The organism is Micromonospora chokoriensis (genome assembly GCF_000718555.1).
In the GTDB taxonomy this organism is placed as follows: Bacteria; Actinomycetota; Actinomycetes; order Mycobacteriales; family Micromonosporaceae; genus Micromonospora; species Micromonospora chokoriensis_B.
In genome coordinates this window covers 1-112,511 of sequence record NZ_JOAN01000004.1, presented here as the reverse complement: position 1 = coordinate 112,511, position 112,511 = coordinate 1, and the positions used below count along the sequence as shown (strand labels likewise).

The following is a 112,511-nucleotide window of genomic DNA, read 5'->3' as shown; positions in this document are numbered from 1 at the left end:
ACCTGGGTCACGTGGTCGACCATCTGCCGGGCGCGCTCCGGGCCGCCGAACTTGCCGGCCAGCGCCTCCACCAGCGGAAGAGGCTGCGGCACCGGCGACGGGTCGAGCTGGAACGGCCGGTAGCGGACCGTCACCTCGCCCTCGTAGCTGGCGAGGGCCTCATCCAGCCGGCGCTTGCCGATGTAGCACCACGGGCAGATGACGTCCGCGTAGATCTCGATCTCCATGATCGGTGCCAACCTCGCGGTCAGCCGAGTTGTTCCCGGATCTGCCGCTTGAGTCGGCCCAGGATCGCCGTGCCGCCGCGAATCCGCAGCGGGCTGATCGCCTGCGCCAGCCCCATCCGCTGATAGAGGTCGTCCGGCACGGCCAGCACCTGCTCGGCGCTCGCACCCGCCAGACCTTCGGCGAGGATCCCGGCGAACGCCCGGGTGGTCGGCGCCTCCGGCGGGCAGTCGAAGAGCGTGGCTACGGTGCCCTCCGGGGTCACCTTGGCGCGGAGGAAGAACACCGTCTGGCACTCGGGCACCTGCTCCATGCCCTCCCGCTCGGCGGTGCCCTCCGGCAGCGCCGGGATGACGTCGGCGTACTCCAGGAGCATTTCCAGCACCAGGTCGCGCGGCGCGGCGGCGAACTCGTCGACGATCTCGGCCAGTCGGGCCGGCATGTCAGCCATGTGTCGAGGCTACCGGTGCCGGGCGGCACTCCTCAGACGGTGGGCGACTGCTCGCTGATCTCGCTGAGCGCGCTGGTGGGGTCGAGCTGCATGGCCAGGTCGCCGAGCGAGACGATTCCCACCAGCTTGCGGTCGCTGTCACAGACCAGCACGCGTCGGATGCCCCGGTCCCGCATGAGCGCCGCCGCCTCACCCGCCGTGCAGTGCTGCTCGATCATGACGACCTCGCGGGTGACGATCGAGCCGATGGTGGTGGCCGCGGGGGAGCTGTTCTCCGCCACGGCCCGCACCACGATGTCCCGGTCGGTGAGCATGCCGGCGAGGCTGGCGCCGTCGGTGACCACCACATCACCGATGTCGGCCTCCTTCATCACCCGGGCCGCCTCGTCCAGGGTGGTCTCCGCCGGCAGGTACACGACCTGCTTGGTCATCACGTCACTGACCCGGTAACCGGTCATGAGAGCCTCCGAAGACGTTTCTACCGATCCGACTGCTCTACCCCGTGACGCCGCAGCTACACCAGGTTTCCACGTTCCTGGCGTACCTCGTGGACGATCCGGTCCACCAGACCGTCCAGCGGTAGCTCGGTGCGCGTGTCGCCGGCCCGCTCGCGCAGCTCGACGTACCCCTCGGTGAGTCGGCGGCCGACCACGACGGCCCGGGGGATGCCGATCAGCTCGGCGTCGGTGAACTTGACCCCGGCCGAGACGTGCGTGCGGTCGTCGACAAGCACCCGCAGGCCGGCGGCGGTGAGGTGCCCGCCGAGCTCCAGCGCCGCGTCGAGCTGCGGGCCCTTGCCCGCAACCACCAGGTGTACGTCGCACGGCGCGATCGCCGCCGGCCAGACCAGACCCCGCTCATCGTGGTGCTGTTCGGCGATGGCCGCCACCGCGCGAGAGACCCCGATGCCGTACGAGCCCATGGTCGGCCGGACCGGCTTGCCGGCCGGCCCGAGCACGTCGACCGCGAAGGCGTCGGTGAAGCGGCGGCCGAGCTGGAAGATGTGCCCGATCTCGATGCCCCGCCGGATGGTCAGCTCGCCGGCCTCGCAGTCGGGGCAGGGGTCGCCGGCGCGTACGTCGGCCGCCTCGATGGTGCCGTCGGGGGTGAAGTCCCGTCCGCAGACCACGTCGGTCGCGTGCCGGCCCGGCTCGTTCGCCCCGGTCAGCCATGCCGAACCGGCCACTACCCGAGGATCGACCAGGTAACGGATGCCCAGCTTGTCGAGCAGTTGCGGCCCGATGTAGCCGCGTACCAACTCGGGATGCGCGGCCCACTCCTCGAAGACGGTCACCTGGGCGGGGTGCAGCGCGGCACCGACCCGTTTGAGGTCGACCTCCCGGTCACCGGGCAGCCCGACGACCAAGGGCTCGGCCCGGTCGACACCCGGCTGACGGACGGAGAGCACGACGTTCTTCAGGGTGTCGGCGGCGGTCCAGCCATCCCGGCCGCCCAATCGGCGGGCGTTGGCCAACTCCACCAGGCTCGCGATCGTCGGCGTCTCCGGAGTGTCGTGCACCTCGGCGGCCGGCCGCGTGCCCAGGTCACCGGCGGTCGGCGCGCGGGTGACCACCGCCTCGGTGTTGGCCGCGTAGTCGCAGGCGGTGCAGCCGACGAAGGTGTCCTCGCCGACCGGGGTCGCCGCCAGGAACTCCTCCGACGCGGAGCCGCCCATCGCGCCGGACATCGCGTCCACCACCGTGTAGTCCAGACCCAACCGGTCGAAGATCCGCTGGTACGCGGTGCGATGCCGGGCGTACGCCTCCCGCAGCCCCGCCTCGTCCAGGTCGAAGGAGTACGCGTCCTTCATCAGGAACTCCCGGCCGCGCAGCAGCCCGGCCCGCGGCCGAGCCTCGTCGCGGAACTTCGTCTGCACCTGGAACAGCGTCAGCGGGAAGTCCCGGTACGAGGTGACCAGGTCCTTGACCAGCAGCGCCGCCATCTCCTCATGGGTGGGCGCCAACAGGTGCTCGGCGCCGCGCCGGTCGGCGAGGGTGAAGATGTCGTCGCCGTACTCCGTCCACCGGCCGCTCGTGCGGTAGGGATCGGCCGGCAGCAGCGCCGGGAAGTGCACCTCCTGGTCGCCGATCGCGAACAGCTCGGCGCGTACCACCTCGGTGATCCGATCCAGCACCAGCTTGCCCAGCGGCAGCCAGGTGTAGCCGCCCGGTGCGGCACGACGGATGTAGCCGGCGCGAAGCAGCAGCCGGTGGCTCGGCACCTCCGCGTCGGCCGGATCCTCGCGCAGGGTCCGCAGCAACAGGGTCGACATGCGTAGCAGCATGGGTGCAGCGTAGGGCCGCGCCGATCGGACGAGCGAACCAATTCGGTACCGCTCTGCCGCTGATCAACTCGGTCCCCATGATGTCGCGGTATCCGCGTGGTGGGGGTGCCCGATTTTCAGCAACCCGAGTGGAACACCTGGCCGCGGCGGGGCTGAGGTGCCCTCCCGCAGGTCCACACCAGGCCGGACAGGTGATGTGCATCTTGAGCACCCGGACGCGGCAACCATCGGTGCCCATGCTGACGTCTGGGATGGCATTCAGCCTTACACCCCTGATGCGAAGGACCGGCTCGTGTGGACAATCTGCTGAGTGAGTTCGACTCGTTCGTCCGTACCCGCACCCCGGCGTTGTTGCGCTCGGCCTACCTGCTGACCGGAGATCAACATCTGGCCGAGGACCTCGTCCAGTCAGCCCTGGCTCGGACGCATCGATCGTGGAGCCGCCTGCACCACAGCGGCAACGCCGAGGCGTACACCCGCAAGACGATGTACCACCTGCAGGTGTCCTGGTGGCGCCGCCGTCGGGTACCCGAGTCAATGCCGGGCGACCTACCCGAGCCACGCGGAGGCGGCTCGGCCTCGGACCACGCCCACCAGACCAGCCTGCGGCTCACCCTGCGAGCGGCGTTGGTGAAGCTTTCCCCAAAGCAACGCGCCGTGCTTGTCCTGCGGTTCTTCGAGGATCGCACCGAGCTCGAAGCGGCCGAGTTGCTGGGCGTCACCGTCGGAACGGTGAAGAGCCAGACAGCCAAGTCGTTGGCCCGATTGCGCACCGTCGCACCCGAGCTCGCCGAGCTGTATGTCCTGGAAGGGAGCACCCGATGAACGACCAGCGCCTCCGGCTCGACCTGACCGCCCTGGCCGACGAGGTCACCTCGGTCGACCTGCGGGACCGTACGCTCCGCACGTCGCGTCGGCTCGGCATCCAGCGGGCGGTGGCCACCTCCGCCGCCGCGCTGGTGCTGATCGCGGCGGCAACCAGCACCGCCTTCGCCATCCGGCCGAACCAGTCCCCGACCCCGCTGCCTGCCGACACCCCGTCGGTCACCGCGTCGTCGACGCAGTCGCCCTCTCCGACGCCGTCCGCCAGCGCCGACGCCCCGCCCAGTAGTGGGTCCGGCACGAACGCCCCGGCAGTACATTTCGGAAAGCTCTTCTACGGCCCCGCCTCGGGGGTCGAAGCCAAAAACGCGAATCTACGCTCCTGGAGCCCTGGGGGCAGTGTGGTGCGACTGGCGGCTCTGCCCGAACCCACGGCATTGATCCGCGCGGGCATCTCGCCGGACGGGCACCGGGTTGCCTGGGTGCAGATCGACGTGGACGGCGGTAGCAATCTCTACACGGCCAACGTCGACGGCTCAGACAGGCAGCAGGTGCGCAAGGAGGTCGAGCAAACCTGCGTCTACCCGGTCTGGTCGCCGGATGGGCGGTACCTGCTGTTCCGCGAGTGGGATGCGACGGTTGGGCCTGGCCGAGTTGGGGTGCTGGACACGCACTCAGCGAAGAAGACCGTGCGCTGGTGGGCCAACGACCGTGCGGGATGTAATGCTCGTTGGTCGTCTGACGGCAAGATCATCGCGATGATCAACGCCGATGGTGGTGTGACGCTGTTCGACAGCAGCGGCAACCGGAAGCGTGACATGCCAGGGCTGGGCACAAGGGGTACCTGGGGGAATGGGGACGTCGTCAGCCTCTCTCCGAATGGCGATCGCATTGCCCTGTACCGCTCCGACCCCAGCAGCGAGGACGCGACCGATCCCAAGGTCGGCGTGGTGCGCGATACCCGAACGGGCGAGGAGATCCGGCTGCCTCTGGAGGGCCGAAAGTCGCGGCAGGTGTACTTCCGGACTGACGGTTCGATGATCGTGCGGGTCCAGGCCGGCAGTGGGTACGCCGTGCTGTTGGTGGACGAGGACGGCAAGAAGATTGCCGAGACCCCCGAGCCAGCCAGCCTGAAGGACATTCGGATCCTTGCCGTCGTGGGCTGACGAGCAGCACCGGAACAGGGTGGCTGGGCTGAGCCACGGGAGCCGTGCCACCGGGTAAGACGAGGGACCGGCCACTCACGGGGGTGGCCGGTCCCTCCGCCGGTTCACCCCGCGCTGGACAGTCGGCCCTCGCAACGCACGTCCGGATCGGCCGCCGACTGCCAGGGCAGCATCCAGTTCAGGGCAGTCTCCTCGACCACCGACACCAGGCTGTACGGAACCTGTGTGGCCTGCGGGCAGAGGGCAGTTGGCCAATGACCTCCGCCACGTCGCCCGATCGGGGCACTGCCCGCCGTACCTCCGGTGACAGACTTGTCGCCGCAGGCAACGAATGGCGTAAGGAGAACACGGGTGCGCTGGGGCAGTTTTGTCGCGGTCGGGGACAGCTTCACCGAGGGCATGGACGACGCGTACCCGGACGGCACCTTCCGGGGCTGGGCGGACCTGGTGGCGACCCGGCTCGCCGCCGAGGTGGGCCCCGACTTCCGGTACGCGAACCTGGCCATCCGGGGCCGGCTCTTCCCCAGCGTCGTCGCCGAGCAGGTGCCCTCCGCAGTGGCGATGAAGCCGGATCTGATCAGCTTCGCGGCCGGTGGCAACGACGTGCTGCGGCGCACCTTCGACCCGGAGACGCTCGTCGCCCGCTTCGACGAGGTGGTCCGGCAGCTGCGCTCCGGCGGCGCGGACGTGCTCCTCTTCCGGTTCGCGGACGTGATGGCCCGACTGCCCGGTCAACGCCTCGTCGCCCCCCGGGTGCAGTTGCTCAACCAGGCGGTCGGTGAGACCGCCGAGCGGCACGGCGCCATCATGGTCGACCTGTACGCCGACGACACGTTCCTCAACCCGATGCTCTGGAGCACCGACCGGCTGCACCTCTCTCCGGCCGGGCACCGACGGGTCGCCGGGCAGGTGTTGAACGCGCTCGGGGTTGGCTGCGACGAGGAGTGGCTGATGGTCCCGCCGCACCCGGCACCGTCGCCGTGGCTGGCCGCCCGCGCCGCCGACGTGCGCTGGGCTGGTCGGCACCTCGCGCCGTGGGTGAAGCGGCGGTTGACCGGTCGGTCGTCCGGCGACACGGTGACGGCGAAGCGTCCGCTGCTCGGGCCGATCGTCGACTGAGCGTGCGCACCCTGCACACCGCGCCGCTGCTGCGCCGTGAACGCGACGGCGAGCCGGTGCCGGAGCACGCCGCGCTGGTAAACGGCGACCGGATCGAGGCCGTCGGCCCGCTGGCCGAGTTGAGTTCGGCGTACGCGGGTGTGCGGGTTCGCCGCTGGCCCGGCACGCTGGGGCCCGGTCTGCTGCATGACGGTCCGCTGCCGGTGGCGCCCACCCCGCGCGAGCGGGTGCACGCGCTGCTGCGTACCGGGGTGACGGCGGTGCTGGCCGAACACCTGGCCGACCCGGCGCTGCGGGCCGCGGTCGAGCGGAGCGACCTGCTTGTGCTGCCCACCGCCGTGGCGCCGACGCTGTATCCGGGCGGGCGGGCCGACCTCGCGGTGCACGTCGACGGCGCCTGTCTGGTAACCGTGGTCGCCGGCCGCATCGCTCACCGCCGCGCCTGACCAGGGCGACTCATCCACTGTGGAGTCATTCGATTGAATCGGGGTCGCCCGATGTCCGCCCTCCTCGATAGCATCCGCTGCCCCCGCTGATCGGAAGGCGGGGACATCGGGGAAAGGTGGATGAGGAATGACCCTCATGCCTGGCACGACGACATCCGCAAGACCGGTCCGAGCCCTCTTGGCCGCAGCGCTGTCCGTGGCGGTCGCCGCCGGGACGCTCACGCTCACGGCAGCGCCGGCCGCAGCGAACGACGACAACCAGCCGCCGGGCGTGCCGACCGAGCTGCAGACCTCCGGCCAGCCGTGCACGGCGGCCGAGCCGTACCAGTTGTGGCAGAACAACGACCTGGTGCTCTCCGCCGTCCTGCATGACCCGGACGTTGACGTGACCGGTAGCACCGACCGGTTGACCGCGACCTTCGCGCTCTGGCCGGTTGACGAGCCGACGGCCCGGATCGAGCGGTTCGGGTACTACGGTCGGGAAGGCGATCGGGAGAGCGGCCTCTTCGAACGCGAGACCCTCACCCACGACCGCGTGTACGCCTGGCAGGTACGGGCCGCGGACGACCAGGCCACCGGCGAGTGGAGTGGCCTCTGCTACTTCCGGACCGATTTTGAGGGCCCGGCGGTCGCGCCGACCGTCACCTCCACCGACTTCCCCACCGAGGGCTGGCACCCGGCGCTGCCCGGCCAGTTCACCTTCGACGCCGCGGCGACGCCGGACGCGGTCGGCTTCCGCTATGAGCTGCTCGGCGTCAGCGGCATCCAGACGGTTCCGGCGGACCGGCCCGGTGGCTCGGCCACGGTCACGCTCCGCCCGGATGACGGACCCCGCACCCTCGTGGTGTCCAGCCTTGACGAGGCCGGGAACAGGTCGCCCGAAGCGCAGTACGAGTTCCGGGCCAGCGACGTCTCCCCGATCATCACCGGGAAGCTCACCGAGGTCGGCGTGCCGACCACCTTCACCGTCCAACCGCAGATGGCTGGGGTGGTCCGCTACCGGTTTCAGCTCGACGGTGACCCGGAGCAGACGGCCGAGGCGGCGCCCGACGGCACCGCCACGCTGACCGTCACCGCCACCCGGGCAGGCAGCCGGACCCTCTCCGTGACCAGCGTCACCGCAGACGGCGTGACCGCCACCACGACGAGCACCTTCGTGCTGACCACGGCCCCGAAGATCTCCGCGACGGTCTATCAGCAGGGCGGCACCAGTGGGGGGCCGGGCGTGCCCGGAGTCTTCACCTTCACCCCGCGCCAGCCTGACGTGGTCAGCTACCTCTATCGCTTCAACACGGTGACCGGCACCGTGGCCGCGGCGGCCGACGGCACCGCGTCGGTGACCTGGACGCCGACGAAGGCGGGCCTGACCTCGCTCAGCGTCCGGAGCGTCGACCGCGACGGCAACCAGTCGGACGCGGCGTCCTTCACCTTCTTCGTTCGCAACCCGCCGCCGAGCAGTTAGGGGCTGCGCCACGGCCCGAGCGAGCCGGCGGGCGGTCCGGGTCAGACCGGATCGGTAACACCCAATGCCCGGCCGACCGGCCCACCACCCCCTGCGGGTGGTGGGCCGGTCGGTGTTACAGCGGTCGCCAGCGGTGATCCGGCGTACCTTGGGGATCATGTCTGTGCCGAGCGATCCCGATCCCCGCCTCCAGTCGTACGCGGACCCGCAGCGGCTGGTTACCACCGAGTGGCTGGCCGAGCATCTGGGCGACGAGGGCCTCGTCGTCGTCGAGTCCGACGAGGACGTGCTGCTCTACGAATCCGGTCACATCCCCGGTGCCGTCAAGGTCGACTGGCACCTGGAGCTGAACGACCAGGTGACCCGGGACTACCTGGACGCCGCGAGCTTCGCCGAGCTGTGTGCCGCGAAGGGCATCGGCCGGGGCGACACGGTCGTCTTCTACGGCGACAACTTCAACTGGTGGGCCGCGTATGCCCTCTGGGTCTTCTCGCTCTTCGGCCACGCCGACGTGCGACTGCTCGACGGCGGCCGGCAGAAGTGGATCGCCGAGGGACGCGAGGTGACCCGCGACAAGCCAGCTCGTCCGCGCGCCGACTATCCGGTGCCGAGCCGCGACGACGCGCCGCTGCGGGCCTTCCGCGAGCAGGTCATGGCGCACATCGCCTCCGGCCGGCCACTTGTCGACGTTCGGTCGCCGGGTGAGTACACCGGCGAGATGCTGCACATGCCGGACTACCCGCAGGAGGGTGCGCTGCGCGGTGGACACATCCCGGGCGCGGTCAGCAAGCCGTGGAAGTCCGCCGCCAACGAAGACGGCACGTTCAAGTCCGCCGACGAGCTGAAGGCGATCTACGCCGACCAGCTCGGGCTGAGCCCCGACGACGATGTGATCGCGTACTGCCGGATCGGCGAGCGGTCCAGCCACACCTGGTTCGTGCTGCGGCATCTGCTGGGCTACCCGCAGGTGCGCAACTACGACGGCTCGTGGACCGAGTGGGGCAACCTGGTCCGGGCACCCGTCGTCAAGGGCGACCAGCCCGGCGGCCTGGCCGTCTGAGCGGCACGCGGCGCCATCTGCCGTCCCCGCGTGCCAGTGAACGTCGCGCGGGGACGGTGTTCAGCCAGCTAGCGCGATGGTGCCGCGCAGGTCGCGGACGACACCGGTGACCTCGCCGGTCTGCGGGTTCCAACGCGCCACGGCGGCCGGTTCCAGTCGGAGCAGCACCGCGCCGTTGTCGTCCCAGCCCAGCACGAGACAGCAGCCCTTGCTGCGGTCCCGGCCCAGGTCGAGCAGGTGGGTCATGCCGCCGGTCCGCGCGTCCAGCACGGCCGCCCCCTCGGCACCGCTCATCTCGCTGCTGGTGATCCAGGCTGCCCGGGCCAGGCGCTCGCCGTGCAGCCAGCCCCGGCCGTAGAACTCGTTTACCTGGTAGGGCGAGGGCAGCGCCGAGCTGGTGACCGGCTGTTCGGAGCGGAGTTCGCCCTCCTGGGCGGTTCTGCTGCGTAGTTTGAGGCTGGCCCCCTCGCCGTACATCTCGATCAGCGGTGCCTCGCGGTCGGCGGCCGGGTCGGGTGCGATCAGCTCCCAGGTCGACACGTCGATCGTGCTGGCCGCCCCGCTGATCCGGTCCACCGCGTACGTCCGGTCGTCGCCCCCGACCAGCACCCGGTCGTGCGCCCACACCACCTGCTCCAGGTAGCCGTCGAGCGGTATCCGGCGGACGGCCGCCGTGGTGAGGTCGATCATGATCAGCTCTTTGGTCTGCGCGAACGCGGCCGACCGGCCGTCCGGCGACAGCACTCCCGGCTTCAGGGCAGCCGCTTCGTTACCGCTCGCGTCCCGGGTGGGTGCCAGCGTCACCACGTCGAGGCTGCGCACCACGCCGTCGTTGCCGAGCACCCGAACCGGGCCGTCCTCGCGACCCTCCTCGTTCAGCGGCTGGAACAGCGCCAGTGCCCGCTGGACCGGCCTCTCGGAGAGCGGCACGGTCGCCGGGTCGCCGAGCCGGGCCAACGGATCGGGCGGGTAGGTCAGCTCGGCGGGCGGTCGCTGCACCGTACCGGCGGGGGTGGGGTCGGTGGTCGGGATCACCGTCGGGCCCACCGGAGGGACCGGCGACGGATCGGTGGGCGCTCGAAGAGCCGCCACCGTCCCACCACCGACAAGTGCCACGGCCAGGGCGACCGCCCCGACAGCCCGCCGGGTGCGGCGGGTACGCCGAGCCCGCTCCCATCCGGCGGTGGCCGGCTGGCTGGGCAGCACGTCCTCGACGCTGACGGTCAGCAGTCGGCGCAGTTCGTGCTCGTTCACGGGTTCACCTCCAGACCGCTGGCCAGATCGGCCGAGCCCTGGCTCGGTCGGGCATCGCGGGCGAGGTCCGGGGCGACTTCGCGCAGTCGGCGCAGCGCGGCGTGACACTGGCTCTTCACGGTGCCGACGGTGACCCCGAGCGCCTCGGCGGTGGCGACCTCGGTCAGGTCCTCGTAGTAGCGCAGCACCAGCACGGCCCGCTGCCGTGGTGGCAGTAGCCCCAGCGCGTTGTGCATCGTCAGTCGTAACGCGCCGTCGCGGTCGTGGGCCACCTGGTCCGGCGGCGCGGCGCTGAGCCATTCCCGCCGTCGGCGACGCCACCACGACACCGAGTCGCGGTAGAGGATGGCCCGCACGTACGCGGAGGGGTCGCCGTTGCGGACCGATCCCCAGCGCAGCGCCAGCTTCAGCAGCGCGTCCTGGAGAAGGTCTTCGGCCTGGTGCTGGTTGCCGCAGATCAGGTAGGCCGCGCGGAGCAGCCGGTGTTGGTGGTTCTCCACGAAGGCGAGGTAGCCGTCGCGCCCGTCGTCCCTCGTCGGTGCCATCCGCCCCCCTCCCGGCCGTCGCGATGCGTGCGCGTCATCTGGCAGACGCACGGGAGGTGGGAAAAGGTTGGGTCAGCTCGATGGCGTTCCGGTCAGGTAGCGCTGGAGGGTCGGTGCGATCCAGGCGACCAGCTCCTCCGGCGTGGTGTCCGCCATCGGCGGCAGGCGGACGATGTATCGGGTGAAGGCGAGGCCGAGGACCTGACTGGCCACCAGGCCAGCTCGTCGGGCGGTCAGCGCCGGGTCGGTGCCGAACGTGGCCACGGCGGCGGTGAGCTGGTCGGCGAAGATGCCGCGCATGCGTTCGGCCGCGCCGGGGTTGGTGCTGGCGGCCCGCAGCAGCGCCACCAGGGTCTCGTCGCCCTCCCAACGGGAGAGGAAGTGCCGGACCAGCACCTCACCGAGACGGGCGGGCGGCACCGAGGTCAGGTCGGGCAGGCGTAGGTCGAACTCGGCCGCTGCCGCGAAGAGCCCCTCCTTGCTGCCGTAGTAGCGCATGACCATCGACGGGTCGATCTGGGCGTCGGCGGCGATGGCCCTGATCGTGGCGCGTTCGTAGCCATCCGCCGCGAACCGTTCCCGGGCCGCTCGCAGGATCGACGCCCGGGTGGCGTCGGAGCGGCGGGAATGCGTCGGAGTGGTCATGCCAACGACCGTATGCCAACAACTGTTGACACGCAATCGGAGTGGCTCTAGCGTTGCCAACAAGTGTTTGCCAACAGGTGTTGGCAACAGTCTGTTGGAGGTGGCCATGCTGCCCACGAAGACCGATGTCCTGGTGGTGGGCGCCGGCCCCACCGGTCTCGCCACCGCGTTGACGCTGGCCCGACGCGGGGTCGAGGTGACAGTGCTGGACCGGTTGGCCGCGCCGCCGACAACCTCCCGCGCCGCCGTCGTGCACGCGTACACCCTGGAGGTGCTGGACCGGATCGGCGCCGCGGCGCCGCTGATCGCCCAGGCGGTGCGGACGCCGCGCTTCACCGTGCGCGACCGGGACCGGGTGCTGCTGTCGGTGCCGTTCCACGAGCTGCCGTCCCGGTTCCCCTACGCGCTGCTGGTCTCCCAGGCGGTCACCGAGGCCGTGCTCGCCGAGAAGCTGGAAGAACTCGGGGTAGAGGTGCGGCGGCCGTGCCGGCTCACCGGGCTGAGTCCTGCCGGTGACGGCATGCTCGCGCAGGTCGACGGGGAGGCGGTGCGCGCTCGGTTCGTGGTCGGCGCGGACGGCCTGCACAGCACGGTCCGGCAGTTGGCCGGCATCGGCTTCACCGGCGGCAGCGACGAGGAGTCCTTCGTGCTCGCCGACGTGCGGGTACGCAGCGAGCTGCCCCGCGACGAGGCGGCGCTCTTCCTCGCCCGCTCCGGGCCGCTGGTCTGGGCGCCGCTCCCCGGCGGGGTGGTCCGGTTGGTCGCCGCCGTGCAGACCGCCCCGGCGGAACCGGACGCGGCCTACCTCCAGGCGCTGCTCGACGAGCGCGGCCCGGCGCGACGGCCCGACCAGGTGACCGAGGTGCTCTGGGGCTCCCGGTTCCGGGTGCACCACCGGATCGCCGACACCTTCCGGGCCGGGTCGGTGCTGCTGGCCGGCGATGCCGGGCACGTGCACAGCCCGGCCGGTGGGCAGGGCATGAACCTCGGCATCTGCGACGCCGTTGCGCTCGGCACCGCCGTGGCGGACGTGCTCGACGGCGGCCCGGAGACGCTGCTCGACGACTACACCGCACGGCAGCGGCCGATGGCCGAGGACGTGCTGAGCTTCGCCGCTGGGCTGACCAGGTTGGCCGCCGTATCCCCGGCCGGTCGGCCCGCTCGGGACGTGCTGCTCCGCCTGCTCGGTGCCGTGCCGCCGGCCCGCCGCCGGATCGCGCTGCGCCTGTCCGGGTTGTCCCACCGCGAACGAACGCCGGGTTAGGCAACGCCGCCGCGGCTCAGCAAAGCGGCCGGCCGCAGGATCCGCCATGCGGCCGAGGTGACCAGCGCGAACGTCGCCGCCGCCGCACCCGCCACCGGCACTGTGCCGTACGCCGCGGCGGCAATCCCGGCGAGCGCCGCCCCGAGCGGGGCGGTGAGCAGACCGACCATCCGCTGAGCCGCACCGACCCGACCGAGCAGCCCGCTCGGCACGTGCTGCTGGCCGTACGACGCCCACAGGCTGTTCCACACCACAGTGCCGGCGGCGAAGACGGCCAACGCGATCCCGCCCGGCACCGGGTGCCGGGCCAGCGCGAACCCAGTCAGCGCCACGGTCTGCGCGGCCAGCACCGCGCGCAGTGCCGGCACCGTGCCGAGCCGGGCGGCGAGCCGGCCCGCCCCGAGCGCCCCTGCCAGGCCGCCGAGGATGGCGCTCGCCGCGAACAGCCCGTACCCGGCCGGCGGCACCCGCAACACGTCCAGGGCGTAGAGCACCAGCACCGCGATGATCCCGCTGATCGCCAGGTTGCTCGCGGCGGCGAGCAGGGTGACCCGCCACAGTGTCCGGTGGGCCCGCAGCCACCGCACCCCCTCGCCGATCTCGCCCCACACCGAGCCGCGTCGCGCCTTCACGCTCGCTTCGGGGGCCGGGGCGACGGCCAGCACGAGCAGGGCGGCCACCGCGAAGGTGACGGCGTCGAGGGCGAACGGGAGGGCCGGGGCGACGGCGAACAGGACACCGGCGGCGGGTGCCCCGAGGAAGCCGCCGGCCACCGCCGACCCCGCCTGTAGCCGGCCGTTCGCCCGGGGCAGCGCGTCCGGCGGCACCACAGTGGGCAGCAGCGCGAACGAGGCCGAGTCGAAGAGGGTGCCCAACGCGGCGAGGAGAAACGCCGCAACCAGAAGCGCCGCGATCCGGGCGTGGTCGAGGGCGACCGCCACCGCCAACGCCGCAACCACCCCGGCGCGCACCCCGTCGACCAGGGCCATCGTCCGTCGCCGGTCCCAGCGGTCTGCGTACACGCCGCCGATCAGGCCGAACAGTAGCGGCGGCAACTGCCCGGCCACGGTGACCGCCGCGATGACCCGGGGGTCGCGCGTCAACGTCGCGGCCAGCAGGGCCAGAGCCGGGGTACGCAGCGCGTCCCCGAACCGGGACGAGACAGCGGCGGACCACAGGAGTCGGAAGTCCCGCCCCAGAGCAGAGGAAGTCATGCCGGCGACCGTGCCGGTTCGACCGGGTCGAGGGTCAAGCCGCCGGGCAAAAGGGGACCGCGTCTGTCGGTGATCATCGGTACGGTGGGCGCCGGCATCCGGACCGGGGAGAAACCAGGCGTGGACCACACTTTCCAGGTCGACCTACGTGGCGTGGTCGACCTGCTCAGTCATCACCTCTATGGCAGTCCGCGGGTCTACGTCCGCGAGCTGCTCCAGAACGCGGTGGACGCGATCACCGCACGGCGTCGGGCCGAGCCGGACGCGCCGGCGCTGGTCCGCATCGAACCCCCGGACAGCACCGGCGACGGCACGCTGCGGGTGCACGACACCGGCATCGGTCTGACCGAGGCGCAGGTGCACGAGCTGTTGGCCACCATCGGCCGCAGTTCGAAGCGCGACGAGCTGGGCTTCTCCCGGCACGAGTTCCTCGGCCAGTTCGGCATCGGTCTGCTCTCCTGCTTCCTGGTGGCCGACGAGATCCAGGTGCTCACCCGGCACGGGGACAACCCCACGGTGCGCTGGACCGGGTACGCCGACGGCCGCTACGCGGTGACGGTGGCCCCGCCGGAGGCCGCCCGCGCCGAGCCGGGCACCACTGTCACGCTGGTGCCCCGCCGCGACGCGGACCAGTGGTTCACCACCCCGACCGTCACCGACCTGGCCCGGCTCTTCGGCGCGCTGCTGCCGGTCACCGTCCGCGTCGGCGACGTCGTCACCACCACCGGGGAACCGCCGTGGCCGACCACGCCGGGTGCGCCGCTGGACCGCGCGGCACTGATCCGGTACGCCCGGGAGACGCTCGGCGTGGACCCGTTCGACGTCCTGCCGCTGTCCGTGCCGGAGGCCGGGCTGACCGGCGTCGCCGTCATCCTGCCGACCCCGGTGAACCCGGCTGCCCGGGCCGGGCATCGCGTCTACCTCAAGCGGATGCTGCTCACCGAGAACGCCGACGGGCTGCTGCCGGAGTGGGCGTTCTTCGCGCACTGCGTGGTGGACGCGACCGAGCTGCGCCCGACCGCCAGCCGAGAGGCCCTCTACGAGGACACGCTGCTGACGGCGACCCGGGAGGCGCTCGGCGACCAGGTGCGCGGCTGGCTGGTCCGGCTGGCGCGGCACGACCCGCACCGGCTGGCCGAGTTCCTCCAGGTGCACCACCTCGGCGTGAAGGCCCTGGCCTTGCACGACGACGAGATGCTCCGGCTGGTCGACAGGTGGTGGCCGATGGACACCAACGTCGGCACGCTCACCCTCGCCGAGTTCCGCGAGCGCTACGGCGTGGTCCGCTACGCGGCGAGCCTCGACGAGTTCCGTCAGCTCGCCGCGGTGGCCGCAGCGCAGGACCTGGCGGTGGTCAACGCCGGCTACACGTACGACACCGAGCTGATCGAGCGGCTGCCGGTGGTGGACCGCTCGGTGCTGATCGAACGGCTGGAGCCGAGCGACCTCACGACCCGCTTCGAGGCGCTCGACCCGCAGGTGGAGTTGGCGCTGCGACCGTTCCTCACGGCGGCGCAGCGGGCCGTCGAGCGTTCCGGCTGCGAGGTGGTCATCCGGGCGTACGATCCGGTCTCGCTGCCCGCCCTCTACCTGGTCAGCCGGTCGGCCGCGTTCAACGACCAGCTCGCGGCGAGCCGGGACCGGGCCGACGAGCTGTGGGGCGGCGTGCTCGACGCGCTCGCCGCCACCGCCCCACCGGACCGCCCGCAGTTGGTGCTCAACCACCGCAACCCGCTGGTACGACGGGTGTCCATGCTGAGCGACCCGGAGCTGGTCGGCCTCGCCGTCGAGGCGCTGTACGGGCAGGCACTGCTTCTTGGCCACCATCCGATCCGCGCGGCCGATGCCGCGCTGCTGAACGATTCCTTCCTCGGCCTGCTCGGCCGGGCTGTTCCGGGACGGGAGTGATCATGAGCGACGAGGATCTGTGGCGGATGCTGCGCGGCATCACCGACATGCCGTACGGGGCGGGGCAGATCGCCGCGCTGGAACAGTTGCTGCGCCGGGTGGACGCCGCCAACGACCGGCACCTCGCGTTTGTCACTCGGCTGCAGGCCACCACCGGCTACATCTACGGCGGCGAGCCGGCGAAGTCCTTCGTGACCTTCTCCTGGTGCCTGTCCGAGTTCGACCGGGACCCGCAGCCCTACCACCAGCGCCACCTGCACCAGTTGCTGTGGCACTTCAAGTCCATGGTGAACGGCCTGCTGAGGTTCCCCGAGGTGCCACTGGACCGCACATACGCGGTGTTGGACGACATGGAGCGGCGCTACCGGGCCGGCGGGCACAGCCTGCAGGCCGTGCACAAGCACCGGTTCCGGGTAGCTGACCACGTGGGCGACGTCGAGGCTGCCGCGCACTGGTACCGGCTCTGGCAGACCACCCCGCGCGACGAACTCTCCGACTGCGCCGGCTGTGATCCGACGAGCCAGGTGGGCTACCTCGCCGACGCCGGGCGGGACGCCGAGGCGGTGGCGCTGGCCGAGCCGGTGCTCGCCGGTCGGCTCACCTGCACCGAGCAGCCGCAGGCGATCCTCACCGCGCTGCTCCTGCCGTATCTGCGTAGCGGGCGGGGTGACCAGGCGCGGGAGGCGCACCGGGAGGCGTACCGCCGGCTGCGCGGCAACCTCGCCGACTTGTGGGACATCGGTGACCACATCGAGTTCTGCACGCTGACCGGCAACGAGGCCCGAGCTGTTGAGCTGGTCGAGCGGCACCTGGACTGGCTGGATCGGGCGCCGTCGCCGGCCGCCGCCATGCATTTCGCGGCGACCTCCGCCGCAGCGCTGCGTCAGGCCGGCGCGTCGACCGTGTACCGCCGGGCCGCCGAGGGTCGGCCGGCCGCCGAGGTGGCGGCGGCCGCGCTGGCGGACGAGCTGGCCGAGACCGCGACCGGTCTGGCCGCCCGCTTCGACGCCCGTAACGGCACCACCCACCAGTCGGAGTGGATCGCCCGCCGGCTGGTCGTGCGGGCGAGCGGGGAGCATGTGCCGCTGTCGGCGAGCGTCCGTCGCCGTTCGACCCGTCCGGTCGGGGACGAGCCGAGCGGCAGGCCGGGCACGCCAGCGTCGCCCGCCGAGCGAGTGCGAGCCGGCAAGGGTGAACGACCCACCGTGACCGTGCCCACCGATGCCGGCCCGGACGAGCTGCTGGACCTCGCGGAGCAGAGCTGGGGCCGACACGACCGGGCCACCTTTCGGGCGGCGCTGGTCGCCTTCGACGACCGGTTCGGCTCCGCCGAGCTGCCCGTACGCACGTCCGCGCACCGACTGGCGCTGCGGGCGTCCGAGCGCGGCGAACAGGACGACATCGAGGGTGCGGTCAAGCTGAACCGGGCGGCGCTGGAGCTGTACCGGGAGGTGGGCGAGGAGGTGCCCGCTCAGACGGTCGCCGGGCGGCTCGGCGTGCTGTTGGCCCAGTCCGACGAGGACGCCGAGGAGGGGCTGTCGCTGGTACGCGAGGCGGCCGAGGCCCTGGACCGGCTCGGCGACGCCCGGCAGCGGGCAGCCGGACACGACCGGACGGCGTTGGCGCTGCTGTACCGCGAACGTTGGGCAGACGCGCTCGCCGCACTCGACCGGGTGCCGGCCGACGCGGGCGGCGATCAGCACCTGGCGGCCCGGATCGCGCTGCACCGGGCGCACCTGCTGGAGCAGTTGGACCGCGCCGACGAGGCCCTCGCCGCCGTCGACGAGGCGCGCCGGATCGGCCGGGAGCTGGGCGTCGGCGAGCTGGTCACGGGCGCCTGCCTGACGTACGCGCGGCTGGTCGACGATCCGGCGGACGCCGTGGCCGCCTGCGACGAGGCGTTGGAGGCGGGACAGGCGGACATGGAGCTGCCGATCCGGGTCGCCCGCGCGCGGGCGTCGCTGTCGGCCGGCCAGGCCGTCGATGCGGTGGACGACTTCGTCGAGGCGGTGACGCTGTGCGTGGAGCGGGGCGCCGAGGGGGACGCGTTCCTTCGGTGGGAGTTGGCGAACGCGTACCGGGTGGTGGGGCGGCTCGCCGAGGCCGCCGAGGTCGCCGAGGAGGCCGTGCTCGGTCTGGACCGGCTGGGCGCCCAGGCGGAGGCCGACCGTTGCCGGCACCTGCTGGCCGACGTCTACGCCGGGCTTGGCGAGATCGACCCGGCGTTGGCCCTGCTGGAGCAGTTGGCCGGCAATCTGGACGGCCCGGACAATCTTCCGCACCGGGCACAGGTGCTGGAGGAGGCCGGCGGGATCCTCTACGACGCCGACCGGGACGCGATAGCGGGCGAGCGGTTCGCCGCTGCGGCTGAGGCGTACCGGCTCGGTGACCTGCCGCTGGACGAGCTGCGCGCCCGCCGACGGGAGGCGTACGCCTGGTTCTGGGCCAACGATCGGGACGCGGCGTTGCGCGCCGTCGAGGTGGTGGACGGGTTGGCGGCGAAGCTGGCCGGGCAGACCGAGCCGTCGGTGATGTACGAGCTGGCGATGGCGGCCGAGGCCGGCGCGCGGGTGCTCACCGGGGAGGACCGCCTGGACGAGGCGCTGGGCCGGCTCACCGGGGTGCCGGACCGGTTGCGGTCGATCGAGGCGTTCGGTGAGGCCGCCCAGGTGGAGATCCTCATCGGTGAGCTGCTGCTGCGCCTGGACCGGTCGGCCGAGGCGGAGCCGCTCCTGCGCCGGGTGCTCGGTGGGCTGCCGGCCGCCTCGCGGCCGGTCCGTCAGACGGCCTGGCTGCTGGCTCGGGCGCTGGATCAGCTCGATCGACCCGCAGAGGCCGCCGCGCTGCGCGTGGAGCACGAGCTGGACGAGGACGACTGACCCTCGTTGGGCCCGCCCCTGGCCAGGTCAGGGGCGGGCCCAACGAGGGAACGGGTGGAGTTGACCGGTATCCATCGCGGGCTCATCGCGGTCTACGCTTGCCTGGTGACGGTGGAGCAGCAGGCACGGGGTGCGGCGGGTGCGGGCCGGCGCAGGTCCCGCAAGGACGAGATCTTGGAGATCGCGGTAGGTCTGTTCGCGGCGCGCGGCTACCACGGTGTGTCGATGGACGACATCGGCGCGGCCGCCGGGGTCACGGGTCCGGCGCTCTACCACCACTTCGCCGGCAAGGAGGCCATGCTGGCCGCCGCGCTGATCCCGGTGAGTGAGGGGTTGCTGGCCGGCGGGCGGGAACGCGCCGTCGGGCGCTCGGACGACCCGCGCGCCGTACTGGAGTCGTTGATCGACTACCACGTCGAGTTCGCGCTGGCCAACCCGGCGGTGATCGCGCTGCACCTGCACGAGCTGGACCGCCTGCCCGAGGAGCCGCGGCGGCGGATTCGTCGCCTACAACGCCTCTACGTCGAGGAATGGGTGACGGTGTTGACCGCGCTGCACCCGGGCATGCCCGACGGTGAGGCGCGGGTGCTCGCACACGCCGCGTTCGGCCTGATGAACTCGACCCCGTTCCTCGGTGGTGAGGTGGACCGGCGACGCCGCGCCGAGCTGCTGCGCGGCGCGACCCTGGCCGCGCTGCTCGCCTGAGCCGACTCGCCTGCTCGGACTCGTCAGATGCGTGCCGGTCATGATTCCCTGAACCGTCCCACCATCCGGACGCCGGGAGGAAACATGATCGAGTCACTGCTGGTCGCCAATCGGGGCGAGATCGCCCGCCGGATCATCCGCACCGCCAAGCGGCTCGGCATCCGCGCGATCGCGGTGCACTCGGAGGCCGACGCCGACCTGCCGTTCGTTGCGGAGGCCGACGAGGCGGTCCTCATCGGCCCACCGAATCCGGCGCTGAGCTACCGCAACACCGAGGCGATCCTCGCCGCCGCGAAGTCGACAGGCGCGCAGGCCATCCACCCCGGGTACGGCTTCCTGTCGGAGAACGCCGACTTCGCCCGTACCGTCGAGGCCAGTGGCCTGATCTGGGTCGGGCCCGACGCGGACGCGATCACCGCGATGGGCGACAAGATCAACGCCCGGAACCTGATGGCTGCGGCCGGCGTTCCGGTCGCGCCTGGCACCACCGACCCGGCCGCCGACCTGGACGCGGCGGTGACGGCCGCCGCCGAGATCGGCTACCCCGTGATGGTCAAGGCCGCCGCCGGCGGTGGCGGCATGGGCATGGGCGTGGCCATCGACGAGACCGCGCTGCGCACCGAGTACGACAAGGTGCGCGCGTTCGCTGAGCGGATGTTCGGCGACGGTTCGGTGTTGATCGAGCGGTACTTTCCCCGGGTACGACACGTCGAGGTGCAGATCCTCGGCCTGGCCGACGGCCGGGTGGTGGCGCTCGGCGAGCGGGAGTGCTCGGTGCAGCGGCGCAACCAGAAGCTGGTCGAGGAGTCCCCGTCGCCGGCGGTCTCGCCGGAGCTGCGATCTCGTCTCCTGGCGGCGGCGGTGCGGGCCGGCGAGGCGGTCGGCTACCGCAACGCGGGCACGGTGGAGTGCTTGCTCGACCCTGAGACGAACGAGTTCTTCTTTTTGGAGATGAACACGCGGTTGCAGGTGGAGCACCCGGTGACCGAGTACGTCTACGGCGTCGACCTGGTCGAGGAGCAGTTGCGGGTGGCCTCCGGGCTGACGCCGACGTTCGACCCGGACGCGTTGACCCCGCGCGGCCACGCCATCGAGATGCGGATCAACGCGGAGGACCCGAAGCGCTTCCTGCCCGGCCCCGGTGTGATCCGGACCTGGGTGGAGCCGACGGGCGAGGGTGTCCGGGTGGATTCCGGCTACACCGAGGGCAACACGGTCACCCCGTTCTACGACAGCCTGCTCGCCAAGCTGATCGTCACCGGTGCGACCCGGGAGCAGGTGATCGAGCGGGCCCGCACGGCGGTAGCGGCGTTCCAGATCGAAGGCCCGAAGAACAACGTCCCCTTCTTCGCCGAGCTGCTGACCAACGCGGAGTTCCTCTCCGGCGCCTACGACACGGGAATCGTGTCCCGCATGCGCTGACCGCCCAGGCCGTCGACAGTCGTTCGGCGGCGAGGCAAGACTGGTTCGCCCGACACACTGTCCCGATCCGACGTCACAGCGAGGTGACCGATGAGCCAATTGCCAGATTCCGTCTCCATCCGCGAGGTTGGGCCGCGGGACGGGTTGCAGAACGAGGACCCGATCCCGACCGACGCCAAGGTGCGGCTGCTCGACGCGCTCTCCGGCACCGGCGTGCGCCGGATCGAGGCGGTGTCGTTCGTGCACCCGTTGGCGATCCCGCAGATGGCCGACGCCGACGAGGTGTGGCAGCGGGCGGCGAAGGCCGACGGGGTGCGTTACTCGGCGCTGGTGCCGAACACCCGGGGTGCCCGACGGGCGCTCGCCGCCGGGTTCACCGAGATCGAGGTGGTGGTCTCGGCCAGCGACACGCACAACCGGCGCAACGTCAACCGGTCCACCGCCGAGTCGCTTGACGACATCGCCGAGCTGATCGACCTGCTGCACGGCGCTTCGGCGCGGGTCGAGGTGATCGTGGCGACCAGCTTCGGCTGCCCGTACGAGGGGGACATCGACCCGCAACGGGTGGCCGGGATCGTGGACCGGGTCGTCCGCGACGGCGCGGACCGGGTCGCGTTCGGTGACACCACCGGCATGGGCACGCCGCGTCGGGTCCGCGAGCTGCTGACCGCGGTACGCGACCGCAACGCGCACGTGCCGGTGCTGCTGCACTTCCACAACACCCGGGGTACGGCGTTGGCCAACCTGCTGACCGCGCTGGAGCTGGGGGTGACCGAGTTCGACGCCAGCGTCGGTGGGCTGGGTGGCTGCCCGTACGCGCCGGGGGCGAGCGGCAACCTGGCCACCGAGGAGGCCGTGCACATGCTGCACGACATGGGTATCGACACCGGCATCGACCTGGCGGCCCTGATCGAGGCGGCCGAGTTGGCCGAGGAGTTGCTCGGCAAGAAGCTGCCGTCCGGTGTGCTGCGGGCGGGTCCGCGTACCCGGCTGACGCCGCTGCCGAGCTGACCGTCCGGACGCGACGGAGGGGCCGGCGAAGGTGCCGACCCCTCCGTGGTGCCAGGTGGATCAGCTAACCGAGGTGAGCGCGCTCGGCCAGCTGTCGCGGAAGATGTCCGCGCTGCGGTCGGTGGCGCTGAACGTGCCGGCGAAGAGGTTGCTGACCCGGTTCGCCTCGGCGGTGCTCGGGTACGGGTTGGTGCAGCTGGTGCCGGCGCTGCCGCCGGACATCAGCAGCGAGCAGTTCCCGTTGTAGTTGTCCGGCAGGCCGAGGATGTGCCCGATCTCGTGCGTCATGATCCGCAGGGGGCTGTACTGCGCGGCCTGCTGGGTGTCGATGTAGACCCGGCCGTTGCCGAGGCTGGTCCGCACGGCGTACGAGCCACCGCCGGTGATCTGGTAGATGCGCAGGTTGGAGCCGCAGTTGGCGGAGAGCGTCAGGTTGACGGTGGCGTTGTTCCAGATCGAGGCGGCCTGGTTGGCGGTGCCGGCGTAACTGCCTGCCTGGCTGGTGTTGTAGCAGATGGTCATGGCGGCGGACGCGGGCGACGGGTTGGCGACCGTGACGCCGAGGGTGGCGAGTGCCGTCGCGAGCAACGCGACCGCGAGCCGATTGAGTCGTGAGGTCATCGCTGACTCCAATCCGGGAGGAGGGGTGCCAGGAGCCTAGCGACACTCATTCATTGTTTTCAATGTCTTGCCCTCGACTCAACTGTCTGGTTCGCTCGTAGGTCGCCGACAGTCGTGTCGATGCGCTAGCCTAACGATCGTTCAGGTCAGTATGGCGGAGGAGTCGGCGTGACGCTCGACGGTGAGGCACTGGAGCAGCTGCGCAAGCGGGCCCGGTCCGGCGGCGCGGACAAATATCACGCGGCCAACGCGGCCAAGGGCAAGCTCTTCGCACGTGAACGGGTCACGCTCCTGGTCGACGAGGGCTCGTTCGTCGAGGACGGCCTCTACGCCAACGCGCTCGCCGACGGGCTGCCCGCCGACGGCGTCGTCACCGGGACCGCCACGATCGACGGCCGACAGGTCTGCCTGATGGCCAACGACTCCACCGTCAAGGCCGGCAGTTGGGGTGCCCGCACCGTCGAGAAGATCATCAGGATCATCGAGCGGGCGTACGGCGCCGGGGTTCCGATGGTCTACCTGGTCGACTCGGCCGGTGCCCGGATCACCGACCAGGTCGATCTCTTCCCCGGCCGTCGTGGTGCCGGCAAGATCTTCTGGAACCAGGTCCGCGCCTCGGGCTCGATCCCGCAGGTCTGCGCGCTGTTCGGTCCGAGCGCCGCCGGTGGGGCGTACATCCCGGCGTTCTGCGACGTGGTGGCCCTGGTCGACGGCAACGCGAGCATGTATCTGGGCTCCGACCGGATGGTCGAGATGGTCACCGGCGAGAAGACCACCCTGGAGGCGATGGGCGGGGCCAAGGTGCACACCGCCGAATCCGGCGTGGGGCACTTCCTCTGCAAGACCGAAGCCGACGCGCTCGACGTCGTGAAGACCTACCTGTCGTACCTGCCGGCGAACTGGACGCAAGCGCCGCCGACCGCGCCGGCGGTCGCCGCGTCCGCGAAGGTCGACCTGGCCGCGCTGGTGCCGGCCAGCGAACGGCAGGCGTTCGACATGCGGCGGTACGTCAAGGGCCTGCTCGACGAGGGTTCGTTCTTCGAGATCCAGGCGCTCTGGGCCAAGGAGTTGACCATCGGCTTCGGCCGTCTCGACGGGCAGGTCGTCGGCGTAATCGGCAACAACTCGATGTTCAAGGGCGGCGTGCTCTTCGTCGACTCGGCCGACAAGGCCACCCGGTTCGTGCAGCTCTGCGACGCGTTCAACGTGCCGCTGCTGTTCCTCAGCGACGTGCCCGGCTTCATGGTGGGCAGTGCGGTGGAGAAGCAGGGCATCATTCGGCACGGCGCCAAGATGATCACCGCGATCTCCGAGGCGACCGTGCCGAAGATCTGCGTGGTGGTCCGCAAGGCGTACGGTGCCGGCCTCTACGCCATGGCCGGTCCCGGCTTCGAGCCGGACGCCACGATCGCGCTGCCGACCGCGAAGATCGCGGTGATGGGCGCCGAGGCCGCCGTGAACGCGGTCTATGCCAACAAGATCGCCGCCATTGCGGACGAGGACGAGCGGGCCGCCTTCGTCGCCGCCAAGCGAGCCGAGTACGAGCAGGACATCGACGTCGTCCGGCTCGCCAGCGAGCTGGTGGTGGACGCCATCGTCGAGCCCCACGACCTGCGCACCGAGTTGGTTCGTCGCTTCGCGGCGGCGCGTACGAAGGATCGGCACTTCTCCCGCCGTCGACACGGCGTCACCCCGGTCTGACCGTCGTTCCCGGGCACGCACAGCGACCCGCCCCGGCGTCACGAGCACCGGGGCGGACCGTCCACACAGGAGGATGAGATGGACTTCCGGCTCACCGACGAACAAGCGGCGCTGCGCGAGAGCGTGCGGGAATTCGCCCGCGAGGTGGTCGCCCCGGTCATCGCCGAGCACTACGAGCAGCACACCTTCCCGTACGAGGTGATCCGGCAGATGGGCAAGATGGGCCTGTTCGGCCTGCCCTTCGGCGAGGAGCACGGCGGCATGGGCGGCGACTACTTCGCGCTCTGCCTGGCCCTGGAGGAGTTGGCCCGGGTCGACTCCAGCGTGGCCATCACGCTTGAGGCGGCGGTTTCGCTGGGTGCGATGCCGATCTACCGGTTCGGCACCGAGGAGCAGAAGGCGACCTGGCTGCCCCGGCTGCTCAGCGGCGAGGCGCTGGCCGGGTTCGGTCTCACCGAGCCGGGCACCGGTTCGGACGCCGCCGGCACCCAGACGCGGGCGGTGCTGGACGGCGACGAGTGGGTGATCAACGGGTCGAAGGCGTTCATCACCAACTCGGGGACCGACATCACCGCCATGGTCACGGTCACCGCCGTGACCGGCACCAACCCGGACGGCTCCAAGGAGTTGTCGACGATCATCGTGCCGACCGGCACGCCCGGGTTCGCCGTCGCGCCTGGCTACTCCAAGGTGGGGTGGACCGCCTCGGACACCCACGAGCTGACCTTCGACGACTGTCGGGTGCCGGCCGCCAACCTGCTCGGCGCGCGGGGCCGGGGCTTCGCGCAGTTCCTGCGGATCCTCGACGAGGGCCGGATCGCCATCGCCGCGCTGGCCGTCGGCCTCGCGCAGGGCTGCGTCGATGAGTCGATCAAGTACGCGAAGGAGCGGCACGCCTTCGGTCAGCCGATCGGCGCCAACCAGGCCATCCAGTTCAAGATCGCGGACATGGAGCTGAAGGCGCACACCGCCCGGCTGGCCTACTACGACGCCGCGGCGCGGATGCTGGCCGGCGAGCCGTTCAAGCGGCAGGCCGCCATCGCCAAACTGCACGCGAGCACGATCGCGGTGGACAACGCCCGGGAGGCCACCCAGATCCACGGTGGGTACGGCTTCATGAACGAGTATCCGGTCGCCCGGTTCTGGCGGGACTCCAAGATCCTCGAAATCGGTGAGGGCACCAGCGAGGTGCAGCGCATGATCATCGCCCGGGATCTGGGCCTCTGAGTGGTTCTGTCGCACTGATCAACCGGTCGTTCCGAGCGGGTTGTCCGGACGGCTGTCGGGTTTCGGCGAGCGGGCGTCAATAGCCCGACGTTCGACTGCCGATGGTCGTAGTCGATCCGTACTCTTCCTGCCCATGACTCCGGATCATGACCGGTCGCGGAGCCCGGCTGGTCGTACCACCCTGCCGGAGCTGCTTCGCGGGCATCGACGCGCCGCCGGCCTGACCCAGGCCGAGCTGGCGTCCCGGGCCGGGGTGGGTGTGCGGACGGTGCGTGACCTGGAGCGCGGCCGGTCGATGCGGCCACAGCGCACCACTGTCGAGTTGCTCGCTGCGGCGTTGGCGCTGAGCGGCACCAGCCGGGCGGCGTTCCTGGCTGCGGCTCGTGGTGCCGAATCGGCTCCGCCGGACGCCTCGACGACGTTCGCGGTCAGCGGCACCACCACGTCGACGGCCGCTCCCGCCGACCCGCCGGTCGCACTCCCGCCACCGGTCGCGCTGATCGGTCGGGAGCGCGACCTCACCGAGCTGGCCGAGATGCTGACCGCGGAGCGTGGGCCCCGGTTGGTGAGCCTCGTCGGGCTGGCCGGCGTCGGCAAGACCGCCCTGGCGACGTCGGTGGCGCACCTGGTGGCCTCCGCCCATCCGGCCGGTGTGGCCGGGGTGCTGGTCGGCGAGGGTGCCGACGGGCCGGACGTGCTCGCCGCCTCGATGTCCGTACTCGGCGTGGCGCGGTTGTCCGAACTCGTGGCCCTGCTAGCCGGGCGGCCGGCGTTGCTGGTGATGGACGCGGTGGAGCGCTCCCCGGGCCCGGTGGCCGCGACCCTGCACCGGCTCATCGGCGCCCTGCCCTCGCTGCGGGTGCTGGTCACTGGGCGGCACCCGGTCGGGTTACCCGGTGAGCGGGTCTGGCCGGTCGCGCCACTCGACGTGCCACCACCGGACGCCGAACACTCCGGACCCTCGACATTGGGATCGTGGCCGGCGGTCGCGCTCTTCACCGCCCGGCTCGCCCAGGTCCGCCGGGAGCCGCCCACCCCCGCCGAGCTGCCGGCGCTCGCCGCGTTGGTGCGCCGGTTGGGAGGGCTGCCGTTGGCCATCGAGCTGATGGCCGCCCGAGGTCGACTCCTCGACCTCACCGAACTGCTCGAACGGTACGGCGACCGGGTGCTCGACCTCGCCACTCCTGCCGACGCGTCCGCCCACCCGGGCTGGGACGCATCGGAGGCGCTCACCCGCCGGGCCAGCCGATCCGACACTCGGGCGGCGGTCGCGGTCACCCTGCGGGACGCGGTGGCGTTCAGCTACCGCCTGCTGGCACCGGACGAGCGGGCCGCGCTGCGGCAACTCGCCGTCTTCGGCAACCGCTGGTCGGTGGAGTTGGCCGAGGAGATGCTCGCTGCCGAGGCCGACCGGGACGGCACGGTGGCGATCGATCCGGTTCCGCTGCTCGATCGGTTCGTCGAGTTGGGGCTGCTGAGCGTACGCGGCACCGGGTCGTTCCGGTTCCGGCTGCTGGACGCGGTCCGTGACTACGCCGTCGAGCAGGCGGCCGGTGGGGGTGAGCTGAACTGGATCCGGCGTCGGCATGCGGAGGTCATCGCGCGCCTGGTGGCACGCACCGCGAGCGACCTGGTCGGCCCCCGATTGCCGGATGCGGTGCATCGGCTGGACGAGATGAGCAGCGACATCAGCTCTTCGCTGGCCCACGCGGCCACCGACGACCCGTTGACCGCGCTGCGGTTGGCAGCCTGCCTGACCCGCTGGTGGCGGTTCCGAGGGCGCGATGTCGCCGGGCGGCAGTGGCTGCGGCGACTGCTGGCCGACCCGCGAACCGCCGAGGCCGATCCACTTCTGCGTGGCTGGGCCGCCCTCGGGGTGGCCCGGCTCGCGGCCGAGCACGGCGCGGGTGCCGAGGAGTTGTCGACGGCACGTGCGGCGTTGGACATCTTCCGGCAGGCCGGCGATGTCACCGGGGAGTTGGAGGCACGCAACGTCCTCGGCACCCTGTTGATCTCCGTCGGGCGGCAGGACGAGGCTCGCGAGCAGGCCGAGGCGCTGCTGCGGTTGGCCGCCCGCAACGGTCGGACCCGAGACCTGGCGGTGGCCCAGAACAGCCTGGCCTGGCACGAGATCCGCGCGGGCGACCTGGCTGCGGCCCGTCGCCGGCTCGCTGCGGTGGACCGACTCGCCGGCGAGAGTGGGGAGCCGCGACTGCGGGTGCTGGGCTGGGCCAATCGGGCCGAGGTCGCCCGCCTGGAGGGCTGGTACGCGGACGCCATCGATCGTGGCCGGAGGGCGATCGCGGCCTTGTCCGAGCTGGGTGACCCCGGGCGCCGCCGCCGGGTGCTCGGGACCGTCGGGTTGGCGCTTGCTCAGGACGGGCGTGTCGCGGAGGCGACCGAGGTGCTTACCGAGTTACGGGCCGGGCGAGTAGAGGTCCTGCCGATGCGGCCGACCGTGCCGCGACCGCGCTCGGATGACGCGGCGCTGGCCTGGGGCGGGCCGGAGGCCGGGCTCTGTGCGCTGATCGAGGGGAATCTGGCGCTGCACCGGGGTGACCGGGAGTTGGCTGCCGAGTGGTTCGCCGCCGCCGCCGACGATGCCGGTCAGGATCGGCGCGACGTGGTGGAGGCGCTGGTGGGACTGGCTGCGAGCACCGCGGACCCGGCGGTACTCGATCGACTGGACCGGGCCTGTCTGGAGAGCGGCATTCGACTGCTGCCGCAGGAGTCGGGACTGCTCTATGCGCTGACCGCCGCCCGGGGCGGGCCGGCAGCCCAGTAGCTGCGACGGAGCAGGAGCCCGGGGCCTGGTCGAGGATGATCGGGGACGGGAGTGGCGCGGGCGAAGAGCCCCCTTGGTGCTACCCCTCGCTGATCGCCCGCGCCGTCACCCCCCGGTGATCCCCGGTGCGGGAAGCCTGCCACCGCCGCGCTGGCGGAAAGTCTGCTTGGACCGAATCATCCAGCTTGGCTAGGTCAGTTCTGCCGGTCTTTCTGCCGGTGCCTCAGTGCTGTCGGGCGGCGTTGTCGGCAGTGGCGGCCTGCTCCGGGTCGACGTCGTCGCTGCCGGCGGTGGCACACGGATGCGCGGCGTCGCGAACCCGGCGTAACCCGTCGAGGAGGGCCGTCAGCGCCTCAGGGTCGAGCTGGCCAGTGAACCACTGCTCGATCATCTGCAGATGCCCGGGTAGCGTCTCGTTCAGGCGTTGTAGCCCGGCTGCGGTGACCACCGCGTACGAGCTGCGACGGTCGTTCGGGCAGGCCCGTCGCATGAGCAACCCGTCACGTTCCATCCGGTCCACCACGCGCGTCACTCCGCTTGTCGACAGGGAGGTCTGCGCGGCGAGATCGGTCATGCGTAGTTGGTTGCCCGGCGAGCGGGCCAGTCGGGTGATGACCTCGAACTCGACCGCGGAGAGGCCGTGCTCCTCTAGTTGGGCATCGAACCGGGCGGACAGCCCGGCGTGTGCCTCGAAGAGCAGGCCGACGGCGGTGATCCGGGGATCGTCGAAGACGTTGGTCACCCGTTCATCATAGCAGTACTTGACACGGGGAATGTTGTTGCGGTTATATTTGCTCAAGCAGTCGTTGGGCTACTAAACATTCTTCTGGAGGACAGCAGCATGACCAGCAGCATCGATGCGGTTACCCGCGACTGGGACGGCCTTGTCATCCCGGCGGCCGGCACCTACGCGCTGGACGTGGCGCACAAGCGGGTCGGCTTCGTTGCCCGGCACATGATGGTGAGCAAGGTTCGCGGTGAGTTCAGCGACGCGACCGCCACCATCACCGTCGCCGAGGACCCGCTGCAGTCGTCGGTCGCCGCGACCATCCAGGCCGCCAGCATCGACACCACCCAGGCCGACCGGGACGCGCACCTGCGCAGCCCCGAGTTCCTGGACGCCGAGCAGTTCCCGACGCTCGAGTTCCGCAGCACCGGGGTCAAGTCCCGTAGCGGCAACGAGTTCGTGCTCACCGGTGACCTGACCATCAAGGGCGTCACCCAGCCGGTCGAGCTGGAGGTGGAGTTCGAGGGTGTCGGCCGCAGCCCGTTCGGCCAGGACATCTTCGGCTTCTCCGCGAGCACCGAGATCGACCGTGAGGCGTTCGGTCTGACCTGGAACGTCGCCCTGGAGACCGGGGGCGTGCTGGTCAGCCGCAAGATCAAGATCGAGATCGAGGGCGAGGCCGTCCGTCAGGCCTGATCCGCTCGGATCGCCGGAGGGCCAGGGGGGATCCTCCCGGTGAGCCGGTACGCAGGGCCCGCGCCGTACGCCGGCGCGGGCCCTGCGTCGTCTCGCTCGTGGTAATTGTCACGAGTTGTTCGCGCCGCCATCGGGTCCAGCCGGTCGACGACGGGGTACAGATGGCGCCACGAGCGCGTCCGCTCCGGTCTAGATCGGATCATCGCCGTCGGCCTCTGGCCTCGGTCAGGTGGGCGCTCTTACCGTGGATGCTTCACAAAGCGCTTCCGGGACGGCAGGATCCGGACCGCGCCGGCCGTCGGGAGGACACATGGGCAGGGACGTCTCAGAGGGCGCCTTCACCCGGGATGATCGCGTCCGATATCGGCAGAAGGTGCGGCGATGCCTGGACGTCTTCGCCCTGATGCTCGACGACTTCGGGTTCGACGCAGACCGGCCGATGACCGGTCTAGAGATCGAGCTGAACCTGGTCGACTCGGCGGCCGAACCGGCGATGCGCAACGAGGAGATCCTCGCCGACATCGCGGACCCCCTCTTTCAGACCGAGTTGGGGCAGTTCAACCTGGAACTCAACGCCGAGCCTCGACTGATCGAGGGCACCGGCTTCGCCGACTACGAGCACGACCTGCGCGGCAGCCTCTCGCGGGCCGACGAGCGCGCGGCCCGGTCCGACGCGAAGATCGTCCTGGTCGGCATCCTGCCCACCCTCACCGAGGGGCACCTGGTCGAGGACAACCTCTCCACAAACGAGCGTTACCGGGTGCTCAACGACCAGATCGTCGGCGCCCGGGGCGAGGACATCGAGCTGGACATTCGCGGCGTCGAGCAGTTGCGGACGCACACCGACTCGATCGCCCCCGAGGCCGCCTGCACCAGCCTTCAGTTCCACCTCCAGGTCGCGCCGGACAGCTTCGCCGACTACTGGAACGCGTCCCAGGCCATCGCCGGGGTGCAGGTGGCGATCGGCGCGAACAGCCCCTTCCTGTACGGCCGCCAGTTGTGGGCCGAAACGCGGATCGCCCTGTTCCAGCAGGCCACCGACACCCGCCCGGACGAACTCAAGGCCCAGGGCGTACGGCCGCGGGTGTGGTTCGGCGAACGGTGGATCACCTCGATCTTCGACCTGTTCGAGGAGAACGTCCGGTACTTCCCGCCGCTGCTGCCGATCTGCGAGGACGAGGACCCGGTGGAGGTGCTGCACGCAGGCGGTGTGCCGCAGCTCGGGGAGCTGCGGCTGCACAACGGCACGGTCTACCGGTGGAACCGTCCGGTCTACGACATCATGAACGGCCGTCCGCACCTGCGAGTGGAGAACCGGGTGCTGCCGGCCGGTCCGACGGTGGTGGACATGCTGGCCAACGCGGCCCTCTACTTCGGGCTGGTACGCGGTCTGGCCGAAGCCGATCGTCCGATCTGGAGTCAGCTCACCTTCAGCTCCGCCGAGGAGAACTTCCACGCCGCCGCCCGACGTGGCCTCGACGCCGTGCTGCACTGGCCCGGGCTCGGCGATGTGCCGGTCACCAAGCTGGTCCTGGAGCACCTGCTGCCGATCGCCGCTGCCGGTCTGGACGGGTTCGGTGTCGCCCCGGCGCAGCGGGACCGGCTGCTCGACATCATCGAGCAGCGCTGCCGTACCGGCCGCAACGGTGCCGTCTGGCAGACCGAGACGGTCTGGGCGGCGGAACGGCACCACGGCATGGACCGAACGGCCGCGCTACACCACATGGTGCAGCGCTACGCAGAACTCCAACGCACCAACAAACCCGTCCACACCTGGCCAGTCCCCTAACCCCGACCCGCGCCACGCAACACCGCTGCGCCACGCACGCCGATCTTGCAGTTCGGTTGCCGAAAAGCGCGAAATGCCCCCTACGTCGGGACGGTAGGTGCAGATCGGCGCGGGTGGGGGCGGATCGACGAGGCAGTGCGGTTAGAGGGGCAGCCGCTCCGCCTGGCGCAACGGTGTTGCCCGTTACTTCCGGGGCCGGGGTCGGGCGGGTGTGGCTGGGTGACGGGTTAGTCGGTGGTGGTGGGGCGGCGGGGGGAGCGGGCGCGTCGGGCGGCTGGGGTCGGGTTCTCCGTCGCTGCCGGTTCGGTGGGGCGGGCCGGAATCGGGAGGTCTGGGTCCGTCCGTGGCGCGGGCACCTGTGGTACGGCGGTCGTCTCGCCGGGCAGCGGGCCAGTCCTGGGTGTCTGCGGTGCGGAGTCGGCCCTCCTGCGCCGTGCTGCGGAGCTGGTCGTCGAGCCGGGGACCGATGGCCCGGAGTCGGTCGTCGAGTCGGGGACCGATGGCGCGGAGTCGGCTTCGGCGACCGGGGTCGGGGTGGCCATCGTGTCCGCAGCGGCCGCACTCCGCCGGGCCGAGCGACTCCGCCGGGCCGGGTGGCTCTGCTCGGCCGGGTGACTCCGCTCGGCTCGCTCGCCGAGGAGGGCGGCCAGCATCGAGCCGCCGATACCGGCGATCACCGCGTACGGGGCGATCAGTTGGGTGGACAACTGCGCAGGACCCAACGTCGACCAGTGCGGCAGGGTAGTCAGGTAGGCGAGCGCGACGAGCAGCGGGCCGGCGGCACCGGAGGCCGCCGCGCCGACGAGGTGCCCGCCCGAGCGGGCGACCCGCCGCGCGGCCAGTACGCCGATCAGCAGCGCGGGCACCAGTGCCAGCACCGCGCCAGGCCAGTAGAGCTGGTCGCCGATCCAGTACCGAGGGTGGTCCGGTACCAACTGCCAGGTGCCGAGTTGCGCGCCGGTCAGCCCTCGTCCGACGCGTACCCCGTCAATCACCGAGACCACCGCGAGCAGCCAGAGCCAGGCGGCCGTCGCGGTCACGTTGATCGCGGCGGCTCGGGAGCGAAGCGCCCAGAGCGCGACGAGGACGCCGATCAGGATGCCCAGCGTGGCCTGGACGGCGGCGGTCCGTTGTGGTGCGCCGGTGTCCGCGCCGGTCGCGACCCGCGCGGGTACGGCGATCAGCAACACTGTGACCAGCCCGCCGAGTGCGGCGCCGAGCGCCAGGGAAACCCGCCGCAGCAGGCCGTGACCGCCGTGGGCGGGCACCTCCGGGCGGGCGGCGTCGACGGCCGCTGGACGCCCATCGCCCGGGGTCTCGTGCTCCGGCGCGGTCGTGAGGTCAGGAGATTGCGGCTCGGCCTTCGTCGGGGCGCTTCGTTGGTGGAGTCGCTGCGCGCAGACCGCGCCGAGCACTGTCGAGCTGGCGGCGAGCCAGGTGGCCCAGGCGAGGCCGTCCGCCCAGGCTGTGTCGGTCGCCCCGGCATCGGTGGGTGTCCAGGTGATGACGCCGAGCCCGTAGCCGAAGCCCAGTTGTGCGGCGCCCGCTCCGGCAGCGACTCCGATCGACGTCGCGATCGACACTCCCCAGCCCTGTCTGGCCATGCCGGGCAGCGTAACGTCCCGTCGTCGGCGCGGCGAGTCGCAACGACCCGCCGGTGTGGACCGCCGGTGCGGCGAATTGGGCGGCGGGCGGTACGGTCGCCGGTGATGAGGCGGTGGGTATGACGGACACGAACACGGGCCAGCAGAATGCCGCCGGTGGCGGTGCGGGTCGGGCGAGCGTCGTGCTCGGTGGCGGGTTGGCCGCTGTGCTGCTCGCTGCGATCGGTGCGACCGGTGGCTGGATGCTGGCCGGGGAGGAAGACGCACCCGCTGGTGACCCGTTGGCTGTCGCGACCACGGCGGGTACGCCGACCGGTCGGGCCACCGCCCCTCGCCCGACCAGCGGACGGCCGACGCCATCGGCCGTCCAGACCTCGGCCACCCCGACCAAGGGGAGCGGTCTGACCGTGCCGCCGGTGCTCGGCGTCGACTTTGAGCAGGCCCGAGACCTGCTACGCAAGCAGCGGTTGGGTTGGCGGTTGGTTTTCGGTGGCGGCGTCGGTCGTGAGGTCGAGAGCACCGCACCGGCCGTGGGCACCGAGGTCGCCCGGGGGACGACTGTGCAACTACAGGTCGCCGGGCCGGCGCCAGCCGCCGAGGTGCCGGATGTGGTCGGGAAGAGCTGCGCCGACGCCGCCGACGATTTGATCGACGAGGGCCTCTACCCGAGCTACGCCAGCGGGCGCAACGGGAAGGTCAAGCGGCAGGAGCCGGCCGAGGATGGCCCTGCCCGGTGGAACGACGAGGTCAGCATCTGGTGTGGGGCGGGTTCGGTCGACCAGCCGACCACCAAGCCCACGCCCTGACTTCCGGGCCTCTCGGCGCGTACCCGCGGCTCTGCCCGTGCCGGCAGTCGGCGCGGCTCGGCACGCTGATCCCCACCGACGGCCGTGTGGGCGACTAGGTTGGCGGTCGAGGGCCATGACGCCCGCCCGGTTCGGGAAAGGACGTGCGATGAGCGACGACCGCCAGGAGCCTCCCGCCACGGACCCGGACGAGACGGCACCGATCGATCGGACTGTCCCGGTTCGCCCCGAGGCATCGCCCGACCAGACCATGCCGATTGATCGTTCCGCCGGGGTCCAGCCGGGCCCGCCGGCCGACCAGACAGCGCCGATACCGCCGGCCAACCGGACGACGCCGATACCACCGCCGTGGTCCGGGCGGGCCGAGGTGCGTTCGCCCCAGCCGGCCGACTCCGCCGGAGAGTGGTACGTCGAGGAACAGGGTGGTCGGCGTTGGTGGTTGCCGATCCTCTGGGGCGTACTCGCGCTGTTGCTCGCCGGTCTGCTCGGAGGCGCGCTCTGGTTGGTGCTCTCCAAGCAGGATGACGACCGGGACGATCCCGGCTCCACCCCGTCGCTTCCACCGACAAGTGCCCCTAGCGCTCCCCCGACCAGCGCAGCCCCCACCTCGGCGGCACCCAGCAGCGAGACGCCGAGCAGCCCGGCGACCACAAGCGCACCCGCCGAGGTGCCGGTGCCGCCGCTCGTCGGTCTGCCGCAGGCCACCGCTGAGGGCTTGTTGGATCGGCTCGGCCTGGCCTACCGGGTGGTATACCGCACGTCTGAGCTGCCGCCGGGGACCGTGGTGAGCACCGAGCCGGGGGCAGGCGCGCCGGTGTCGACCGACGACGAGGTGCTGTTGGTCATCGCCCGGGCCCAGCCCTCGACCGAGGCGAGCCCGACCACGCCGAGCCCCACGGTGACCAGCACGCCGTGACCGCTGGTCACCACATCCGGCGGCGGGTGCCGACGAGGCCGAGGCCGGCCAGCGAGATGGTGAGGCCGAAGATGCCGGACCAGAACAGGGAGCGGCGGACGTTCGTGGCGCTGTGCTCGGCCGGAGCTGCTTCGGTGAGTTCCTGACGGCCATGGGACTGGCCGCCGGCACCGAGACCGGACGCCGGCCCCGTCGGGTCGGCACCTGCGGCGTTGTCGCCCAGGCCGTCGGTGTCGGTCCAGTCGGGTTCCTCGGAGACGCCGTCGCTCGTCGGCGGGTCGGAGTCGAGCACGGTGATCTCCGGTGCGGGCACCGGTGCGGTCAGCCGGGTGGACGACATCGCCGGGTCGCGGACGAGCACCACGAGTGTCGTCATCGCCGCGAGGAGGGCGAGGAATCCAAAGGCATAGGCGATACGGGAGCGGTGGTGCCGCCGCAGGGCGGGCTGATTGACCATGACCATCCCAGGGTCAGGGTCCTGGACGAGCGGGTGGAACGGTGCCGGGGTGGGCGTACCAATTCTATGGTGACGGCACGCCCACCGGCGGCGGATCGGGTCGGTCAGCCCACCCGGACCGGGGTACGCGCGACCGGCCGGCGGGCCCGCACGGTGTGCGGGCGGGGTTCGGGAGCGGCCTGCAGCTGTTGCAGACCTGCCCGCTGGACGAAGATCGACCGTCGGGTGACCGCGTCGCCCGCGGCGTTCAACTCGTAGCCGTCGAGCCAGAGCCAGCCGTCATAGGTAGGCCAGTCGAGCACCCGGATCACCCGGAACTTGATCGGCCTGAGGAACTGGACACTCGCCGCGCGAGTCACGTGCAGTACGTCACCGGTGCGGGGAAGCACATGGGCTCCTGGGGAGGATCGGCCGGCGGTCGCGCCGGCGGTGCCTGAACGGGGGACGTCTCGGCCGGTGACGGGGTCGTGCCTCGTGAACCGGTGGTGCGAATGGTGGTGGTCGGGCCGTACTCCGCTGGTGACGTGCCGCCACCCGACCACCACCCGGTTGCTTCCGGGAACCGCGCCCGCCGCCGCAGCTTGCCGGCTTGCAGCGGCGGGGTCCTTACCCCGGAGCAGGTCTCGTTGTCGATGGCTGGGCCCGCGTCGTGCCCGGCTTCCCCGGGTCGGTGGGGTCACCACTCCGAGGGACCGAACAGAGACGCTGAGTGATCCGAGCCATACGGACAGAGTGCATCAGGTACGTGCTTCATGCAAGTTGCACGTCGACTTTTGCCGATACGTGAGCGTGTCGCGCGAACGGCCTATTGAAGCCATCCGCGTGTGGGCGGCACACTGAGGGAGGTTTCGCCCGTCGCGGCCGGCCGAGGACCGGCACCATCCCCTTCGTCGCGAACGCTCGCCGGTCGACGGTCGCGCCCCCGGCGGGTGTCACCCAGTGGCGCGTTACCGGAGGTAGCCCGAGTGGGGTCGAGCAGCCAGTGGCGGGGACCAGTGACTCACGGGTTTCGCGATGAGTGAGCGGCGCAGCCCCACCATCAGACGGCGACGCCTCGGGGCCGAGCTGCGCCGCCAGCGGGAGTCCGCCGGCATCACCATCGAGGTCGTCGCCGAACAGTTGGAGTGCTCGGCCTCGAAGGTCTCCCGCATCGAGACCGGGCACACCACGGCCACCCCTCGCGACGTGCGGGACATGCTGCGGATCTACGGCGTGGTCGGTGCCGAGAGCGACGAGCTGGTGCAGATCGCAAGGGAGGCCCGCCAAAAGGGCTGGTGGCATCCGTACAGCACGGTGCTCGTCGGCGCTTACGTCGGGCTGGAGGCGGCAGCGAGCTCGATCCGGGCGTACGAACAGCAGGTCGTGCCGGGCCTTCTGGAGACCGAGGAGTACGCCGGTGCCATGATCCGCGCCGCGCGGCCGGACTTCACCGCCGATCAGGTGCACCAAAGAGTGCGTGTCCGTCTGGGTCGTCAGTCGTTATTGACCCAGGACGATCCGGTCGATCTGTGGGTGGTGCTCGATGAGGCGGTGGTAAGTCGGCCGGTGGGCGGGGACGAGGTGATGCGCGGCCAACTCAAGCGGTTGGTCGAGGTGGCCGAGTTGCCGAACGTGACGCTGCAGATCCTGCCCTTCGAGGTGGGTGCGCACGCCGGCATGGACGGCACGTTCACGATCCTCAGCTTCCCTGAGCCCGGTGATCCGGATGTTGTGTACGCGGAGAACGCCACGGGTGGGCTTTTCCTCGAGAAGAGCGACGAACTACAGAAGTACAGCTTCATCTTCGATCACATCCGCGCTGCGGCCATACGTCCGGAGGAGTCCGTCGCACACATCGCAAAACTGGCAGAGGAGCCGTTGTGGAAATGGCGACCAAGGGGTTCCCCGTGGACCTGACGCAGGCAGCATGGTTCAAGAGCTCGAAGAGCGGGCCGAACTGTGACAACTGCGTGGAGGTGGCGTACGTGACGGGGGCGGTTGGCGTCCGGGACTCGAAGGACAAGTCGGGCCCAGCCCTGGTCTTCGCACCGGGTGACTGGGACGCCTTCGTCACCGGCACCCGAGGTGGTGTGTTCGGCGCAGTCTGACCGAGTGGGTCAGTGAAGTCCCCGTCCGGTTCGCCGGGCGGGGACTTCGCCGTGTCCCCCACGGGTGCCGCAGGCGTTCGTGTCGCGGCAGTGGTCGGCGAGGTTCCGTCGGGAATCCCGTCGCCACAATGCCCCTCGTCTCGTTGAACCGGTCGGTACGGCGCTGGTCGAAGATCCGCCGCACCGACCCGCAACCGAGCGAGTAGGCGAGACGGATGACGACGATCGGTTCAGACAACCTCACCACCGGTCCGGTAAAGCCGGAGCGGTTCGGTGGCAAGTACCGCGGCGCTCGTCGGGACACGGTTCTGACCGAGGTGGTCTCGACCGACCAGGAGTTGAGCGGGCGGGAGGGAGCTTCCGAGACGACGGATCCTCCGCTCTCGCTGCCCTCGCTGGACCCGAACCCGCTGATCGAGCCGTCGTTCCCGCCGGCGGGCTGGCCGATGGAGCCCGCCGAATCCCTGGCGGACCACCCGTTGCTGCGTGGTCTGCTGATGGAGTTGCCACCGAAGGGCACCGTGCCGTCGCAGGATTGGCTGGACCGCTGGTTCGAGGCGACCAGGTCGATCCTGGAGTTGCTATATGTGCAGGGGGCCAGCCGTCCGCGTTGACGGTGCGGCGGCGGGCTGAGCCCGCTCGGCGAAGCGGTTGTGGCGCAGCGCGTGCCGAACCCCGATGGCGATCACCCCGAGCGCGCCCACGGTGATCGCCGGCCCGGTGACGCCGGGGTCGGCGCCGAGGTCGGCGCCGAGGTCGGCGCCGGCCGCCGCGATCACCGCCGGCACCGTGGCCAGGGCGGTCACCTGAAATGGCAGCCCGACGAGCGGGTGGGCGGCGGCGGCGCGCAGCCCGTGCGGCGCGGGTGTGGCAGGGGCACTGACGAACGCGCCCGCACCCGCCCGCAGCCGGCGAATCCGTCGTACGGAGCAGACCGTCGCCACGAGCGCCGGGCCGGCGGCCAGGGTGAGCCCGGCGGCGGCCTGGTCGATCGGCGCGGTGCCGGCACTGAGCAGCCCGCCGCCGAGCACCGCCGCGGTGAGCGCCACGCCGGTGATAGCCAGCACCAGCAACCACCCGGTACGCCGGCGCAGCATGCGGGTGTTGCGCAGCAGGGGAAGGCCGTCGGCAACGACGCCAGCGGCCAGCCAGACGGCGGCGACCGGGATCAGGATGGTGAGCTGACTCTCCATGTTCGAGAGTCTTTCCCGAATCCCGGCGAGGCGAATCCGGGCCTGTCCCCCGTTCGCCCCGGACGCCGGGCCCGTAGGGGGTCATCACTCGAAGGTTATGGACGTTTCGACATGTTCAACCGCCCGATGGCTGACTTACCCTCAGCTTGATCGGCAATGGTCGATTGATTTTGCGACCGGTGGTCACGTTCCACCGCCGGTCAGAGGGAGGTAGGAGATGGGTCTTCCACGAAGGTCCGTACTGATCGGGGTGGCCACGGCGACCGTCCTGGCCGTCGGCACCCCGGCCCTGGCCGCCGAACCCGTCGGGGTGGTTCGGGCCGCTGGCGGAGCCACCGCCGTGCCGGACAGCTACATCGTCGTACTCAAGGACAGCGCCGTGGCCCGGGACCGGGTCGGCGACACCGCGAAGCGGCTCTCCGGCCGCCACGGTGGCACGGTGGCCCGCACCTACGGCGCGGCGCTGCGTGGCTTCGAGGCCAAGGTGAGCGCGGCTGCGGCGGCGCGGATCGCGGCCGACCCGGCGGTGGCGTACGTCGAGCAGAACCACACCGTGTCGATCTCCGGTACGCAGGCCAACCCGCCCTCCTGGGGACTGGACCGGATCGACCAGCGCAACCTGCCGCTGGACAGCTCCTACACCTACCCGAACACGGCGAGCAACGTGCACGCCTACATCATCGACACCGGCATCCGGTTCTCCCACAACGACTTCGGCGGCCGGGCCACCTCCGGCTTCGACGCGGTCGACGGCGGGTCGGCCGACGACTGTAACGGGCACGGCACGCACGTGGCCGGCACCGTCGGCGGGTCCGCGTACGGGGTGGCCAAGGCCGTCCAACTCGTCGGCGTGCGGGTGCTGAACTGCTCCGGCAGTGGCACCAACGCCGGTGTGATCGGCGGCGTCGACTGGGTCACCGCGAACGCGATCAAGCCGGCGGTGGCGAACATGAGCCTCGGCGGCGGCGCGAACACCTCACTTGACAACGCCGTTCGCAACTCGATCGCCTCGGGCGTCACGTACGGCCTGGCGGCCGGCAACGACAACGGCGCGAACGCGTGCAACACGTCGCCGGCGCGTACCACCGAGGCCATCACGGTGGGCTCGACGACCAGCTCGGATGCCCGCTCGTCGTTCTCCAACATCGGCACCTGCCTGGACATCTTCGCGCCCGGCTCGTCGATCACCTCGGCCTGGTACACGAGCAACACCGCGACCAACACGATCAGCGGCACCTCGATGGCCACGCCGCACGTGGTCGGGGCGGCGGCCCTGGTGGCCAGTGCCAACCCGACCTGGACCCCGGCTCAGGTTCGCAACCAACTGGTGGCCAACGCGACCCCCAACGTGGTGAGCAACCCCGGCTCGGGTTCGCCGAACCTGTTGCTCTACGTGGGGACCGGCACCACCCCGCCGCCGCCCACCGGCTGCACCGGCACCAACGGCACCGACGTGTCGATCCCGGACGCCGGCTCGGCGGTGACCAGCTCGATCACCATCTCCGGCTGTGGTCGCAACGCCTCCTCGGCCTCCACCGTGGCGGTGAACATCGTCCACACGTACCGCGGTGACCTGGTCATCGACCTGCTCGCCCCGGACGGCAGCTCGTACCGGCTGAAGAACAGCAGCACCTCGGACAGCGCCGACAACGTGAACGCCACGTACACGGTCAACGTGTCTGGTGAGGCCGCCGACGGCATCTGGCGGCTCCAGGTGCGAGACACCTACTCGGCCGACACCGGCTACATCAACACCTGGACCCTGACCGTCTGACCGGTCGTCCACGACCGAGGCCCCACCCAGCGCAAGCCGGATGGGGCCTCGTGTCGTACGGATCGGGTTCAGACCGAGAAGGTGGCCGGTCGCTCGGTGGCCGGAGCTGGCGGATGGGCCTTCCACAGGCCGGTCTTCTGCGCCGCGAGCCGGGTCAGGTAGGCCGGGTTGAGGATGACGTAGCGACGCCAGAGCCGCTTCGGCTCCAGGCCGAGGCGCCAGAACCACTCCAGGCCGGCGCGCTGCATCCACGGCGGGGGCTGACGCAGCAGCCCGGCGTGGTAGTCGAAGGCCGCGCCGACCGCCATCATCGGCATGTCGAGGAGCGGCCGCATGGCGTACGCGAAGACCTCCTGGCGCGGACAGCCGAGCCCGACCAGGACCAGCCGGGCACCGCTGGACCGGATTCGGTCGGCGATCTCGGCGTCCTCGCCGGGCTGGACGGCACGGAACTTGGACGGCTCCGCCCCGGCGATCTTCAGCGCGGGGAACATCCGCTCCAGGGCCGGGATGAGCCGGGCGAGGGTCTCCTCGGTCGAGCCGTACAGGTAGACCGGTAGCCCTTCGTCGGCGAAGCGCGACAGCACGTGCAGGGTCAGCGTCGGCCCGTACACCCGGTCGGTGAGCCCGGCGTGGTGCAGCAGGTTGAGCGCCCAGCGCACCGGTTGCCCGTCCGGCGTGACCACGTCGAAGGAGTTGAGCCGCGCGTTGTGCGCAGGGTCGAGCACTCCGGTCATCACACCGTGCACGGCCAGGGCGGTCAGTGCGAGCGGACGACGCTCGTGCGCCGCCGTCACCACCGCGTCGGTCGCCGTGTCGTAGTCGGTGGCGTCGACAAGTACGCCGAGCACGTTGCGCTTGGTCCGCGCGCTCATGGCTGGGCCGCCCACTTGTCTACGTTGGCCTCGTAGATCTCCCGCAGGATCATCGGCACGTCGTAGGTGATCTTCCAGTCCGGGTATTGCGCCTCGAACCGGGCCATGCTGCTGACGTACCACTGGTGGTCGCCGGTGCGGTTCTGCTCGACGTAGTTGATCTGCGCCTCGCGGCCGGTGATCTCCTCGGCGATCCGGAACGCCTCGATGTGGGAGGTGTTGGAGTGTCGCCCGCCGCCGAGGTTGTAGACCTCCCCGGATCGCGGAGCCCGGAAGAACGCCTCGAACGCGGTCAGCACGTCGTGCGAGTGGATCGCGTCCCGGACCATCTTGCCCTTGTAGCCGAACAGGTTGTATGTGCGGCCCTCCATGACGCAGCGCATCAGGTAGGCCAGGAACCCGTGCAGCTCGGCCGCGGAGTGCGCCGGGCCGGTCAGCGTGCCGCCCCGGAAGCAGGCGGTCTTCATGTCGAAGTAGCGCCCGTACTCCTGGACCATCACGTCCGCGGCGACCTTGGAGGCGCCGAAGACCGAGTGCAGCGAGTGGTCGATCGACATCTCTTCGGTGATGCCCTGGTACCAGCGGTGGTCCTCGGGCAGCTCGTACCGTGTCTCCAGCTCGATCAGCGGCAGGCTGTTGGGCCGGTCGCCGTAGACCTTGTTGGTGGAGCAGTGGATGAACGGCGCGTCGATCGCGTGCCGGCGGGTGTTCTCCAGGATGTTGAGCGTGCCGCCGGCGTTCACGTCGAAGTCCGTGTACGGCTCCTTGGCGGCCCAGTCGTGGCTCGGCTGCGCGGCGCTGTGGATCACCACGGCGATGTCCGGGCCGTACTTCTTGAACACCTGCTCCAGGCCGTCCCGGTCCCGGATGTCCACCGCGAAGTGGGTGTACGCGTTACCCAGGTCACGGCTGAGCCGTTCCAGGCTCCATGATGTGGAGCCGTCCTCGCCGAAGAAGTACCGGCGCATGTCGTTGTCGATGCCGACGACATCCAGACCGAGGCCGGCGAAATGCCGGACCGCCTCGGAGCCGATCAGTCCACCCGACCCTGTCACCAACGCGACACTCACACGCCACTCCTGGTCCATCGGAGGCAGAATCCATCGGAGCATAGCGTGACGTCCGGCACGCCCCGATATGACGGAAGGGCCCCGCATCAAGCGGAGCCCTCGTCGTTGGTGGGGATGGGGGGAGTTGAACCCCCACGCCCTTTCGGGCACACGGACCTGAACCGTGCGCGTCTGCCATTCCGCCACATCCCCGTGGCACAACCCGGAACACTCTAGCTGCCCCGGCCCCGCTGTCTCCAGCGGGCCCCGGGAATACTACGCTGTTCCCGACGCTCGCCACGAGCGATTACCGTTCGTGGCGGTCGAAAGATTAGCACGACAGTCCCGGCCCTTCCGAATGGGTCGGGAGCAGGCGGCCGAGCGGCGTGTGAGCTGCGCGCGCGCCGGCCGGATACCATCATGTCCTCGGGACCCGAGGAGGAGCCGGTGAGCGTGCTGCAACGCTTCGAGAAGCGTCTGGAAGGCCTGGTCGAAGGGGCCTTCGCCAAGGTCTTCAAAGGGGTGGTCCACCCCGTGGAGATCCTCAACGCCATGCAGCGGGAGGCCGAGGCGCACAAGGCGATCCTGGCCGGTGGGCGCACGTTGGTGCCCAACCGCTACGTGATCGATCTCTCGCCGTTCGACCACAGTCGGCTGGCGCCGTACGCCGCTGCGCTGGCCCAGGAGTTGGCCCAGTCGCAGGCGGAGTTTATCGGCGAGCAGGCGTGGACGGTCTACGGCGACGTGATCGTCGAGATCGAGCGAGGCGAGGGTCTGGACACGGGCATGTTCCGTGTCACGGCCGAGGTCTACACCGGCGGCGAGGTCGCTCCGGTGTCGGCACCCGGCTACGACGCCGGTCCGCCCGCCTACCCCGCGTACGACCAGGGCGGTGGCTACGGCCCGCCGCCCGGGCACGGTGGTGGTCGCAACGTGCGACTGGTCTCCGGCGACGGTCGCACCTACCCCCTTCAGATGGGGTCGACGGTGATCGGTCGCGGCGACCAGGCCAACCTGCGTCTGCCCGACGTCGGCATCTCCCGGCGACACGCCCGGCTGGATTTCGACGGGGGCCAGGTCGTGCTGACCGATCTGGGCTCGACCAACGGCACCATGGTGAACGGGCAGCGGGTCTCCGCCGTCGCGCTCAACCCTGGTGACATGGTCCAGCTCGGCACGACGACGCTGACCTTCCGCGTGGACGGCTGACCCGCCTTGCCGGAGCTGGTCATCACCGTTGCCCGATTCGGGTTCCTGATCCTGCTGTGGATCTTCGTGTTCACGGTGGTCGGTGTGATCCGCCGCGACCTCTTCGCGGGCGCCCGGTCCGGTCGCCTGGTGGCCGCGCCACGAGCGGTGGGCGCCTCGACGGGGCAGGCGGCCAAGCCGGCGAAGGTGAAGCGGGGCAGAGCGGCGCACCAGCTGGTGGTGACAGCCGGTCAGCTGGCCGGCACCAAAATCACTCTCGGTGAAGCGCAGATCACCATTGGTCGGGCTGAGGACTCCACCCTGGTCATCACCGACGACTACGCCTCCGCGCGACACGCCCGGCTCGTGCCGCGTGAGGGGCAGTGGTACGTCGAGGACCTTGGCTCGACTAACGGGACGTACCTCGATCGCGCTAAGGTCTCCGGACCAACCCCCGTCCCCCTCGGCGTGCCGATCCGGATCGGCCGCACTTCCCTCGAATTACGGCCATGACTCTGACCCTGCGCTATGCGGCCCACAGCGACCGCGGTCTGATCCGAGACGGCAATCAAGACTCCGTCTACGCCGGGCCGCGGTTACTCGCCGTTGCCGACGGCATGGGCGGTATGGCCGCCGGTGACGTCGCCAGCAACATCGTCATCGGTGCCATGGCGCCGCTCGACGAGGACGTCCCTGGGGATGCTCTCGTCGATGCGTTGCGTTCGGCCGTGGGCACCGCCAACCAACAACTCCGCGACACGGTGGACGCCAACCCGCAGCTGGAGGGGATGGGCACCACGCTGACGGCGACCCTCTTCACCGGCAGCAAGCTGGGGATGGTCCACATCGGCGACTCGCGGGCCTATCTGCTGCGCAACGGCGAGTTCGCGCAGATCACCAAGGACGACACGTACGTCCAGATGCTCGTCGACGAAGGCCGGATCAGCGCCGAGGAGGCGAGTAGCCACCCGCAGCGGTCGCTGCTCACCCGTGCCCTCGACGGTCGGGACATCGACCCGGAATACTCGGTGCGCCAGGTCATGCCCGGCGACCGGTACCTGATCTGTAGCGACGGCCTCTCGGGTGTGGTCAGTGCCGAAACCATCGGCGAGAGCCTGCGGGAGTACACCGACCCGCAGCAGTGCGTCGAGCGGCTGGTGCAGCTCGCGCTGCGCGGCGGTGGGCCGGACAACATCACGGTGATCATCGCCGACGCCACGGATCAGGACATCGTCGAGGCGACTCCGATCGTGGGCGGCGCCGCCGCCCGGGACCGGGGAATGGCGACCTCCGCCGACGACTCGACTCCGGCCGCCCGAGCCTCGGCGCTCTCCGCGCCGCGTCCGGCCGTGCCGGAGGAGCCGGCGGCCTCCGACGACGACGCCGACCGGCCGAAGCGACGCCCGGTACGGACCGCCGCGATGGCGCTGGCCCTGCTGGTGATCGTCGGTGGTGGTGCCTTCGGCGGCTGGACGTACACCCAGCGGCAGTACTACGTGGGCGCCACCGAAGAGGGGCAGGTTGCCGTCTTCCGTGGTGTCCAGGGTCAGATCGCCGGGATGGATCTCTCCAGCGTGCACCGCCGCAGCGGCACCCGCCTGGAAGACCTCACGGTCGCCGCACAGGACACCGTCAAGGTCGGCATTCGGGCCAACAGTGAGCCGGACGCCGAGCGTCAGCTCGCCGAGCTGACCAGTGACACGCCGAGCAACCCCAACCTGAAGCCGCTCTGCCCGCTCGACACGACCGCCACCGGGGGCAGCACGCCGACGCCCACGCCGACGCCGACGCCAGTCGGTTCGACGCCGACCCCGAACGGCAGCCCGAGCACCAATGTGTCGCCGACCCCCAACGGGGTTGTCAGCGCAAGCCCGACCGTCGGCGCAACCACCGCTCTCGGTGGGGCCGGCGCGACCACCACACCCGACGTCACGCCCTCCGACTCGGCCACGCCGGCGCTCGACCCGGCCGGCTGCCGGTCTCCTGAGTGAGCGTCGGCTGAGATCCTGAGGACCCCACCCGTGACCGCAGCGGCCACACCGGCACCCTCGCCCGCCACCGCGGGCGAGCAATCCGGCGTACGCCTGGCGCGGTCGCGCCGCAACGCCGAACTGTCCCTACTGCTGCTCGCGATGGTGCTGGTGGCCGCGTACGGGGCGACCGTCGAGGCGAACCTGCTGGACACGGTCACCCCGGACTTCTGGATGCCCGCCGCCGCGCTCGGTGCGGTGTTCCTCGGGCTGCACCTGGTCATCCGGTTCCTCGCCCCGTTCGCCGACCCGGCTCTGCTGCCGGCGGTGGCCCTGCTCAACGGGCTCGGGGTGGGCTTCCTGCGCCGGTTCGACCTGGGCGAGGCGCCCGTGGCCGACCGGGAGAGTCTGGCCATCTTCGCCGGTGTCGGCGGCCGGCAGTTGGCCTGGACGCTCGGCGCGGTGATCCTCGCCGCCGCCCTGCTCGCCATCATGCGTGACCACCGCTCAATCTCCCGTTACGCGTACACCCTGGGGTTGGGCGGCATCGTGCTGGTGATGCTCCCGGCGGTGCTGCCGGCGAGCATCTCCGAGCGCAACGGCGCCAAGCTGTGGATCCAGTTCGGCAGCGTCTCCATCCAGCCGGGTGAGTTCGCCAAGCTGGCGCTGCTTGTCTTCTTCGCCTACTACCTGGTGCGCAAGCGCGAGGTGCTGTCACTGGCGAGCCGACGCTTCCTCGGCATCGACTTCCCGCGCGGGCGAGACCTCGGGCCGGTGGTCGGCGTCTGGCTGATCAGCCTCCTGGTGCTCGTGTTCGAGAAGGACCTGGGCACGTCGCTGCTCTACTTCGGCATGTTCGTGGTGACGCTCTACATCGCCACCGAACGGGTCAGTTGGCTGCTGATCGGCCTGGTCCTCTTCTTCGGCGGTGCGTACCTCGCCTACTTCCTCGGCTCGACGGTCGGTGGGCCGTTCGCCAACTTCTACCTGCGCGCGGAGATCTGGCTGGATCCGTTCGCCGACCCGACCGACAAGGGCTACCAACTCGTGCAAGGGCTGCTCGCCCTGGGCACGGGCGGGCTCTTCGGCGCCGGGCCGGGCGGCGGTCAGCCGGAGATCCTCCCCGAGGTGGAGAACGACTTCATCTTCGCCGGCATCGGTGAGGAGATCGGTCTCTTCGGGCTCTCCGCACTGCTTGTCGTCTACCTGCTCATCGTGGAGCGGGGGCTGCGCGCCGCGCTCGCGGTACGGGACTCGTTCGGCAAGCTGCTCGCCGGTGGCCTCGCGTTCACCCTCGGCCTCCAGGTCTTCGTGATCGTCGGTGGTATCAGCGGGCTCATCCCGCTGACCGGTCAGACCACCCCGTTCCTGTCCGCCGGTGGTTCGTCGCTGATGGCCAACTGGCTGCTCATCGCGGTGCTGCTGCGGGTCTCCGACGGTGCTCGTCGACCAGTCACCGGGGCCGGCGGTAAGGCCGCTCGGCCCAGCGGTGGCCCACCCGAGCAGCTGCATGGTGCCCTCACGGAGGTGATCAAGCCGTGAACGCACCCCTGCGCCGCGTCGGAGTCGTCGTCATGGTCCTGTTCGGTCTGCTCTTCGCGAACCTCAACTGGATCCAGGCCTACAAGGACGACGAGTACCGCTCCAGCGACTACAACGGTCGGGTCCAGGTTGCCGATTACAAGCGCAAGCGCGGCAACATCGAGGCTGGCGGCACCGCGCTGGCCACCAGCAAGGAGACCACCGGCAAGCTGAAGTTCCAGCGCAGCTATCCCGGTGGCGCCAAGTACGCCCACGTGCTCGGCTACAAGCCGGTCAACCTGGCCGACCAGGGCATCGAGCGGCTGGAGAACGACTTCCTGGCCGGCACCAGCGACCAGCTGATCGGTGACCGGTTGAAGGACATGTTCACCGGCGACGACACCGGCGGCGGCAACGTGCTGCTCACGCTCTCGAAGCGAGCGCAGGACGTGGCGTACGACCAGCTGCGCAACAACCAGGTCGGGGCGAAGCGGGGTGCGGCGATCGCCATCGACCCGCGTACCGGTGCCATCCAGGCGCTGGTCTCCATGCCCAGCTTCGATCCGAACCCGCTGGCCAGCCACGACACCAGCGCCGCGGCGACGGATTACGCCAAGCTGGAACAGGACCCGGACGGCCCGCTGAAGAACCGCGCGCTCTCCGAGACGCTGCCGCCGGGCTCCACTTTCAAGATCGTGGTGGCTGCGGCGGCCCTGGAGAATGGCGTCACCAAATCGACCCAGATCCCGGCCGGCCCTAGCTACACCGCGCCCACCTCGGGCACCCCGATCCGCAACGCCGTACCGTCGATCTGCCCGGAGCGGCAGGTCACCCTGATGGACGCGGTCACCGAGTCGTGCAACACCGGCTTCGCCCAACTCGGCGTGCGGCTCGGCGCCGACACCATCAAGGAGAAGGCCCGGCAGTTCGGCTTCGAGCAGGAGGACCTGACCGTCGGCCACCTCGGCGAGGGCGGCCTGCGCACGGAGGCCAGCCGGACCGGGGACATGCAGAACCCGGACGGCAGCACCGACCCGGCGGCCCTGGCGCAGTCCTCGATCGGCCAGAACAACGTCCGGATGACCCCGCTCGAAGGCGCCATGATCGCCAGCGCGGTCGCCCACGACGGCAGCCAGATGCGGCCGTACCTGGTGCGGCAGCTGCTCGCCCCGGACCGGACCACCAGCTACTACACCGCGAATGCGCGCGAGCTGCGTCAGCCCGTCAGCCCGCAGGTCGCCGCCGATCTGCGCGAGATGATGGTCAGCGTGGTCCAGGACGGCACCGGCAAGAAGGCCGCGATCAGTGGCTACACGGTCGGCGGCAAGACCGGCACCGCCCAGTCCGCCCCGGATCGGCCCGACCACGGTTGGTTCATCGGTTTCGTACTGGACAAGAACCGCAACCCCATCTCGGCGGTCTGCGTGATGCTTGAGCAGGCTGGCCCCGGCGGCAGCGCTGAGGCGGCCCGGATCGCCGGCCAGATCATGCGGGCCGCCATCGCCGACCCAGGGGGTCGTTGACATGCTCAGCCCCGGCGTCCAGCTCGGCAACCGCTACCGTCTCGACGAGCGGATCGCCAGCGGCGGCATGGGCGACGTCTGGCGCGGCACCGACCAGGTGCTCGGCCGGACGGTCGCGGTGAAGAGCCTGCTCCCCGCGCTGCTCGACGACCCGGACTTCGGCGAACGGTTCCGCGGCGAGGCCCGCACCATGGCCACCATCAACCATCCCGGTGTGGTGGACGTCTACGACTTCGGCAACGACCAGCAGATCGCCTTCCTCGTCATGGAGTACATCGAGGGTGACGCCCTGTCGTCGACGCTGAGCCGGGTCGGCCGGCTCACCCCGGCCCGGACGATGGCCCTCGTCGCGCAGGCCGCCGACGCGCTGCACGCCGCGCACGAGAAGGGCATCGTGCACCGCGACGTGAAGCCGGGCAACCTGCTGGTCCGGCCGAACGGCACGCTGGTGCTGACCGACTTCGGCATCGCCCGCTCCGACATGGTCGGCCAGCTCACCGCTGCCGGTTCGGTGCTCGGCACCGCCTCGTACATCTCGCCGGAGCAGGCCACCGGCGGCGTCGCCACACCGGCGTCCGACGTGTACGCCCTCGGCGTGGTCGCCTACCAGTGCCTCGCCGGTCGGCGGCCGTTCGAAGGCGACAACCCTCTCGACATCGCGATGCGGCACGTCCGGGAGACGCCCCGGCCGCTGCCGGCGGACATCCCCCCGCAGGTGCGCGCACTGGTGGAACGGGCGTTGGCCAAGGACCCGGCCGCCCGTTGGCCGAGCGCCGCCGCACTCGCCGGGGTCGCCCGTCAGCTCAAGGCCACGCTCTCCCAGCAGGCTCGGGCCGGCGGCAACTCCGGGCCGGTCTCCGCTGCGCCGGCCTCACCCGCCGCGCCCGGCCGGGCCCAGGTGCCGCAGGCGCACCAGATGCGTCCGCCGGGCGCCCGACCGCCGGTGGCCGGGCCGAGACCGACCGCGATCGCGCCGGCCCAGCAGCCACGACCCACCGCCGTCGCGCCGGCCGTCCAGCCGCCCCGGCAGCAGGTCGCACCGAACGGCTATCCGCGCGGCGCCGCAGCGGTGCCGTCCGGGCCGTCCCGGCAGGAACACCCCCCGGCGTACGCCCGGCAGGCCGGCCCGGCGGTGCCAGCACCCGAGCCCCAGCGGTCCCGGCCCGGAATGGTGCTCCTCGCCATCCTGCTGGCCGTGCTGGTCCTGCTCTGCTCCGGCGTGATTTCCTACAACCTACGGAAGCAGTCGCAGGCTGGCGGATCCGCCGGGCTGACGCCGCGCACCGTGGCGTCCGGCGCGCTACGACTCGACAGGAGCGACGATCCGGCCCGGACGTCGTACCGTCGGGAGGTACGAGTCCAGCCGGGCGACGGCCGGACGACGACGAGCGAAGGACGACAGACGCGATGACAGCGCAGGCCCGCCTGCTCGGTGGCAGGTACCAGGTCGGCGAGCTGCTCGGCTATGGCGGCATGGCCGAGGTGCACCGTGGTCGCGATCTCCGGCTCGGTCGGGACGTCGCGATCAAGATGCTCCGCACCGACCTTGCCCGGGACGCGACGTTCCAGATGCGGTTCCGTCGGGAGGCGCAGAACGCTGCCTCGCTCAACCACCCGGCGATCGTGGCGGTCTACGACACCGGCGAGGAGACCGCGCCGACCGGCGAGACGCTGCCGTTCATCGTCATGGAGTTCGTCAACGGGCGGACCTTGAAGGAGGTCCTCGGCGCCGAGGGGCGGCTACAGCCTCGCCGGGCGCTGGAGATCTGCGCTGACATGTGTGCCGCTCTGGAGTTCAGCCACCGGCACGGCATCATCCACCGGGACATCAAGCCCGGCAACGTGATGCTCACCCAGACCGGCCAGGTCAAGGTGATGGACTTCGGCATCGCCCGCGCGCTGGCCAGCGGTGCGACCACCATGACGCAGACCAGCGCGGTGATCGGCACGGCCCAATATCTCTCCCCGGAGCAGGCCCGTGGCGAGGCCGTCGACGCACGCTCCGATGTGTACGCGGCCGGCTGCGTGCTCTTCGAGCTGGTCTGCGGGCACCCGCCGTTCGTCGGAGACAGCCCGGTCAGCGTGGCGTACCAGCACGTACGGGAGACGCCGCCGACGCCGAGCGACATCAACCCGGACGTCACCCCGGCCATCGATGCGATCGTGCTCAAGGCGCTGTCGAAGAACCCGCTCAACCGCTACCAGAGCGCCGGTGAAATGCGTGCCGACCTGCTCCGCGCCGCCGCCGGCCGGCCCGTGCTGGCCACTCCGGTGCTGCGCGAGGCGGAGACGGTGGCGATGGGCCCGGCCGGCGGTGGGGGCGGCTATCCGCCACCCGCCGGTGGGCAGCAGACCCGGCAGATCCCGGCCCGGGTGGGCGACCCGCGTCAACGCAAGGCGTCCTCCTGGCTGATCGCGACGTTCAGCGCGGTCGGCGTGCTGGCGGTGATCGCCCTGGTCGCCGCCCTGCTGTGGAGTCAGCAGAAAGACAAGGACCTGAAGTCGGTGCCCACCCTCGCCGGCAAGACCCGGGACGTGGCGATCGCCGAGATCACCAACCTGGGATTCAAGCCGCAGGTGGGCGACCCGGTCCTGACGAACGACTGCACCAAGGGCACCGTTGCCCAGCAGAATCCTGCTCCGGGCACAACGCTGAAGCCGCTAAGCACGGTGACCCTCCAGATCTGTGGCGGCAAGCCGGATGTGACGATCCCCCCTGGCCTGGTCAACTCTCAGATTGACAACGTGAAGCCCCAGCTCGAGCGCCTGGGGTTGAAGGTCGAGGAGAAGAAGGTCGACAACCCCGCGCAGGAGGGGATCGTCACCAAGCTGACCCCGCCGTCGGGGACGACCCTCCCGCAGGACAGCAAGGTGGTCGTCGAGGTCTCCCGGGGCAACGTCAGCAAGGTGCCCAACGTGCTCAACTCCACCAAGGACGAGGCTGCCCGGGAGCTTCGCGAGGCGGGCTACAAGGTCTCGTTCCGCGACGGTGACGAGGTGCCAGCCGATCGTGCCGGGCGGGTCGAGAAGCAGAACCCGGCACCGGGCACCGAACTCGCCAAGGACAAGACGGTCACCATCGAGATCGGCATTCCCGAGCCGGTGGTCGACCCGACGCCCACCGTGACGCCGACCGGCACGCCGACGGGCACACCGACCTCTCCTGGCACTGGGGGCGGCCTCGGCCTGCCGTTCCCGCCCCCGCCGAGTCGGCCTTCTCAGGACTAGGCCACAACCGAGGGCACTGACATGACTGACGTGGAAGTGCCCTCGGTGCGGCGGTGGCCCCGCCGCCTCCGCCGCCTGGCCGTCCTTGGCCTCGTCGTGCTGGTGCTCGCCAGCGCCCCGTGGCTCTGGACGATGCTCGCGGCACGCGGCCACGTCTACGCCGAGGCCGATGCGCCGACCGCCGACGTGGTGATCGTCCTCGGCACCGAGGTGGCAGCCGATCGGCAGCGGCCGGGGGACCGGCTCGCCGGCCGCCTGGACACCGCCGCCGAGTTGGTGACCAGCGGGCGGGCCAAGGTCGTCCTCGTGTCGGGTGACGGCGGCGGCGCGTCGGGCGACGAGCCGGCGGTGATGACGACGTACCTCGCCGAGCGCGGTGTCGACCCGGGTCGGGTGGTGGCCGACCCGTTCGGCCTGGACACCTACGACACTTGCGCGCGAGCACGCGAGGTGTACGGCGTCGAGCGGGCCCTGATCGTCACCCAGTCCTACCACCTGTCCCGGGCGGTGACGCTGTGCCGGCACCTCGGCCTCGACGTCGACGGGGTGGTGGCCCGCTGTGACGGTTGCGGCGCCGCCCTGCTCGCCGAGAAGTCGGTCCGGGACTACTTCGCCAGCGGCAAGGCGGCGTGGGACGCGGTCCGAAGCCGACCGCCCGCGGTGCGCTCGCCTGCGGATCCCGCGATCCAGGAGGCGCTGCGGCGCTGAGCGACCGGCTCCCGCCCCCGGGCTACCACCGGCGGTCTGGTCTCAGGCGGTGGCGAAGGCCGCGCGACGACGGGCATCGACCTCGGCGGCGAGCGCGGGTGCGCGTTCCAGCGCATCCGGGTGACCGCAACTGGCCAGCCAGTTGGCAAGCATCAGGTGACCCCCCTCGGTGAGCACCGACTCCGGGTGGAACTGGACGCCTTCGATGGGCAGCGTCCGGTGCCGCATCGCCATCACCACGCCGGAGCCGGTCCAGCCGGTGACCTCCAGCTCGTCCGGGAGCGTCTCGGGCAGCACGGCGAGTGAGTGGTACCGGGTGGCGGTGAACGGGTCGGGCAGACCGGCGAGCACACCGACCGAGTTGTGCCGTACCTCGGAGGTCTTGCCGTGCAGCAGCTCAGGTGCGCGCGTCACGGTCGCCCCGAAGGCTTCGCCGATCGCCTGGTGGCCGAGGCAGACCCCGAAGATCGGCAGCTTGCCCGCGTACTCCCGAATGACGTCCAGGCAGATGCCGGCCCGGTCGGGGCTGCCCGGCCCGGGCGACAGCAGGATGCCGTCCGCGCCAACCGTGCCCACCTCGGCGACGTCGATCTCGTCGTTGCGGCGGACCTCGCAGTCCACGCCGAGCTGGCCCAGGTATTGCACCAGGTTGAAGACGAAGGAGTCGTAATTGTCGATCACCAGGACGCGCATGGTCACCTGCTCGGGGAGGGAGGCGCTGGGTTGTTCTGGTCGGTGTCGTACGGCAGCTCGTGCTCGTCGCCGGTCGGGGTCTCCCCGGTCACCGGCTCGCCGCCGCCACCGGTCTCGGCGGGTACGCCGGACTCGACCTGCACGTCGTCGAAGGGCAGCAAGGGCTCGGCCCATGGGAAGGCGAAATACCACAGCAGGGCCACCGTGGCGGCCACCAGCATCACCGAGCCGGTCAGCTTTCCGGCCAGGCCGAACGGCAGCCTGCGCCAAATGAACGCGTACATCGGGTCAGCCTCCCAGCTCCGCCGGGCGGCCCGCGGACTTGGGTTGGGTGCGGTCCAGCTCGGCGTGGATGATCAGGCGCTGGTAGTTGTCGAACTTCGGGTTGCACGTGGTGAGGGTGAGCATCCGCTTGGTCGGCTTCTTGTCCGGCTCGCCGGGCACCGGTGCCACCACCTCGACCTGCGTCGGCTTGACGATCCGCGACTCCGACACCCGATAGACGTACCAGTCGGTCTTGCTCTCGACCACGATCGGGTCGCCGTCACCCAGCTCGTCCAGGCTCCAGAAGGTGGCCCGGTTGCGGTGGCCGGCGACGGAGAAGTTGCCCACCTGGCCGGGGAGCGCGCTGGTCGGGTAGTGGCCCGGGGCGAAGCGGATGTCCTCCTGCGCCACGCCCTCGACGACGACCCAGTTCTTGTCGAGCTTGGGGATGTAGAGGCCCGCGAGCGGCTTGCCGCGCACCGGCGGGGACGGTTTGACGCTCGGGCCCGCCGACGGAACGACAGTCGGGTCGTCGGTCGGGGCCCACTCCTGCGCCAGTTGATCGGTGAGCTCGTTCTGGTGGGCGTCGACGATGGCCGACTTGCCCCAGACCTCGTAGCCGGCGAAGAGGAGGACCACCAGGCCGAAGGTGATCAGGATCTCACCGGTGACGCGGACGCCGGTGCGCAGCCGTGAGCCGAACGACGGGCGGGTGAGCTCGGAGTAGACGCTCTTGTAGCCCTCGCCGGTCTGGTGCGGCCGGAGTTGGATCACCCGTTCGCCGCGTCTGGGCTCGGGAGGGTCGGCGGGGTTGTCGCCGGTCGTCTGCTCGGGGGCCGGCGTGCGGGGGACGGCACCCATCAGCGCGGTGGTGGACGGGTCCGCGTAGCGATCCCATCCAGCGGTCGGCGGGACGCGGCCCAGCCCGCTCGCCGCGAAGCCCTCCGGCCCGTCCGCTGCGACGCGGTCAGGGCCAGCCGGTGAGACCGGGGTGGCCGGGGAGCCGGTGGGGCCCGTGGGCCGAGCGGAGACCTGCGGGATGTACGCGGTCGGAGAGTCGGCCACCGGCGGGGTCGAGGGGATGGGCGAAGGGGGCCAGCTCGGAGTGTCGGAGGCCGTCGGCCGGGTCGGCATCGGCGACCCCCCGGGCGTAGCCGGGCGGGTCGGGGCGGCCGGCGGTTGGGTCGGCGCGGCGCTCGGCGTGGCTGGCCGGGCGGGGGCGACACCGGGCGGGATTGCGGCGGCCGGCGGGTGGGTCGGCGCGGCTGGCCGGGTCGGGGCGGTCGGCGGGTGGGTCGGCGCGGCGCTCGGCGGGTGGGTCGGCGCGGCGCTCGGCGTGGTTGGCCGGCTGGGGGCGGCACCGGGCGTGGGGGGTCGGGTCGGGGCGTTGCCGGGGGCAGCGGGCCGATCCGGGCCCTGGCTGGTGGCGGTCGGTCGGCCCGGGGTGGACGCGGGGGGAACGCCGTGCGGGCTCACCCGGAACGCTGCGGCGGCACCCGGGAACGCTGCGGCGGCACCCGGGAACGCTGCGGCGGCGCCCGGCCAGGGTGGCGGAGCTTCGACGGCCGGGCGGCCCGTCGGCTCCGCTTGGCCGGCGTTCGGCCGCGTCGGGTGCGGCAAGCCCGCAGGCTCGGCCGTTCGGGGAGGCTCAGCAGCCCGGGCCGGTTCAGTCGCCCGAGGAGGTTGAGCAGCCCGGGGAGGCTCCGGCGTGCGGGGAGGCTCCGGGGTGGCCGGTGGTCGCGCCGTGCCGGGCCGTGCGGGCAGCACCGGCTCGGGCCAGTTGCTGGCCGGGGTCGGCCGGGCGGGTGCCGACTCGGGCCGGTCGACCTTGGGCAGGAAGTCGGTCAGCTCGTCGCTCTGGTTGCGGTGTCGCCCGTCGCGACGCTCGTCCGGCCCGCTCATCTGGGCACCGTAGCCGAGCGCAGGGCGGTGGAATCCTCGAATGCGGGAACTCGCACCGTGGAGGCCGTCTCCTTGTAGCCGAGCTGGTAGTCGTCGACCGCGTCCTTGAACAACCGGACTCCCTCAGAGCTGGCGAGGGCCTGCTGGAGGGCAGCGGGATCGCCGATCGCTACGATCTTGAACGGTGGGGAGTACACCCGACCATGAAGTAGCAGGGTGTTACCGACGCAGCGTACCGCGCTGGTAGTGAGCACGCGGACATTCATGATTGACATGGCTTCGGCCCCGCCGGCCCACAGCGCGTTGACCACCGCTTGGACGTCTCCCTGGTGCACCACCAGGTCATCGTTGCTGGCGTCCGACTGCGTCTGGTCGAGCTGTGGCGCGTCGTTCAACTCGACCGTGACCCCCGACCCGCTGAGGGCGGTGAACCCGGCGGCCTGGACGCTGCCCTGGGCGCGATTCTGCTGATCCTTGATCGGGACGTCCGAGCCGGCGAGGGTGTTGGTCCGCTGCTCGACCTCGTCGCGCAGCGTGGCGGCGCGACGCTCGCTGGCCGCCACCTGTTCGCGTCGGTCCTCGATGAGCTGGTTGAGCTGGGGTCGCCGGTCTTCGCGCAGGGCGGTGCCGCCTGCGGTGGTCGCGGTGGTGGTGAAGAGCAACCCGGCCGCCGCGGCGATCAGCGGCACCCCGATCGACCAGCCCGGACGGCGTTGACGCGGTCGCCGGGGCAGCAACCCGGCGGCGGCCCGTCGGAGGACCTTCTGCCAGGAGGTTGCGCCGGATGTGTACTCCACCGAGCGTTCCTTCCGCGTGTCGGGGATCAGGCCGTGCCGGCGGGGCCGGTGAAGCGAACAGTCCCGCCTGTTTCGGTCACTCCGTGCACCGGCCTGACCCCATTCGTGGTCCGGACGGGCAATCGGGACTACGCTAGCTGTCGAACATTATTGGCCATGGACCGTCGCCTCCGCGCCCGGTTGTCAGGCCGGACGAGGTCGTCACCCCTCTGGAGAGCGCCGTGCCCAAGTCTCAGGTCCGTAAGAAGAAGGTGTACACGCCGCCGACGGACGTCCGTCCGACGACGACGTCATCGTCGCGCAAGCCTAGCCCGGTGTGGTTGCCGATCACTGCGGTCGCCTTGATCGTCGTCGGGATCGGCTGGCTGGTGCTCTACTACCTGTCCGAGCAGGAGTACCCGGTCATGGCGTGGGGTTACTGGAACCTCGCCGTTGGCTTCGGAATGATGGTCGCCTCGCTGGGGCTGCTCTCCCGCTGGCGCTGAGCCGACCCGACTCGACCGTCGCGTCGGCGGTCTAGCGTCACTCCGTCCGTCACTCCGTCGAGCCCTGCCCGGCAGGATCGGGCGGGGCCCCCTATGGTGTCCGCAGGCAGCGTGGCCTACTGCGAGATGACTCACGTTACTGCTGGGTAACCTTCGCGTAGGCTGCACTGCATGACCGAGCAGAGCGAGGTCATCAGGCAGCAGACCGGGGAGGCCAACTCGATGGGCAGCGTCCAGATCGTCACCACGATCCTCGCGGCCGCCATCACCGCCGTGGCGGTGTGGCTTGCGGTGCGTGCGGTCCTGAAGATGGTGGCAGTCATCCGGCTCGGTCAGCCCGCGCCGGAGCGGTTCACCGACAAGGTCGCCCGCGCCAAGACCATGTTGGTGGAGACGGCCGGCCACACCCGGATGCTCAAGTGGGGCGTGGTGGGCGCCGCGCACTGGTTCGTGATGGTCGGCTTCGTCGTGCTGTCGCTGCTGGTGCTTGAGGCGTACTTCGAGGTCGTCACCACCGACGGTGGCCTGCCGATCATCGGGCACTGGACGATCTTCGGCCTGGTCACCGAGATCATCGGGGTGCTGGGTCTGGTCGGCATCCTGGTGCTGATGGCGATCCGGCTCCGCAACCGGCCGACCCGCCCAGGAGGGCGATCCCGGTTCACCGGCTCGACCATGTGGCAGGGCTACTTCGTCGAGTGGATCGTGCTGCTGGTCCTGATCTTCGGCTTCGTGATCCGGGGCTTCAAGGTCGCCACCGACCACTTCGAGTTCCCGTTCTGGGCCACCCCGGTCAGTCACGCGGTCGGTGCGGTGCTGCCCGACTGGGCGGACGGCGTCAGCGTCGCCGCAGCCATCAAGATCGTTATTTCGATGACGTGGCTGATCGTCATCTCCCTGAACGTCACCATGGGCGTCGCCTGGCACCGCTTCCTGGCGTTCCCCAACATCTTCTTCAAGCGGGAGCCAGCCAAGCCGGCCGGCTCCGGTCTCGGCGCGCTGCGCCCGATGACGAGCCAGGGCAAGCCGCTCGACTTCGAGGAGGCCGACCCGGAGAAGGACCAGTTCGGCGTCGCCCACGTCGAGCAGTTCAGCTGGAAGGGCCTCCTGGACTTCAGTACCTGTACCGAGTGCGGTCGCTGCCAGTCGCAGTGCCCGGCCTGGAACACCGGCAAGCCCCTGTCGCCCAAGCTGCTCATCCTGAGCCTGCGCGACCACGCGTACGCCAAGGCGCCCTACCTGCTGGCCGGCGGCGGCAAGGACCTGACCGGCGAGGAGAAGGCCACCCAGGCGCAGCTCGCCCACCTGGACGTGCTTGCCCTCGCCGAGGCCGACAAGCCGTTGATCGGCACCGCCGAGGAGGGCGGTGTCATCGACCCGGACGTGCTCTGGTCCTGCACCACCTGCGGCGCCTGCGTCGAGCAGTGCCCGGTCGACATCGAGCACGTCGACCACATCGTCGACATGCGTCGCTACCAGGTGCTGATCGAGTCGAGCTTCCCCTCCGAGGCCGGGGTGATGCTGCGCAACCTGGAGAACAAGGGCAACCCGTGGGGCGCCCCGCAGAACACCCGCGAGGACTGGACCAAGGGCCTGGACTTCGAGGTGCCCCGGGTCGGCGAGGTGGACGACTTCGAGTACCTGTTCTGGGTCGGCTGCGCCGGCGCGTTCGAGGACCGAGCCAAGAAGACCACCCGCGCGGTGGCCACGCTGCTCAACGAGGCGGGCGTGAAGTTCGCGATCCTGGGCGAGGGCGAGACCTGCTCCGGTGACCCGGCGCGACGGATCGGCAACGAGTTCGTCTTCCAGATGCTGGCCCAGCAGAACGTGGAGACGCTCAACGAGGCGTTCGAGGGTCGGGACAAGGCCAAGCGCAAGATCGTCGCGACCTGCCCGCACTGCTTCAACACCCTGGGCAACGAGTACGGCCAGCTCGGCGGGGAGTTCGAGGTGGTCCACCACACCCAACTGCTCGCGCACCTGGTCGCCACCGGCAAGCTCACGCCAGTGCAGCCGGTCGACGGAGGCGTCACCTACCACGACCCCTGCTACCTGGGTCGGCACAACCGGGTCTTCGCGGCCCCCCGTGAGGTCCTTGGGGACGCCATCGAGGGCGACCTCACCGAGATGCCACGCAACAGCGAGCGCTCCTTCTGCTGCGGTGCTGGCGGCGCCCGGATGTGGATGGAAGAGAAGATCGGCAAGCGGATCAACGTGGACCGGGTCGAGGAGGCCATGGCCACCGGGGCGAAGACGGTCGCGGTCGGCTGCCCGTTCTGCTCGACGATGCTCAGCGACGGCGTAAACGGTAAGGGTGCCGGCGAGCAGGTCGAGGTGATCGACGTGGCGACCGTGCTGCTCCGTTCGGTCAAGCCCGAGCAGCCGCAGGGCGGCAAGGAGACCGCGCCGATCGGCGGCTGAGCGCGTACACCTGGGTTTTGAACATCGACGGCCTACTCTTGACGACGCTGTTGCCCCTGGTCGGCTTCGTAGCGCTGACCGCGGGCAACGCGTTCTTCGTCGCGGCCGAGTTCGCCCTGGTAACGGTCGACCGCGCGGAGATCGACAGGCGGGCCGCCGCCGGCGACCAAGCCGCCCTGACGGTACGCACAGCATTGCGCGAACTCTCCTTCCAGCTCTCCGGGGCGCAGCTCGGCATCACCATCACCGCGCTGCTCACCGGCTACCTGGCCGAGCCGGCCCTGGCCCGGCTCTTCGCCCCGCTGTTGCGCCCGCTGGTTGGGGACAGCACCGAGCGGTACACCCCGTTCCTCGCGTTGGCCCTGGCCACGCTGATCTCCATGCTCTTCGGCGAGTTGGTGCCGAAGAACGCGGCGCTGGCTCGACCCATGCCGGCGGCGCTGGCCACGGCCGGCCCGATGCACACCTTCTCGCGGACGTTCGGCTGGCTGATCCGAGGGCTCAACGGCTCGGCGAACCGGTTGGTCCGGGCGTTGGGCGTCCAGCCGCAGGAGGAGCTGGCCAGCGCCCGCTCGCCGGAGGAGTTGGGCCTACTTGCCGCCATCTCGGCGCGCGCCGGCGCGCTGCCGACGGACACCGCCATGCTGCTGCGTCGCACCATCCGCTTCGGTGACAAGCGGGCCGCGGAGGCGATGACCCCCCGGGTGGACGTGATGGCGCTGCGCGCCACGGCCACCGTGGCCGAGCTGCTGGAGGAGTCGCGGCGGACCGGGCGCACCCGGTTTCCCGTGTACGAGGAGACCCTGGACCTGGTGACCGGCGTGGCCGGCGTGCCCGACGCGCTGGGTGTGCCGCTTGCTGACCGGGCGTCGACAATTGTCGGCTCGGTGGCCCGCGAGCCGGTGTACGTGCCGGAGAGCCTGAACCTGGACGGCGTCCTGGCGGCGCTGAAGGCGGCCGGGGCCGACCTGGCCATCGTTGTCGACGAGTATGGCGGCACGGACGGCGTGGTGACGATCGAGGACCTGGTCGAGGAGCTGGTCGGAGAGATCGCCGACGAGTTCGACCCGGCGAGCGTGGACGACACCGGGCCGGTCGAGCTGACGGTGCCCGGCGGTGAGCGCACCGTGCTGGTCGACGGTGTGCTCCGCTCCGACGAGTTGGCCGAGCAGACCGGCTTCCGGCTGCCCGAGGGGCCGTACGAGACCCTGGCCGGGTTCCTGATGGCCCGGCTCGGGCACATCCCGCTGGCTGGCGAGGCGGTCGAGGCGGACGGCTGGGAGTTCACCGTGGTCGAGGTGGAGCGGCACCGGATCGAGCAGGTCCGGGTGTTGCGCCCGGCGGAACCGGACGACGATGACTGAGCTGCTGGTGACCGTGCTGCTGCTGCTCGGCAACGGGTTCTTCGTGGGCAGCGAGTTCGCGCTCATCGCGTCCCGCCGGACGGTGATCGAGCCGCTGGCCGCCGGCTCGAAGCGGGCCCGCTGGGCGTTGTCGGCGATGAACCAGATCCCGTTGATGATCGCTGGCGCGCAGCTCGGCATCACGGTCTGCTCGTTGGGTCTGGGCGCGATCGCCGAGCCGGCCCTGGCTCACCTGCTGGAGCCGCCGTTCCACGCGGCTGGCCTGCCCGAGCGGGCGGTGCACCCGGTGGCGTTCGTGCTGGCCCTGGGCGTGGTGGTCTTCTTGCACACGGTCGTCGGCGAGATGGTGCCGAAGAACATCACGCTGGCCGGTCCGGAGGTCTCCGCGCTCTGGCTCGGCCCGGCGATGCTGGCGTTCTGTGTGGCCACCAAACCGTTGTTGCTCGCGATGAAATGGGCGGCCCGGCGGGTGCTCGCGTTCTGGCGGATCGAGGCGTCCGAGGCGGTGAAGACGGTGTTCACCGCCGAGGAGTTGGCCGGGTTGGTCTCCCAGGCGCGGACCGAGGGGCTGCTCGACGCGGAGCAGCACGCGCGGATCACGGGCGCGCTGGCCCTGCACGCGCGGACGGCGGCGGACGCGCTGCAACCCTGGTCGACGGTGGTGACGGTGGCCGAGGACGTCTCGCCGGCGTCGCTTGAGGTGCTGGCGACCCGGACCGGCCGGTCCCGGTTCCCGGTGGTGCAGCGATCGACCCGTCGGGTGCTCGGATTTGTGCACGTCAAGGACGTGCTCGGGTACGCCGGGCCGGGTCGTCGGTCCCCGGTGCCGGAGCAGGTCTACCGGCCGCTGGCGGTGGTGCCGCCGGAGCGTACGCTTGCCGATCTGCTGCTGGCCATGCGCCGCGAGCGGCGGCACATGGTGCTGGTCAGCGATGGCCGGCGGCCTCTCGGTGTGGTCACACTTGACGATGTATTGACTGCAATCGTTGGTTGATAGACCAATACCCATTGTGTGCAAGCTGTTGCACGACAGTGATGGTTATTGCACTCGCCTTGATAACCGCTCCAAGCTTCCCTAATGTTGTGCTCCGACCGCTGTGGGTCGTCTGCCTCGGCCCTTCCCTCACGCGAGGCGCCCGGCGGTCGGTTGCAAAGGAGTCGGTGCCGGTGGCAACCATGCCCCCTCATCGCCACGACCTGAATGCTTCTGCTCGGTCAGGTGGTCTGCGTCGCGCCGCCCAGCGTCTGCTGGTCCTGGTCGCCGCCGCAGCGGTCGGCGCTGGTCTGCTGGCCGCGCCGGCCCACGCCGAGCCCTCGGTCGACGAGATCGAGGCACAGATCGACAAGAAGTGGGAGCAGTTGGAGCCCACCATCGAGCAGTACAACAAGGTTCGGGCGCAGTTGAAGGTCAACCGGCAGAAGTCGGCGGACCTGCAAAAGAAGATCGAGCCGCTGGCGCTGCAGAGCGAGATGGCGCTCACCCGGGTCGGTGACCTCGCCTCCCGTTACTACATCTCGGGCCCGTCGCACGAACTCGGCGCGCTGCTGGTCAGCGCCAAGCCGGACACGCTCACCGAGCAGCTCACCATGCTCGACCGGCTGGCCGCGAAGGAGCACAAGGAGATCGAGGGCGTGCTGGCCGTCCGGGCCAAGTTCGACGGCGAGAAGCAGAAGCTCGACACGCTGATCGCCACCCAGACCCGGCAGCAGAACGAGCTGGCGGCCAAGAAGAAGCAGATCGACACCGAGATCAAGCAGCTCGAGGCGTCGATGCCCAAGACCACTGTCGTGACTGCGGCCTGCCCGACCATCAACGGAGTGGTCAGCGCAGCCGCCCGCACCGCGATCAGGACCGCCTGCGGCAAGGTCGGCAAGCCGTACGTCTGGGGCGCCACCGGCCCGAACTCGTTCGACTGCTCGGGGCTGACCCAGTACGCCTACAAGGCGGCCGGGATCTACCTCACCCACCACACCGGTGACCAGTGGAACGAGGGCAAGGCCATCTCGCGAGCCGACGCCCGCCCGGGTGACCTGGTCTTCTTCTACTCCGGCCTGAGTCATGTCGGGCTCTATCTGGGCAACAGCCAGATGGTGCACGCGCCACGCGCCGGCCAACCGGTCCAGGTGGCAAGCATCAACACAATGCCCGTCGCCGGGTTCCGCAGACCCTGATCCACGCACGCGACATGACGGCCCCCGGTCACCGACCGGGGGCCGTCATGGTTGTTCAGCTGGGTGCGCCCAGCGGAGACGGCAACAGCTGCACGTCGGCTAGGTCGACGTACATGATCCGGTGCCCGAACTGGATCTGCGCGTAGCGGTTCTTGCCGCGAATCACCGTCCAGTCACCGGGCGAGGACCCGTCGACCGTGCTTGCCCGGTAGTACTCGCCGGCCAGCACCGCGCCGACGGCGTACCGCTGCCCGGCGGCCAGGGTGTACTGCAACGGCGAGATCGTCTGGTAGGGCACCCCGGCCGGGTACGCCGACTGCTCCGGGTACGCGCGTCCGTACACCGGGATGGTGGTTCGACCGGGCTTCGGCGTGGCCACCACGCCGACCGTCCAGCTGGCGGTCGGCGCGGACGCCGGGTTGTGGAACCAGGCCCGCTGGCCGAGGTACCAGATCGCCGTCCAGTCGCCCTGCCGCCCGGCCAGCGCGTACGTCTGCCCGGCGGAGGCCCGGGCCCCGTGGTCCGACACGGCCATCGTGTTCGGAGTGCCGTCCGGGCGGAGCGCCACGTCGTTGACCAGCGGCGCGTCCGCGGACGGTGCGCTGCGCAGCACCACGGCCGAGGATCCGCGCGGCGCGCACGGCACGCCCACCGTGACGCAGCCGGTGAACGCCGGCTGGTTGGTGGCGTAGTCCGGGTCGATCCGGACCAGCCCGGTGGCCGGCGTGCCGGTGTCCAGCCGAGGCGCGTGCAGCAGGTCGAAGTAGTGCGTCCAGTCCCAGTACGGGCCGGGGTCCCAGTGCATTCCCGGCACGGTCGAGGCGACGGTGCCGGGCACGTTGTCGTGGCCGATGATGTGCTGGCGGTCCAGCGGGATGCCCAGCCGCAGCGCCAGATGCCGGACCAGCTTCGCCGAGGTCCGGTACATCGCCTCCGTGTACCAGGTCCCCTGTGCCGCGAAGCCCTCGTGTTCCAGTCCGATCGACTTCGCGTTGACGTACCAGTTGCCGGCGTGCCAGCCGACGTCCTTGGTCTTGACGTGCTGGGCGATGTGCCCGTCGACCGAGCGCAGCGAGTAGTGCCAGCTCACGTAGGTCGGATCCTGGACGAGTTGCAGGGTCGTCGCCCAACTCGCCTCGGTGTCGTGGATGACGATGTATTCGATCTTCTGCCGTGCGGGCCGGTCGGAGAGGTCGTGGTTGCCGTAGTCCCCGTCGCCGAACGCCTCGTAGGGTGCCGGGATCCACTCGCAGGAGATGGTGCGGGGGCACTCCACCCCGTCCGGGCGGGCCAGGCGGCGCAGGCCCAGCCGGTCCAACCAGGAACGCTCGGGCCGTACCGCACGGGCCGGCAGGGTGATCCGCTGGCGGTCGTCGGTCACCCGGGACTCGCCCGCGCCGATGGTGGTGAAGACCTCGTCGGCGAAGGCCGCCGCGGCGTCGGCGCTGTCTGCGCCGGAGTAGCGGGCCACCGCGCCGTACCAGGCCGCCGGGTCGGTGTCCGCGCCGACCGGCGCACCCAGATCCCGTTGGTACGCGCGCAGCAGCGCGGCCCCACCCTGGATGTTGACGCCCGCGTCGGTGCGCAGTGCCTCGGGGGTGGCACCGGTCAGCGTGGCGGCGGCGTCCAGGGTCTGCAACGCGGCGGTGGACGGCGCGGGGGCCTCGACGGGCCGGTGCGTGGGCACCCGGGCGGGACGGGAGTCGTCGCCGCGCGGGTCCTCGGCACCGGCGTCGTGGTGGCCGCGCTCGGGTAGGGCGGCCACGTGCCGGGCGTCGGTCAGGTGCATCGGGCCGTACCCGCCGCTGGTGCTCGCTGTGCCGGCGTTGCTGTCCCAGCGCGACTCCAGGTAGGAGACGCCGAGCAGCACGACGGTCGGCACGCCGTACTCGGTCGCCGCAGCGGCGTACTGCTGCTGGCGGTTGGTGGTGGGCGTGGCGGCGGCCGGGCCGACGGAGAGTGGCACCGCGGTCGCCGCAGCGACCACGGTGGTGGCGAGCAGTGTGCGCCAGCCGGTCGACAGGGTTGGATGGTGCATCGAACCCCCTAGATTCTCGCGGATTGAGGTCAGGTCACCATCGCGCCGCTTGGGAGTCCGCGTCAATACCTTTCTATATAGACAAGAGTGTGGAAAGAATTCTTCACACCCGGCCGGTGACCTCGCCCGATCGGTACGGAGTGTCACGGCCGCACGGGTTGCGGATCGGTAACGAGCGTCTCTACTCTGGTCATTTGTCGGCCTGACAGCAGCTCCGCCCAGCCCGGGCGGTAACGGACCGACACCGCCGAGTCGTTTCCGAACGAACCGGGGACCCAGGTCCCTCGGGGTGAATCCGCAGCCATTGCGGTAGGGCGCCGACTTCCCGCCCGAACCCGTCAGCTAACCCGGTAGGCGGTCAGGAAGAAGGAGTACGGAACCCCGGTGGCACTCCATGCCCCGCGGCCGTCGTCCGAGCGGTCGGAACCAGCCGGCCCTTCGTCGATCGTGCCGCGCCCACGCTGGTCCCGCTTCACCACCGCTATCGCCGCGCTGGCCGGCATCGCCGTCGTCCTGACGGGCAGTGCCACGGCGGCCCACGCCGATCCGTCCGTCGCCGAGATCGAGCGCCAGATCGACGCCGACTGGAACAAACTCGAACCGATCATCGAACGGCACAACGCGACCCGCGCCGACCTCGTGGCGAAGCGCAGGCAGGCCGACGCGCTGGCCGCCCGGATCGCCCCGCTGGAGCGTCAGGTCGACGCCGCGATGGACAAGGTCAGCACCCTGGCTGTGCGCGCCTACAAGGGTGAGAACGTCTCGACAGTCAACGCGGTGCTGGGCAGCCGGTCACCCGGCGAGGTGGTCGACCAGCTCGAAATGCTCGACCGGTTCGCGCACAACCAGCAGAAGGACGTCCGCCAGGTGGCCGACCTGCGCGACCAGCTGGCCGCGCAGAAGGCGCCGCTGGACGAGATGGTGGCCCAGCTGACCCGCACCGAAGCTCAGTTGGCGGCGAAGAAGAAGCAGATCAACGAAGAGATCGACCGCCTACAGAAACTGCGCCTCACGGTGTACGGCAACGGTGGCGGTGGTCCGCTGCGCCCGGCACCCTGCCCGGGTAGCTACCCCGGCGGCGCCGCGGGCATCGCGGTCAAGTTCGCCTGCGCGCAGATCGGCAAGCCCTACGTCTGGGGCGCCGAGGGCCCGAACTCGTACGACTGCTCCGGGCTGATGCTGGCCGCCTGGGCGAAGGCCGGTGTGTCGCTGCCGCACAACGCCGCCGCGCAGAGCCGCGCCACCAAGAACGTCAGCAAGGCCGACCTGCGCCCCGGCGACCTGGTCTTCTACTACAGCGACATCCACCACGTCGGGATGTACGTCGGCGGCGGCTGGGTGGTGCACGCCTCGCAGGCCGGTGAGCCGGTCAAGATGAAGCGGGCCGACGACGGTCAGATCCACAGCTACGGCCGCCCGGGCTGACCCGGGTGAGCCGAGGGCCCGTCGCGATCCGTCGCGGCGGGCCCTCGTCGTTCTGGTCTCTCAGCGGGTTGGCCAGGTACGCCAGTGCTGCCAGGCGCGGCTGGGCGTCGGCCCCCGCTGGCCCTGGTAGCGCGAGCCGTAGACCACTGAGCCGTACGGGTGCTCGGCCGGCGAGGAGAGCCGGAAGATGCAGAGCTGCCCGATCTTCATGCCCGGCCACAGGGTGATCGGCAGGTTCGCCACGTTCGAGAGTTCCAGCGTGACGTGACCAGAGAAGCCCGGGTCGATGAAGCCGGCGGTCGAGTGCGTGAGCAGCCCGAGCCGGCCCAGGGAGCTCTTGCCCTCCAGCCGGCCGGCGAGCTCATCGCCCAGCGAGATGACCTCCAGCGTCGAGGCGAGCACAAACTCCCCCGGGTGCAGCACGAACGGTTCGCCGTCGGGCACCTCGACCACCGAGGTCAGGTCGTCCTGCTGCATGGCCGGGTCGATGTGGGTGTAGAGGTGGTTGTTGAAGACCCGGAACAACCGGTCGAGTCGGACGTCGATGCTGGACGGTTGTACCAGGGTCGGCTCGAACGGCTCCAGGCCCAGCGTGCCGGCCTTGATCTCGGAGACCAGGTCGCGGTCGGAGAGCAGCATCGGACCACCATAGCGGCGACGCCCAAACCCGTCGGATTCGGTGCCGGTGACCAGCGCGTCGAGGTCGCTGCTCGTACATTTGTTCGATAGAATGTCCGCATGGCTTCCTGGTCCGAATTCGCCGCCGACGAGCCCCGACTCGCCGACGGGATCCGCGTTCTCCTCCAGCAATACGGGCCGGGCTTCGGCTACCTGGCCACGGTCCGTGCCGACGGAGGGCCCCGCGTCCATCCGGTCTCCCCGGTCATCACCGACGAGGGGCTGTTCTGCTTCATCATCGACTCTCCTAAGCGCCGCGACCTCGAACGTGACGGCCGGTACGCGCTGCACTCGTTCCCTCCGGAGGAGAGCGACGACGAGGCGTACGTGGCGGGGCGAGCCCGTCCGGTGACCGATCCGGCCCGAGTGGCGCAACTGGCGCAGAGCGCCCGCGCCGAGCCGCTGGTCGACTGGCTGCTCTTCGAGTTCACCGTCGACGTGGCGATGCTGACCCGCCGTGAGCAGCACCCGGCGGGCATCCCGGGCCTGACGCCGGGTCGGCCAGCCGTCCGGGTCTGGCTCGACCCACACGCCCCGTCGGCGGCGGCCACGCCACTCGCCGTGCCCCAGGCGCGCCCGACCCGCCTCAGCCGTGACGTCCAGTGCACGGCCGCCTGACCACAGCGGCCCACCGCCCCGCATGATCAACTCGACTTCACTGATATTGCGGTGTCCCGGCAGCTCGGATGCCCCGACTTCCAGGAAGCCGAGTGGATCAACCCGGGCCGACCGGGCGGGGCGGCACGCGGACACTGCGGCCGGGGGTGCCTGGGTGCACGGGACCGATGACTCGGGTACAGTGGTGCCGCTTGCGGGTGTAGTTCAATGGCAGAACATCAGCTTCCCAAGCTGACAGTGCGGGTTCGATTCCCGTCACCCGCTCCACTGCGAAGGCCCTGGCCAGGACGTGAGTCCCGGTCAGGGCCTTCGATGTTCCCAGGCCACGAGTTCCCGGCGTGCCACCCTCCTCAGAGATCCCGCCCACCGGCCGCGCCATGACTTCCTGCCGTGACCGCGTCGATTCCCGTACCAGCCGCCGCCAGCGGTGCGGAACCCAGCGGGAACTCGCAGACGGTGCGCCAAGGGCTCACGTCCGGCGTTCCGGCGATGAGCCGGACCCTGTCGATGGCCGCGTTGATCGGTAGGAGTGCGGAGACGGTTTCCGCAGCGTGGCTCAGCACGGGCTTGGCGGCGTCGTGACCGATGGTCAGGTGCGGCACCACTTCGGCGTGCGCCCCGGCGTATGGGGGCGCCGCGGGAAACTGCTGCCACACCGCCGCAGTGAGCTCCCGGAACGGACGATCTGGCTGCGGAGCAAGCCAGACGACCGTCTCACCGAACCAGCCGACGTGCGTCAGCGCGACGTCGAACCGCGGTATTCCGGCGATGGTCTCGCGCAGCACGGCCACGGTCTGCTCATTGATCTGCTGCGGGGGCAGGAACGGGTAGAGGACGGTCACGTGCGCTGGCACGCCCCAGGAGGCAGCCCGGTCGAGCGATGCCCGAAACCGGCCTACCGCCTCCTCGGCCGCGGGTATGGGCACGATGAGCGCCGTCTGTGTCGGTTCCATACCCGTAGCTTCCCGACCATGGTCGGTCCCGGTCTACTGGATTCGTGTCAGCCGCCCGTTCTCAGGCTCCGGACCGCAGTCGCGCGGCGAGAAAGGATGGCCGTTCGGTGAGACGGGCGTAGGCGGCTTCGTCTACCTCGCGGAGATCGGCACACGGCCGTGGCTCGACGAGCTTCTCCAGAGTGAATCCGGCGTCCAGGAGTTCGCCGAGGAATGCTTCCAGCGTCGTGCGCTGGAAGTGAAGGACACCAGGCCCGTGCGGCAGGTCGACCCAGGACTGGTCGTAGTAGGAACCGCCGAAGTATCGCCAGTCAGCTGTCGGATGAGTGGTCGAGATGACGAGCCAACCAGCGGGACGTAGGACCCGACGCAGCTCGGCGAGCAACTGTCGCCGGTTTGTCACGTGGTGGATGACCAGCGCGCAGACGACCCCGTCGAAGGACGCGTCAGCGGCGAAGTCCAACGGCCGCTCCAGGTCGTGCAGGCGCAATTCTGCCCGAGCGGCACGTGACTGAGCATGGCGGAGCAGGGTGGCGCTCGCGTCGATGCCGGTCACCCGGGCGCCACCCGCCAGCAGTTCGGCCGCGTAGTGGCCGGCACCGCAACCGACATCGAGGATGTCCGCGTTGGCGACGTCACCAGCGAGCGCCAGCATCGCAGGCCGATCGGTGTACGCGTTGTAGGGGCTGGCGTTGGCGTTCTGCGCGAAGAACTCACCGAGTTCGTCGTGATATCCGGTCCCGGTCGGCATCCGAGCACAATCCCGGCTAATCAGCCGATCCGCAACTGTTTTGGCAGGCGGCGGCCGCGCGCAAGCGACCGTCGCCGACCAGCAGCGGCACGGGCTCCTATCGGTAGTCGGCGAAGATTCGGCGGTCCACGCCATCGACGGTGACCGGGCCGCCGTGGGGGAGGATCCACTGCGGTCTGGTGTGGCCGAACGGGACACCGACGCAGACGACTGCTTCGGGGTTGTAGCGGGTCACCATCTCGACGACCGTGTCGCGCTGCTGCTCGCGTAGCCGTACCCGATCTGCGGCGGCGGGTCGGCGGGTGTGGTCGGAGACCGGCGGACGGGCGACCAGGACCGCGTCGACGGCGCTGAGGAGACCGCGTTCACCAAGTGATCGGACAATCCACCCGACATCACGCGCCGGTAGAAGCTCCTCCGACGTCTCGATGATCAGCACCCCGCCGCGCAGAGCCTCGGGGGGAAACGGGAAGCGTCCCGCCGTCAGGATCCACTGGATGACTTCCAGGCAGCCACCCCAGGTGGGACCGGTGACTGCGCGGCGTGGTCCGTGCCAGCTCCACGGCTCGGTCGGTTCGCGTTCTCCGAAGGACGTCAACGCCTCCGGATTGGCCCAGGAGATTCCGACATCCTCGGACTCACCCGGGTCGGTGATCTCCAGCCGCTCCCCGGTTAGCAACGCCGCTCGCAGCGACCGGACGTGGATGTCGTCCACGGCCGGCCCGGGGCCGAGGTGCACCTGGGATGACCCGCCATAGAAGCTGGCGACGCCGAGCCCCCAGAGCCAGTGGTGCAGGTTGGTGTTGTCGCTGGTGCCGAGGAACGGCTTCGGATCGGCCCGGGCGAGGCCCGCGTCCAGGTGCGGGATGACAGTGATCTGGTCCTCGCCGCCGATGACGGCGAGAATGCCGCGTACCCGGGGATCCGCGAAAGCGGCGTTGATGTCCGCCGCACGGGCTGCCGCGCTCGCACCGACCTGGCGGGTGGTGGGGTATTCCACCGGGACGAGGCCGGTCAGGTCAGCAAGCCGTCGCATGGCCTGCTCGTGGATCTCGGGGAAGGCGCCTGCCGCGGCGAAGGACGGCGAGATGACGGCGATCTGGTCGCCTGGGCGTGCCTTCCGAGGACGGACGAGCTCATGTTTCATGTCGAGATCCAACAGGTGCGCCAGCCCGTGCGCATCTCATTTCAGCACCAGCACGTGGCTGCCTAGATCGTTCTCTCGGCGGCGAAGTAGGGCTCGGCCGCCTCCAGTCGGGGCACCTCCACGCCCAGCCTGCGCGCCTCCGCCAGGGTGTCGCGGCAGACCGCGCGCAGCTCCTCGGGGTTGGCGTGAGCCTCCATGACCAGGCGCACCGGCGGGAAGTGCCTGAACAGCCAGGCCATCGCCGGTGCTGCCAGCCAGACGGGAGCGGTGAAGGGCAGCAGCTCGCTGCGGTGCCGCCGCAGATCGACACCCCGAGCCTCGACGAGCGGCAGGAGTTCGCGGGTGGCAAGAATAGCTTCGCGTACGCCGCCGGTCGTCAGCTTGGACAACGAGCCCAGCTTCAGGCTCTGCGTGTGCAGGCCTGCGTTCTGGACGAAGTGGATTGACAGCCAGCCACGGAAGTCGGAGTTTTCCTGGATCCTGAACCCCGCCTCACGAAACACCTGGCGCACGGCCCGCTCGCGCTCGGTCGGCGGCCGGTCGAAAGTGCCGAAGAAGACCACGGGCAGCAGAGCCCCACGCAGCACACCGTCCTCGCCGAAACCGCCGCCAGCCCCGGGGAAGCCCCAGGCCACCTGATCGGCGGGAAGGTGTTCGGTCGCGGCCAGCGGCTCGACCCACAGGTTGTTGAAGACGAGCACCGTGGCTTTACCCACACGCGGTCCCAGGAAGGCCGCAGCCTCCGCGAAACCGTAGTGCTGCACGCTGAGCACGATCAGATCGAAGTCATGGTCCGGCTCCAGCGACTCGCGGTAGCGCACCGGCCACCTCTCGGCGACGCGCTTTCCCCACGGCCGTCGCCGGGCGTCGAGCAGATCAAGATCAATGGCATCGCCGTACGCTGCCGCCCGCCCCGGCCGGACAAAGAACTCGACCTGGTGCCCGGCCCGTTCCAGGGCCCACCCGTACGTCGCGCCGATGACGCCCCGGCCGAACATCAAGATCTTCACGCGGCACCTCGTACCCTATAATTGGAGATCGTCTCCGGTTATTCAAAATATGGAGACAGTCTCCACTTGTCAACATGGGGCCCCACGTGACCGATGCCAAGCCACTGCGCGCCGACGCCCGCCGCAACCGCGACGCCCTGATCGCCAAGGCCCGCGAGCTGTTCGCCGGCGGCTGCTTCAACCTGCGCTTCGACGACTTCGCCAAACTCGCTGGTGTGGGCACCGGCACGCTCTACCGCCACTTCCCCACCCGGGAAGCCCTGGCCGAGGCGGTCTACCGCGAAGAGCTGACGGCGATGTGCGACCGCGCCCACGAGCTGCAAGTCACCCTCCCCGCCGACGAGGCGCTGGAATCCTTCCTGCGTGGCTTCGTGGACCACCTGCACAGCCACGAGGGCCTCGCCCGCACCCTCGCCACGCTCATGGCCACCCAGTCGGGCGCGCTGGCAGAGGGTGCCCAGGCCCTGGGTCAGGTCATCGACGACCTGCTGGCCGCCGCCGTCGCGACCGGAACCATCCGCGACGACGTGGGTGCCGGCACCGTCATGATGGCCCTCCACGGCATCTGTGCGGCCTACGACCACCCGACCTACCGCACCGACGCGGACGGCGTCATCACCCTCGTCCTCGCCGGCCTCCGCCGCACGGCACCATGAGTAGTGCGCTGATCTCGGCAGACAGGGGATCGACGGTGGTAGTTCCTGCGGGCCTCGACACCGGCTAGGGTCCGGCGTGGAGGTGGTCCGTGTTCACCGAAGCCTTTCCGATCGTGACGACACCTGACCTGCCACGACTGATCGCGTTCTACCGGGACGTGGTCGGCTTCGAGCTGACCTACCGGTTCCCGGACGAGGGCGCACCGGAGTTCGTCGCTCTGCGGCTGGGCAGCAGCGAGCTCGGCCTGGCCGCCAACCCGGAGGCTGGCGGGCCGGCCGACTCGCACCGCTGGGAGCTGTGCGTCTACGCCGATGACTGCGACGCGGCCGTGCGGGCGCTGCGCACGGGTGGCGCGACGGTCACCGAGGAACCGGTCGACCAGCCCTGGGGTGAGCGGTCCGCGCGGGTCACCGACCCCGATGGCAACCGGTTGTTGGTGCTGGCCCGGCTGTAGACGTCCGTGCCCGCCAAGAGTGCGGTCATCGTCTCCAGAACAGGAGATGGGTGACTCCGCTGGGGCTGGGCACCGACTCGAGGTGGAAGCGGTCGAGCAGTTCGTCGGGGCTGTTCCACAGACGCTCACCCCGTTCGAGGTCGACCGGCGCGACGGCGATGTGCATCGTGTCGACCAGATCCGCCTCGATGAACTCACGGATGGTCGCCACCCCACCACCGAGGCGTACGTCTCGCCCGGCGGCTGCCTGCTTCGCCCTGTCCAGGGCCTCGGCCGGGCTGGCGTCGAGGAAGTGGAATGTGGTGTCGGCCAGGGTGAACGACGGGCGTTCGTGGTGGGTGAGCACGAAGACTGGCGTGTGGAACGGCGGGTTGTCCCCCCACCATCCCTGCCACTCATGGTCCTCCCAGGGGCCACGCTGGGGGCCGAACTTGTTGCGACCCATGATCTCCGCGCCGATGTTGCACTCGGCGTCGCGGGTCAGATAGTCGTCCAGGCCGCGAGTGCCGCCCGGCTCGGTGCGATACACGAAGCTGGCGGTGGCGGCACGCCAGGAGAACAGCGGGGTGGGGTCCGCGTGGCCGAAGGGCCGTTCCAGGCTCTGCCCCTCTCCGGTGCCGAACCCGTCGCGCGAAACGTTGAAGCACTGCACCCGCAAGAGTTGCGGCACGGTGGTCTCCTTCTGAGTCGATGGGCCGTGATTCAGTTCGCGGTCACCGTCGGGCCACCTCCGCTGCCCCGGTCGTCGAGCACGAGCGGGGCCCGACCGCGCACCGCGTACCGGATGTGGGTCACCTGCGGGGTGGCAAGGACGCGGGTCGGCGTCAGCTCGATCCCCTCCTTCTCGCCCAGGTCGAGGTCCGCGTCGAACAGCCGCAGACCGGTGCCGAGCACGACAGGTACGACGTGCAGCTCCAACTCGTCGAGCAGGCCGGCCTTGAGTACCTGCCGCACCATGCTGCCGCCCCCGGCTATGGCTACGTCCTTGCCGCCGGCCACGGCGCGCGCCTGCTCGACGGCGCTGGCCACGCCATCGGTGACGTAGGTGAAGCTGGTGCCCCCGCCCCTGCGCAACGGCTGGCGGGGGCGGTGGGTGACGACGAAGACCGGTGCACGAAACGGCGGCTCCTCGCCCCAGGGCACCTCACCCCCGTCGGCCATCCGGCGTCCCATCACGTACGCGCCGGCCGCGCCGAACGACTCGGCGATCACCTCGGAGTTGGTGTCCTGCTCCCCGCCGGCAAAGCCCTGCCGTTCGCGCCAGGCCGCGGCCTCGGTCGCCCACCGGGTGACCCGGAAGAACTTGGCGCTCTCCGCCGAGGCCATCCAGTCGCCGTCCCCGTCGAAGCGTGGGCCGGCGTAGAAGCCGTCCACCGACACCGACAGCTGTGCGGTCACCTTCGTCATCGCGCCTGGTCCTCTCCTCGGGCGCCACCCTGCCTGGGTGTCGCTCGCCGAGGGGTCGGAGCCGAATGCAAGCTCCCTACTGGGCAGACTGGTGATGCACGTCACTCATTGTCTGACGCTGCTGGACCTACGGCCTGCGGTCGACGATCGCCGCCTCGATCCGCAGACCGAGGCCGGTCAGGATCAGGAAGGCGGCGAAGATGTGTGGCTCAAGCCCGTCGTAGCTGGACATCATGCTGAGCAGTGTCGTCATGAAGCCGGCCACCAGCGAGACTGTGCCGAACGCTCGCACGGTGCCGATCCGCTGCGCGTGTAGGTCCACAAGCCGAACGGTAGCGAGAACCTGGTCGCGGTGGTGTCCCCGGCTAGGCTGGCGATCATGCGGATTGGCATCGTGATCCTGCCGGACCAGCGGTGGTCGGAGGCGCAGCGTCGCTGGCGGCAGGTCGACGAGTGGGGTTTCGACCACGCCTGGACGTACGACCACCTGGGCTGGCGTGACCTGGTTGACGGCCCGTGGTTCGACTCGATGGCCACGCTGACCGCCGCCGCCACGGTGACCTCGCGGATCCGGCTGGGCACCCTCGTGGCGTCGCCGAACTTCCGGCACCCGGCGGCGTTCGCCCGGCAGATCACCACGGTGGACGACGTCTCCGACGGTCGGTTGCTGCTCGGCCTAGGCGCGGGCGGCATCGGCTTCGACTCGGCGGTGCTGGGCGGTGAGACGCTGCCACCGCGTCAGCGGGTCGACCGGTTCGCCGAGTTCGCCGAGTTGTTGGACCTGATCCTGCGGGAGGACGGCACCACCTGGCGTGGTGACTGGTTCGCCGCGGTGGACGCCCGCAACAACCCCGGCTGCGTTCAGCAGCCTCGGGTGCCGTTCGTGGTGGCTGCCAACGGACCACGGTCGATGCGGCTGGTGGCCCGCTTCGGGCAGGGATGGGTGACCACCGGCACCGGTGACGACAACGACCTGGCGGGTTGGTGGGCCAGCGTGTCGGCGCTGTCCGCGCGAATGGACCGGACCCTGGACGAGGCCGGCCGCGACCCGGCCAGCCTGGACCGTTACCTCTCGCTGGACGCGGCACCGGTCTTCTCGCTCAGCAGCGCACAGTTCTTCGCCGATCAGGTCGGCCGGGCCGCTGAGTTGGGCTTCACCGACGTGGTGACGCACTGGCCGCGCGCCAGCAGTTGGTACGCCGGTGACGAGGCCATCCTGGTGGACGTGGCGACGCGGTTGCTGCCACAACTGCGCGGCTGAGGCCCCCCACACCCGCCGCGTCAGGTGCCGAGGTCGCCGCTGGCCACTCCACCCTCGCCGCCGGAGACCAGCCGGAGCCGGAGGCAGACGATCGGCGTTTCGCCGTCGACCGGCGTGCCGAGCCGCGCCCAGTACGCCGAGTGCCCGGCCCGCCACTCCTCGATCGAGCGGTCACCCTCACCTTCGGCGCGGGCGAAGTCCCACGGCACGTCGGCGAAGCGGACCACCTCGACTCCGGTGATCTCCACGACGCCGGCCAGCGCGTTGTCGTCGTCGACCAGGGCCAGGCGTTCGCCCACGTGCTCCAACTCCTCGCCCTCTTCCGCGTACTCGGCGAGGCGACCGGCTGTCGCGGTCTTCACGCCGGCCAGCACCAGGGTGTTGAGGGTTGCCCGCAGCTCGCCGGGGGTGCCGAGGGCGAGGGTGCGCAGTTCACCGATCCGAGGCCACATCCTGCCGAGGCTAGGCCAGCGCGGGCCGGGCTGCCGCCGCAATACGCCCGGCTCGTTGGTGCGCGTCAAGCCGGCAGGTCGGCGGCGTTGATCAGGCCGGTGACCCGGAGGTCGGCCGCGACGTCGGGCGGGCAGTCCACGGCCACCACGGCGGTGCCCAGCACCTCAGCGCCCCGAGCGGCGCAGATGTCGTAGAGAGCGTGGAGCTGCGCGCCGGTGCGCACCCAGTCGTCCACCACCAGCACCCGGTCTTCGGGGCCGAGGTGCCGGTCCCGTACGGCGAGGTCGACCCGTCGGCCCCGGTAGTCGGGTGGGCTCTGCGCCCAGGTGAGTGGCCCGGCCGGCAGTCGCCCGTCGCCGGGTTTGTGCGCGGCCACGAACCCGACCCCGAGGGCGGTGGCGGCCAACGGCCCGAGCAGCAGCCCGGTGACTGCCGGGGCGAGCACCACCGTCGGCCGGGCGGCCCGGTACGGCGCCACCAGGGCCGGTCCCAGCTCAGCCAGCACCGCCGGATCCCGCCACCAACCGGAGATGTCGCTGACCAGGTGACTGCTGTCGGGGCCGGGGTCGATCCACCGGAACAGGGCGGCGAGGCGCTCGGTCAGCTCAGCGGACATCCGCTCATCCTGCGGCACTGGCGGTTGGCGTGGCAGCCGGCACTGGCGGTCGACGTGGTGGCGTGGCGGCACCTGGGCCGCCCGGCCCATCAGGGGTCGGATGATCGGCTAACGTATCTGGGCAAATGCGGGCATATCAACATGATCACGTTGACTTCGGAAGTACTTCTCTCGTTACGGTCCGACCCGGTTTGTTCAGACGACGAAAGGACCGGGCCGGTGGCAGGCAAGCACTCTCGTACCCGCATCTTCTCCTCCCCGGCGGGCATCGTCGCCACCGCGGCGGTCGGCGTCGCCCTCGCCGTCGGCGGCACCGTCGGTGCCGTGCAGCTGGCCTCCGGCCCCGACCAGTCGGGTCAGGCGGCCCTCGAGTTCACCCCGACCACCGCCGCGAGCAGCCTCACCCCCAGCTCCCCGGCGGTCTCGCCGAGCGCCAGTGCCTCGCCGAGTGTGACCGCCAGCCCGTCGGCGACCCGGTCGCAGCAGGCCGCCTCCCGGGCCAAGCCCCGCACCGCGTCGCCGAAGCCGACCACCAAGAAGACCACCGCCGCCGCGAAGGTGCTGGAGAGCGGCTCGTGCGGCGCCTCGTTCTACTCGGACGGGCAGCTCACCGCCAACGGCGAGTCGTTCAACCCCGGCGCGCTGACCGCCGCGCACAAGACGCTGCCCTTCAACACCAAGGTCCGGGTGACCAACCCGGCCAACGGCAAGTCGGTGACGGTGCGGATCAACGACCGTGGCCCGTTCATCGAAGGCCGCTGCCTGGACCTCTCCCGGGCCGCCTTCGCCAGCATCGCCTCGGTCGACGTCGGCGCGCTCACCGTCCGCTACGAGGTTCTCGGCTGACCGCGCTGGGCGACGCCGATTCGGCCGGCCAACTGGGCCGGCCGGACAGAACCTTCTCGGACGACGGGTCAGGTCCATTCACCGGCTCACGTCGATCAGGCAAACTGTCCCTCGTACCCACGCGACTCCTCCAGTCGGGCCGTCGCCCGCTGAGCCCCGGATCCCGCGCCGGCCTCGGCGCGGCCCTCGTTCTGCTCGCGCTCGTGTCGGCGGTGGAGGCGGCGGACGGCCGCAAGGTGCACTACCTCGCGCTCCTGGCGGCCGCGCCAATCCTCGCCGCCGCCCTGGCATCCTGGCTGGTGGTCCTGGGCGTGGGCGTCGCGGCGACCCTGATCGGCGCCGGCTTCGCGCTGATCGCGCCGGAGATGTCGCTGGTCACCTCGGTCAACGTTGTCGCGGTCGCACTCGCCACCGGGTTGGCCATGGCAGTGGCGTGGGTTCGGCAGCGGCAGGCCGAGCGGATCGTCGAGCTGACCAAGCTCGCCGCGGTGGCCCAGCAGGCGGTGTTGCGCCCGCTCGGGCCGCAGGTCGGGACGCTCTCGGTCGCGGGACGCTACATCTCGTCCACCGCGACGGCCGAGATCGGCGGCGACCTGTACGAGGCGATCGACACCCCCTACGGCGTACGCATGATCATCGGCGACGTGCGGGGCAAGGGCCTGGACGCGGTCCGGCTGGCCAGCATCGTCCTCGGCTCCTACCGGCACGTGGCATACGAACGGGCCGACCTGCGGGCCGTCGTCGCCGACCTGGACCGCGCGGTGGCCCGTAACGTCGGCGACGAGGACTTCGTCACGGCGGCCCTGGTCGAGGAGCGTGGCGGCACCCTCACGATCGTCAACTGCGGGCATCCGCCACCGCTGCTGCTGCGTCGCGGCGCGGTGATCCCGCTGGAACCGCCGGCGCCGGCGCCTCCGCTCGGGTTCATGCCGGTGGTCCGCCCCCGGGTCGAACGCCTGGAGCCCGGGGACCGGCTGCTGTTGTTCACCGACGGCCTCGGCGAGGCGCGGCGGGACGGTGAGTTCTTCCCCACCGCCGACCGGGCCTGGCGACTGCTCGGCCACGGCACGGTCGCCGACGGGCTAGCCTCGCTGGAGACCGCCCTGGTCGAGTGGGTCCACGGTCGGCTCGACGACGACATCGCGCTGGTCCTGATGGAGTATGTCGGTGCTCGTACCGGCGCGGCAGTCGCCGTCCCGAGCTGGGAGGTCGGCGCCGCCGAGAGCTGAGCCCGGCCGGCGCGCGAAGGTGTGTAATCGCCGTCACTTGGGTGATCCGCTTGTCGCTGCCTACCCGCGAGTAATACAGTTCGGAGTTACTGATCGGTAACACCTGTCCGGAAGCGGGGCCAGCGAGCATGACCCACTACAAGAGCAACCTCCGGGATCTCGAGTTCAACCTGTTCGAGGTCTTCGGGGCGGACCGGGCGTTCGGCCAGGAGCCGTACTCGGATCTCGACACCGACACCGCCCGCAGCTTCCTCGCTGAGGTCGACCGCCTCGCCCGCGAGGACCTGGCCGCCAGCTACACGGACAGTGACCGCAATCCGCCGGTCTTCGACCCGGCGACGCACACCGCGCCGCTGCCGGAGTCGTTCAAGAAGTCCTACCAGGCATTCATGGACTCCGAGTTCTGGCGTCTGGACCTGCCGCCGGCGCTGGGCGGCACCAACGCGCCGCGTGCCCTCTGGTGGGCGCTCGCCGAGCTGGTGCTCGGTGCGAACGCCCCGGTCTGGATGTACGCCTCCGGCCCGTCCTTCGCGCACGTGCTGCACGTCGAGGGCACCGAGCGGCAGAAGCGGTGGGCCAAGCTCTTCATCGACAAGCAGTGGGGCTCCACGATGGTGCTCACCGAGCCGGATGCCGGCTCGGACGTGGGCGCGGGCCGCACCCGGGCGATCCAGCAGCCCGACGGCACCTGGCACATCGAGGGTGTGAAGCGCTTCATCACCTCGGGTGAGCACGACCTGAGCGACAACATCGTGCACTACGTGCTGGCCCGTCCGGTGGGTGTGGAGGGCGTCGGTGGCCCCGGCACCAAGGGCCTGTCGCTCTTCGTGGTGCCGAAGTTCCACTTCGACGAGACCACCGGCGAGCTGGGCGAGCGCAACGGCGTCTACGCCACAAACGTCGAGCACAAGATGGGCCTGAAGGTCTCCAACACCTGCGAGGTGACCTTCGGCGAGCACGGCGTGCCGGCCAAGGGTTGGCTGCTGGGCGACCGGCACGACGGCATCCGGCAGATGTTCATGATCATCGAGTACGCCCGGATGATGGTCGGCACCAAGGCCATCGCCACCCTCTCCACCGGCTACCTCAACGCCCTCGAGTACGCGAAGAACCGGGTGCAGGGCGCCGACCTGATCCAGCAGGCGGACAAGACCGCCCCCCGGGTCACCATCACCCACCACCCGGACGTACGCCGCTCGCTGCTGCTGCAGAAGTCGTACGCCGAGGGTCTTCGTGCTCTGGTCCTCTACACCGCCACCTGGCAGGACAAGGTCGCGCTCGCTGAGGCTGCCGGCGACGAGCAGGCCACCAAGCTGGCCAAGCGGGTCAACGACCTGCTGCTGCCGTTGGTCAAGGGCGTCGGTTCCGAGCGTGCGTACGAGCTGCTCGGGCACGAGGCACTGCAGACCTTCGGCGGCTCGGGGTTCCTCCAGGACTACCCGCTGGAGCAGTACGTCCGCGATGCCAAGATCGACACCCTGTACGAGGGCACCACCGCCATCCAGAGCCTCGACCTGATCTTCCGCAAGATCGTTCGGGACAACGGCAAGGCGCTGCTGGCGGTCTCCGGCGAGATCCAGGAGTTCATCTCCTCCGAGGCGGGCAACGGCCAGCTCAAGGAGGAGCGGCAGGCACTCGGCAAGGCGCTGGCCGAGATCCAGAACATCCTCGGCGTGCTGACCGGCTGGCTGGGCGAGGCGCAGGGCGGCGACACCCGCGCGCTCTACAAGGTCGGGCTGAGCAGCCGGCGCTTCCTGCTGGCGATCGGCGACCTGGTGGTCGGCTGGCTGCTCCAGCGGCAGGCCGAGGTGGCGCTGAAGGCGCTGGCCGGCGACATGTCCGCCAGCGACAAGGCGTTCTACACCGGCAAGGTGGCCGCAGCCCGTTTCTTCGCCCGCGAGGTGCTGCCCCGCATCGGTTCCGACCGGCGGATCATCGAGGGCGCCGACCTCGACATCATGGACCTCCCGGAGGAGGCCTTCTAGGTCCTGTGCTGGGTCGCACCACCCGGCACCGACGGCCGGCGGGGCAGGTCTGCCCCGCCGGCCGTCGCCGTCTCGCCCCGGCGGTGGGCACGTATTGGGCTAGCCCGGTCGGGTATGCCGGTGGCGTGGCGGGTAACCGTCGCGTGACCTCGAAAGGGAACGCCCAGAGCCACCGCACGGGGGAGTGCAGCGCATATGGGTGTAGGAAGCGGCATTTTTCTCATCGCCATCGGCGCGATTCTGACCTTCGCGCTGAGAGCCAACGTCTGGTGGATCGACGTACGAGCGGTCGGCTGGGTGTTCATCCTGGCCGGGCTGGCCGTACTGCTGACCACGGTCTGGTTCTGGCAGGACCGGCGCAAGCGGGCACGAACCCTCATCGTGGAGGAGAACCGGCTGTCTCATCCGACGGCGATGATGCCGCCACCGCCGGACCCGCCACCACCAACCGCGCCGCCGTCCTGATCCCTGCTGGACGCGTACCCCTGAGCCACCCGCCGGATCGGCGGGTGGCTCAGTCGCGTGCGGTGTGTCGGGCCGTGAGCGGCGCTCCCGCCCGGCTCAGCTCCGCCCAGCCGGTCGGGCAGCGGTGCACCGCCAGCTCGGCGGTGCGCAACCCCTCCTCGTCCGCCCCCTCCGGATCGAGCAGCGCGGAGAGCAGCGAGATGCCCGGATTGTGGGCAATGAGCAGCGCTGTGCGGGCTGCCGGATCCACCGTGCGGACCAGCGACAACAACTCCTCCGGATGCGCGTCGTACGCGCCTGGCTCATAACGGACGGTCGGGCGAGGACCGGTCGGGCCACCCTCCGGCGGTGAACCCGTCATCCCCATCGCCACCCCGTGCCAGGTCTGCCGGGTGCGGCGGGCTGTCGAGCAGATCACCACGTCGGGCAGGAGCCCGTGGTGCGCCAACCAGGCACCAGCCGCAGCCGCGTCGGCGTTGCCGCGGGCGCTCAGCGGCCGTTCGGCGTCGTCCGCCGCGTCGCTGCCCTGCTCGGCCTTCGCGTGCCGCAGCAACACCAGCGTCCGGGTCTCGGGGTCGGCGTCCGTCATGCCACCAGCTTGCCCGATTGGCGATCTCCGTGCCGGGGTAAGTCGTTGGATGCCGCACCCCTACCGACGGCCGCGGCGCGACGTACGCCAGGTTAGAGCCGAGGAGCGAGACATGGGCATTGGTGGCAGCATCTTCTTGATCGCGTTAGGCGCGATCTTCGCGTTCGCAGTGGAGGCCGACCTGGGTTGGCTGAACCTGGCCGTGGTCGGCTGGGTGCTGATGCTCGCCGGTGTCGCCGGCCTGCTCGCCACCCTCTACTTCTGGAGCAGCCGCCGCCGCACGGTGGTCGCCGCACCGGTCCGCGAGGAGCGCGTGGTAGCCGACCGGGTCGTGCCGGTCCAGGACGACCAGGTCATGCGGGAGTACCGCGAGGTGCGTCGGCCGGGCCGGCCGGTCTGATCCTCGCTCGCACACTCCGGGGTCCCGCAGCGTCGCGGGGCCCCGGCTCGCGTGTCGCCCCAGCCCTAGGTCCCCGGTCCCCGGCCCTCGCCGCGGCGTCGGGTCTGCTGATGTCAGGCGAACAGCGCGAAGTAGATCGCGATGTGGTGACAGAGCGCCGCCACCAGGGTGCAGGCGTGGAAGAACTCGTGGTGGCCGAAGACGGTCGGCCATGGATTGGGTCGCCGCAACGCGTAGAAGACCGCACCGATGCTGTAGATCGCGCCACCGACGATCAGCAGCACCAGTGCCGTGACGCCACCGCCGTGCAGGATCTCCGGCAGCATGGCCACCGCCACCCAGCCCAACGCCAGGTAGAGCGGCGCGGACACCCAGCGCGGCGCGTGCGGCCAGACCACCTTGACCGCCACGCCGGCCAGCGCACCGCCCCAGACCAGGGCCAGCATCACGGTGGCCGGCCGGGGTTCGAGCAGCATGGCGCAGAGCGGTGTGTACGTACCGGCGATGAACACGAAGATCATCGAGTGGTCCATCCGGCGCATCACCTGGTAGCCGCGCTCTGACCACACCCGACGGTGGTAAAGCGCGCTGGTGCCGAAGAGACCGCAGACCGTCAGGCTGTAGATGAGACAGCTGACCAGGGGTGCCCACCCCGGCCGGGTGGCGGCGATCGAGCAGAGCACGATGCCGCAGACCAGGGCGACGAAGAAGGCGTACGTGTGTAGCCAGCCGCGCATCCGGGGCTTACCGATGTCGACCGGCTTCAGGCGAAGCGGGGCGGAAGTGCTCACGTAGTCAGGTTACGGCACCGTAGGTTACTTGGAAGTAGTGGCGTTGGTGACACCCGGCACCGTTGTCGTGAACACCGGATCGGAATCACATCGGCGAGGATGAGCGGATGCGGATCCGACCCGTCGGGGCGCACGCCCTGCTACTCGACTGCACAGCCCCCACCGACGTCCCCGAGGCCGCGGCCGGCGTCCCCGAGGCCGCGCTGGTGGAAGCGTGGCGGGCCGAGTTGTGGCGGCGTCGGGAGCGGGGGGACCTGATCGCCGTCGAGATCGTGCCGGCAGCCCGGACCGTCCTGCTCGACGGCCTGCCCGACCCGAGCGCCACGGCAGAGCAGCTGACCCGATGGGCGTCCGCCGTCGCCATCGCGACCACCCGCCCCGCCGAGGCCCACGCCGAAGCCGCCGACGACGACGCGGCGGAGGTGGTCGTACCGGTGTTCTTCGACGGGCCGGACCTGCCGGCGGTGGCGGAGCACTGGGGCGTGGACGAGTCGGCCGTGCGGCACCTGTTGACCAGCACCCGGTTGCGGGTCGCGTTCTGCGGCTTCGCCCCCGGGTTTCCCTACCTGACCGGGCTGCCCGCCGAGTTGGCGTTGCCCCGGCTGGCCACGCCTCGGCCCCGGGTGCCGGCCGGCTCGGTCGCGCTGGCCGGCCCGTACGCGGGCATCTACCCGAGCGCGTCGCCGGGCGGCTGGTTGCTGGTCGGCCGGACCGACCTGGTCCTCTTCGACGTGGCCGCCGACCCGCCGACCCGACTCGGTCCGGGGACCACGGTCCGGATGGTGGCGGCGTGACCCACCGGGGCAGCATCGAGGTGCTCCGCGCCGGTGCGCTCACCACCGTGCAGGACCTGGGTCGGCCCGGCTGGGCGCACCTGGGCGTACCCCGGTCCGGTGCCCTCGACCCGGCTGCCCTGCGGCTGGCCAACCGATTGGTCGGCAATGCGGAGCACGCGGCCGGGCTGGAGATCACCCTGACCGGCTGCACCCTGCGGCTGACCCGGGCCAGCACGGTGGCGGTCACCGGCGCGGAGGTCCCGGTGCAGGCGGGTGTTCGGCCCGGGGACACCGGACGCCCGCTGAGCGTGCCGGCCGGGGCGGTGCTGCGGATCGGTCCCGCCCGACGGGGCGTACGGAGTTGGCTGGCGGTGGCGGGCGGCATCGACCTGGCACCGGTGCTGGGTAGTCGGGCCACCGACACCCTCTCCGGGCTCGGCCCGCCTCCGCTGCGGGACGGTGACCTGCTGCCGCTCGGTGATCCGGTCGACGCCCCCGCACCGGTGGACCTGACCGTGTGCCCCACGCCGCCTGAAGAGCTGCACCTGACGCTGGGCCCCGGTCCTCGCGAGGACTGGTTCATGCCGACCGCGCTCGACCGGCTCTTCGGCAGCGCGTACACCATCAGCCCGGTGAGCAACCGGGTCGGCGCGCGGCTCGCCGGCGCGGCGCTGCCCCGCGCGGTCGCCGGCGAGCTTCCCAGCGAGGGCATCGTGCTCGGCGCGGTGCAGGTGCCGGCGGACGGACAACCCCTGATCTTCCTCGCGGACCATCCGACCACCGGTGGATACCCCGTCATCGGGGTGGTGACCGACGTGACCCCGCTCGCGCAGGCCCGCCCAGGGACTACCGTCAGATTCCATGGACCTCAACGCTGACCTGGGCGAGGGATTCGGCATCTGGCGACTCGGCGACGACGAGGCGTTGCTGAGCCTCGTGACCTCGGCCAACGTCGCCTGCGGCTTCCACGGCGGCGACCCGTCCACGATGCGGCGGGTCTGCGAGGGCGCCGCACGACGCGGGGTCGCGGTGGGTGCGCAGGTCGGCTATCGGGACCTGGCCGGCTTCGGCCGGCGGCATATCGCGTACGACTTCGCCGAGCTACGCGACGAGGTGACCTACCAGTTGGGGGCGCTGGACGCGTTCTGCCAGCTGTTCGGCACCCGGGTCCGCTACCTCAAGCCGCACGGCGCGCTCTACCACGCGACAAGCATCGACGAATCCCAGGCAGCGGCGGTGGTCGCCGCCGTCAGCGGCTACGACCCCGAGCTGCCCGTGCTCTGCCTGTCCGGCTCGACGCTCGCCCAACTCGCCGTCGGCGCGGGCCTGCCGGTGGTCGCCGAGGCCTTCGCCGACCGGGCCTACCTGCCCAACGGGGCGCTGGTGCCGCGCGGCACCCCCGGCGCGGTGATCACCGATCCCGAGCAGGTGGCCGAACGGGCGGTGCGGATGGCCACGCAACGCATCGTGGTGGCGGTCGACGGCACCGTGATCCCCTGCTCGGTCGACTCGATCTGCGTGCACGGCGACACCCCCGGCGCGGTCTCCGCCGCCGAACTCGTCCGCGCCACCCTGATCGACGCCAACGTCACCCTGGCCCCGTTCGCGTGACCTTCAGGGGCCCACCGGGCCCCTGAAGGTCACGTCAGGCGTCCAGGCCGCGCAGCACCAGCGGCAGCCGGGTCGCTGCGCCGTCGACCAGCCGGACCGGTACGCCCCAGTCCTGCCGGGTCAGGTGGCAGGCCGCGTGCTCGACGTCCGCGTCGCAGGTCGCCGCCTGGGCGGTCACCTGAAGCACCCCGGCGGTGACCTCGCCGTTGAGCACCAGCCGGCGGGACAGCTCGGTGCCCGTGCCGGCACCCTCCACCAGCAGCTCCGGCGGGGACGCGGAGACCACCAACCGGGTCGATGGCCCGTACGTCTCGTCCAGCTTCTGCCCTGGCGCGGGGGTGAAGACGATGTCCAGGGTGACCTCGCCGGCCGCGATGTCGGTCGGCTTGCGCTCGGTGCGGTGCCGAGGCCCGTCCACCGTGCTGGCACCCGCCGCCGACAGGGCACCGGGGGCGAGCCGGGTCAACCGGTGCGCGGCGGACTCCACCACCAGCACCTCACCGGACGGGGTGAGCACCAGGTCGCTCGGCTCCGCCAACCCGTCGGCGACGGTGGAGACCTGGTTGCTGGCCGGGTCGAAGCGGCGCACCGCGCCGTTGTACGTGTCCGCGATCAGCACCGAGCCGTCCGGCAGCGCGCACACACCCAGCGGGTGCTGGAGCAGCGCCGACTCCGCCGGGCCGTCCACGTGCCCGAAGTCGAACAGGCCCTGCCCGACGGCGGTGCCCAGCACCCCGTTCTCGACGTACCGGATGGAGCTGGTCTCGCTGTCGGCCACCCAGAGCCGGGTGCCGTCGGTGGAGACGGAGAGCCCCGACGGCTGCGCCATCCACGCCTCGGCCAGCGGGCCGTCCCGTAGCGCCTCCACGGTGGTGCCGGCGTACATGCCGGCGGTCCGCTTGATCGGGTCGAACCACCAGAGCTGGTGGATGCCGGCCATCGCCACGATCAGCTTGTCGTCGTACCAGGCCAGGTCCCACGGGGAGGAGAGATCCACGGCGAGCGCGTCGTGGGCGTGGTCGTCGACCTCGGCGCGCCACTGCCGGCCGCTGCCGGCCACGGTGACCACCTCGCCGGACTCCAGCCGTACGCCACGCAGCAGGTGGTTGACCGTGTCGGCCACCACCAGGTCGTAGCCGGCGACCTCGGCGACGTGCGTGGGCAGCAGGCACACGCCCTGCGGCTCGGAGAACGTCGCCGCGGCGGCCGGCCCATCGGCCCGGCCCCGCTCGCCCGAGCCGATCCGGCGTACCGGCGTCTCGCCGTCCGGGGCAACCTCGACCAGGGAGTGCCGGGCCGAGTCCGAGACCAGCAGGTTGCCGTTCGGCAGCAGCACCGCCTTACCGGGGAAGCGCAGCGCGGTCTCCGGTGCCGGCGGTGGGACGTACGGCCCGTCACCCCGGTGCAGGGTCCCCTTGGCCTCGTGGGTGGCGATCAGCTCGTCGATCAGTCGGGCCAGGCCCTCGGCGTGCCCCTCGCCAGCCATCGTGGCCACCACGTAACCCTCGGGGTCGATCACCGACAGGGTCGGCCAGGCCCGGGCCGCGTACTGCTGCCACATGTCCAGCTCAGGATCGTCGAGTACGGGGTGGTGCACCCCGTACCGCTCCACGGCCGCGGCGAGCGCGTCGGCGTCCTTCTCGTGCTCGAACTTCGGCGAGTGCACGCCGATCACGACGAGCACATCGCCGTACTTCTCCTCCAGCGGACGCAGCTCATCGAGCACGTGGAGGCAATTTATGCAGCAAAAAGTCCAAAAATCCGCGACGACGATCTTGCCGCGGAGGTCCTGCAAGGTCAGATTACGGCCGCCGGTGTTGAGCCACTGCCGACCCCGTAGCTCAGGGGCACGTACACGCGCTGTCGTTCCCATGCCTGCCAGCCTGCCACGCCCCGTGGGCCCAGCCGCCGTGACCCGTATGACAAGCGTCCTAGCCTGTGCCGCCTTCGTTGCGCTCCCGGCGCTTTGCGGCGTACTCGCGGACCATCCGGTGACACGGGTAGGCAAGTTGACCTGCGCCGATCTTGCACTTTCTGTCCCGACCTAAGGTGCATTTGGGTGCAGAAGAACGACCGAAACTGCAAGGTCGACGGGTCGAGCTGCGAGTAGCTGGCTCAGTGGCCTAGCTTCCCAATCTCGCTGACCTCGGTCTCAAGAGTGGGACAGGCCCAGACTGCTCGCCCGGCGCGTACCACCGCTGCCAGGGGGTGGCTATCGGGATGCTGGGGACAGGGCGGCCAGTTGGTGGCACAGTCCAGTGACCACAGTGTCTCCACTGCCCATTCCTGAACCTGGTCGGCGAGCGCGACGACCTGTGTCACGGTGGGTAGGCCGAGGTCGATCGAGATCCCTCGGCCGGAACCGTCTGGGGCGTAGAGGAAGGCACTGGCGGTCTGTGGGTCCTCTCGCCACGACTCATCGCGAAGATCGGGCTGCACCCCGCCAGGCTTCCCAAGATCGGCCCCAGCGCCGCCGCCAGCTCGCGTTCCACGACCGAATTGTGCCTGAAGCAAGAGGCTCCGGGTACGACGACGGCGGGGCCACGGTTACCCGTGGCCCCGCCGTCGGTGGAGCTACTTCGTGGTCGGCTTCAGGCAGAGCACCCGGTTGGTGCCCCCGCCCGGCAGCACCACGTGGGGCTGCGTCGTGTCGGTGCACTTCTCCTTGGCGTCCACCTTCGTGACGATCGTGAACGCGCCCGCCTCGCCGCAGTCCGCAGCCGAGGCGCCACCCTGCCCGGACTGCTTCACGCAGGTGCCGACCGCCGGGTCGAAGGCCGGCGCGTCGTCCTTGCCGACCTTGCCGAGCAGCAGCAGCAGACCGAGCGGCACCGCCAGGATGAGCACCGCGGCGATCAACACGGCGGCCAGCACCCGGCCGTTGCGTACCTTCGGTGTCGGTGCTTCGACCTTCGGCTCGGCGGCGTCCGGCTTGAACGCGTCGAACCGGCCCTGGTCCGCCTGACCGGCCTCCTGGCCCCAGGCCGGCGCGGGGTGTGCCGGAGGCGGGAACGACGGCGGGAAGCCGCCGCCCGGCACCGGCTCGGTTGCCGGCGCGGCACCGAAGCCCGGCCCGCTGAAGTCCGGCCCAGCGGAGCTCGGGCCACCGAAGTTCGGCGCACCGAAGGTCGACGTCCCGTTCACCGTGCCGGTGCCAGCGGCCGGCGACCCGGGGCCGCCGAACTGGTCCACTGCCGGCTCGGCGCTGGAGTGCGGCCGAACGCCGTTCACCGGCCGGTTGTTGCCCGGGGCGTCGACGAAGGACGGCACACCGGGCGGGAAAGCCGGCGGGGCGTCGTTGAACGCGCTCGGTGCGGGCTGCCGGTCGTCGAAGCGCGGCTCGGCCGGAGAATCGCCGCCCCAACCAGCCCCGAGCTGCCGCGGCGGCTCGTTCTGCCAGTCGGGTGCGACCTGGCGCTGCGGCTCGTTCTGCCACTCCGGAGCGACCTGACGGTCGGCGCCCGGGTCGCCCCCGAACGCCTCCGGCTCCGGCTCGGCCTCCGGCTCGGGTCGAGCCGGGCGGCCGTACACCCGGGGTTGGGGTGTGGCCGTGCCGGTCGGTCGGATCGCCTGGTCGGTCGGGGGCATCACCCGGCTGGCCAGCGGCACCGAAGCGCTCGCCGTGGCCCGGGCACCCGCGCCGGCTGCCGACTCGGGCTCCGACACCGGTACGACCGCACGGCCCGCTCCGGACTCCGGAGAGGTACGCGGGGCGGGCACCGCCCCACTCGCGGAGGCGTCGTCGGTGCGGCCCCCGTACTGCGCGGCGGCGTCCGGGGTCTCCCGCTCGGAGTAGGCGGGCTGCTCGGGGATCGCGGCGAACTGGGCCTGGGGCGCGTAGTCGGCCGGCGGGGCGGCGGCCAGGCTCGCACCCGGCACACGCTGCTCCTGCGGAGGCAGGGGCACCGCGTTCGCCGGCGAGATGCCCGGCGCGGGCCCGGGCTGGTAGGCCGGTGCCTCATCGCCCCGGTCCGACTCCCAGCCGGCACGGGACTGTGCGGAAGCTTCCGCCTCCGCGCGACCCCACACCTCACCGGGTGCCCACGGCTCTACCTCCGGCACGCCGGAGTTGCCACGCGCGGCGTTGTCCGGGCTGGCGGGCCAGCCGGGCGTGCCGTCGTTGCCGGGCACGCTGGCGCTGGCCCGGGCGGGGAGGTTGCTCTGCTCCGCGGGGGTCCACCCGGCCTGCTCCGGCCGCTCGGTCGGCTGCTCCGGTTGCGGGAGCACCCAGTCGGGCTGCTGCGGACGGTTCTCGGCGCTGCCCCAGGCGGCCGGCTGCGCGGGCTGGTCCTGCCGCGCGTCGCTGCCGTCGTTCCACCCTGAAGGCTGCACCTGCTGCTGCGCGGCCCACCCGCCGGAGTGCGCAGGGTCGTCCTGCGCGGGCCAACTCGCCGTCGGAGCCGGAACCTGGGCCGCACCACGGGCCGCATTCGGCTGGGCGGCCTGACCCCAGTCGGGGGCAGGCTGCTCGGTCGGTTCGGCGGGCTGGCCCCAGGCCGGTGGCGACTGCTCGGCCGGCGTCCACACCGGCTGGTCGTCGCGGGCGGCACCGCTGGCGGGCCAGCCGCCGTTGCCGGCAGCCTGGTCCTGCTGGGCGCCGCTGGACCAGCCGGCGGCCTGCGCGGATTCGGGTTGCGGAGACTCGGCCCCGCGCCAGTCACCGGCGGACGGGTTGGCCTGCGCCGCGCCGCCCCAGCCGCTGGCGGCCGGGTCCTCCTGGGCGGGCCAGGCGGTGGTGGCCGGGGGAACCTGGGCGGCACCCCGCGCGGCCGGCTGGGCCTGCACCCAGTCTGGCTGCTCAGCGGCCGCGCTCGGGGTCCAGGCCGGCGCAGGTGCGCTCTGCTCGGTCGGTGTCCAGCCCTGCTGCTGCGCTGCCCAGGGGGCGGGCTGCGCCGGGGTCGGCGCGCTCTCGTTGCCGGGCCACGCGCCGGGCTGCTGCTGCGGCGGCTCGCTTGCGCCACCGCCGGCGGCCCAGGCGGGCTGCGCTGGGTCGTTGGACTGGGGAGCAGCGGCGGCACCCCAGGCGGGGGCCGGCGGCTGCTCGGGCTGGGTCGCCCATGCCGGTGCCGACGGGTTGGGCCGCGTCGGGGGCGGGGGTGCCCAGCCCAGGTCGGGGCCGGCGGCGTTCTGGCCGTTGTCCGGCTGCGCCGGGCGGTCGCCGTACGGCGCCGGTCCGCCGGCGCCCGGTGACACCTCGTCCGGCTCTTGGCCGGGTCGGTGCGGGCCCTCGGACGTCATGGGTGCGCCTCCTCCATCACATGTCGGCTCGCCGGTGCCGATCGGTCTCCTCGGCGTGGCTGCCGGCGTCACCGGCGTGCCGCTGTGCCGGCTCCCCGCACGGTATCGGGTGGTGGCACGACACGTCCAAGGAGCACTGGCCGTCACTCGCCGTGGTCGGTTGATGTCAAGCAGCTTTTGTCGGCTCGGCCTCTGCCGGGTCGGCGGGCGGCGACCGAAGCCCACCGTACCGGGCGCTGCGGCAGGGCGGAATCCCGGTGGTGGGTGGCTGGGAAACGCCGATGGCCCACCCGGTGGGCCGGGTGGGCCATCGATCTGGAGGAGGTGAGGAATGTCGTGGAGCGTCAGCTCATGTGACGCTGGGCGATGACGAGGATCTCCTCGCGAACTGCCGGCGTGTTCGCCGAGCGCAGCGCGTGCTCGATGGCACGGGCGCGGCGGGTGGCGTCGCGGTGGTTGCGGATTCGCTCGATCATGCTCATTTGGTGGTCCCCCTAGCTATTCGGTTGTCAGCCCCTGATGCGTCTATTCAACCGCAGAAGCCGGCCAACTTCCATCGATTATTAGGTGAGCTGAGACACCTGCCTAACAATCAAAGGTCAACAGGCTGTCTGACCGACGGTTCCGTCTCCCAACGGACACGGCCGGTGTGCCGGGTGTTAACCCGTGGCACACCGGCCGTGGCTGGCGTTTCGAGCGATCAGGTCCAGGCGAGCAGCGCCGCCTCCGGATCGGTGAGGAAGTCGCCGATGTCGCGCAGGAACTTCGAGCCCAGCTCGCCGTCGATGATCCGGTGGTCGAAGCTCAGCCCCAGCGTGGTGACCTGGCGGACCTTGACCTTGCCCTTGTGCACCCAGGGCATCTCCCGCACCGCGCCGAAGGCCAGGATCGCCGACTCACCCGGCGGCAGGATCGGCGTTCCGGTGTCCACCCCGAACACGCCGACGTTGGTGATGGTCAGGGTGCCGCCCGACATCGCCGCCGGCGAGGTGCGGCCGGACTTTGCCGTCTGCACCAGGTCGGTAAGCGCGTCCGCCAACTCCCGCAGCGAGAGTCGGCCGGCGTCCTTGACGTTCGGCACGATCAGACCACGCTCGGTCGCTGCCGCGATGCCGAGGTTGACGTACTCCTTGACCACGATCTCGTCGCCCGCCCAGGTCGAGTTGACCATCGGGTGACGCTGCACCGCCAGCAGCACCGCCTTCGCCACCAGCAGCAGCGGCGAGACCCGTACGTCGCGCCACTCCCGCCGGCCACGCAGTCGGTCCAGTGCCTTCATCGCCCGGGTCACGTCGACGGTCAGGAACTCCGTCACGTGCGGGGCGGTGAACGCCGAGCGGGACATGTTCTCGGCGGTGAGCTTGCGGACGCCCTTGACCGGGATGCGCTGCTCCCGGTCCGCGCCGAAGCTCGCGGCGCTCGTGGCCGCCGCCGTCACCGCGATCGGCTCCGCGGCCGCCACGGCACCGCTCGCCGCCTGCTCCACGTCCTCCCGGGTGATCGAGCCCAGCGGCCCCGACCCGGTCAACGTGCCGAGGTCGACCCCGAGATCCTTGGCAAGCTTGCGCACCGGCGGCTTCGCCAGCACCGCCCCGCCGCTTACCCCGTTGCGTCGATCAAGGACTTGTGGTGCCGGAATCGTGGTGGTCATGGCTGGTTTGTCACCCACCACAACTGCATGATCGACCCCAGCAGGGGTGGGAGCCGTGGCCTGCGCGGGGACTGCGCCCTTGCGGGGGCGGCGCTTTGCGGCAGTTGTGCGGGGGCCGTAGCCGACCAGCACCGCAGTGCGACCACCCGGTGCCGCACCGCCGATCAGGCCGGGCTCGACCATGCCCTCGGCCGGCGCCACCTCCACCGCCGCCAGCGAGGCCGCCGACGGGGTGGGCAGGTCGCTGCTGGGCGTGGCCGTGGTCGACACAGCGTCGAGCGGGCCGGCACCCGGGTCGGTGTCGATTGCGATGATCGGCGCACCGACCTCGACAGTGGTGCCTTCCGGGTGGTGGATCGCCTGCACCTGCCCGGCCCACTTCGCCGGGATCTCCACGGCCGCCTTGGCCGTCTCCACCTCGACGATCGGCTGGTTCAGCTCGATCGTGTCGCCGACCTTGACCAGCCAGGTCAGGATCTCGCCCTCGGTCAGCCCCTCGCCCAGGTCGGGCAGGTTGAACGTCTTGATCCGGGACATGGCGCTCACCAGCCGAAGGTGCGGTCGACGGCGTCGAGCACCCGGTCGAGGTCGGGCAGGAACTCCTCCTCCACCCGGGCGGCCGGGTAGGGGATGTCGAAGCCGGTCACCCGCAGCACGGGCGACTCCAGAGAGTAGAAGCACTCCTCGGTGATCCGGGCGGCCAACTCGGCGCCGAGGCCGATGTTCGACGGCGCCTCGTGCACCACCACCGCGCGGCCGGTGCGCTTCACCGACTCGTACGCCGCGGTCAGGTCCAGCGGCGAGAGCGAGCGCAGGTCGATGACCTCCAACTCCCGGCCGTCCTCCGCGGCGGCGGTCGCCGCCTCCAGGCAGGTCCGCACCATCGGGCCGTAGGCCAGCACGGTGACGTCCGTGCCGGGCCGCACGACCCGGGCCGAGTGCAGGGGGTACGCGTCGGACAGCGGCGCGTCCAGGTCGACCTGGCCCTTCTCCCAGTAGCGCCGCTTGGGCTCCAGGAAGACGATCGGGTCATCCGAGGCGATCGCCTGCTGGATCATCACGTACGCGTCCTGCGGGTTGGAGCAGGTCACCACCTTCAGGCCGGCGGTGTGCGCGAAGTACGCCTCCGGCGACTCGGAGTGGTGCTCGACCGCGCCGATGCCGCCGCCGAACGGGATTCGGATCACCATGGGGATGCTGAGCCGGCCGCCCGAGCGGTAGTGCATCTTCGCCACCTGCGACACGATCTGGTCGTACGCGGGGTAGACGAAGCCGTCGAACTGGATCTCGCAGATCGGGCGGTAGCCGCGAATGGCCAGACCGACCGCGGTGCCGATGATGCCGGACTCGGCCAGCGGGGTGTCGATCACCCGCTGGTCGCCGAAGTCCTTCTGGAGCCCGTCGGTGATCCGGAAGACGCCGCCGAGCTTGCCGACGTCCTCGCCCATGATGATGACCTTGGGGTCGTTCTCCAGGGCACGGCGTAGGCCGGTGTTGAGGGCCTTGCCAAGGGTGAGCGTCTCCGTGGCCATCAGTGGGCGCTCCCCTCGAACGACTCCATGTAGCGGCTGAACTTCGCGCGCTGCTCGTCGAGCAGCGGAGACCCGTTGGGGTAGACGTGGTCGAACATCGTCACCGGCTCCGGGTTCGGCATCTCGAGCACCCGCTCGCGTAGGTGCACCGACTCGCGGCGGGCCTGCTCGTCGACCTCGGCGAAGAAGCCCGCGTCGGCGATCTGCTGCTTCTCCAGGAATGCCTTGACCCGAGCGATCGGGTCCTTGGCCTGCCACGCCTCGACCTCGCTGGCGATGCGGTAGCGGGTCGGGTCGTCGGAGGTGGTGTGCGCGCCCATCCGGTACGTGTACGCCTCGATCAGGCTCGGGCCCTGTCCGAGGCGGGCATTGTCCAGCGCGGTGCGGGTGACCGCGTACGTGGCGAGCACGTCGTTGCCGTCCACCCGTACGCCGGGGAAGCCGAAGCCGGCGGCTCGCTGGTAGAGCGGGACGCGGGTCTGCCGCTCCAGCGGCTCGGAGATCGCGTACTGGTTGTTCTGGCAGAAGAAGACCAGCGGCGCGTTGAACACGCTGGCCCAGACGAATGCCTCGTTCACGTCGCCCTGGCTGGTGGCGCCGTCGCCGAAGTAGGCGATCGCCGCCTCGCCATCGTCGGTGCCGGTCTTGCCATCGATGGTGATGCCCATCGCGTAGCCGGTCGCGTGCAGGGTCTGCGCACCGATGACGATCGTGTACATGTTGAACTTGAACTCGTTCGGGTCCCAACCGCCCTGGTCGACACCGCGGAACAGGCCGAGCGGCATGATCGGGTCGATGCCCCGGCAGTAGAGGACGCCGTGCTCCCGGTAGGTCGGGAAGGCCATGTCCTGGGTACGCAGCGCCCGCCCGGAGCCGACCTGGGCGGCTTCCTGGCCGAGCAGGCTGGCCCAGAGGCCCAGCTCGCCCTGGCGCTGGAGAGCGGTCGCCTCGGCGTCCAGCTTGCGGACCAGCACCAGGTCACGGTAGAGACCGCGGTATTCCTCGTCGGTGAAGTCGACGCGGTACTCGGTGCCGTCCGGCCCGGTGGCGCTGTCGATCCGTTCGCCTTCGGGGGTGAGGAGCTGCACCAGCGCGGGGTCGCCGGCCGCGCCCTTCTTGGAGCGGGGTGCAGCCCGCCTGCTGCGGGTGGTGCCCCCGGGGTCGCCCTTTGCCATCGGTCTCTCCCTGTCGTGTCTGCGTCGGCACCGGGGGGTCACCCGGCCGCGCAACTCGTGCGCCTGCCCGGCTGCTGCCGGACCGGTTCCTGGCGGCCGCGCCTAGCCCCGGTGGGGGTTGCCGCACGGCGTGAGCCGGGTTCTGGCCGAACCCGGATCGGGAGCGCCGGCGTTCAACCGCGCCTGCCGCGAGGGTGCGCGGAGGTCACGGCTGCGTTGCCGTCGTGCTCCATATTCGCAGAGCAGGTGAGCGCGCCCACAGTACGCCCGCCCCGCATTCCGAGTGACCAGGCTTTGACGTCGTTTGTCGCCATCATGCCGGCCTGCGTTTCCAATGCTTTCCGGCGTGATTCGTCACCGTTCGGGCAGCTCCGCGTGTCGACACGCGGTGGAGGTTGGCTGACGCAGGGTGATTGAGCGAGGCTGATTCCCGCAGGATCGCGCCTATCAGGTTATTTGCCGGCTTTATTCCCGGCGGCGTCCATCCGTGTCCTTCGACGGCCGACGACAAGGGGTGTGCGGTGTACGAGCCAGGTGACGGTCCCGGCACACCAGCGCTTGGTCGACACCGGTCGGCCGGCGGCTATCGCCGGATGGTCGGCGTCCACCGTGCCCCCGGCGCGGGTGGTCCCACCCGTGGTTACCTGCTCACCGTCGCGCTGCTGGCCGGCACCGCGTCGATGCCCATCCTCGCCGCGATCAGCGCGGGCTCGGCCACGCCGGGCAGCACCGCCCTGCCGGACAGCAGCACCCCGTTCATCCCGACCCCGTCTGTCGGGCCGGTGGTGATCCCGCTGCCGATGACCAGCCAACCGGCGCTCCCGCCACCTGGCACACCCACACCCAGCGTTGGCCCGACCAGCGGCTGGCTGCCCGCCGCTCCCCGGCGCGCACCGGACGGACCCGCTGCGATCGATCCGGGGCCCGTCCTGCGGGCGACCGCCCCGCCGCTGGCACCGAAACCTCCGCGGGACACCCGGCCGCCCGTACCCCCGCCTGCCGCCTCACCGCCGCCGACCGACCCCGACCCGACCGACCCGACCGACCCACCGGATCCGGACCCGACCGACCCGCCGACGCCGGACCCGACCGACCCGACTGAGCCGCCGGACCCGGACCCGACCGACCCCGATCCGACTGAGCCACCTGACCCGGACCCGACCGACCCCGATCCGACCCCGACCCTGACCGTGGATCCGACGCCCCCGGTGGATCCGACGCTCGGGCCGACACCCACGCCAACCGACGAATCGACCGCGACCGCCGTGCCGACCAGCACCCGATCCGTGCCGGCCCTCACACCCACGCCGCCCGTGACACCGACCTTCCGGCCCAGCCCGGCGACCCCGTCGCCGTCGGCCGTCGCCCCGACGCCCACCGGCAGCCCGGCACCGCTGGCCGGACCGACGCACCCAGCGGTGTCACCGGCAATACGGTGACGATCAGGCGGCGGTTCGGGGGTGGGCGGCGTGCGGCCACCCACCCCCTCGAGTGCCGTCAGGCGCCGTCGTCGGCGAGGCGGTGCCGGTTCGCCTCGATCCACGCGTCCAGTGCGGCCGGGTCGTCCGGGTCCACCCCGTCGGCCATCAGCTGCGCTACCGCGGCGGTGGCCGGGCTGCGCCGCTCACCGGTCGAGTAGAGGCGGGCGAACTCCGGCACCATCTCCTCGATCGCCTCGTCGGTGCGCGTCGCCGCCGCCTCGGGTAGCCCGCGCTGGCGCGACGCGTACCGCGCCCAGGCCCGCAGCACCCGGGGCAGCATCGCCGCGTCGTCCATGTCCAGCACGGCCCGGCGGTGCACCCAGTCGAGCAGGAAGAGCCCGGACACCGCCGGGCTCCAGCGCATCGGGTCGGCGTCCGGGAAGCTCGCCGAGTGGTCCAGCAGCAGGCTCAGGCAGAAGTGCAGCGAGGCCAGCTCCGGGCCGTCAACGGCGTCCAGCCCGAACCGGATGGCCTCCGGCCCGGCGAGGAACCGTCGGACCAGGTCGGTGCGCTCGGCCGCAGAGAGCGGCTCGACCTCCGCCGGACCGGTCGGGTCGGCCGCCGTGGGCAGCATCGCCAGCCGGGCCCCGACCAGCGCCCGGTCGGTGGCGAGAGACCCCTCGCCGGGCAACTCGCTCAGCTCGTCGGTGACCGCGAGATGGCGAGCCACCTCGCCCCGGAGCCGGGCCGGATCTTCGGTACGGAACCAGGTCAACTCATCGTCGGCGCACATCTGCCGGACCTGATCCAGGATCCGTTCGGCCGGCCCGCCCACGAAGATGTCCTTGGTGATCCCGATGTTGTGGTCCACCAGGGCCACCAGCGCATGCTCGGAGCCGCCGGCCTCGTCGTCGTAGGCGAAGGTCGCAAGGTAGGAGGTCTGGTCGCCGTACACGTCGCCGTACGCCCAGGTGCCGGTGAGGTGCACCCGGCCGAGCTGGGCCGCCCAGGTGGGCGCCTGGCTGCCCGGACGCACCCGCTCGGCGCCCTCGGCGGTCGGAACGAGCGTGGCGAAGACCTGCCGGATGGTGGTCGCCGCCGCGATCCTGCGGCGGGCGGTGGCGGCGAGGAAGCCGGTGACGAACTCCCGTACGGCGGTGTCGCGGTCGGTCTCCGCGATGGCGTAGACACTGCCCAGCAGCGCGCTGCCGAGCATCTCGGCGTCGAGGGCGGACTCCAGCTTGGTCACGTCGCGTGCGGCGTGCAGCACCGCGTCGTAGGGGGTCTGAGGCGTGGCCATGCTCCGACCCTACGCCGCTGTGGGCGTACGGAGAGCGGTAGCGGGCCGCCCGGAGCGTCAGCGGCGTGCGGCGTCCCGCAGCGCGTCGCGTGCCTGCGCGTACGAGCCGAGCACGATCCGTACCGGTGTCAGCACGTATTCGTCGCCGACCTGGGCGACCCTCGCCGTCAGCCGCTGCTCGACGCGGTCCCGGGCACGCCGGGCGGCCCAGCGCACCACCGGGCGGGTAAGCGCCGCCACCAGCAGCCCGGCCAGCAGCCCGCCGAGCAGCAGCAGGGTCGGCAGCGGCACCTGACCGACCATCGGGTTGTCCAGCCTGGGCAGGCCGAGCGCTCGCAGCGCGTAGCCGAGCACCAGCCAGCCCAGCCCGACCACGGCGGCGAGGGTGACCAACCACTGCGCACCGCCGACGATCCGCCACCACAGCGGTCGACGATCGAGGCCGAGGTCGGTGCCGGCGATCGTGCGGTCCAGGGCGTCCGGCAGGTCGCCGAGGCGGGACCGGGCGGCGGAGGTCACCGCGCCGGGCCAGGCGGCGGGCAGGTCGGCGGCGGCCCGGTCGGCCACCGCGCGGATCGCGAGGCCGAGCGCCGAGCGCTGGGCGGCCGTCGGGTCCGGGACCGAGGTGGCCGCGACCAGGTTCTCCGCCGGGTCGGGCTGGTCGCCGCTCGGGCCGGGCAGGTGCAGCCGACGTAGCGGATCGGGTCGCAACCTCCGCCAGCCCCGGACCACGGGCCAGCCGGTGGCCGCGCCGGCCCGGTGCCGGTACGCCCGTTCCACGGCCTCGGTGACCGCAGGCACCCCGGCCGCCCCGGCCAGCGCCCGGTTCAGGCCGTTGATGGCGGCGTCGTCCGGCCCACCCGCTGGCCGGGCCGAGCCGACAAGCTCGTCCAGCCCGACGACGACCGTGTCGACGTCACCCGCGAGCCGGCGCAACGCGGCCTGCCGCTCGGCGACCGTGCGCTCCAGGGCGTCGCGTAGCCCGACCATCCCGGCCGGATCAATGGCGGTGGTGGCCAGCAGGGGCACGCCGGTCAGCCCGTCCGTGTCGAGCAGTCGACGCAGGTCGTCCAGGACCCGGGGCACCTCGGCCGGGGGCAGCCGGTCGGCCTGGTTGAGCACGACCACTGTGACGTCGCGGTGCCGGTGGAACTCGCGTAGGTAGCTGTCATGGATGACCCGGTCGGCGTACTTCTGCGGGTCGACCACCCAGACCACCAGGTCGACCAGGCCGAGAAGTCGGTCCACCTCAAGCCGGTGGGATCGCTGCACCGAGTCGAAGTCGGGCAGGTCGAGCAGGACCAACCCGTGTAGTGCCGTCTCGTCGTCCGCGTCCAGGGCGCTCTCCCGGACGAAGCGGTGTCGAGGCAACACGCCGGTCCAGTCGAGCAGGTGGTTGGCGCCCTCCAACGGCCCCCACACGCAGGCGTGGGTGACGCCGGTGGTCGGCCGGCGGACCCCGACCGGCGAGAGTTCCAACTGGGCCAACGCGTTGAAGAGGCTGGACTTGCCACTGCCCGTGGCACCGGCCAGGGCGACCACGGTGTGGTCCCGGGAGAGCGCGAGCCGGCTGCCGGCCCGCTCGACCAGGGTGTGCGCGGGCACCAGATCGGCGTCCGGCAGCAGACCGTCCACGGCGGTCAGGAAGCGGCGTACCGCGTCCAGTCGGGCGATCAGCGCGTCGGCGTCGACCCGCTGGTCGCCGCGGAACGCCTCGCGTACCCGGCCGGCGATGTTGCTCACCGGTAGCCCTCCTCGTCGCCGGCGGACAGGCCGCTGCGGTGCCGGGCCAGCTCGACCCGGCCGGCGGCCCGGCGCAGCCCGTCGCCGGCGTCCGCGGCGGGGCGGGCGTCGGCGGTGCGGCTCAAGAACCGATCGGCCTCCGCGTCCAGCAGCGTCCGCACCCGGTCCAGCAGGTCCGTGCGGGCCTTGGCAGCGAGGGTACGCACTGCCTGGTCGCCGAAGATCGCCTGGAGGACGGCCTGCGCGGCAACCGTGGTGCCGGCCCCGGTGGCCAGCTCCAGCCCGGTCGGGATGAACGCGGTGGAGGCGAAGACCGCGATCATCACGGCCAGCCCGGTGGCGTTGACCGCGTACGCGGCGGTGCGGGCCACGAACCGCTTGTCACCGCCCTCGACGCGGACCAGCTCCAGCACCCCGCGCTGCCAGTCCCGGACCATCCGTTCGGCGCGTTCGGGTAGGTCGTCGCTCGGGTGGGCGAGCGCCGGATCGAGCAGCCCGGCACCGGCCGGGTGTGCCTTCCACCCGGTGTACGCGGATTCGGCGGCCTCCGAGGCCACCCCGCGCAGCAGCGTCACCAGCTGGGACTCGATGGCGTTGCGCAGCTCGACGGAGGGTGCCGGCCGACCGGTTACGGCGGCCACGACCCGGTCCCGGAGGTGGCCGATCCGCGCCTCCAGGGTGCGGAACAGCTCGCCGGTGCCGACGAACTCCTGCCAGCGGGCGAGCACCTCGCCCCGGAGCAGCCGGCCGTCCTGAAGCCCCTGCTCGACGGTGCGCTCGGCACCCCGGTACGCGGCCCGGACCCGTTCGTCCAGCCCGTCGGCGGCGGCGACCTGCTCGTCGGCGGCGTCGGCCAGCTCTTCCACGGTGGGGTGGAGTGCGGCCAGCGCCCCGTCGAGGGTCTGCCGGACCACCACCGCCCGCGCGTCCACGTCAGCGGCCAGCCGGGCGAACCAGTCGGCCAGCGGCGCGGTCACTCCCTCGGGCAGGAGCCCCTGACCGTCGACCCAGGTCTCCGGCAGCACAAAGAGCGGCGCCCGGTCGAGGTTCTGCTCGGCGAGCATCTCGGTCAGGTGCGCGGCGATCTCGTCGGTGGCCTCGGCGGGCACCCGGTCCAGCACCATGGCGATCACCGCGCCGCGCGACCGGGCGCTGCGCAGCAGCTCCCACGGCACCGCGTCGGCGTAGCGGGCGGCGGTGGTGACGAAGAGCCACAAATCGGCGGCGGCGAGCAGTTGGGTGGCGAGCGCCCGGTTGGCGTCGACGACCGAGTCGATGTCGGGCGCGTCGAGGAAGGCCAGCCCGGCCGGCAGGGCCGGGGCGGTGACGAGGTGCAGGGAGCGCGGATCTTCGCTCGGCTCGGTGGTGCGGGTCAGCCCGGGTAGGAGGTCACCCTGCCGAAACCAGGCCGCGTCGGACGGGTTGCAGACCAGCACCGGGGAGCGGGTGGTCGGCCGGAGCACGCCGGCGGCGCTGACCCGGGCCTTGACCAGGCTGTTGACCAGGGTCGACTTGCCCGCGCCGGTGGAGCCGCCGACCACCACGAGCAGGGGGGCGTCCAGCCGGGCGAGCCGGGGCAGCAGGTAGTCGTCGAGCTGGTCGGTGAGGGCGGTGGCGGTGTGCCGGGCGGAGCCGGCAGAGGGCAGCGCGAGGGGATACCGGGTCGCGCCGATCGCCTCCCGGAGGCCCGACAGTGCGCCGGGGAGGCTGTCGTCCCCGGTGGTGGCGGGCGGCTCCTCCGCGGCGGCCGACGGGTCGGTGCGGGCTGCGACGGCGGGCGCGCCGGAACGGGTGGCGGGATCGCCGTGCGTCGTCACCGCTAAAGCGTGCCCGACCGATGCAAGGGAAGACAACCGGACGGTAGTAACGGCTGGGTTGCGTCGGGTTGACTCAAGTCGACTTGACGATTGGCTGACGCGTGGCACTATTGAGTCCAGTTCACTCAACTTGTGGTGGGGTCCGCTGCGAGCGGTGCTCGCCAGCAGCCCACGGGCGACGCCCGTCACCTGCACAACCTTACGAAGCGAGGAAGCGAAGATGGCACGTGCGGTCGGTATCGACCTCGGCACGACGAACTCCTGCGTCAGCGTTCTCGAGGGCGGTGAGCCCACCGTCATCGCCAACGCTGAGGGGTCGCGGACGACTCCGTCGATCGTCGCGTTCGCCCGCAACGGCGAGGTGCTCGTCGGTGAGGTCGCCAAGCGCCAAGCGGTCACCAACCCGGATCGGACGATCCGGTCGGTCAAGCGCGAGGTCGGCACGAACTGGTCCGTCGACATCGACGGCAAGAAGTACACCCCGCAGGAGATCTCGGCCCGGACGCTGATGAAGCTCAAGCGGGACGCCGAGGCGTACCTGGGCGAGCAGATCACCGACGCGGTGATCACCGTCCCGGCCTACTTCAACGACAGCCAGCGCCAGGCCACCAAGGAGGCCGGTGAGATCGCCGGCTTCAACGTGCTGCGGATCGTCAACGAGCCGACCGCGGCCGCCCTGGCCTACGGGCTGGACAAGGGCTCCAAGGAGCAGACCGTCCTGGTCTTCGACCTCGGTGGCGGCACCTTCGACGTGTCGCTGCTGGAGCTGGCCGAGGGTGTCGTCGAGGTCAAGTCGACGAGCGGTGACAACCAGCTCGGTGGCGACGACTGGGACCAGCGGATCATCGACCACCTGGTCAAGACGTTCCGTGGTGAGCACGGCATCGACCTCGGTCAGGACAAGATGGCCCTCCAGCGGCTCCGCGAGGCGGCCGAGAAGGCCAAGATCGAGCTGTCCGCCGCCACCACCACCAACATCAACCTGCCGTACATCACCGCCGGCGCGGCCGGCCCGCTGCACCTCGACGTGACGCTCAGCCGCGCCGAGTTCCAGCGGATGACGCAGGACCTGCTGGACCGTTGCAAGGGCCCGTTCGAGCAGGCCGTGAAGGACGCCGGGATCAAGATCTCCGACGTCGAGCACGTCATCCTGGTCGGCGGTTCGACCCGGATGCCCGCCGTGACCGACCTGGTCAAGCAGCTCACCGGTCGCGACCCCAACAAGGGCGTCAACCCGGACGAGGTCGTCGCCGTCGGTGCCGCGCTTCAGGCCGGTGTGCTCAAGGGCGAGGTCAAGGACGTCCTGCTGCTCGACGTGACCCCGCTGAGCCTGGGCATCGAGACCAAGGGCGGCATCTTCACCAAGCTGATCGAGCGCAACACCACCATCCCGACCAAGCGCTCCGAGGTCTTCACCACGGCGGACGACAACCAGCCGTCGGTGCTGATCCAGGTCTTCCAGGGTGAGCGGGAGATCGCGGCCTACAACAAGAAGCTCGGCACCTTCGAGCTGACCGGCCTCCCGCCGGCGCCGCGCGGCGTGCCGCAGATCGAGGTCGCCTTCGACATCGACGCCAACGGCATCGTCAACGTGCACGCCAAGGACCTGGGCACCGGCAAGGAACAGAAGATGACGATCACCGGCGGCTCGTCGCTGCCGAAGGACGACATCGAGCGGATGCGCCGCGACGCCGAGGAGCACGCGGAGGAAGACAAGCGCCGCCGCGACGACGCCGAGACCCGCAACGTGGCCGAGGCACTCCAGTGGCAGACCGAGAAGTTCCTCGCGGAGAGCGGCGACAAGCTGCCCAGTGAAAACCGCGAGCAGCTCAACGAGGCGCTCGGCGAGCTGCGCGGCGCCCTCGGCGGTCAGGACATTGAGAAGATCAAGACCGCGCACGAGAAGCTGGCGCAGGTCTCCCAGCAGGCTGGCTCGCTGCTCTACTCGCAGCAGGCCGAGCAGGGTCAGCAGCCGGGTGGCGAGCCCGGCCCGGGTGCGACCGGCGCGGCCGGCGCGCAGGCCGGCGGCGCCGACGACGTGGTCGACGCGGAAATCGTGGACGAGGACGGCAAGAAGTGACCGTCGGCTTCCGACACGTTTCCACGGCGAAGGGGATGAGGTAGCCGCATGACGCAGAAGCCACGAGCCGCCGACCCGGGCGACACCGGGTCGACGCCGGGTGGCTCCGCGCCCACGGAGCCGACCACCGGTGACGGAGAGCGGGTCGTCATCCGCAACAAACGCAAGCTCGTCGACACGGCGGAGCCGGAGGGCACCGCCGCCGACGCGGAGGCCGGCGTGCCGGCCGAGGGTCTGGTCGAGGACGCCGAGGTCGTGGTCGACGAGATCGAGGTCGAGGTCAACTCCACCGACGGGCCGGAGCCGTCCGGTCCGCCGGTGGTGGACGCCCCGGCGCAGCCGGTGGACGGCGGCGGCACGGGCACCTCACTCGGTGCCGAGTTGGAGGCGCTCCGCGCCGAGCTGGACGAGCGGACCAGGGATCTGCAGCGGGTGTCGGCGGAGTACGCCAACTACCGCAAGCGGGTCGACCGTGACCGCAACCTGGTCCAGGAGCAGGCGACCGGCTCGGTGCTGGCCGCGCTGCTGCCGATCCTGGACGACCTGGACCGAGCCCGGGAACATGGCGATCTGGTCGGGCCGTTCGGCACGGTGGCGGAACAGCTCACCACCGCGCTCGGCAAGTTCGGCCTGAACGCCTTCGGCGAGCAGGGCGACCCGTTCGATCCGACCCGGCACGAGGCGGTCGCGCACCAGACCTCGGCCGACGTCAGCGAGCCGACCTGCGTGACGGTCATGCGGCGCGGCTACCAGCTCGGTGAGCGGCTGTTGCGCCCCGCGCTGGTCGCGGTCGCGGATCCGGAATAGTGCCAGAAAGTGACCGGGCCGTCCCGCCCACCGCGCAGCGGTGGGCGGGACGGCCCGGCCACCAGGGTCGGAAGGAGGTGGACCGGTGAGCTCCAAGGACTGGATCGAGAAGGACTTCTACGCCGTGCTCGGCGTGGACAAGGCCGCCTCCGCGGATGACATCAAGAAGGCGTACCGCAAGCTGGCCCGGGAATCGCACCCGGACCACAACCCGGGCGACCCGAAGGCCGAGGAGCGGTTCAAGGCCGCGTCCGAGGCGTACAACGTGCTGTCGGACGCCGGCCGGCGTCGCGAGTACGACGAGATGCGTTCGCTGTTCGGCTCGGGCGCATTCCGACGCAACGCCCGGGGCGGGGGCCAACCGGGTGGCATGCCGTTCGACGTCTCCGACATGTTCGGCGGCGGCGGGGGTGGCGATCGTCGCTTCGGCGGCGCCGGTTTCCAGGACCTGTTCAGCTCGATCTTCACCGGCGGTCAGGCCGGTGGGCAGGCCGCGCCGCGCGGTGCGGCCCGTGGTCGGGACGTGGAGACCGAGGTGGCGCTGGACTTCGGCGACGCGGTACGCGGGGTGACGCTGCCCCTGACACTGCGCGCGCCGGGAGTCTGCGACACCTGCCACGGCAACGGGGCCAAGCCCGGCACCCAGCCGCGTACCTGCCAGGTCTGTCATGGTGCCGGCGTGACCACCCGCAACCAGGGGTCGTTCAGCTTCTCTGAGCCGTGCCGCAACTGCCAGGGCGTCGGCACCGTGGTCGAGGAGAAGTGCCCGGAGTGCCATGGCAGCGGTGGTGTCACCAAGACCCGCACCATGAACGTTCGCTTCCCGGCCGGTGTGGCCGATGGACAACGCATCCGGCTGGCCGGGCGCGGTGAGCCGGGCGAGCGGGGTGGCCCGGCTGGCGACCTCTTCGTGCAGGTCAAGGTTCGGCCGGACGAGCTGTTTGGGCGTACCGGAGACGACCTGACGTTGACCGTGCCGGTCACCTTCGCGGAGGCTGTGCTCGGCACGGACCTGCGGGTGCCCACGCTCGACGGCGCGGTGACCCTGCGGGTTCCCCCGGGGACGCCGAGCGGGCGGGTGCTGCGGGCCCGGGGCAAGGGTGTGGTCCGTCGCGACGGGCAGGCCGGCGACCTACTGGTCACACTGGACGTGGTGGTGCCGGCCCGGCTTTCTGACGAGGCGCGCACGGCGCTGGAGTCGTTCGCCGAGCAGACCCCGCCGGCGGCCCGGGAACATCTCGACGCACGGGTGCGTCGGGTCGGTTAGTCCGGTGGAATGGACGCGGAGGTGAGCGGGATGTCGGGCGAGTTCCTCGGTTCGGGTGACCCTGCCTACGAGGCCAAGGTGCTGATGATCTCGGTTGCGGCGCGGATGGCGGGGATGCACCCACAGACCCTGCGGCAGTACGACCGACTGGGGCTGGTGCAGCCCGGCCGGGCCGCTGGCGGTGGGCGTCGATACAGCGTCCGCGACGTGGTGCTGCTGCGCGAGGTGCAGCGGCTCAGCCAGGACGACGGAATCAACCTGGCCGGCGTGAAGCGGATCATCGGGCTGGAACGGCTGGTGGAGCAGGCGCAGCAGCGGGTGGCCCGGCTGGAGGCGGAGCTGGACGCCGCGTACCGCCGGGTCGCTGAGCTGGAGTCGCTGGCCCGCTTCCCTGGCCGGGATCTGGTGCCGACCAACCGCACATCCACCGCCCTTGTGGTGTGGCGCCCCCGCCGTACGCCCGATCGCTGACCCGCCGCTCACCCCGGATCCGTTCTCTCGGCCCGGACCGTGCTGGATTCCCCGGCGCGGTCCGGGCCGCTTCGGTTAGCCTGTCGATAAGGGTCCAATCGCCTTAATACGGACCTACCGGCATGGCGAGGGGGAGCGATGGCGGATTCGGCGAAGAAGGTGGCCCAGCAGACCGAGGAGCGGTTGGAAAGCCTGGCCGAAACCGTCCGCGAGAAGTTCGACAAGGTGACCGAAGGGACCTACCGGGACCGGGTCATCGCGGGCCGGTTCGCCAAAGACGGCGACCACGGCGACAGAGGTCGAGCCGAGACGGAACGCAAGCAGGGCTGACCGGTGGCCGACGTGCGGGCCGGGACTCACGGGGGGTCCCGGCCCGTTCGCCGTTAGTCAGCGGCCTCAGCCGAGGCGGCGGTTTTCGCGGACCAGGCCGCCCTCGCACCAGTCTCGGTAGACGAAGAGATTCGGTCGAGCCAACAGCACCCGGCCGTTGTGCGCCCAGATCTTCATCAGCTCGTCGCCGTCACGCTCGGCCTGTTCGACGAGCTTGCGGAAGCGGCGCTTGGGGTGCGCGCGGAAGTTCGTCCGAATGCCGTCGGCCGCGTAGATGTAGAGGCAGTGCAGCGCGAAGCGCCGGGCCGGGCAGGTCGGATCCATCGCCAACTCGAACAGCGTCAGCACCAGTCGGTCGCCGGAGACCAACAGATCCCAGTCTGGTGGCATCGAAGCCAACGGCACCGAATCGGGCTTGTACGCCCAAGCTCGCAACTCCGCCGGAGTTGGATCGACGGGGTTTGCGAAGCCGTGGAAGGTCGACTCCTGCACGCTCACCGGCAAACCTTCCGCTCTCGCCCGCGTTTGGCTGCGCTGCCTGCGGACCCTGGCTGCTGGGGCGAAACGGTAGCCCGCCTTCGGGTGCTGCGGTAGTCCCTGTTGGGCGCAATTCAGCAACCGTTGGGTGGGCTGAGCCGTCAATCGTGAATCGGGATCGGCGCCGATCGCTGGGCCGCCGCGCGGGTGCGCAGCCACCGCTTGAACCACGGGAAGTCCGGCAGCCGGGCCAAAATCGGCCCCGTCACCACGGTGATCAGGACGTACGTCGCGGCCAGCGCTGCCAACCGCGGCTCGACACTCCCGGCGGCGACCGCAAGCCCGGCGATGACGATGGAGAACTCACCTCGGGGTACGAGTGCCAGCCCGGCCCGCCATCGACCAGGTTCCGCGATGCCCACCCGGCGGGCGGCGAGGTAACCGGTGAGCGTCTTCGTCGTCATGGTGACCACGGCCAACGCGAGCGCCGGCAGCAGCACCGGTGGGATGTCCCGAGGATCGGTGACCAGTCCGAAGAAGACGAAGAACACCGCGGCGAACAGGTCCCGCAGTGGCGAGAGCAGCTCGGTCGCGTGGTGAGCCACCGGGCCGGAGAGCGCGATGCCGACCAGGAACGCGCCGACCGCCGCCGACACCTGCAACTTCGCCGCGAGCCCAGCGATCAGCAGGGTCAGACCGAGCACGCCGAGCAGCAGCGCCTCCGGATCCTTCGCCGACAGGGCGGACGAGATCAGGTGGCCGTACCGGATGGCGACCACCAGCACGAGCAGCACCGTGCCCACCGCGACGGCGAGTGCGATGCCGCCGCCGAGTAGGCCGGTTCCGGCCAGAACAGCGGTGACCAGCGGCAGGTAGAGCGCCATCGCCAGGTCCTCGATCACGAGGACCGAGAGGATCACCGGGGTTTCCCGGTTACCGAGTCGTCCCAGGTCGGCGAGGACCTTGGCGATCACGCCGGAGGAGGAGACCCAGGTGATGCCGCCGAGCACCAGGGCGGCGACCCAGTCCCAACCGAGCAGCAGGGCGAACCCCGCGCCGGGCAGCGCGTTGAAGACGCCGTCGATCAGCCCTGCGGGGGCCGCCGACCGGAGGTTGCCGACCAGTTCGTTGGCTGAGTACTCCAGGCCGAGCATCACCAGCAGCAGGATGACGCCGATTTCGGCACCGACCGCGAAGAACTCCTCGCTGGCGGCGAGCGGAAGAAGCCCGCCGTGCCCGAACGCCAGCCCGGCGAGCAGGTAGAGGGGGATGGGTGACAGGCCTACCCGGCGGCTGAGCCGACCGAGGACGCCAAGGAGCAGCAGCAGCGCGCCGACTTCGACGAGCAGAGTGGTGGAATCGTGCATCCGCCTCAGCCGTCCGGGTCACTGTCGGCGAGGATGGCGGACACGCCGTCGAGACCCCGTCGGGTCCCGACAACGACCACCACGTCGCCGGCCGCGAAGCGGAAGGAGGGGAGTGGCGAGACGATCACTTCGCCTTCGCGCAGCACCGCCACGATGGAGGCGCTGGTGCGGGTACGCGCCTTGGTGTCGCCGAGCTTCCGATTGACGTACGGCGACCCGGCCGTGATGGCGATCTGCTCGGTGAGCAGACCGGCGGCCTGCTCCCGGAGCCCGGAGAGCTGGCCGAGCATCAGCGACGCGCCGAGGATGTCGGCCAGAGCCTCAGCCTCGTCGTCGGTCAGCGGAATGTCCGACTGGCAGGCGTCAGGGTCGTCGGGATCGTAGAGGACGAGATCACGGCGACCATTGCGGTGGGAGACGACGCCAAGGCGGCGCCCGGACTCCGTCACCAGATCGTGGCGTACCCCGATCCCGGGTAGGGCGGTCTGCTCGACACGTACTCGCACTCACCCAGGCTACCGCTTTGTGAACAGAGCGCAGATCTTGGATGGATAGCGTCCCTCGGGCCGGCCCCGACGTAGCCCAACAGCCAAGATCGACTCGGTTTTCATGATGTCGCGGTGTCCGGGCGTTCCGGATACCCCGACTTCCTGGAAGCCGAGTCGATCAACCGCGCCGGGCGCCGGGGTCAGCGGATGCTGGCGAAGAACTCGCGGATGTCGGTGACCAGGACGTCGGTGGCCTGGTGTGCCGCGTAGTGGCCGCCGACGTCGCCGCGGCCCTCGACGTCGGTCTCGTACGCCGTCCACCGGACGATGTTCGAGTGGTCCCGCTCGGCGAAGCGGCGGATGGACTGGAAGTCGCCGGGGAACATGGCCAGCGCGGTCGGAGCGGTGGTCGGCTCGGTTGGCGGCTCGCCGGCGTGCGCGTCCTCCCAGTAGAGCCGGATCGCCGAGGCGGCCGTGCCGGTGAACCAGTAGAGCGCCACGTTGGCCAGGATGAAGTCGGCGTCCAGGCTCTCGTCGAAGAGTTGGGCGTTCCAGGCGAGCAGCCCCACCGGCGAGTCGGTCAGCGCGAACGCCAGGGTCTGCGGCTGCTGACTGTGCACCTGGTTGAAGGAGAACTTGTTCTCGTAGAACCACTGAAGGTGCCCGAGCGCCGCCTGATCCACCTCGGACAGCCCGGCGAACTCGGCCGGGTCGCCCGAGGGGAACGAGAAGAGCTGGGTGACGTGTACGCCGAGCACCCGATCCGGAGCGAGCCGTCCCAACGCCGGGGAGATCATCGAGCCGGCGTCGTTGCCGATCGCGCCGTAGCTGTCGTACCCCAGGCGGTTCATCAGCTCGGCCCAGGCGCGGGCGATGCGGAGCCGGTTCCAGCCGGCGCTGCGGGTCGGGCCGGAGAACCCGAAGCCGGGCAGCGACGGGATGACCACGTGGAAGGCCGGCGCGTCCGGGTCGGTGGGCTCGGCGAGCGGGGCGATCACGTCCAGGTATTCCAGGATCGAGCCGGGCCAGCCGTGGGTGAGCACCAGCGCGGTGGCGTCCGGCCGGGACGACTGGACGTGCAGGAAGTGGATCTGCTCGCCGTCGATCTCGGTGACGAACTGCGGGTGGGCGTTCAGGCGGGCCTCGACGGCACGCCAGTCGAACTCGCCCCGCCACCTGTCGACGAGGGTGCGCACCCGGTCGTTGCTCATCCCGTAGGCGTCGCCCGCACCGGGCAGCTCGGCGGCCCAAACCGTGCGGTCCAACCGGGTGGCCAGGTCGTCGAGGGCGGTCTGCGGGATCTCGACGCGGAACGGGCGGATCGTTGTGTCGGTCATCTCGGAGCTCCTTCGGAACGGAATGATTCGTTCTGCAATCACGATAGCAGACCGGAACGATCCGTTCCACTGTTACTCTGACGTCATGTCAACGACTTCCGGCAAGGCCCTGGCCGGCCGCCGTGCCCAGGCCGCCCGCAACGACGAGGTCATCCTCGAAGCCGCCCGCGCCGTCTTCCTCGACGACCCGAAGGCGCCGATCGCCGCCGTCGCCGAACGCGCGGGGGTCGGCATCAGCGCGCTCTATCGGCGGTACGCGGGCAAGGAGGACCTGCTGCGCCAGCTCTGCCACGACGGGCTGCGCCGGTACGTCGCGGAGGCCGAGGCCGCCCTCGCCGAGCCGGACGACTGGGCCGCGTTCACCGGCTTCCTGGCCCGGGTGGTCGACGCCGACGTGCACTCGCTCACCGTCCATCTGGCTGGCACCTTCACCCCGACCGAGGAGATGGGTCGGGACGCGATGCGCGCCGGCGAGTTGGCCACCGCCCTGGTCGACCGGGCTCGCGCCAGCGGGCGGCTGCGCGCCGATGCGGTCGTCCACGATTTGGGGTTGTTGTTGGAGGCGTGCGCCGCGGTCCGCGTACCCGACCCTGAGCGGACCCGCCAACTGCGCCGCCGGCAGCTCGCGGTGCTGCTGGCCGGCCTGTCGTCGGTGCCGGACGCGGACCCGCTGCCCGGCCCGCCCCCGGCGGCCGGGGAGTTCGACTGGCGGTGGCGGCGTCGGGAGTGATGGGCATCACGCGCTAAGGTTGAGCGGAATACGCTCAACTCTGGTTGTGTCCAACCCGATGGACAACGCCGATCCGGGGGAGCCCATGAACACCGAAAAACTCACCACCAAGAGCCGCGAGACCATCACGGGCGCTGTCGCGCTGGCCAATCAGCGCGGCCACGCCACCGTGGAGCCCTGGCACCTGCTCCTGTCACTCCTGGACACCGACGGCTCGACCGCCACCGGTCTGCTACGCGCCGTCGGGGCCGACCCGGCCGAGCTGCGCCAGGTCGCCCAGCGCGCGGTCGACAACCTGCCGGCCGCACGCAGCTCCAGCATCGCCGAGCCGACGTTGGCCCGAGAGTTCGTCAACGCCATCGGAGCGGCCGAGCAGATCGCCCGGCCGCTCGGCGACGAATACACCTCCACCGAGCACCTGCTCGCCGGCCTGGCCCGGGTGGGCGGCGCGGTGTCTGGCGCGCTGAAGGCGGCGGGTGCCACCGAGGAAGCCCTGGTCGCCGCCTTCCCGACCGTTCGCGGTGGAGACCGTCGGGTCACCACCGCCGACCCCGAGCAGACCTACCAGGCCCTGACCAAGTACGGCGTCGATCTCACCGCCAGCGCCCGGGACGGCAAGATCGACCCGGTGATCGGCCGGGACTCCGAGATCCGTCGCGTCATCCAGGTGCTCTCCCGGCGTACCAAGAACAACCCGGTGCTGATCGGCGAGCCCGGCGTCGGCAAGACCGCGATCGTCGAGGGCCTGGCCCAGCGGATCGTCACCGGCGACGTGCCCGAGTCGCTGCGCGACAAGAAGCTGATCTCGCTGGACCTCGGCGCGATGGTCGCCGGCGCGCAGTACCGCGGGCAGTTCGAGGAGCGGCTGAAGTCCGTCCTGGAGGAGATCAAGAACTCCAACGGGCAGGTCATCACGTTCCTCGACGAGCTGCACACGGTCGTCGGCGCCGGCAAGGGCGAAGGCTCGATGGACGCCGGCAACATGCTCAAGCCGATGCTGGCCCGTGGTGAGCTGCGGATGGTCGGCGCGACCACGCTTGACGAGTACCGCGAGCACATCGAGAAGGACCCGGCACTTGAGCGCCGATTCCAGCCGGTGCTTGTCGGTGAGCCGACGATCGAGGACACCATCGGCATCCTGCGCGGGCTCAAGGAGCGCTACGAGGTGCACCACGGCGTACGGATCACCGACGCCGCGCTGGTCGCCGCCGCGACACTGTCGGACCGGTACATCACCGACCGGTTCCTGCCGGACAAGGCGATCGACCTGGTCGACGAGTCCGCGTCCCGGCTCCGGATGGAGATCGACTCGCGTCCGGTCGAGGTGGACGAGATCGAGCGGGCGGTCCGCCGCTTGGAGATCGAGGAGATGGCGCTGGCCAAGGAGCCGGACGCCGCCTCGGCCGAGCGGTTGGCGCGGCTGCGCAAGGAGCTGGCCGACAAGCGCGAGCAGCTCACCGTGCTCTCCGAGCGTTGGCAGACGGAGAAGAGCCACATCACCAAGCTCTCCACCGCCAAGGAGGAGCTGGAGCGCCTCGGCGGCGAGGCCGAGCGGGCCGAGCGGGACGGGGAGTTGGAACGCGCCGCCGAGCTGCGCTACGGCCGGATCCCCGCCCTGAAGGTCGAGCTGAAGCAGGCCGCGGAGGAGCTGGCCCAGCTCCAGGCCAACGGCGCGATGCTCAAGGAGGAGGTCGGCGCGGATGACATCGCCGCGGTGGTCGCCTCCTGGACCGGCATCCCCGCCGGCCGCCTGCTCGAGGGCGAGACGGCCAAGCTGCTGCGGATGGAGGAGTCGCTGGGCGGCCGGGTGGTCGGCCAGGCCGAAGCGGTCGGCGCGGTCTCCGACGCGGTACGCCGTGCCCGGGCCGGGATCGCCGACCCGGATCGCCCGACCGGCAGTTTCCTCTTCCTCGGCCCCACCGGCGTCGGCAAGACGGAGTTGGCCAAGGCCCTCGCCGAGTTCCTCTTCGACGACGAGCGGGCGATGGTCCGCATCGACATGAGCGAGTACGGCGAGAAGCACTCGGTCGCTCGCCTGGTGGGCGCACCGCCCGGTTACGTCGGCTACAACGAGGGCGGTCAGCTCACCGAGGCGGTGCGTCGGCGGCCGTACTCGGTGGTGCTGCTCGACGAGGTGGAGAAGGCCCACCCGGACGTCTTCGACGTGCTGCTCCAGGTGCTCGACGACGGTCGACTCACCGACGGTCAGGGTCGCACGGTGGACTTCCGCAACGCGATCCTGATCCTCACGTCCAACCTCGGGTCGTCGGTGATCAGCGACCTGACGCTCGCCGACGAGCAGCGCCGGGAGGGTGTCCTGGCGGTGGTCCGGTCACACTTCAAGCCGGAGTTCCTCAACCGGCTGGACGACATCGTGGTCTTCGCCTCGCTGCGCGGCGACGACCTGCGCTCCATCGTCGACATCCAGTTGGACCGGATGCGGCAGCGGCTGGCCGACCGCAGGCTGGGCATGGAGATCACCGATGCCGCTCGGGACTGGCTCGCCGAGCACGGCTACGACCCGATCTACGGCGCTCGCCCGCTCCGCCGCCTGGTCCAGACCGCAATCGGCGACCAGTTGGCGAAAGCCCTCCTGTCCGGCCAGATCCGCGACGGCCAAACGGTAAAAGTAGACCAGTCCCCCAACACCAACACCCTCTCAGTAACCCCCGCCTAACCCACCCCACCCCACCCC

Annotated in this window: 103 protein-coding genes, 2 tRNA genes and 1 riboswitch (1 of these 106 running past the window's edge); of the genes, 58 read left to right on the top strand and 47 right to left on the bottom strand. The window is 71.0% G+C overall.

Annotation, left to right across the window (positions count from 1 at the left end):
- The 4 genes in view from IF46_RS0107960 to IF46_RS0107945 are tightly spaced (at most 56 nt apart) and all read right to left on the bottom strand, a layout consistent with a single transcriptional unit that may run on beyond the window.
- Window positions 1–227, bottom strand: partial view of a DsbA family oxidoreductase gene (locus IF46_RS0107960; RefSeq protein WP_030487638.1) — the 5' end (the start) only. It extends 415 nt beyond the left edge of the window; 227 of the gene's 642 nt are visible here — the first part of the coding sequence; it begins with the start codon at window positions 225–227; its stop codon lies off the left edge, out of view.
- A gap of 20 nt (window positions 228–247) precedes the next feature.
- Window positions 248–676: a SufE family protein gene (locus IF46_RS0107955; RefSeq protein WP_030487637.1), complete on the bottom strand. Its 429-nt coding sequence runs from the start codon at window positions 674–676 to the stop codon at window positions 248–250.
- Window positions 677–708: 32 nt separating this feature from the next.
- Entirely contained in the window at window positions 709–1,134 is a 426-nt protein-coding gene (locus IF46_RS0107950) for a CBS domain-containing protein (RefSeq protein ID WP_030487636.1), read from the bottom strand.
- Between the two features lie 56 nt (window positions 1,135–1,190).
- On the bottom strand, window positions 1,191–2,960 hold the full coding sequence (locus IF46_RS0107945; protein WP_030487635.1) for a proline--tRNA ligase: 1,770 nt from the start codon (window positions 2,958–2,960) through the stop codon (window positions 1,191–1,193).
- 294 nt (window positions 2,961–3,254) lie between these two features.
- Here IF46_RS0107945 and IF46_RS0107940 point away from each other — a divergent pair, with 294 nt between their 5' ends.
- The 6 genes from IF46_RS0107940 to IF46_RS0107915 all read left to right on the top strand — a co-directional run bounded on the left by IF46_RS0107940 (window position 3,255) and on the right by IF46_RS0107915 (window position 9,035).
- Window positions 3,255–3,785: a SigE family RNA polymerase sigma factor gene (locus IF46_RS0107940; protein ID WP_030487634.1), complete on the top strand. Its 531-nt coding sequence runs from the start codon at window positions 3,255–3,257 to the stop codon at window positions 3,783–3,785.
- Entirely contained in the window at window positions 3,782–4,948 is a 1,167-nt protein-coding gene (locus IF46_RS0107935) for a PD40 domain-containing protein (RefSeq protein ID WP_030487633.1), read from the top strand. The genes IF46_RS0107940 and IF46_RS0107935 overlap by 4 nt, the downstream gene beginning before the upstream one ends.
- A gap of 351 nt (window positions 4,949–5,299) precedes the next feature.
- Window positions 5,300–6,067: an SGNH/GDSL hydrolase family protein gene (locus IF46_RS0107930; RefSeq protein WP_030487632.1), complete on the top strand. Its 768-nt coding sequence runs from the start codon at window positions 5,300–5,302 to the stop codon at window positions 6,065–6,067.
- Between the two features lie 2 nt (window positions 6,068–6,069).
- Window positions 6,070–6,513 carry a hypothetical protein gene (locus IF46_RS0107925; RefSeq protein WP_030487631.1) on the top strand — a complete coding sequence of 148 codons (444 nt, stop codon included), beginning with the start codon at window positions 6,070–6,072 and terminating at the stop codon, window positions 6,511–6,513.
- A 127-nt stretch (window positions 6,514–6,640) separates the two neighbouring features.
- The gene (locus IF46_RS33160) at window positions 6,641–7,975 is read left to right on the top strand and encodes a hypothetical protein (protein WP_157562729.1); all 1,335 of its coding nucleotides are present in this window, start codon (window positions 6,641–6,643) and stop codon (window positions 7,973–7,975) included.
- A gap of 157 nt (window positions 7,976–8,132) precedes the next feature.
- A complete protein-coding gene (locus tag IF46_RS0107915; RefSeq protein ID WP_030487629.1) occupies window positions 8,133–9,035 on the top strand; it encodes a sulfurtransferase in 903 nt (300 codons plus the stop codon).
- Between the two features lie 60 nt (window positions 9,036–9,095).
- Here the strand turns inward: IF46_RS0107915 and IF46_RS0107910 are convergent, their stop codons facing one another.
- The 3 genes from IF46_RS0107910 to IF46_RS0107900 form a co-directional block, all read right to left on the bottom strand.
- Window positions 9,096–10,289, bottom strand: a complete 1,194-nt coding sequence (locus tag IF46_RS0107910; protein ID WP_030487628.1) for a hypothetical protein — start codon at window positions 10,287–10,289, stop codon at window positions 9,096–9,098.
- Window positions 10,286–10,834 (bottom strand): SigE family RNA polymerase sigma factor, encoded by a 549-nt coding sequence (locus IF46_RS0107905; protein ID WP_030487627.1) that lies wholly within the window; start codon window positions 10,832–10,834, stop codon window positions 10,286–10,288. The genes IF46_RS0107910 and IF46_RS0107905 overlap by 4 nt, the downstream gene beginning before the upstream one ends.
- Window positions 10,835–10,906: 72 nt before the next feature.
- Window positions 10,907–11,479, bottom strand: coding sequence for a TetR family transcriptional regulator (locus IF46_RS0107900; RefSeq protein ID WP_030487626.1), 573 nt, complete (start codon window positions 11,477–11,479; stop codon window positions 10,907–10,909).
- A gap of 106 nt (window positions 11,480–11,585) precedes the next feature.
- Here IF46_RS0107900 and IF46_RS0107895 point away from each other — a divergent pair, with 106 nt between their 5' ends.
- Window positions 11,586–12,743 carry an FAD-dependent oxidoreductase gene (locus tag IF46_RS0107895; RefSeq protein WP_030487625.1) on the top strand — a complete coding sequence of 386 codons (1,158 nt, stop codon included), beginning with the start codon at window positions 11,586–11,588 and terminating at the stop codon, window positions 12,741–12,743.
- On the opposite strand, the gene IF46_RS0107890 is transcribed toward IF46_RS0107895, so the two are convergent.
- Window positions 12,740–13,957 (bottom strand): MFS transporter, encoded by a 1,218-nt coding sequence (locus IF46_RS0107890; RefSeq protein WP_051723753.1) that lies wholly within the window; start codon window positions 13,955–13,957, stop codon window positions 12,740–12,742. The two genes, IF46_RS0107895 and IF46_RS0107890, sit on opposite strands and share 4 nt — an antisense overlap.
- 120 nt (window positions 13,958–14,077) lie before the next feature.
- On the opposite strand from IF46_RS0107890, the gene IF46_RS0107885 reads away from it, so the two are divergent.
- The 5 genes from IF46_RS0107885 to IF46_RS0107865 all read left to right on the top strand — a co-directional run bounded on the left by IF46_RS0107885 (window position 14,078) and on the right by IF46_RS0107865 (window position 21,882).
- Entirely contained in the window at window positions 14,078–15,865 is a 1,788-nt protein-coding gene (locus tag IF46_RS0107885) for an HSP90 family protein (protein WP_030487623.1), read from the top strand.
- 2 nt (window positions 15,866–15,867) lie between these two features.
- A complete protein-coding gene (locus tag IF46_RS0107880) occupies window positions 15,868–18,744 on the top strand; it encodes a hypothetical protein (protein ID WP_030487622.1) in 2,877 nt (958 codons plus the stop codon).
- A 105-nt stretch (window positions 18,745–18,849) separates the two neighbouring features.
- Window positions 18,850–19,449: a TetR/AcrR family transcriptional regulator gene (locus IF46_RS0107875; RefSeq protein ID WP_030487621.1), complete on the top strand. Its 600-nt coding sequence runs from the start codon at window positions 18,850–18,852 to the stop codon at window positions 19,447–19,449.
- 84 nt (window positions 19,450–19,533) lie between these two features.
- On the top strand, window positions 19,534–20,871 hold the full coding sequence (locus IF46_RS0107870; RefSeq protein ID WP_030487620.1) for an acetyl-CoA carboxylase biotin carboxylase subunit: 1,338 nt from the start codon (window positions 19,534–19,536) through the stop codon (window positions 20,869–20,871).
- Window positions 20,872–20,961: 90 nt separating this feature from the next.
- A complete protein-coding gene (locus tag IF46_RS0107865; RefSeq protein WP_030487619.1) occupies window positions 20,962–21,882 on the top strand; it encodes a hydroxymethylglutaryl-CoA lyase in 921 nt (306 codons plus the stop codon).
- 60 nt (window positions 21,883–21,942) lie between these two features.
- Here IF46_RS0107865 and IF46_RS0107860 read toward each other — a convergent pair whose 3' ends face one another.
- Window positions 21,943–22,503, bottom strand: a complete 561-nt coding sequence (locus IF46_RS0107860; RefSeq protein ID WP_030487618.1) for a snapalysin family zinc-dependent metalloprotease — start codon at window positions 22,501–22,503, stop codon at window positions 21,943–21,945.
- A gap of 168 nt (window positions 22,504–22,671) precedes the next feature.
- On the opposite strand from IF46_RS0107860, the gene IF46_RS0107855 reads away from it, so the two are divergent.
- The 3 genes from IF46_RS0107855 to IF46_RS0107845 all read left to right on the top strand — a co-directional run bounded on the left by IF46_RS0107855 (window position 22,672) and on the right by IF46_RS0107845 (window position 28,216).
- Window positions 22,672–24,204, top strand: coding sequence for an acyl-CoA carboxylase subunit beta (locus tag IF46_RS0107855; RefSeq protein ID WP_030487617.1), 1,533 nt, complete (start codon window positions 22,672–22,674; stop codon window positions 24,202–24,204).
- Between the two features lie 78 nt (window positions 24,205–24,282).
- Window positions 24,283–25,431, top strand: a complete 1,149-nt coding sequence (locus tag IF46_RS0107850) for an acyl-CoA dehydrogenase family protein (protein ID WP_030487616.1) — start codon at window positions 24,283–24,285, stop codon at window positions 25,429–25,431.
- A 133-nt stretch (window positions 25,432–25,564) separates the two neighbouring features.
- The gene (locus IF46_RS0107845) at window positions 25,565–28,216 is read left to right on the top strand and encodes an ATP-binding protein (RefSeq protein WP_030487615.1); all 2,652 of its coding nucleotides are present in this window, start codon (window positions 25,565–25,567) and stop codon (window positions 28,214–28,216) included.
- 223 nt (window positions 28,217–28,439) lie between these two features.
- Here IF46_RS0107845 and IF46_RS0107840 read toward each other — a convergent pair whose 3' ends face one another.
- The gene (locus IF46_RS0107840; RefSeq protein WP_030487614.1) at window positions 28,440–28,958 is read right to left on the bottom strand and encodes a MarR family winged helix-turn-helix transcriptional regulator; all 519 of its coding nucleotides are present in this window, start codon (window positions 28,956–28,958) and stop codon (window positions 28,440–28,442) included.
- A 99-nt stretch (window positions 28,959–29,057) separates the two neighbouring features.
- On the opposite strand from IF46_RS0107840, the gene IF46_RS0107835 reads away from it, so the two are divergent.
- Both IF46_RS0107835 and IF46_RS0107830 read left to right on the top strand, forming a co-directional pair.
- Complete coding sequence (locus tag IF46_RS0107835; RefSeq protein ID WP_030487613.1) at window positions 29,058–29,639, top strand: YceI family protein; 582 nt, start codon at window positions 29,058–29,060, stop codon at window positions 29,637–29,639.
- A gap of 310 nt (window positions 29,640–29,949) precedes the next feature.
- The gene (locus IF46_RS0107830; RefSeq protein ID WP_030487612.1) at window positions 29,950–31,428 is read left to right on the top strand and encodes a glutamate--cysteine ligase; all 1,479 of its coding nucleotides are present in this window, start codon (window positions 29,950–29,952) and stop codon (window positions 31,426–31,428) included.
- 227 nt (window positions 31,429–31,655) lie between these two features.
- On the opposite strand, the gene IF46_RS0107825 is transcribed toward IF46_RS0107830, so the two are convergent.
- The gene (locus IF46_RS0107825) at window positions 31,656–33,032 is read right to left on the bottom strand and encodes a hypothetical protein (RefSeq protein ID WP_030487611.1); all 1,377 of its coding nucleotides are present in this window, start codon (window positions 33,030–33,032) and stop codon (window positions 31,656–31,658) included.
- 119 nt (window positions 33,033–33,151) lie between these two features.
- Here IF46_RS0107825 and IF46_RS0107820 point away from each other — a divergent pair, with 119 nt between their 5' ends.
- Together IF46_RS0107820 and IF46_RS0107815 are read left to right on the top strand one after the other, a co-directional pair.
- Window positions 33,152–33,838, top strand: a complete 687-nt coding sequence (locus tag IF46_RS0107820; protein WP_051723765.1) for a PASTA domain-containing protein — start codon at window positions 33,152–33,154, stop codon at window positions 33,836–33,838.
- Between the two features lie 148 nt (window positions 33,839–33,986).
- Window positions 33,987–34,754 carry a PASTA domain-containing protein gene (locus IF46_RS0107815; protein ID WP_084597817.1) on the top strand — a complete coding sequence of 256 codons (768 nt, stop codon included), beginning with the start codon at window positions 33,987–33,989 and terminating at the stop codon, window positions 34,752–34,754.
- Between the two features lie 7 nt (window positions 34,755–34,761).
- Here the strand turns inward: IF46_RS0107815 and IF46_RS0107810 are convergent, their stop codons facing one another.
- Both IF46_RS0107810 and IF46_RS0107805 read right to left on the bottom strand, forming a co-directional pair.
- The gene (locus IF46_RS0107810; RefSeq protein WP_030487608.1) at window positions 34,762–35,217 is read right to left on the bottom strand and encodes a hypothetical protein; all 456 of its coding nucleotides are present in this window, start codon (window positions 35,215–35,217) and stop codon (window positions 34,762–34,764) included.
- Between the two features lie 98 nt (window positions 35,218–35,315).
- Complete coding sequence (locus IF46_RS0107805) at window positions 35,316–35,600, bottom strand: hypothetical protein (RefSeq protein WP_030487607.1); 285 nt, start codon at window positions 35,598–35,600, stop codon at window positions 35,316–35,318.
- 625 nt (window positions 35,601–36,225) lie between these two features.
- Here IF46_RS0107805 and IF46_RS0107800 point away from each other — a divergent pair.
- From IF46_RS0107800 to IF46_RS0107790, 3 genes are all read left to right on the top strand, one after another.
- Complete coding sequence (locus IF46_RS0107800; protein ID WP_030487606.1) at window positions 36,226–37,107, top strand: helix-turn-helix domain-containing protein; 882 nt, start codon at window positions 36,226–36,228, stop codon at window positions 37,105–37,107.
- Entirely contained in the window at window positions 37,077–37,298 is a 222-nt protein-coding gene (locus tag IF46_RS0107795) for a DUF397 domain-containing protein (protein ID WP_030487605.1), read from the top strand. Before IF46_RS0107800 ends, IF46_RS0107795 begins: the two co-directional genes overlap by 31 nt.
- A gap of 215 nt (window positions 37,299–37,513) precedes the next feature.
- Complete coding sequence (locus tag IF46_RS0107790) at window positions 37,514–37,912, top strand: hypothetical protein (protein ID WP_030487604.1); 399 nt, start codon at window positions 37,514–37,516, stop codon at window positions 37,910–37,912.
- Here IF46_RS0107790 and IF46_RS0107785 read toward each other — a convergent pair.
- Window positions 37,880–38,491 carry a hypothetical protein gene (locus IF46_RS0107785; RefSeq protein ID WP_030487603.1) on the bottom strand — a complete coding sequence of 204 codons (612 nt, stop codon included), beginning with the start codon at window positions 38,489–38,491 and terminating at the stop codon, window positions 37,880–37,882. The two genes, IF46_RS0107790 and IF46_RS0107785, sit on opposite strands and share 33 nt — an antisense overlap.
- Before the next feature lie 217 nt (window positions 38,492–38,708).
- On the opposite strand from IF46_RS0107785, the gene IF46_RS0107780 reads away from it, so the two are divergent.
- Window positions 38,709–40,265, top strand: a complete 1,557-nt coding sequence (locus IF46_RS0107780) for a S8 family peptidase (protein ID WP_030487602.1) — start codon at window positions 38,709–38,711, stop codon at window positions 40,263–40,265.
- Between the two features lie 68 nt (window positions 40,266–40,333).
- On the opposite strand, the gene IF46_RS0107775 is transcribed toward IF46_RS0107780, so the two are convergent.
- From IF46_RS0107775 to IF46_RS0107765, 3 genes are all read right to left on the bottom strand, one after another.
- The gene (locus IF46_RS0107775) at window positions 40,334–41,140 is read right to left on the bottom strand and encodes a WecB/TagA/CpsF family glycosyltransferase (protein ID WP_030487601.1); all 807 of its coding nucleotides are present in this window, start codon (window positions 41,138–41,140) and stop codon (window positions 40,334–40,336) included.
- Complete coding sequence (locus tag IF46_RS0107770; RefSeq protein WP_030487600.1) at window positions 41,137–42,252, bottom strand: NAD-dependent epimerase/dehydratase family protein; 1,116 nt, start codon at window positions 42,250–42,252, stop codon at window positions 41,137–41,139. Before IF46_RS0107770 ends, IF46_RS0107775 begins: the two co-directional genes overlap by 4 nt.
- A gap of 64 nt (window positions 42,253–42,316) precedes the next feature.
- Window positions 42,317–42,402: transfer RNA gene (locus tag IF46_RS0107765), tRNA-Leu, on the bottom strand.
- Between the two features lie 207 nt (window positions 42,403–42,609).
- Here IF46_RS0107765 and IF46_RS0107760 point away from each other — a divergent pair.
- From IF46_RS0107760 to IF46_RS0107725, 8 genes are read left to right on the top strand one after another with little or no spacing between them, the layout of a single operon-like run.
- The gene (locus tag IF46_RS0107760; RefSeq protein ID WP_007454122.1) at window positions 42,610–43,398 is read left to right on the top strand and encodes an FhaA domain-containing protein; all 789 of its coding nucleotides are present in this window, start codon (window positions 42,610–42,612) and stop codon (window positions 43,396–43,398) included.
- Between the two features lie 6 nt (window positions 43,399–43,404).
- Window positions 43,405–43,890, top strand: coding sequence for an FHA domain-containing protein FhaB/FipA (locus IF46_RS0107755; protein ID WP_030487599.1), 486 nt, complete (start codon window positions 43,405–43,407; stop codon window positions 43,888–43,890).
- Window positions 43,887–45,368: a PP2C family protein-serine/threonine phosphatase gene (locus tag IF46_RS0107750; protein WP_030487598.1), complete on the top strand. Its 1,482-nt coding sequence runs from the start codon at window positions 43,887–43,889 to the stop codon at window positions 45,366–45,368. The genes IF46_RS0107755 and IF46_RS0107750 overlap by 4 nt, the downstream gene beginning before the upstream one ends.
- Before the next feature lie 30 nt (window positions 45,369–45,398).
- On the top strand, window positions 45,399–46,889 hold the full coding sequence (locus tag IF46_RS0107745; protein ID WP_030487597.1) for an FtsW/RodA/SpoVE family cell cycle protein: 1,491 nt from the start codon (window positions 45,399–45,401) through the stop codon (window positions 46,887–46,889).
- On the top strand, window positions 46,886–48,391 hold the full coding sequence (locus tag IF46_RS0107740; RefSeq protein ID WP_030487596.1) for a peptidoglycan D,D-transpeptidase FtsI family protein: 1,506 nt from the start codon (window positions 46,886–46,888) through the stop codon (window positions 48,389–48,391). Before IF46_RS0107745 ends, IF46_RS0107740 begins: the two co-directional genes overlap by 4 nt.
- 1 nt (window position 48,392) lies before the next feature.
- Window positions 48,393–49,802 carry a serine/threonine-protein kinase gene (locus IF46_RS0107735; protein WP_030487595.1) on the top strand — a complete coding sequence of 470 codons (1,410 nt, stop codon included), beginning with the start codon at window positions 48,393–48,395 and terminating at the stop codon, window positions 49,800–49,802.
- Window positions 49,799–51,619 (top strand): Stk1 family PASTA domain-containing Ser/Thr kinase, encoded by a 1,821-nt coding sequence (gene pknB, locus IF46_RS0107730; RefSeq protein ID WP_030487594.1) that lies wholly within the window; start codon window positions 49,799–49,801, stop codon window positions 51,617–51,619. Before IF46_RS0107735 ends, pknB begins: the two co-directional genes overlap by 4 nt.
- Before the next feature lie 21 nt (window positions 51,620–51,640).
- Window positions 51,641–52,327 carry a SanA/YdcF family protein gene (locus tag IF46_RS0107725; protein ID WP_030487593.1) on the top strand — a complete coding sequence of 229 codons (687 nt, stop codon included), beginning with the start codon at window positions 51,641–51,643 and terminating at the stop codon, window positions 52,325–52,327.
- A 42-nt stretch (window positions 52,328–52,369) separates the two neighbouring features.
- On the opposite strand, the gene IF46_RS0107720 is transcribed toward IF46_RS0107725, so the two are convergent.
- Genes IF46_RS0107720 through IF46_RS0107705 form a run of 4 tightly spaced genes read right to left on the bottom strand, consistent with a single transcriptional unit; the run spans window position 52,370 to window position 55,983 of the window.
- A complete protein-coding gene (locus IF46_RS0107720; RefSeq protein WP_030487592.1) occupies window positions 52,370–53,020 on the bottom strand; it encodes an aminodeoxychorismate/anthranilate synthase component II in 651 nt (216 codons plus the stop codon).
- 2 nt (window positions 53,021–53,022) lie between these two features.
- On the bottom strand, window positions 53,023–53,304 hold the full coding sequence (locus IF46_RS0107715; RefSeq protein WP_030487591.1) for a hypothetical protein: 282 nt from the start codon (window positions 53,302–53,304) through the stop codon (window positions 53,023–53,025).
- A 4-nt stretch (window positions 53,305–53,308) separates the two neighbouring features.
- The gene (locus tag IF46_RS33645; RefSeq protein WP_084597816.1) at window positions 53,309–55,186 is read right to left on the bottom strand and encodes a class E sortase; all 1,878 of its coding nucleotides are present in this window, start codon (window positions 55,184–55,186) and stop codon (window positions 53,309–53,311) included.
- On the bottom strand, window positions 55,183–55,983 hold the full coding sequence (locus IF46_RS0107705; protein ID WP_030487589.1) for a DUF881 domain-containing protein: 801 nt from the start codon (window positions 55,981–55,983) through the stop codon (window positions 55,183–55,185). Before IF46_RS0107705 ends, IF46_RS33645 begins: the two co-directional genes overlap by 4 nt.
- A gap of 221 nt (window positions 55,984–56,204) precedes the next feature.
- Between IF46_RS0107705 and IF46_RS0107700 the strand changes: the two genes are divergently transcribed.
- From IF46_RS0107700 to IF46_RS0107680, 5 genes are all read left to right on the top strand, one after another.
- Window positions 56,205–56,468: a cell division protein CrgA gene (locus IF46_RS0107700; RefSeq protein WP_030487588.1), complete on the top strand. Its 264-nt coding sequence runs from the start codon at window positions 56,205–56,207 to the stop codon at window positions 56,466–56,468.
- A 222-nt stretch (window positions 56,469–56,690) separates the two neighbouring features.
- A complete protein-coding gene (locus tag IF46_RS0107695; protein ID WP_030487587.1) occupies window positions 56,691–58,889 on the top strand; it encodes a (Fe-S)-binding protein in 2,199 nt (732 codons plus the stop codon).
- A gap of 38 nt (window positions 58,890–58,927) precedes the next feature.
- Window positions 58,928–60,253 carry a hemolysin family protein gene (locus IF46_RS0107690; RefSeq protein ID WP_232233966.1) on the top strand — a complete coding sequence of 442 codons (1,326 nt, stop codon included), beginning with the start codon at window positions 58,928–58,930 and terminating at the stop codon, window positions 60,251–60,253.
- Window positions 60,246–61,247, top strand: coding sequence for a hemolysin family protein (locus tag IF46_RS0107685; protein WP_030487585.1), 1,002 nt, complete (start codon window positions 60,246–60,248; stop codon window positions 61,245–61,247). Before IF46_RS0107690 ends, IF46_RS0107685 begins: the two co-directional genes overlap by 8 nt.
- A gap of 167 nt (window positions 61,248–61,414) precedes the next feature.
- The gene (locus IF46_RS0107680) at window positions 61,415–62,425 is read left to right on the top strand and encodes an NlpC/P60 family protein (RefSeq protein WP_030487584.1); all 1,011 of its coding nucleotides are present in this window, start codon (window positions 61,415–61,417) and stop codon (window positions 62,423–62,425) included.
- Window positions 62,426–62,480: 55 nt separating this feature from the next.
- Here IF46_RS0107680 and IF46_RS0107675 read toward each other — a convergent pair whose 3' ends face one another.
- Window positions 62,481–64,463: an N-acetylmuramoyl-L-alanine amidase gene (locus IF46_RS0107675; RefSeq protein WP_030487583.1), complete on the bottom strand. Its 1,983-nt coding sequence runs from the start codon at window positions 64,461–64,463 to the stop codon at window positions 62,481–62,483.
- 235 nt (window positions 64,464–64,698) lie between these two features.
- Window positions 64,699–64,834, top strand: a riboswitch (cyclic di-AMP (ydaO/yuaA leader).
- Between the two features lie 13 nt (window positions 64,835–64,847).
- On the opposite strand from IF46_RS0107675, the gene IF46_RS0107670 reads away from it, so the two are divergent.
- Entirely contained in the window at window positions 64,848–65,888 is a 1,041-nt protein-coding gene (locus tag IF46_RS0107670; protein WP_030487582.1) for an NlpC/P60 family protein, read from the top strand.
- Between the two features lie 60 nt (window positions 65,889–65,948).
- Here IF46_RS0107670 and dcd read toward each other — a convergent pair whose 3' ends face one another.
- Window positions 65,949–66,527, bottom strand: coding sequence for a dCTP deaminase (dcd, locus tag IF46_RS0107665; RefSeq protein ID WP_030487581.1), 579 nt, complete (start codon window positions 66,525–66,527; stop codon window positions 65,949–65,951).
- Window positions 66,528–66,626: 99 nt separating this feature from the next.
- Between dcd and IF46_RS0107660 the strand changes: the two genes are divergently transcribed.
- Window positions 66,627–67,184 carry a pyridoxamine 5'-phosphate oxidase family protein gene (locus tag IF46_RS0107660; RefSeq protein WP_030487580.1) on the top strand — a complete coding sequence of 186 codons (558 nt, stop codon included), beginning with the start codon at window positions 66,627–66,629 and terminating at the stop codon, window positions 67,182–67,184.
- Between the two features lie 193 nt (window positions 67,185–67,377).
- Window positions 67,378–67,451: transfer RNA gene (locus tag IF46_RS0107655), tRNA-Gly, on the top strand.
- Between the two features lie 83 nt (window positions 67,452–67,534).
- Here the strand turns inward: IF46_RS0107655 and IF46_RS32330 are convergent.
- From IF46_RS32330 to IF46_RS0107635, 4 genes are all read right to left on the bottom strand, one after another.
- Entirely contained in the window at window positions 67,535–68,137 is a 603-nt protein-coding gene (locus IF46_RS32330; RefSeq protein ID WP_084597815.1) for a 2'-5' RNA ligase family protein, read from the bottom strand.
- A gap of 61 nt (window positions 68,138–68,198) precedes the next feature.
- The gene (locus IF46_RS0107645) at window positions 68,199–68,888 is read right to left on the bottom strand and encodes a class I SAM-dependent methyltransferase (protein WP_030487578.1); all 690 of its coding nucleotides are present in this window, start codon (window positions 68,886–68,888) and stop codon (window positions 68,199–68,201) included.
- 97 nt (window positions 68,889–68,985) lie between these two features.
- Window positions 68,986–70,035: an LD-carboxypeptidase gene (locus IF46_RS0107640; RefSeq protein WP_084597814.1), complete on the bottom strand. Its 1,050-nt coding sequence runs from the start codon at window positions 70,033–70,035 to the stop codon at window positions 68,986–68,988.
- 62 nt (window positions 70,036–70,097) lie between these two features.
- Window positions 70,098–71,033 carry a ketopantoate reductase family protein gene (locus IF46_RS0107635; RefSeq protein ID WP_232233965.1) on the bottom strand — a complete coding sequence of 312 codons (936 nt, stop codon included), beginning with the start codon at window positions 71,031–71,033 and terminating at the stop codon, window positions 70,098–70,100.
- 98 nt (window positions 71,034–71,131) lie between these two features.
- Between IF46_RS0107635 and IF46_RS0107630 the strand changes: the two genes are divergently transcribed.
- A complete protein-coding gene (locus IF46_RS0107630) occupies window positions 71,132–71,701 on the top strand; it encodes a TetR/AcrR family transcriptional regulator (protein WP_030487575.1) in 570 nt (189 codons plus the stop codon).
- A 113-nt stretch (window positions 71,702–71,814) separates the two neighbouring features.
- Window positions 71,815–72,156 (top strand): VOC family protein, encoded by a 342-nt coding sequence (locus IF46_RS0107625; RefSeq protein WP_232233964.1) that lies wholly within the window; start codon window positions 71,815–71,817, stop codon window positions 72,154–72,156.
- Window positions 72,157–72,181: 25 nt separating this feature from the next.
- Here IF46_RS0107625 and IF46_RS0107620 read toward each other — a convergent pair whose 3' ends face one another.
- The 3 genes from IF46_RS0107620 to IF46_RS0107610 form a co-directional block, all read right to left on the bottom strand.
- Entirely contained in the window at window positions 72,182–72,826 is a 645-nt protein-coding gene (locus tag IF46_RS0107620) for a dihydrofolate reductase family protein (protein ID WP_030487573.1), read from the bottom strand.
- Between the two features lie 32 nt (window positions 72,827–72,858).
- Complete coding sequence (locus tag IF46_RS0107615) at window positions 72,859–73,563, bottom strand: dihydrofolate reductase family protein (protein ID WP_030487572.1); 705 nt, start codon at window positions 73,561–73,563, stop codon at window positions 72,859–72,861.
- Window positions 73,564–73,690: 127 nt separating this feature from the next.
- Entirely contained in the window at window positions 73,691–73,885 is a 195-nt protein-coding gene (locus IF46_RS0107610) for a hypothetical protein (protein ID WP_030487571.1), read from the bottom strand.
- Between the two features lie 57 nt (window positions 73,886–73,942).
- On the opposite strand from IF46_RS0107610, the gene IF46_RS0107605 reads away from it, so the two are divergent.
- Window positions 73,943–74,824, top strand: a complete 882-nt coding sequence (locus tag IF46_RS0107605; RefSeq protein ID WP_030487570.1) for an LLM class flavin-dependent oxidoreductase — start codon at window positions 73,943–73,945, stop codon at window positions 74,822–74,824.
- Window positions 74,825–74,844: 20 nt separating this feature from the next.
- Here IF46_RS0107605 and IF46_RS0107600 read toward each other — a convergent pair whose 3' ends face one another.
- Both IF46_RS0107600 and IF46_RS0107595 read right to left on the bottom strand, forming a co-directional pair.
- Window positions 74,845–75,276, bottom strand: a complete 432-nt coding sequence (locus tag IF46_RS0107600) for an ASCH domain-containing protein (RefSeq protein ID WP_030487569.1) — start codon at window positions 75,274–75,276, stop codon at window positions 74,845–74,847.
- Window positions 75,277–75,341: 65 nt separating this feature from the next.
- Window positions 75,342–75,893, bottom strand: a complete 552-nt coding sequence (locus tag IF46_RS0107595; protein WP_030487568.1) for a phosphoribosyltransferase family protein — start codon at window positions 75,891–75,893, stop codon at window positions 75,342–75,344.
- Between the two features lie 219 nt (window positions 75,894–76,112).
- On the opposite strand from IF46_RS0107595, the gene IF46_RS0107590 reads away from it, so the two are divergent.
- The 4 genes from IF46_RS0107590 (at window position 76,113) to IF46_RS0107575 (ending at window position 80,418) form a co-directional block, all read left to right on the top strand.
- Window positions 76,113–76,739: a septal ring lytic transglycosylase RlpA family protein gene (locus IF46_RS0107590; RefSeq protein WP_030487567.1), complete on the top strand. Its 627-nt coding sequence runs from the start codon at window positions 76,113–76,115 to the stop codon at window positions 76,737–76,739.
- Window positions 76,740–76,843: 104 nt separating this feature from the next.
- Complete coding sequence (locus IF46_RS0107585; protein ID WP_030487566.1) at window positions 76,844–77,968, top strand: PP2C family protein-serine/threonine phosphatase; 1,125 nt, start codon at window positions 76,844–76,846, stop codon at window positions 77,966–77,968.
- Between the two features lie 128 nt (window positions 77,969–78,096).
- On the top strand, window positions 78,097–79,953 hold the full coding sequence (locus IF46_RS0107580) for an acyl-CoA dehydrogenase (protein ID WP_030487565.1): 1,857 nt from the start codon (window positions 78,097–78,099) through the stop codon (window positions 79,951–79,953).
- Window positions 79,954–80,148: 195 nt separating this feature from the next.
- Window positions 80,149–80,418 carry a DUF6458 family protein gene (locus IF46_RS0107575; protein WP_030487564.1) on the top strand — a complete coding sequence of 90 codons (270 nt, stop codon included), beginning with the start codon at window positions 80,149–80,151 and terminating at the stop codon, window positions 80,416–80,418.
- Between the two features lie 49 nt (window positions 80,419–80,467).
- On the opposite strand, the gene IF46_RS0107570 is transcribed toward IF46_RS0107575, so the two are convergent.
- Window positions 80,468–81,007 (bottom strand): SixA phosphatase family protein, encoded by a 540-nt coding sequence (locus tag IF46_RS0107570; protein WP_030487563.1) that lies wholly within the window; start codon window positions 81,005–81,007, stop codon window positions 80,468–80,470.
- A gap of 112 nt (window positions 81,008–81,119) precedes the next feature.
- On the opposite strand from IF46_RS0107570, the gene IF46_RS0107565 reads away from it, so the two are divergent.
- The gene (locus tag IF46_RS0107565; protein WP_030487562.1) at window positions 81,120–81,407 is read left to right on the top strand and encodes a DUF6458 family protein; all 288 of its coding nucleotides are present in this window, start codon (window positions 81,120–81,122) and stop codon (window positions 81,405–81,407) included.
- Window positions 81,408–81,520: 113 nt separating this feature from the next.
- Here the strand turns inward: IF46_RS0107565 and trhA are convergent, their stop codons facing one another.
- On the bottom strand, window positions 81,521–82,198 hold the full coding sequence (gene trhA, locus IF46_RS0107560) for a PAQR family membrane homeostasis protein TrhA (protein ID WP_030487561.1): 678 nt from the start codon (window positions 82,196–82,198) through the stop codon (window positions 81,521–81,523).
- A 107-nt stretch (window positions 82,199–82,305) separates the two neighbouring features.
- Between trhA and IF46_RS0107555 the strand changes: the two genes are divergently transcribed.
- From IF46_RS0107555 to IF46_RS0107545, 3 genes are read left to right on the top strand one after another with little or no spacing between them, the layout of a single operon-like run.
- Complete coding sequence (locus IF46_RS0107555) at window positions 82,306–82,992, top strand: 5-oxoprolinase subunit B family protein (protein ID WP_030487560.1); 687 nt, start codon at window positions 82,306–82,308, stop codon at window positions 82,990–82,992.
- Window positions 82,890–83,852 carry a biotin-dependent carboxyltransferase family protein gene (locus IF46_RS0107550; RefSeq protein ID WP_420063551.1) on the top strand — a complete coding sequence of 321 codons (963 nt, stop codon included), beginning with the start codon at window positions 82,890–82,892 and terminating at the stop codon, window positions 83,850–83,852. Before IF46_RS0107555 ends, IF46_RS0107550 begins: the two co-directional genes overlap by 103 nt.
- Window positions 83,836–84,585, top strand: a complete 750-nt coding sequence (locus IF46_RS0107545; protein WP_030487559.1) for a LamB/YcsF family protein — start codon at window positions 83,836–83,838, stop codon at window positions 84,583–84,585. The genes IF46_RS0107550 and IF46_RS0107545 overlap by 17 nt, the downstream gene beginning before the upstream one ends.
- A 34-nt stretch (window positions 84,586–84,619) precedes the next feature.
- On the opposite strand, the gene IF46_RS0107540 is transcribed toward IF46_RS0107545, so the two are convergent.
- The 6 genes from IF46_RS0107540 to pdhA form a co-directional block, all read right to left on the bottom strand.
- Window positions 84,620–86,458: an NHL domain-containing thioredoxin family protein gene (locus tag IF46_RS0107540; protein WP_030487558.1), complete on the bottom strand. Its 1,839-nt coding sequence runs from the start codon at window positions 86,456–86,458 to the stop codon at window positions 84,620–84,622.
- Window positions 86,459–87,159: 701 nt separating this feature from the next.
- Complete coding sequence (locus IF46_RS0107535) at window positions 87,160–89,823, bottom strand: LppU/SCO3897 family protein (RefSeq protein ID WP_030487557.1); 2,664 nt, start codon at window positions 89,821–89,823, stop codon at window positions 87,160–87,162.
- A gap of 344 nt (window positions 89,824–90,167) precedes the next feature.
- Window positions 90,168–90,305, bottom strand: coding sequence for a hypothetical protein (locus IF46_RS35095; RefSeq protein ID WP_232233963.1), 138 nt, complete (start codon window positions 90,303–90,305; stop codon window positions 90,168–90,170).
- 218 nt (window positions 90,306–90,523) lie between these two features.
- Window positions 90,524–92,011, bottom strand: coding sequence for a dihydrolipoamide acetyltransferase family protein (locus tag IF46_RS0107525; protein ID WP_030487556.1), 1,488 nt, complete (start codon window positions 92,009–92,011; stop codon window positions 90,524–90,526).
- 5 nt (window positions 92,012–92,016) lie between these two features.
- Window positions 92,017–93,006, bottom strand: coding sequence for an alpha-ketoacid dehydrogenase subunit beta (locus IF46_RS0107520; protein ID WP_030487555.1), 990 nt, complete (start codon window positions 93,004–93,006; stop codon window positions 92,017–92,019).
- On the bottom strand, window positions 93,006–94,181 hold the full coding sequence (pdhA, locus tag IF46_RS0107515; protein ID WP_030487554.1) for a pyruvate dehydrogenase (acetyl-transferring) E1 component subunit alpha: 1,176 nt from the start codon (window positions 94,179–94,181) through the stop codon (window positions 93,006–93,008). Before pdhA ends, IF46_RS0107520 begins: the two co-directional genes overlap by 1 nt.
- A gap of 521 nt (window positions 94,182–94,702) precedes the next feature.
- On the opposite strand from pdhA, the gene IF46_RS0107510 reads away from it, so the two are divergent.
- The gene (locus IF46_RS0107510) at window positions 94,703–95,620 is read left to right on the top strand and encodes a hypothetical protein (protein WP_157562726.1); all 918 of its coding nucleotides are present in this window, start codon (window positions 94,703–94,705) and stop codon (window positions 95,618–95,620) included.
- A 58-nt stretch (window positions 95,621–95,678) separates the two neighbouring features.
- On the opposite strand, the gene IF46_RS0107505 is transcribed toward IF46_RS0107510, so the two are convergent.
- From IF46_RS0107505 to IF46_RS0107495, 3 genes are read right to left on the bottom strand one after another with little or no spacing between them, the layout of a single operon-like run.
- Entirely contained in the window at window positions 95,679–96,902 is a 1,224-nt protein-coding gene (locus tag IF46_RS0107505) for a hypothetical protein (RefSeq protein WP_030487552.1), read from the bottom strand.
- Between the two features lie 57 nt (window positions 96,903–96,959).
- On the bottom strand, window positions 96,960–98,645 hold the full coding sequence (locus IF46_RS0107500; RefSeq protein ID WP_030487551.1) for a GTPase: 1,686 nt from the start codon (window positions 98,643–98,645) through the stop codon (window positions 96,960–96,962).
- Window positions 98,642–100,462: a GTPase domain-containing protein gene (locus tag IF46_RS0107495; protein ID WP_030487550.1), complete on the bottom strand. Its 1,821-nt coding sequence runs from the start codon at window positions 100,460–100,462 to the stop codon at window positions 98,642–98,644. Before IF46_RS0107495 ends, IF46_RS0107500 begins: the two co-directional genes overlap by 4 nt.
- Window positions 100,463–100,682: 220 nt before the next feature.
- On the opposite strand from IF46_RS0107495, the gene dnaK reads away from it, so the two are divergent.
- The 5 genes from dnaK to IF46_RS0107470 all read left to right on the top strand — a co-directional run bounded on the left by dnaK (window position 100,683) and on the right by IF46_RS0107470 (window position 105,417).
- Window positions 100,683–102,542 carry a molecular chaperone DnaK gene (gene dnaK / locus IF46_RS0107490; protein ID WP_030487549.1) on the top strand — a complete coding sequence of 620 codons (1,860 nt, stop codon included), beginning with the start codon at window positions 100,683–100,685 and terminating at the stop codon, window positions 102,540–102,542.
- Between the two features lie 48 nt (window positions 102,543–102,590).
- Window positions 102,591–103,349, top strand: a complete 759-nt coding sequence (gene grpE / locus IF46_RS0107485; RefSeq protein ID WP_030487548.1) for a nucleotide exchange factor GrpE — start codon at window positions 102,591–102,593, stop codon at window positions 103,347–103,349.
- A gap of 85 nt (window positions 103,350–103,434) precedes the next feature.
- Window positions 103,435–104,616 carry a molecular chaperone DnaJ gene (dnaJ, locus tag IF46_RS0107480; RefSeq protein WP_030487547.1) on the top strand — a complete coding sequence of 394 codons (1,182 nt, stop codon included), beginning with the start codon at window positions 103,435–103,437 and terminating at the stop codon, window positions 104,614–104,616.
- A gap of 30 nt (window positions 104,617–104,646) precedes the next feature.
- On the top strand, window positions 104,647–105,087 hold the full coding sequence (locus tag IF46_RS0107475; protein ID WP_030487546.1) for a heat shock protein transcriptional repressor HspR: 441 nt from the start codon (window positions 104,647–104,649) through the stop codon (window positions 105,085–105,087).
- A gap of 138 nt (window positions 105,088–105,225) precedes the next feature.
- Complete coding sequence (locus IF46_RS0107470) at window positions 105,226–105,417, top strand: hypothetical protein (RefSeq protein ID WP_030487545.1); 192 nt, start codon at window positions 105,226–105,228, stop codon at window positions 105,415–105,417.
- Window positions 105,418–105,483: 66 nt separating this feature from the next.
- Here IF46_RS0107470 and IF46_RS0107465 read toward each other — a convergent pair whose 3' ends face one another.
- From IF46_RS0107465 to IF46_RS0107450, 4 genes are all read right to left on the bottom strand, one after another.
- On the bottom strand, window positions 105,484–105,915 hold the full coding sequence (locus IF46_RS0107465; RefSeq protein ID WP_030487544.1) for a hypothetical protein: 432 nt from the start codon (window positions 105,913–105,915) through the stop codon (window positions 105,484–105,486).
- Window positions 105,916–106,055: 140 nt separating this feature from the next.
- Window positions 106,056–107,261, bottom strand: coding sequence for a cation:proton antiporter (locus IF46_RS0107460; protein WP_030487543.1), 1,206 nt, complete (start codon window positions 107,259–107,261; stop codon window positions 106,056–106,058).
- 5 nt (window positions 107,262–107,266) lie between these two features.
- Window positions 107,267–107,767, bottom strand: a complete 501-nt coding sequence (locus tag IF46_RS0107455) for a cation:proton antiporter regulatory subunit (protein ID WP_030332098.1) — start codon at window positions 107,765–107,767, stop codon at window positions 107,267–107,269.
- Between the two features lie 182 nt (window positions 107,768–107,949).
- Window positions 107,950–109,086: an epoxide hydrolase family protein gene (locus IF46_RS0107450; RefSeq protein WP_030487542.1), complete on the bottom strand. Its 1,137-nt coding sequence runs from the start codon at window positions 109,084–109,086 to the stop codon at window positions 107,950–107,952.
- An 85-nt stretch (window positions 109,087–109,171) separates the two neighbouring features.
- Between IF46_RS0107450 and IF46_RS0107445 the strand changes: the two genes are divergently transcribed.
- Complete coding sequence (locus IF46_RS0107445; RefSeq protein WP_030487541.1) at window positions 109,172–109,816, top strand: TetR/AcrR family transcriptional regulator; 645 nt, start codon at window positions 109,172–109,174, stop codon at window positions 109,814–109,816.
- An 85-nt stretch (window positions 109,817–109,901) separates the two neighbouring features.
- Window positions 109,902–112,493: an ATP-dependent chaperone ClpB gene (gene clpB, locus IF46_RS0107440; protein WP_030487540.1), complete on the top strand. Its 2,592-nt coding sequence runs from the start codon at window positions 109,902–109,904 to the stop codon at window positions 112,491–112,493.
- Window positions 112,494–112,511: the final 18 nt, after the last annotated feature.

What these genes read in the sequence shown, in the direction of transcription:
- IF46_RS0107955 (WP_030487637.1), bottom strand. Translation starts at nt 676, where the DNA reads ATGGCTGACATGCCGGCCCGACTGGCCGAGATCGTCGACGAGTTCGCC.
- IF46_RS0107950 (WP_030487636.1), bottom strand. Translation starts at nt 1,134, where the DNA reads ATGACCGGTTACCGGGTCAGTGACGTGATGACCAAGCAGGTCGTGTAC.
- IF46_RS0107945 (WP_030487635.1), bottom strand. Translation starts at nt 2,960, where the DNA reads ATGCTGCTACGCATGTCGACCCTGTTGCTGCGGACCCTGCGCGAGGAT.
- IF46_RS0107935 (WP_030487633.1), top strand. Translation starts at nt 3,782, where the DNA reads ATGAACGACCAGCGCCTCCGGCTCGACCTGACCGCCCTGGCCGACGAG.
- IF46_RS33160 (WP_157562729.1), top strand. Translation starts at nt 6,641, where the DNA reads ATGACCCTCATGCCTGGCACGACGACATCCGCAAGACCGGTCCGAGCC.
- IF46_RS0107915 (WP_030487629.1), top strand. Translation starts at nt 8,133, where the DNA reads ATGTCTGTGCCGAGCGATCCCGATCCCCGCCTCCAGTCGTACGCGGAC.
- IF46_RS0107905 (WP_030487627.1), bottom strand. Translation starts at nt 10,834, where the DNA reads ATGGCACCGACGAGGGACGACGGGCGCGACGGCTACCTCGCCTTCGTG.
- IF46_RS0107900 (WP_030487626.1), bottom strand. Translation starts at nt 11,479, where the DNA reads ATGACCACTCCGACGCATTCCCGCCGCTCCGACGCCACCCGGGCGTCG.
- IF46_RS0107895 (WP_030487625.1), top strand. Translation starts at nt 11,586, where the DNA reads ATGCTGCCCACGAAGACCGATGTCCTGGTGGTGGGCGCCGGCCCCACC.
- IF46_RS0107890 (WP_051723753.1), bottom strand. Translation starts at nt 13,957, where the DNA reads ATGACTTCCTCTGCTCTGGGGCGGGACTTCCGACTCCTGTGGTCCGCC.
- IF46_RS0107880 (WP_030487622.1), top strand. Translation starts at nt 15,868, where the DNA reads ATGAGCGACGAGGATCTGTGGCGGATGCTGCGCGGCATCACCGACATG.
- IF46_RS0107870 (WP_030487620.1), top strand. Translation starts at nt 19,534, where the DNA reads ATGATCGAGTCACTGCTGGTCGCCAATCGGGGCGAGATCGCCCGCCGG.
- IF46_RS0107865 (WP_030487619.1), top strand. Translation starts at nt 20,962, where the DNA reads ATGAGCCAATTGCCAGATTCCGTCTCCATCCGCGAGGTTGGGCCGCGG.
- IF46_RS0107860 (WP_030487618.1), bottom strand. Translation starts at nt 22,503, where the DNA reads ATGACCTCACGACTCAATCGGCTCGCGGTCGCGTTGCTCGCGACGGCA.
- IF46_RS0107850 (WP_030487616.1), top strand. Translation starts at nt 24,283, where the DNA reads ATGGACTTCCGGCTCACCGACGAACAAGCGGCGCTGCGCGAGAGCGTG.
- IF46_RS0107845 (WP_030487615.1), top strand. Translation starts at nt 25,565, where the DNA reads ATGACTCCGGATCATGACCGGTCGCGGAGCCCGGCTGGTCGTACCACC.
- IF46_RS0107835 (WP_030487613.1), top strand. Translation starts at nt 29,058, where the DNA reads ATGACCAGCAGCATCGATGCGGTTACCCGCGACTGGGACGGCCTTGTC.
- IF46_RS0107830 (WP_030487612.1), top strand. Translation starts at nt 29,950, where the DNA reads ATGGGCAGGGACGTCTCAGAGGGCGCCTTCACCCGGGATGATCGCGTC.
- IF46_RS0107825 (WP_030487611.1), bottom strand. Translation starts at nt 33,032, where the DNA reads ATGGCCAGACAGGGCTGGGGAGTGTCGATCGCGACGTCGATCGGAGTC.
- IF46_RS0107820 (WP_051723765.1), top strand. Translation starts at nt 33,152, where the DNA reads ATGACGGACACGAACACGGGCCAGCAGAATGCCGCCGGTGGCGGTGCG.
- IF46_RS0107815 (WP_084597817.1), top strand. Translation starts at nt 33,987, where the DNA reads ATGAGCGACGACCGCCAGGAGCCTCCCGCCACGGACCCGGACGAGACG.
- IF46_RS0107810 (WP_030487608.1), bottom strand. Translation starts at nt 35,217, where the DNA reads ATGGTCATGGTCAATCAGCCCGCCCTGCGGCGGCACCACCGCTCCCGT.
- IF46_RS0107800 (WP_030487606.1), top strand. Translation starts at nt 36,226, where the DNA reads ATGAGTGAGCGGCGCAGCCCCACCATCAGACGGCGACGCCTCGGGGCC.
- IF46_RS0107795 (WP_030487605.1), top strand. Translation starts at nt 37,077, where the DNA reads ATGGCGACCAAGGGGTTCCCCGTGGACCTGACGCAGGCAGCATGGTTC.
- IF46_RS0107790 (WP_030487604.1), top strand. Translation starts at nt 37,514, where the DNA reads ATGACGACGATCGGTTCAGACAACCTCACCACCGGTCCGGTAAAGCCG.
- IF46_RS0107785 (WP_030487603.1), bottom strand. Translation starts at nt 38,491, where the DNA reads ATGGAGAGTCAGCTCACCATCCTGATCCCGGTCGCCGCCGTCTGGCTG.
- IF46_RS0107780 (WP_030487602.1), top strand. Translation starts at nt 38,709, where the DNA reads ATGGGTCTTCCACGAAGGTCCGTACTGATCGGGGTGGCCACGGCGACC.
- IF46_RS0107775 (WP_030487601.1), bottom strand. Translation starts at nt 41,140, where the DNA reads ATGAGCGCGCGGACCAAGCGCAACGTGCTCGGCGTACTTGTCGACGCC.
- IF46_RS0107770 (WP_030487600.1), bottom strand. Translation starts at nt 42,252, where the DNA reads ATGCTCCGATGGATTCTGCCTCCGATGGACCAGGAGTGGCGTGTGAGT.
- IF46_RS0107760 (WP_007454122.1), top strand. Translation starts at nt 42,610, where the DNA reads ATGTCCTCGGGACCCGAGGAGGAGCCGGTGAGCGTGCTGCAACGCTTC.
- IF46_RS0107750 (WP_030487598.1), top strand. Translation starts at nt 43,887, where the DNA reads ATGACTCTGACCCTGCGCTATGCGGCCCACAGCGACCGCGGTCTGATC.
- IF46_RS0107735 (WP_030487595.1), top strand. Translation starts at nt 48,393, where the DNA reads ATGCTCAGCCCCGGCGTCCAGCTCGGCAACCGCTACCGTCTCGACGAG.
- pknB (WP_030487594.1), top strand. Translation starts at nt 49,799, where the DNA reads ATGACAGCGCAGGCCCGCCTGCTCGGTGGCAGGTACCAGGTCGGCGAG.
- IF46_RS0107725 (WP_030487593.1), top strand. Translation starts at nt 51,641, where the DNA reads ATGACTGACGTGGAAGTGCCCTCGGTGCGGCGGTGGCCCCGCCGCCTC.
- IF46_RS0107720 (WP_030487592.1), bottom strand. Translation starts at nt 53,020, where the DNA reads ATGCGCGTCCTGGTGATCGACAATTACGACTCCTTCGTCTTCAACCTG.
- IF46_RS0107715 (WP_030487591.1), bottom strand. Translation starts at nt 53,304, where the DNA reads ATGTACGCGTTCATTTGGCGCAGGCTGCCGTTCGGCCTGGCCGGAAAG.
- IF46_RS33645 (WP_084597816.1), bottom strand. Translation starts at nt 55,186, where the DNA reads ATGAGCGGGCCGGACGAGCGTCGCGACGGGCGACACCGCAACCAGAGC.
- IF46_RS0107695 (WP_030487587.1), top strand. Translation starts at nt 56,691, where the DNA reads ATGGGCAGCGTCCAGATCGTCACCACGATCCTCGCGGCCGCCATCACC.
- IF46_RS0107685 (WP_030487585.1), top strand. Translation starts at nt 60,246, where the DNA reads ATGACTGAGCTGCTGGTGACCGTGCTGCTGCTGCTCGGCAACGGGTTC.
- IF46_RS0107675 (WP_030487583.1), bottom strand. Translation starts at nt 64,463, where the DNA reads ATGCACCATCCAACCCTGTCGACCGGCTGGCGCACACTGCTCGCCACC.
- dcd (WP_030487581.1), bottom strand. Translation starts at nt 66,527, where the DNA reads ATGCTGCTCTCCGACCGCGACCTGGTCTCCGAGATCAAGGCCGGCACG.
- IF46_RS0107660 (WP_030487580.1), top strand. Translation starts at nt 66,627, where the DNA reads ATGGCTTCCTGGTCCGAATTCGCCGCCGACGAGCCCCGACTCGCCGAC.
- IF46_RS32330 (WP_084597815.1), bottom strand. Translation starts at nt 68,137, where the DNA reads ATGGAACCGACACAGACGGCGCTCATCGTGCCCATACCCGCGGCCGAG.
- IF46_RS0107645 (WP_030487578.1), bottom strand. Translation starts at nt 68,888, where the DNA reads ATGCCGACCGGGACCGGATATCACGACGAACTCGGTGAGTTCTTCGCG.
- IF46_RS0107640 (WP_084597814.1), bottom strand. Translation starts at nt 70,035, where the DNA reads ATGAAACATGAGCTCGTCCGTCCTCGGAAGGCACGCCCAGGCGACCAG.
- IF46_RS0107635 (WP_232233965.1), bottom strand. Translation starts at nt 71,033, where the DNA reads ATGTTCGGCCGGGGCGTCATCGGCGCGACGTACGGGTGGGCCCTGGAA.
- IF46_RS0107615 (WP_030487572.1), bottom strand. Translation starts at nt 73,563, where the DNA reads ATGACGAAGGTGACCGCACAGCTGTCGGTGTCGGTGGACGGCTTCTAC.
- IF46_RS0107605 (WP_030487570.1), top strand. Translation starts at nt 73,943, where the DNA reads ATGCGGATTGGCATCGTGATCCTGCCGGACCAGCGGTGGTCGGAGGCG.
- IF46_RS0107600 (WP_030487569.1), bottom strand. Translation starts at nt 75,276, where the DNA reads ATGTGGCCTCGGATCGGTGAACTGCGCACCCTCGCCCTCGGCACCCCC.
- IF46_RS0107595 (WP_030487568.1), bottom strand. Translation starts at nt 75,893, where the DNA reads ATGTCCGCTGAGCTGACCGAGCGCCTCGCCGCCCTGTTCCGGTGGATC.
- IF46_RS0107580 (WP_030487565.1), top strand. Translation starts at nt 78,097, where the DNA reads ATGACCCACTACAAGAGCAACCTCCGGGATCTCGAGTTCAACCTGTTC.
- IF46_RS0107575 (WP_030487564.1), top strand. Translation starts at nt 80,149, where the DNA reads ATGGGTGTAGGAAGCGGCATTTTTCTCATCGCCATCGGCGCGATTCTG.
- IF46_RS0107570 (WP_030487563.1), bottom strand. Translation starts at nt 81,007, where the DNA reads ATGACGGACGCCGACCCCGAGACCCGGACGCTGGTGTTGCTGCGGCAC.
- IF46_RS0107565 (WP_030487562.1), top strand. Translation starts at nt 81,120, where the DNA reads ATGGGCATTGGTGGCAGCATCTTCTTGATCGCGTTAGGCGCGATCTTC.
- IF46_RS0107555 (WP_030487560.1), top strand. Translation starts at nt 82,306, where the DNA reads ATGCGGATCCGACCCGTCGGGGCGCACGCCCTGCTACTCGACTGCACA.
- IF46_RS0107545 (WP_030487559.1), top strand. Translation starts at nt 83,836, where the DNA reads ATGGACCTCAACGCTGACCTGGGCGAGGGATTCGGCATCTGGCGACTC.
- IF46_RS0107540 (WP_030487558.1), bottom strand. Translation starts at nt 86,458, where the DNA reads ATGGGAACGACAGCGCGTGTACGTGCCCCTGAGCTACGGGGTCGGCAG.
- IF46_RS0107535 (WP_030487557.1), bottom strand. Translation starts at nt 89,823, where the DNA reads ATGACGTCCGAGGGCCCGCACCGACCCGGCCAAGAGCCGGACGAGGTG.
- IF46_RS35095 (WP_232233963.1), bottom strand. Translation starts at nt 90,305, where the DNA reads ATGAGCATGATCGAGCGAATCCGCAACCACCGCGACGCCACCCGCCGC.
- IF46_RS0107525 (WP_030487556.1), bottom strand. Translation starts at nt 92,011, where the DNA reads ATGTCCCGGATCAAGACGTTCAACCTGCCCGACCTGGGCGAGGGGCTG.
- IF46_RS0107520 (WP_030487555.1), bottom strand. Translation starts at nt 93,006, where the DNA reads ATGGCCACGGAGACGCTCACCCTTGGCAAGGCCCTCAACACCGGCCTA.
- pdhA (WP_030487554.1), bottom strand. Translation starts at nt 94,181, where the DNA reads ATGGCAAAGGGCGACCCCGGGGGCACCACCCGCAGCAGGCGGGCTGCA.
- IF46_RS0107505 (WP_030487552.1), bottom strand. Translation starts at nt 96,902, where the DNA reads ATGGCCACGCCTCAGACCCCCTACGACGCGGTGCTGCACGCCGCACGC.
- dnaK (WP_030487549.1), top strand. Translation starts at nt 100,683, where the DNA reads ATGGCACGTGCGGTCGGTATCGACCTCGGCACGACGAACTCCTGCGTC.
- grpE (WP_030487548.1), top strand. Translation starts at nt 102,591, where the DNA reads ATGACGCAGAAGCCACGAGCCGCCGACCCGGGCGACACCGGGTCGACG.
- IF46_RS0107475 (WP_030487546.1), top strand. Translation starts at nt 104,647, where the DNA reads ATGTCGGGCGAGTTCCTCGGTTCGGGTGACCCTGCCTACGAGGCCAAG.
- IF46_RS0107470 (WP_030487545.1), top strand. Translation starts at nt 105,226, where the DNA reads ATGGCGGATTCGGCGAAGAAGGTGGCCCAGCAGACCGAGGAGCGGTTG.
- IF46_RS0107460 (WP_030487543.1), bottom strand. Translation starts at nt 107,261, where the DNA reads ATGCACGATTCCACCACTCTGCTCGTCGAAGTCGGCGCGCTGCTGCTG.
- IF46_RS0107450 (WP_030487542.1), bottom strand. Translation starts at nt 109,086, where the DNA reads ATGACCGACACAACGATCCGCCCGTTCCGCGTCGAGATCCCGCAGACC.
- IF46_RS0107445 (WP_030487541.1), top strand. Translation starts at nt 109,172, where the DNA reads ATGTCAACGACTTCCGGCAAGGCCCTGGCCGGCCGCCGTGCCCAGGCC.
- clpB (WP_030487540.1), top strand. Translation starts at nt 109,902, where the DNA reads ATGAACACCGAAAAACTCACCACCAAGAGCCGCGAGACCATCACGGGC.